The organism is Hathewaya massiliensis, assembly GCF_902143515.1.
GTDB classification, from domain to species: domain Bacteria; phylum Bacillota; class Clostridia; order Clostridiales; family Clostridiaceae; genus Hathewaya; species Hathewaya massiliensis.
The window spans coordinates 403,700-519,042 of sequence record NZ_CABFVD010000001.1 but is presented as its reverse complement, the minus strand read 5'-3'; the positions used below and the strand labels follow the sequence as shown (position 1 = coordinate 519,042).

Sequence of the window (115,343 nt, the reverse complement as noted above, 5' to 3'; positions counted from 1 at the left end):
GTATAAAGATAATTTTGTTATAAATGAAATAAATCCAATAGATGGGACTGTTACATTTACTAATGGATTAGTTATTTCTAAAGGAATTATTGTTGGGGATATTTCTGAAAAAGACATGAGGAGAATTCAAATAAGAGAAACCATTGCTTCACACTTTGAAAAAGAAGAAACATTATTTAATAAAGGTATAAAGATATTATCTCTTTTTTTTATTGATGATGTAGCTAAGTATAGAGTTTATGATGAAAATGGAGAAGAGATTAACTCTGAATATGCAACAATTTTCGAGGAGGAATATACAAGCATTTTAAATGAGTATATTACTTTATTAGATACTCCATATGTTAATTATTTAAAAAGTATTGATGTGAAAGATACACATAAGGGTTACTTTAGCATTGACAAAAAGACAAAAAGAATAGTAAATTCAACTACAAAAGGAAAGAGTACAGAAAGTGATGATATTACTGCTTATGATTTGATACTAAAAAATAAAGAGCGATTATTAAGTTTTGATGAACCTACTAGATTTATATTTTCCCATTCAGCTCTAAGGGAAGGATGGGATAACCCTAATGTATTTCAAATCTGTACTTTAAAGCATAGTGATAGTGCAACTCAAAAGCGTCAAGAAGTAGGGAGAGGTCTTAGACTTTGTGTTGATCAAAATGGTGATAGGTTAGATTTAAATTATCCAGGAATAGATAAGGATACTATTCATAATGTAAATAAGTTAACAGTTATTGCAAGTGAAAGTTATAAAGATTTTGTAGAAGGATTACAAAAAGATATTAGACAAGATTTATATGATAGACCTAAGAAAGCAACGATAGAATATTTCATAGGCAAGAAAGTTTTAACTAATGATGAAATAGTAGAAATTAATAAAAAACAAGCTAATGTAATTCATAATTATTTAGTTAGAAATGATTATATTGATGATGATGACAATATAACTGAAAAGTATAGGGTAGATTTAGAAAATAAGTGCATGGCTTCTTTGCCTGAAAATTTGGTTTCTATTTGTGATGGAATACATAAAATAATTCAAAGTGTATTTGATGAAAGTGTATTAAATAACATGATGGATAATGGAAATAAGCCTAAAGTTAAAGAAAATGAACTTAATGATAATTTCTATAAGAAGGAATTTCAAACATTATGGAAATATATTAATCATAAGTATGCTTATACTGTTTATTTTGAAAGTGATGAACTTATAAAAAATGCAATAAAGAATATTAATAGAAATATGTTTGTATCAAAATTACAATATACTTTATCTCAAGCTGAACAAAAAGAAAATTTTGATGTTAATGAATTAGAAAGAGGTAAAGCTTTTAAGAATACTTTAACTAAAACAAAGACCCTGGATCATTCAGAAATAAGTGGAGTAAAGTATGATTTGGTTGGGAAAATTTCAGAAGGAACCATATTAACTAGAAAAACAGTAGTAAAAATACTAAAAGGAATTGAGCCTAATATATTTTCCATGTTTAAATATAACCCGGAAGAATTTATAGCAAAGACAATTAAATTAATTAAAGAGGAAAAAGCCACAATGATAGTTGATCATATTAGCTATAATGAAATTGAAGGAAGTTATGATAGTAATATCTTCACAGCAGAGAATAAAGGAAAAGATTTTTCAAAAGCATTTTTAGCAAAAAGACATATTCAAGATTACGTATTCACAGATGGAATTGCAGAAAAGAGTATAGAACGTAAATTTGCTGAAGAGCTTGATGGGGCAGATGAAGTTTGTGTTTATGCAAAACTTCCTAGAACTTTTCAAATTCCAACTCCTGTTGGGAATTATTCACCAGATTGGGCAATTGCATTCAAGGAAGGCTCAGTAAAGCATATCTATTTTATAGCAGAGACTAAAGGAACTATGGAGAGTATGCATTTAAGAAAAATAGAAGAAGCTAAAATAGCATGTGCTGAAAAATTATTTAATGATTTATCCACTAGTCATGTTAAGTATCATAAGGTAGATAGTTATCAAAAATTATTAAATATAATGGGTAAATTATAGTTAAAGTATAACTGCAAAAATTTGATTACTGTAATTTAATGGGTTGAAGTAATGTAGAAATACTAGGTTAAAGAAAAGCCTAGTATTTTATTATTAGCAAATATAATCATATACAAAGGATATAATAAATAGAATTCTTATATAAGCAATAATTACGAGGGATTAAATTGACGAAGATCCAAACAAAAATTAAATTTGGTAGGGAAAACTTGGAGAGTTTAATCGATGAAATAGTTAAAGATAAAATATACGAAGTAACAAATAGGCTGAAAAATGGAGAATTTGAGTTCTATAATCAAAAAGAAAACTATCCATCCACCAATACAGATAAAAAGGTGGATGAAACAAAATGAGAAAAGTTTGGAATGTAGCAATATATGCAAGGGTTTCTACTGATAAAAAAGAACAGAGTGAATCTATTCCAGCGCAAGTGGGTAACTTAAAAAAATGGCTTTTAGAAAGATCTAGAGATGATAAAGAGGCTGTATATAACTTGATTGATGTTTATGAAGATCAGGGGATGTCAGGATCAAACTTTGATAGAGATTCATTTATTAGAATGAAGGGAGACATTGAAGATAAGAAGATTAATATGGTGCTTACAAGGGACTTATCTAGATTTTCAAGAAACTATGTTTTAGCAGGGTATTACCTAGAGGATTATTTTAAAGTTAATAATGTAAGATTTATATCTGTTTTGGATAATGTAGATACAGAGAATGAATTTAATGATATTATTCCCTTTAAAAATATTTTAAATGAAATGTATATTAAGGATTGTAGTAAGAGGGTAAGAAGTGCATTAACAGATAGGATGGAGAGAGGTTCATCTATTGCTAGTAAACCACCATACGGATATAAATTTGAAGAGTATTATGAAGGAAATCAAAAGACTATAGTTTTAGTTCCAGAAGGAGGAGAAACTACAGAAGTAGTTAAAGAAATTTTTTCTTTGTATATAAGTGGATGGGGTGCTGGTAGGATAGCAACCCACCTAAATAAGAAAGGAATAGAACCACCCTCTGCAAGGCTTAATAATTTTAAAAGAAAAAAGTTTGGTATTTGGACCAATAATACAATATTTTCAATCCTCAAGAACCCTAAATATGGTGGATATATGGTACAGCAACGTTGGAGAAAAGTAAGTTATAAGGTAAAAAAAATAAGAACCACAGAAGAGCATGAATGGATATTTGGGGGAGAGTTTGAAGGTATAATAGATAAGCAAACTTTTAAAAAGGTACAAAAACTCCTTGAAGAGCGAAGTAATGGATATAGGTATAAAAACGGAGTTCTTCATCCGTTTTCAAGGACATTAAAATGTGGAGATTGTAAGGGTTCAATGACCTATAGGGCAAAATATAAAGGGTATAAATGTACTAATAGTCAAATGGGAGGACAGAGGTGTACTGCGCATAGTGTAAAGGAAGAATATTTAACAGAACTTATAAAAACCAACTTAAAAGAAATCATAGATAAAAATATAAATAAGGACCAATATTATGATTCGGTAAAAGATATAAGTCTAGGTAATAATTTTGAAAAAGAATTAGTCACAGTTGAGCAGCAGTTATCCACATTAGATGGTAAATTTCAAAAACTATATGAGGATAAGTTAATGGAAGTAATTACTGAAAGAAACTTTAGCAATATGGTTGCAGTTATTCAAGACAAGCAAGAAAAACTCCTTAAAAGAAAAAAGGAATTAGATGAAATACTTATGAAAGATGCAGATACTAATGATATATTACAAATATATAAGGATGAAATAGAAAAAGTATTGGAAGTAAAAGAAATAGATAGGGCCTTAGTAGAAACTTTAGTAGATAAAATTATTGTAACAGAAAACAAAGATAAAAAAGAAAAGACTGTAGAGGTTTATTTTAAATTTAGTAAAAACTAATTCAATGATTTAATAGCAAGTTTAAAAAGAAATAGGATTTGGTATAATGAAGATAGATATTTAATTAAGAATTGAAAATTTAAATTTAAAAGAGGTGATGATATGGAGTTCGATATTTACACATTAGTAGAAAATGATGAAATAGAGTGTAAAGAGGCTTTAGGTGGATTACCTAAGGACTTATGGGAGACTTATTCAGCATTTGCAAATACTAATGGAGGAACAATTTTCTTAGGGATAAAAGAAAAGGCGGGTAAGTTTTTTGTTACTGGAGTTAAGGATGAAGAAAACATAATTAAAGACTTATGGGACAACTTAAATAATCCTAAAAAGGTAAGTGCCAATATATTAAGTAATAATTCAATAGAAACACTTACTATTGAAGGTTCTAAGGTTATAAAAATAAATATACCTAAGGCTGATAGAAAAGCAAGACCAGTATATATAGGTGAAAATCCATTTAATGATAGCAAACATTCAGGTACATTTAGGAGAAACTATTCAGGAGATTATAAATGTTCAAAAGAAGAAATAAAGAGAATGCTTGCGGATCAACTAGAGGAGTCTCAAGATAGTTTAATATTAGAAGGTTTTGATATAAGTGATTTAAATCAAGATACTATAAATAGTTTTAGAAACAGATTAAGAGCTATAAAGCCAAGTCATCCATGGGTATCTCTTGATGATAAAGCTTTTTTATATAAATTAGGTGCTTATGATAAAGACAGAAAAACGGGTAAAGAAGGAATAACTGCAGCAGGGCTTTTGATGTTTGGAGAAGATAGAGCCATAACAGATGAATTCCCTAAGTACTTTTTAGATTATAGAGAAAAGATATCAGAAGAAGTAAGATGGGATTACAGACTTATATCATCAGATGGAACTTGGAGTGGAAATATATTTGATTTTTATTTTAAGATTATAAATAAAATAACGGATAACCTAAATGTACCGTTTAGAACTATTAATGGAATAAGACAAGAAGATACAAGAGTGCATGAGGCAGTAAGGGAAGCAGTTGCTAATGCATTAATACATGCAGACTATAGACTTCCAAGGGGAATAGTAATTGAAAAAGGAAAGACCTACTTTAAATTTAGTAATCCTGGAAATTTAAGAATAACAAGGGAAGAAGCATTAAAAGGTGGAGTAAGTGACCCAAGAAATGAAAATATATTTAAGATGTTTAATTTACTAGGTATTGGAGAACGTGCAGGTTCAGGACTTGAAAATATACAACTAGCATGGAAAGAGCAACAGTGGTTAGCACCAGATTTGGAAGAATTATACGATCCAGATAGAATAGTATTAACATTAAGAACAATTTCAATGTTACCAGAAAGAAGTATAATGCTACTTAAATCTGCATTGAAGAATAATTATAATGAACTAAGTAGAGAAGAAGTTATGGCACTAGTAGCAGCACATCAAGAAGAATATGTTACTAATAATAGGCTTCAACAATTACTTGATACGCATGCAAGAAATAGCAACAAAATACTATCGTCTTTAGTGGATAAAGGTTATTTAGAGGCTGATGGAATAGGTAGAGGAACCAAGTATTATTTAACAGAAGTATTTAAAAATCTTAGCAATGAAAATATAAATGAGATAAATAATGATGAGTGTTATAAAAAATCAGTTGTATTAGGAGAAGATGAAAAAAAGGTGTTAGATTATATAATTGAAAATAAATTCATAAATACTAAAATATGCATTAGTGAGTTAGGTTTTGGTAGAACAAAGAGTAAAGAGATTTTTAATACACTAATACAATTAGATAAAGTAAAAAGAATTGGAATAGGATCGAAAACTAGATATGTATTAATAGATTCAAATGTAGAAGAATAAAAATGACCGGTCGCGACCTTCAGTGACCTATGAAAATTAATAAAAAAGACCCTTATCGTCTATAAGGGGACTGCTACATGTATAGGTCTTGCAGCAGTAAAGTTTTTAAAGAAAGATAAAGATGCAACTATGATAGTTTTACCATCGGATCATCATATAGAGGGTGATAAGATGTTTGTTGATACTATAGAAGAATCGGTAAGTGTAGCAAAGAGAAAAAGGGGACTTGTTACCTTAGGCATAGAACCTACTAGAGCAGAAACTGGTTATGGATATATTGAAATGGGTGATAGGATAGATGGAAAGATACCATCATATAAAGTTGATAGGTTTTTAGAAAAACCTAATATAGAGGTTGCAAAAGATTTAGTTTCAAAGGGGACATATCTTTGGAACAGTGGTATGTTTGTTTGGAGAGCAGATGTATATTTAAGGGAAATGGAAAAATATTTAAATAAAATATACAAGGGATTAATGGTTATATATCAAAACTTGGATACAGAATCAGAGGAGGAAACTATTAAAGAACAATACAATTTAATAGAGGGTATTTCTGTGGATTTTGGAGTAATGCAGAAAACAAGAAAGGCCTATGTTATTAAAAGTAGTTTTGGATGGGATGACATAGGAAGTTATGTTGCCTTAAGTCGTTTTATGAAAAATTTCCGAGGAAATAGTGTAAAAGGAAATGTATTTATGGAAGAATGTGAAGAATGCTCAGTTTTTACTAAAGATAAACTAGTAATAGGATTTGGAGTTAGTGATTTAATCATAGTAGATACGGAAGATGTAATCTTGGTTATGGATAAAAATAAAGATCAAGAAATAAAACATTTAGTTAATATGTTAAAAGAGAATAGGGAATATGATAAATATATATAAAAGAGCATGTACTGTATGACAAATGAGTATATATTTATAATAAAATGTGCAACTCAATAAATATATAGTAAAAAGAGCCTCTTCCATAATGCAATATACAGACTTAAACAACAAAAAAACCATGTATAAATGGGAATGAAAAACCCTTGTATACATGGTTTTATAGTGAATTAGTAGATATCAATTTTTAAACAGCTTCTTTAATTAGTTACATCCTGAACAACTTGAGCAACCACCAGCTGGAATTTCTGTTTCTATAGATAGTCCGCCATATCCATTTTCATCACTAGATTTAATTTGTAATACACCAAATTCTAAGTTTATGTCCTTTTGTACAAGGAAGGTCATATCCTGTACTTCCTCTACTATATCGTCCTCTTTTTTCTCATCTAATACAAGTCCAAATCTAGGACCACTACATCCCATACCTGATACTACAATTCTAACAACATTAGCATCAATTTGATTATTTTTTAAAAGTTCCTTTAATTCTTTAAAGGCATTTTCACTTATTTTAACTGCTGACATATATATCCAACCTCACTTTTATTTAATGACTATCCGACCTAATACTCACATCCCACTATGTGAAGGTGACTCCTACCAATCAAAGATTTGGACTATCTGATTTCTTTAAAGTGTTATTAAAGAACAGCTATGTCTTGGGATAAAGTTTTCTAAGTTTTAGTAGGAGCAAAAATTTCTTATGAATTTTAGAAATTTGTTTATTAGATAAGAAGTGTTATTTGATAAAGCATATCAAATAATATTTATAAATATATCATATTATAAATAAGATTAACTTTCAATAGAAAAACATAGTATTAGATTTTTTAATAGAAGAAAGAGGCTCTATAGATTATATAGAACCTCTTTTAAAGTTATTTGCATATTTTTAAAAATTACTTACAACTTGAACAGCTACTGCAGCCGCCTTCTGCTTTTTTTTCTGGTTCAATAGATAGTCCGCCATATCCATTTTCTTCACCAGATCTAATAGCTAAAGTACCAAATTCTTTATTAATATCATCTTCCACAAGGAAAGTCATGTCTTCTACTTTTTCTACAATGTCATTTTCTTTTTGTTCATCCAGAACAAGGCCAAAGCTAGGGCCTCCTCAGCCAATACCTGATATAACTATTCTAACAGTATCGGTTTCTATTTGATTATTTTTTAAAAGCTCTTTAAATTCTTTAAAAGCTTCATTGCTTATTTTTATAGCTGACATATAATTACCTCACTTTTAATTCATTTTACCTTCAATAATGAAAGTAAGTATTATATAAAAACATTTATTAGTTAATAAAAATAATTATTGATTCTCTGTATATATATATTAGTATAAATAAAACTAATTTTCAAGAGGTAATCTATTGAATTTATCTATAATTAATATTTCGTAGATAAAAAAGTATATAAAAGAAATGATATTTAGAAAACCTTTCAAATAAATAACATACTCTTTCATTTTATACAAAAAAATATTGAATAGTATTAAAAATATGATAGAATTATAGTAATAAAATTAGATTCAATATATAAAATGTACTTTAAAGTCGAAAAAAATGGAGGAAAACATGGAAGAAAAAAATTTAAAAAAATCTATTTCTTTTTTAAATGCACTAACCTTAGTTATAGGCACTATAATAGGCTCAGGAATATTTTTGAAGATAGGTGTAGTTTTTAAAAATTCGGGATCTTCATTTATGGGATTAATGGCATGGGTTATTGGTGGAGTCATTAGTCTCTGTTCAGCTCTAACTATTGCAGAGGTTGGGAGTGCAATCCCTAAAACAGGAGGATTATATGTATATTTAGAGGAGTTGTATGATGAGAAGTTAGGATTTTTGTTTGGATGGGTACAAACTATAATAGTATGTCCAGCGTCCGTTGCAGCCTTAGCGATTGCTTTTGCTAATTTTGGAGTATTTTTTCTTCCCATGACTAATACACAAATTAAGATTTTTGCATCAATAGTGCTTTTAGTAGTTTTAGGATTCAATGTTATGGGAACAAAGTATGGAGGGATTATACAAGTAGTATCTACTTTTGGTAAATTACTTCCTATTTTAGCTATTGTAACTATTGGCTTTTTTAAGGGTACGGTTGGAAATGCAATTTCTTTAAGTGATGTTTCAATAGGTGCAGGTTTTGGAACAGCTATATTAGGAACTTTATGGGCTTATGATGGATGGATTTATGTTACTAATATGGCGGGAGAATTAAAAAATCCAAAGAAGGATTTGCCTAGGTCTATAATAATTGGGGTTACTTTTGTAATTTTTATATATGCTATTTTTAATTTTGTGTTATTAAAAATAATTCCTTTTAATGAAATAATAGCAACAAGAGAACCTGCAGCGGATGCAGCTATAATACTATTTGGCAAGGGTGGAGCTATCTTTGTAGTTTTAGGCATAATGGTATCTGTATTTGGTACACTAAATGGATATTTAATGTCTGGTGGAAGAGTGCCTTTTGCTATGGCAGAAAGGGGACAACTTCCTTTCTATAAGTTTATTTCTAAGGTTCATCCAAAGTTTAATACTCCTAGTAACTCTTTAATATTAGAGGCATTACTTGCAGTTGGATATATCTTAAGTGGAAGTTTCAATAGATTAACTGATATGATAGTTTTTGTTCTTTGGATTTTCTTTACTTTAGGAGTTTTCTCTATATTTATATTAAGAAAAAGACATAAAGATAAAGAACGAACTTACACAGTGCCCTTATACCCCATTACTCCTATTGTTGGAATATTAGGTGGGCTATATATTATTATAAGTACTATTAATAACGATACTATAAATTCTTTAACGGGAATAGGGATAACTTTGTTAGGACTTCCTGTATATTATTTTTTAAGGTATAAAAAACATAGATAATAACAAAACTATTAGTATAAAAATTTCGATTCCTTTTGTAAAAGCACTAAAACTAAATATAATAACGAAATATTGAAAGAATTAATTCATTAAAACAACAAAACTATTAACATAATAAATACTCCTAGAATACTTTAATAATAAAAGTAGTTTAGGGAGTGTTTTTACAAATATGAGAAACTCTATATTGAAATTAAATGCGGTACACAAGTGCAAGCCATGGGGTTTTGAGGATTGGAATTTATGTTGTCATAAAGAGGGAGTATCTAATATAGAAAATAAAGATATAAAAGAAAAAAATTTATGGAGATATTTAAACTATGTGGATTTCCCTATACTAATAAAAAATATTATGGCAATTAATAAATTATCAATTCAAGTCCATCCAACACAAGAGTTTGCAAGAACAGTAGAAAAAGATAATGGAAAAAGTGAATGTTGGTATATTTTAAATGCAAAAAAGGATGCCTATATTTATTGTGGTTTAAAAGAAGAAATATCTTATAATAAGCTAGAAGATATATTAAAGGGTGGAGAAATAGAAAATTACGTTAATAAAATAAGAGTTAAAAATGGAGATTTTATATATATACCAGCAGGAACAATTCATGCAATTGGAGAGGGAATAGAATTATTAGAAGTACAACAAAATAGTAATATAACTTATAGAATACATGATTATGGAAGAGGTAGAGAACTTCATATAAAAAAGGCGCTTAATGTTATTGATCTAAGAAAAAATCTAAATATTAATATAATTGAGGATTTTGAGTATTTCAAAAATATGGAGTTCTCTATAGAGAAAATCAAGGTTAAAGAACAATCTTTACTGGAAACATTAAATAATTTAAACTTTATATTTGTTCTAAGTGGGGAGGGCCAAGTAATAGATCTAAATTCAAGGGAAATAATAAGTTTAAAGGAAAAAGATAATATCTTAATAGATAAGAAAACAAATTATGAGCTGGTTGGAGACTTATGTATATTAAAGGTAGAGATATAAAAAAATATATAGTATTAGAACTGCTTATATTTAATTTTAACATTGATGTTATTTTTAGAAATATAGCCAAGTATATAATACCTACCACTTATTTTACAGGAGGTAGGTATCATATATTTTTATAATTTACTGTGTAAAATTTAGCACTTTTGTGCTATGGTAAGTTTATCTTACTTTTCTTTGCCTAATTTTTTAGATTCATTATTTACTCCGATTTCATTGGCAGTTTCCATTTGCATCTTCTTTAATTCGGATTTTGTTTTTTGACTAGATTTTTTATTATCTTTACTATTTTTATTGTTCTTATGTGACATAATTCTACATGCCTCCTTTTGTTAAATTATAATATTAGTATAGCCTTAAATAAAAAAAATATTATTGTAAAATATGAAAATAGCATGTAAAATGTTTATTTTTTAAATAATTATAATAGAATAAAAAAAGATATTAAATAAAGAATAAAAATATATTGATATAACTTATATATTATTGAAAAATAAAAAATAATCTGATAATATATATGTAATAAAAATACTTTATTGAAAATTCGAAAAATTGAGAGGGTGACTATAGATGCCAGTAACTATAAACGATGTAGCTAAGGAGGCTGGGGTTTCCATAACCACAGTATCTAGAGTTTTAAATAATAATTATCCAGTAAAAAAGGAAACTAGAGAAAGAATAGAGGAAGCAATAGAAAAGCTTAACTATAGACCCAATATTATGGCAAGAGGATTAATAACAAAAAGAACATCTGTAATAGGAGTAGTAGTTCCTGGTATTACAAATCTTTTTTTCTCTACTATTGTAGAAAGTATTGAGAATGCTATAAAACAATTTGATTACAGTATTTCCTTATGTAATACTGGTGGAGATAGTAAAGAGGAGAAGAACTTAATAGAAGATATAATATCTAGGCAAGTGGATGGAATTATTGTAATAGACCCTTCTTTAGATAACTTGGAAAGTGGATATTATGAGGAAATATCTAAAGATATACCTATCATTATTGTAAATGGTTTATGTGAAAGTAATTCATGTAATTCTGTTTGTTATGATGAAAAAAAAGGTACTTTAGATGCCTTTAAATATTTATTAGATTTAAAACATAGGGATATATTATTTATAAGAGGAAATAAAAGTCTTTCATATAATATAAAAGAAGAAGTATATAAAGACATAGTAAGTGAACATAAATTAGATTATTGTGAAATATTAAATGTAGGTGATGGAAATAGCATACAAGTTGTTCACCAAACAGAAATAGAGTTTGAAAATTTATTAAAAAGTACAAAAAGACCTACAGCAGTTTTTGCCTGTAACGACCTTATGGCTATAGGTGTTTTAAATATATGCGCTAAGCTTGGGATAAGTGTTCCAGAGGACTTATCTATTATAGGATTTGACAACACGCTTTTATCTAGTGTAACTAGACCTAGATTAACCTCTGTAGATCAAAATATGAAATTAGTAGCTATTGAAGCAGCTAGATTCTTAATGGATATGATAAATCAAAAGAATAAAAGAACTGTAAAATTAAATCTTCCTACAAAGCTAATTTTAAGGGAAAGTTGTGCAGAGAATTTAAGATAAGTAAAAAAGTGATTTCATAAGGTACTGATGATGAAATTATTTTTAATCAGTGCTTTATGAATTTTTTTGTTTTACTTAATTATGAAGATTATGATATAATAATATAAATATATTGTTTATAGAGTTATTGAATAGAAAAGGTTTTCGCAGATAAAGGGGGATTTTTTATGGCAGAATTAAGATGGAATCCATTGTTAAAGGATTGGACAATGGTAGCATCTCATAGACAAAATAGACCTCAAATGCCTAAGGATTGGTGTCCATTTTGTCCAGGTTCAGGAAAGGTTCCAGAGGATTTTCAAGTTTTAAAGTATGATAATGATTTTCCAGCACTAAGTGAAAATCCACCAGAACCAGATAAGGTAGGAAGCGAATTATATAAGACAAAAAAGGCATATGGAAAATGTGAGGTTATTCTTTACTCTAAGGAACATAATGCTGTTTTAAGTGAGCTTTCTGTAGAGCATATTAAAAAGTTAGTAGATCTATGGTCTCTTAGATATGAAGAATTATCTAAGGATAAAGAGATTAAATACATATTAGAATTTGAAAATAGAGGGGAAGAGGTAGGAGTTACTATGCCACACCCTCATGGACAAATTTATGGGTATTCAGTAATGCCTTTAAAAATACAGACAGAATTAAATTCTTGTAGGGAATACTATGAGGAGAATAAAGAATGTTTAATTTGCAATATGAATAGGGAAGAAATTAGTTTTAAACAGAGAGTTGTAATGGAAAATGAAGATTTTATTGCATATATACCTTTTTTTACAGACTATCCTTATGGAGTATTTATAGTATCAAAGGATCATTATAGTAAGATTACTGATTTTAATGATAGAGTAAAAACTAATTTTGCAGATATTTTAAAGAAGGTTTCGGGAACCTTTGATAGCTTATTTAATAGAAGATTTCCATATATGATGTGTATCCATCAGGCACCAGTTAATTCACCTGAGTATGGAAATTATGATGAATATTATCACTTTCATGTAGAATTTTATCCACCATTAAGATCAGCAGATAAGATTAAATTTAATGCTTCCTCTGAAACAGGAGCTTGGGCTGCTTGTAATCCAAGGGCTGTGGAAGATACAGCAGAAGAACTAAGAGAGGCATATAAAAGATTTTCAGAAACCATTATCTAGGGACGTAGTTGCTCTTTACTATGATTTTAAAGATGGTAATATTAGGGCGGATAGTCATGGATACAAAGTAAAATAAAACATTATAGAGGGGTTAGGGTATGAGCTTAGAAGAACTTAAACATAAGTTTATAGAAATATTTGGACAAGGTATAGGAGAAATTATTTCTTTTCATTCTCCAGGAAGAATAAATTTAATTGGAGAACACATTGACTATAATGGAGGGCTAGTTTTTCCCTGTGCCTTAGATTTTGGAACCTATGGACTTGTAAGAAAAAGAAATGATAGTAAAATAAACTTTGTTTCAACTAATTTTGATTTAAGAATTACTGATGATATAAATAATATAGAATATAAAAAAGAAGATGATTGGGCTAACTATCCTAAAGGTGTTATAAAGGTAATGAAAGATAAAGGTTTTAGGGTAGGCGGAATGGATATTTTAATCAGTGGTGATATACCAAATGGTGCGGGGTTATCCTCATCTGCATCCTTGGAAGTTTTAATTGGATATATGGTAAATGTACTTTTTAATGAGGAAACTATACCTATGATTGAACTTATCAAAATCTCTCAAAAGGCAGAAAATGATTTCGTAGGGGTAAATTGTGGTATAATGGATCAATTTGCTGTAGGCATGGGAAAAGAAAATAAGGCTATTTTATTGGATTGTAATACTTTAGAATATAGTTATGCAGATTTAGATTTAAAAGATTATACCTTAGTACTTATTAATACAAATAAAAGAAGAGCTTTAAATGAGTCAAAATACAATGAGAGAAGAGAAGAATGTGATAAGGTTTTAAATATAATTAAGTCTCAAAAATATTTTAAGAATTTATGTGAGATATCTAAGGATGATTTTCAAAGTTATAAAGAGTTGTTAGAAAGTGAAGTTTTAAAAAAGAGAGCAAAACATGTAGTATATGAAAATGAAAGAGTTAAAGAAGCATATAAAGCCTTAAATGAAGGTGATTTAAAAAGATTTGGACAGCTTTTAATTGAATCACATAATTCTTTAAGGGATTTATATGAAGTTACAGGTAAGGAACTAGATACTGTGGTAGAAGAGGCTTTAAAAGTTGAAGGGTGTATAGGGGCTAGAATGACTGGAGCAGGCTTTGGAGGATGTGCCATAAGTATAGTTAGAAAAGATAGGGTTAAAGACTTTATGGAGGTTGTGGGCAAGAATTATAAAGCTACCATAGGTTATGAACCAAGCTTCTATTTAAGCGGAATTGGAAATGGTACAAGAAAGTTAAGTTAATAGTAAAAGGGTACTTAAATTCTAAGAGGATTAATAGAATCATAGAATTTGGTACCCTTTTTATATTGGCTATGTTAGAGGGAAATGTTGATATGAAAGTCACTTTAAATTGCTCATATGTGATTGCGTAACCATAATATCAACAAAGAGGCTATATATTTAGTAAGAATATTTTTATATTTTAAAATTAGTATAAACTTTATTATAAGCTTCTAAAGTTAATTTTGCTGTATTTTCCCATGAGAATTTTTTAGCTCCTAGTAGAGAGTTTTTTCTTAAGTTACTTCGCAGATTAGTATTATTTAATACCTTTTCTATAGAGTGTTGAAGCTCTTTTACATTATAAGGATCTATTAATATACCATTATCCTTAACTACTTCTGGAATAGATGAAAGATTAGAGGATATAACAGGAGTTCCACAACTCATAGCTTCCAGTGGAGGAAGACCAAAACCTTCATAAAAAGAAGGATATACAAAAAGTGAGGATGCATTATAAAAAATAGGTAATTCAATTTCAGGAATAAAGCCAGTAAATATTATTTTTTCACTCATACCTAAAGAGTCCGCAAGTCTAACAAGAGGACCATCACTATCTCTATATGAACCTAAAATAAGTAAGGAAAAGTCTTCACCTAAGTTTTTATATGCCTTAGAGAAGGCTTGTATTAGAGAGTGAACATTTTTTCTATCGCTAAAACCACCTACATATAAGGCGAATTTACCCTTTATATTGTATTTTTCTTTAATGTAATTAGAACATGAAATCCTGTCTAAAGGCTTAAATATCTCATTTGCAGCAAGAGGTGTTACAAATACTTTATCCTCATCTATGGGAAAAAACTTTAAAATATCTCTTTTAGAAAACTCAGAAACAGTTAAGACACCATGAGAGTTTTCTATTATATAGGGCATTTCTTTTAAAAATTTATTTAAATAACCATCCCCAACAGTTTCAGGCATTACGTAGGGAATTAAATCGTGAACTGTAACAAACTTTAAACAATTTATATTTTCTGAAAGACCTATGCCGTTTTGTGGAACATGATATATGTCTATTTTTTCATTTTCTAAGTTGTTAGGAAAATAATGCTGTTGAAAAAATCTGTGATGCTTTTTTGAACACATTACAAAATTTGTGTTCTTATGTTCATATTTTTCATATCCTAAACCTGACCAAAATAAATTATAGTAATTTTCATTATCTAAATTTAAAAGGTTTTTTAGTAGATTATCTGTATAAGTTCCTATACCAGTGCCATGGTACCAATTTATGCCCCTACAGTCTATGGCAATTTTCATAAAATCACTCCCTAAGATTATGACATATATAATAGTATATTAATCTTTTATTAAATTTGTGCAATCACAATAGATTAATACTAGTCATATATTGAAATATAGCAATTTATAGGGGACTAAATTTATGTTTGAAGATATAAAAAAAATAGTAGAAAAAAACTATGATATAAAGGTAGATAACATTAAAAAGGTGAAAAATGTATACAACATAGAGAGTGATAATAAATATTTTGCATTAAAAGTTATAAAGTATGAGTTTCCACATTTTCTTTTTATATATAAGGCTATGAAGCATCTTCAAAGTAATGGTTATAATAAAATACCTGAATTTATTCCCACAAAAGATGGCAAAGAATATATTGAGGTTTTTAACAATTATGCATATTTAAATCCTTGGATGGATGCAAGAGAAAGTAATTATGATAATTTTTTTGATATATATAAATCTACCATAAATCTTGCGGAACTTCACAAAAAATCAGAAGGATTTATAGTGACAGAGGATATGAAACCAAGAATAGGATGGCTTAAATGGATTGAAACTTTTAAGACTAGGAAAGATGAGATTTTTGATTTTAAAAGAAGAATAGATAAAAAACCTAAGAAGAGTGAATTTGATATAGAGTACGAAGCTATTATGGAAGGTGAATTAAAGAGATGTGATGAGTCTCTAAATATTTTAAAAAACAGCTTGTACGAGGAACTTATGAAAAAGGAAATGAGGAAAAATGGATTTTGTCATCATGACTATGCTAATCATAATATTTTAATTGGTAGAGATGAGGATATATACCTAATAGACTTTGATTACTGTATATTAGATACTCATTTACATGACTTATGTAGCTTATTAATAAGAAGGATGAAAGATGGAAAATGGAGTATATATAATGCCTTAGATATCCTAAAAGTATATGGTGAAATCTATCCTATTTATAAGGAAGAGATACCGGTAATGGCAGGATTTATGAATTTTCCTCAAATTTATTGGCAATTAGGCATACAGTATTATTGGGAAGAGCAACCTTGGAATGAGGAGTTTTTCCTAAAAAAATTAAGAAAATACATTTTAGATATAGAACAAAAAGAAGAGTTTATTAAGAAATTTGAAAAACTAAATGTTTTTAATTAATGCTAAGAAAGTAGGGTGAAGAAATGGGTGTTGCTTCCTTAGATTTTATAGAATATCTTAATAATAATAATATTAAGGTAGTAGATTCTTTTGAAAATAAGGTTGATTATAAACTTAATATTACTGAAGATGAGGTTTTAAAACAACTAATATATTTAAAGGAGTTTCATAAGAGGTCTATGGGATTTGAAAAGCATTTAAGAAGTAGGTTAAGTAATAAAATAGGAAGAGAAATAGAAGAATACAAGGTAAGTCTTAGAAGATTTACTAAGGATATAGAGAGAATATGGAGAGAAGGAGCAACAAATGATTTTGAAAAGACTTTAAGTTATATAGGTGAGGATTATATTAATAGAGGAGAAAAAGCCTTAGAAATTGTAAATACTTCTTATTATGTTGAAATAATCTTAAGAAGTATGAGAAGAAAAGAAGTATGTCTTCAAAATTTGTGGATAAATAATTTAACTTTAGAAAATAACACTGTGAAAATAAAAGAAGTAAAAGAAATATGTTACAACTTGGTTGAAATGGATCTTATATATTTAATAAAAAAGTTAAGAAGAGAAGGGCATGAATTAGATTGGAGATATATATGTAAGAAGTTTTGCGACCTAGAAAACATAGATGATCATAGTGAAGATTTTATTATTTCTTTAGCATCTTATCCTACACAAGTCATGAGATGTTGTGATAGATACAGGGAAAATAAGAAAAATTGGTCCTTTGAAAAATATGAAAAGAAGCTTAGAAAGGCTATGAAAGCGGATGGGAAAAGCCTAATATAAAGGAGTGTTTTCATGATTGATATAAAGTATAAAGATAGAGATTTTCTAAAAGATTATTCTCTTGATATAGATTTATTTAGAAAGTTTAATCTTCATATTAAGGATGTAGCCCCTATTAGAAAGGTCTTTATAGTTTCATCAGAGGAAGGAGACTTTATAATAAAAAAATTAGATTATGAAGCAGAAGATTTAGAGTTTATTAATAGGGGGTTAGAGTATGTAAAAAGTAGGGGATTCGAAAGAACCTTTTCTTTTAGAAAAAATTTAGATGGCAATATAATAGAAACTTATAAGGGGAGCAATTATTGTATTATGAATCTTATAAATGGAAGAGAAAGTGTATACAGTAATCCAATTGATATTGCTCTAGGTACTAGAAGTTTAGGGTCTCTTCACAGTAGTTCTAAAGGGTTTTATCATAAGTTAGAGAAAAGGGATTTTAGGGGAAAGCTGATAAATAAACTAGAGAATGAAATTCATGAAATAAAATTATTAAAAGAGTTAGTTTTAAGGTATCATAATAAAAAAGAGATGGATGAGATATTTTTAAATAATGTAGATTATTTAATAAAGAAAGGAGAGGAAAGTGTAAATTTACTAAAAAAATCACAGTATCATAAATTATGTGATACAGAGAATGCTGTAGCATTTTGTCATCATGATCTTGCCTATCATAATATACTTATTAAAGATGAACAAGCTTACTTTATAGACTTTGACTACGCTATTATAGATTTAAAAGTACATGATATTGCTAATTATATATACAAAGTAGTAAAAAATTTTGCCTATGATATAAATAAAGCTACTTTTGTTATAGACAATTATAAGGAAGTGTATACCTTAAAGAAAGAAGAAATTGAGGTTTTATATGGGATGTTATTGTTCCCTTATAAAAGCTTTACTCTATTTAAGCATTATTATTTTAGACAAAAAGACTGGGAGTATATTAGCTTTTTAGAAAAAGTAAAAAACAAAGTAAGCTGTATACAGGAAAAAGAAGAATTTATGGAAAGATTTAAAGAAATATATTTAATTAATTATAATTAATAAAAACTGCTGATAATATTTCAGCAGTTTTTATTATAGACTTTTTTATAAGCTTCTAAGGTTAAGGAAGCAGTTTTTTCCCAGGTTAATTCATTAGCTCTGCATAATCCTCTTTTGCTTAGCTTATTGCTAAGTGAATTATCACTTAAAACTTCATACATTTTTTCACAAAGCATAAAAGAATCTTTAGGATTAATTAAAATAGCGGCATTTTTAAGAACTTCTGGCATAGAAGTAATATTAGAACTTATTACTGGAACCCCACAAGCCATAGCTTCTATTGGAGGAAGTCCAAATCCTTCATAAAGTGAAGGATAGACAAATAGCTCAGAAGCATTATATATATAAGGCATATGTTCCATTGGTATAAAACCAGGGAAAACAACATGGGATGCTAAAGAAAATCTTTGAACTTCTTTTTTATAAAATTCATAGTTAGAATCTTTTTTTCCAGCTATAACAAGCTTTATGTTTTTATTATACTTTGTTTTTAATAATTCAAAAGCTTCAATAATTCTAACTATATTTTTTCTATGACTTAGGCCTCCAATATAAAGTATGAAAGGATCACTTATACCATAGTTTTTCTCTATTAGTTTTTTACTATATAGTTTATCTAAAGGACGATAAATTTTTTCACTTGCTAAGGGAGTTACAAAAACTTTATCTTCGGGATAATTAAAGGTATTTACAATATCTTGTTTAGAAAAATTTGATACGGTAATTACTCCATCAGATTTTTCTAATATTGGAGGCATTGTTTTTTGAAATAACTTTAAAAACTTTGGATTAACTGTTTCAGGAAGTTTACAAGGGATAATGTCGTGTAATGTTATTATATAGGGGCATTTTTTAGGATTAGGCATACCTATTCCATTTTGAGGAATATGATATAGGTCTATATCTAAAGAAGAAATACAATTTGGGTTCCTTACTTCATCCCAAAAATTTTCTTTCTTGTTATCCTTAGAAGCAATTATTTCAATGTTTTCGTAATAGGGGAAATTTATATTTTGTGGCATATGAACATAATAATAATAACCTGGTATTTTGCCAAGAAAGTTAATGAGTTCATAAGTATATGTTCCTATGCCAGTTCCCCTATACCATTTAGCAGCTCTTCCATCAATACCAATTTTCATAATAAAACTCCTTATTTATGAATATAATTTATTATATTAATAGAATCATACTTTTGTTAGTAATGAGGTATAAAATCTTACTTCTAAAATCCATATAGGACACATATAAATTTATAGGGGGGTAGATAACAATGATGAGAGAACTAGAAATTGAAAGACAGTTTGATATTAAGATCGAAGAAATGATTCCTAATAAGGGTATATATGAGTTAAATACTGACGAGGGTAAGAAATGTTTAAAAAAAATTAATTATGGAGTCCAAAAGTTATTTTTTATCTATGGAGCCAAAGAGCATCTAATTAAAAATGGCTTTAAAAATATAGATAGATATTATTTAAACACAGAAGGAAATCCTTATGCCTTAGTAAATGAAGATATATATACTTTATCACAATGGATTAAAGGAAGAGAGTGTGACTTTTATAATGACGAAGATATTATGCTTGCTTCTAAAAAGCTTGCAGAGTTACACTTAGCATCGGAGGGGTATGAACCACCTGAAAATAGCAAGTTAAAGAGTGATCTATGCAGGTGGCCTTACTTGATGGAGAAAAGAGTGAACTCCTTTAATAAGATGAAAAACATGGTAAGAAAAAAGAAAAATAAAAAGAGCCAATTTGATATAGAATATATTAAATATATGGACTTTTATAAGGATTTAGGCAAACAGTCTATGGAAATATTAAAGGACTCGCAATATGAAAGCATGTGTGCCGAAGCAGAAGAGAAAATGAGTTTCTGCCATCATGATTATACTTATCATAATATATTAATAGGGGAAAATAATGAGGTAAATGTAGTTGATTTTGACTATTGTAAAAGAGAACTTAGGGTTTATGATATAGCAAATTTCATGACTAAGGTGCTAAAAAGAAGAGATTGGAATATGGAGATTTCAGATCTTATAATAAACTCCTATAATTCAGTTAGCCCACTAAGGGAAGAAGAATATAGAGTTTTATATGCATTTTTATTATTTCCTCAAAGATTTTGGAGATTATGTAACAGATATTATTATAATGAAACAACTTGGATTCAAAATACCTTTAGCAAAAAAATGGAATCATTAGTGAATGAGCAAGAAGTATACATGGAATTTTTAAAGGAATTCAAAGAAAAATATGATCAATAGACAGATTTCTAACTTTGTGGGGAGTTTTTACCACATACAAGGTTAGAAATACTTATGCAGAGATAAAGTTGCTCTTAACTCCAAAAATAAAAAGAAGAGGTACTAAGGCAAATAATTAGGAAGTAAGTAAAGAAGTAGCACAAGTGCTTTTAGTGCTACTTCTTTATTTTTAGGGAAATTCTTTTTTATTAAAGAATTATTAACGTAGTGAAGTATTGATGAAGTAACTTTCATATCCATATGTTCTAACACAGACTATTTTTAAAATTAGGTACCTATTAGCAGATTAATCATATACTAAGGTAAGAGAAGCTTTTGTGGAGGGCATAGTATGGAAGTTGGAGATTTAGTTGTAAGAAAATCTTATGATAAGGATATAACATTTAAGATTATAGAGATTAAAGAGGGAGATGACAATCATAAGATATATATGTTAAAAGGGGTAAATCTAAGAATAGAGGCAGATGCCCTAGAAGAAGATTTAGAAAAGGTTACAGAAAAAAACCTTAGTAAAGCAGATATTATATTTAATAAAAAAATAAATGAGTCCATAAGAAGAGTAATATCTCAAAGAGAGGAAGAGCATAAGACAATTCTGGTGTCTGCACAGAAAGAAAAGGAGGAATATAGGGGAAAAAAGAAAAAACAAAAAGGAGAAAGAAAAAAAAGGGGATATAGGAAAGAAGAGAGCAAAACAAAAGATAATAAACTCACCTTTGGTAGGCCAGGAAGAATACTTCACATTGACGGAGATGCTGATTATTTAGAGGTGTGCTTAAAAACATATAAACAGCTTTCCCTTGAAGCTTTTGGACATGCCATTCCTGAGAGAGAACAATCAAAACACATATTAGAGCTTGTAAATAAGTATAAACCAGATATTGTAGTCATAACAGGACATGATGGTATGATAAGGCATGCCAAAGATTATATGAATATTGAAAATTATAGAAATACAAAATATTTTGTCGAGGCAGTAAAGACCCTTAGAAATTATGAAAATAGTTATGATGATCTTGTTATATTTGCTGGAGCATGTCAGTCTTGTTATGAAGCTATTTTAGATTCAGGAGCTAATTTTGCAAGTTCTCCTAATAGGGTTTTGATTCACTGTCTTGATCCAGTATTAGTTTGCGAGAAAATAGCATATACAAATATTGATAAAATAGTTCCAATACAGGATGTAATAGAAAATACTATAACTGGCTTAAAAGGCATTGGAGGGCTTCAAACTAGAGGTAAATACAGGGAAGGCTTCCCTAAGTCTTCATTTATTAAGTAAAGTATGATATACTATACATGGGATAGGGTAAAATTGTTCTAAATTTGCCCTATTTCATGAAACTTATAGAATATATTAAAAAAAGGTATAAACTATTTAATTTATACCAATACTAATACTGAGGTGATGTTTGCACGTTATTAATTTAAATTAATATAAATACCTTAAGAAAGGGTGTGTTTTAATGGAAGCTAAAAGCCAATTAGGTGTTATTAGGGCAGAAATTGAAAGACATGTAGGAGATAAAGTTAACCTAAAAGATTCTGCAGGAAGAAAAAAGATTTATATTAAAGATGGAGTAATAGAGAAGGCTTATTCTAGTATTTTCACAGTAAAAGTCGAAGGAGACTTTGATAGAAGAGTTGCGTATAGCTACTCAGACATTCTTACAAAAACTGTTCAAATTCAATATATTGCATAAGTAGTTTAAAGTAAATTTGCTTACATATTCTAACTACACATTTTATATCTCGCCTAAAGAATTCAATCAATAAAATTATAACTGTTTATAATAAAAATAGACATATTAACATAATACCATAAAAATTTTTAAAATATCCTCATAAATTCTTAAAATACATTATATACATTAATTAGTAGGTATTTTAAGGAGGAGGTAAGTTGAGTATGGAACTTGTTAAAGAAAGTATAGAGTATGAACAGTTATTAGGGGAAGACTATGCTGACACTGTATTAAGAGATGAATATGTCATTCCGGATACTCATCCAGACGTAGGGGAAATTCTTATGTTGGATGCTAAACCAAGGATTACAAATGTTCAGGTTCTTCAAGAAAAGGTTTTTATAGAAGGGGTAATGGACTATAATCTTATGTATGTAAATAGGGGTGAAGAGGGCTCAGAAGTTCATGGAGTCAAGTACTCTACATCTTTTGTGAATAATATAGATTGTAATGGTGCTACTTCTGATATGAATTGTGAAGCTGAATGTTTTGTAGAACATATAGAATGCAACGTTGTTAATGAAAGAAAAGTTTGCATAGAAGGCATAGTAAAATTAAAAACAGAAGTTTACAACAAATATAGCTACGAAATTGTAAAAGATATTAGAGAATCAGAAGATATACAGTTTTTTAGAAACCCTGTATTTGTTGATAAAATTGTAGAAAATGCATCAACAGATTTAATGGGGGAGTGTAGCGTTAAAATTCCAATGGAAAAACCCCAAATAGGCAAAATAATGAAATGGGATGTGAATTTGCATAAGAAGGACGTAAAAATCCTTGAGGGCATGTTAAAGTTAGAAATGTGGGCAAAGGTAAAATTACTGTATAAAGCACCTGAAAATCATAGGGATATATACACTATTTGCGAAGATGTATTTATAGAAAAAGAAGTTCCTTTAGAAAGAGCAAAAGAAGGTATGGATAACTTTACAGCTTATGAAGTTTTAGACCTAGATTATTCTATTAAAGAAGATGATTTAGGGGAAAACAGAATTGTAGATATGGTAATTATGGCTAAGGCCAATACTAGAGTTATGTGTAAAGAAGAAATTCATACCATAGAAGATGCATATTCTCCATCTATGATTTTAAATATGGAAAAGAAAAAATATAACATGAACATTATTCATCATCAAATAAGTGTGGAAAGAGAAATACGTGGTGATATAGAATTAGATAGTTCTATGCCGAGACCAAGAGAAATAATATTATGCCATGCTGACTTAAATATAACAGATAAAAAGCTAGTAGAAGATAGAATTGTTGTTGAAGGAATAATGAAAACTAATGTGTTATATAAAACTGGGGAAGAGGAAAATCAAATCTGTTCAATTGAAGATCAAATCCCTTTTAGTACAGCAGTTGATGTTGAAGGTGCCAAAATAGATATGCAATCTCTTTGCAGAATTGCTTTAGAAGATGTGGATGCAGAAATACAAGGCGGAAATATATCTATAAAAGCAGTTAGTAAAATATATGTACGTGTTAATTATACGGATAATAAAGAATTTTTAATTCATGTTGAAAAAGGTGAGGGAGAACTTCCAAAGAAAAAAGCTAGTATTATAATATATTCAGTTCAATCTGGAGATACTTTATGGAAGATAGCAAAAAGGTATAATACTACTGTAGAGACCATTGTAAAAGTTAACGAAATTGAAGATCCGGAAAATATTAAAATAGGCTCAAAGCTTATTATACCAGGAAGAGCCCTTATATAATATTTAATGATTATAGCCTCAAATTATTTTGGGGCTATATTTTTTTAAAAAGTTTTATGGACTAAGGAAATTTTAATGATATAATATGTAGAGAAATAAGGTACCATTAAAACTTAGGGAGGATATTTTTAACAATGATGTGGAAGGCTTATGCAAAAGTCAATTTATCCCTAGATGTAATAGGAAAAAGGGATGATGGTTATCATCTTTTAAAGATGATAATGCAACAGATAGATTTATATGATCTTATAGAAATAAAAGAAAATGAAAAAAAAGAGATTAAAATATTTTGTGATAAACCATATGTACCCTTAGATAATAGAAATTTAGCATACAAAGCTGCTGAATTATTTATGAAAACTTATAATATAAATGTGGGTATAGATATAAAAATACAAAAAAATATTCCTGTATCTGCAGGACTAGCAGGGGGAAGTACTGATGCTGCTGGTGTTCTAAGGATAATGAGAGAAAAATATAAAAAAGACTTAAAGTTAGAAGAACTTATGGAATTAGGACTTAAAATTGGATCAGATGTACCTTATTGTATAAAGGGTGGAACAGTATTATGTGAAGGTATAGGAGAGAAAATGATTTCATTAAAACCTTTTAGGGGAGCTATATTAGTTCTTGTGAAACCTAATTTTGGGGTATCTACTAAGGAAGTGTATAAAAATTTAGATGTTAGTAAAATATATAAACATCCTGATACGGAATCTTTAATAGGGTTTATGGAAAAGAGAGATATGAGAAGTCTTGGAGGAAATATAAAAAATGTATTAGAAAATGTTACAGTAAGTACTTATCCAACTATTGCAAATATTAAAAGAGAGATGCTACAACTTGGTGCATTGGGAAGTTTAATGAGTGGTAGTGGGCCTACAGTTTTTGGGATTTATGAAGATATGTTAAAGGCACAAAGAGCCTATGACTATTTTAAAAATATGTATAATGATGTTTTCATAACGAGAACATTATAGTACTTTGCATAAAATATTATAAATTAGTAAAAACTATTTAAGCATACAAAATTATATATGCTTAAATAGTTTTTATTTTTATAGAAAATTCCTGGAAACCTTCTTTGTTTACTTAGGAGGATGAGAGGTATTAATTTAAGGGGGTATTCATGAGATATTTTGAATTATTTGATATTCATTTTTTAATTTTAAACTTAGTAAATAGTTGTATTTTAATACAGGTAGATGGGAAGCAATTTAAGAAATCAAAAGACTCTACTAGAGAGAAAAGGGCTAAAAAATTAGGATATTTATTAATTATAGCCTCCTTTATACTTTTCATTATAAGAAGTTTTATATAAATTAGGGACTGAATTGTTTTTTGAATTTATTAGAGCAGGGCTTCATCAGATTAATTTTTATTATTAGTGATTTAACAAAAGGAAGGATGTGAAGAAATGAGAGAAGAAATTAGAGAAAACATAGATATATGGTCAAAAGAAAATATAGGATATTTAAAGGAATTACTAAGTGATAATTCAGATATAGTATATAGGAGTTTTTACCTCCAAGATAGAAATGTAGCATTGGTATATGTAGATGGTCTAGTGGATAAGATGCTTATTAATGAACATGTTGTAGAACAAATTATGGAGAGTTATCGTGAAGTTAACAATGCCGCAGAGATAAAAGATAAATTGTTATCAGTTTCTGATATAAAAGAAATAGATAACATGGTAGAAGGGGTAAAGGCTATACTCTCTGGAGACACATTAATGTTTGTAGATGGGTTAAAAACAGCATATGTAATTGCTAGTCGTGGCTGGCCTGCAAGAGGGGTTTCAGAACCTTCTGGGGAGACTGTAATTAGAGGTTCTAGAGAAGGCTTTGTTGAAACTATAAGGTTTAACACAGCCTTAATAAGAAGAAGAGTTAGAGATATAAATCTTAAAATTAAATCTGAAAGTATAGGAGTAAGGTCTAAAACCGATGTGGCAATAATGTATATAGAAGATATAGTAAATAAAGAGGCTTTAAAGGAGTTAAATAATAGAATTCAAGATATAAATATAGATGCTATACTTGATAGTTCTTATATAAGTTCTTTTATAGAAGACAATAAATACTCTCCATTTCCACAAATACAAAGCACAGAAAGGCCAGATGTGGTAGCAGCAGCTCTATATGAAGGGAGAATTGCCATATTAGTAGATAATTCACCTTTCGCTATTATAGTTCCCACTATTATGGCTAATCTATTTCAATCTCCAGATGATTATTACCAAAGATGGCTAGATAGTTCTGTAATTAGGATGCTTAGATTTTTATCCATATTTATTTCAATAATTATGCCAGGGTTATATGTGGCTATAACATCTTTTCATACTTCTATAATTCCAACAAAATTAGCTTATTCTATAGCAGCATCAAGAGAGGGTGTGCCATTTCCAGCATTTATAGAAGCTATAATTATGGAAGTAAGTTTAGCTCTTTTAATAGAAGCTGTAGCTAGGCTTCCTAAAGCTATAGGAGCAACTATAGGTATTGTGGGAGGTTTAATAATAGGTCAGGCAGCTGTAAGCGCAGGTATAGTAAGCCCTATAATGATAATTATATTAGGACTTACAGCTATTACTACATTTATAACTCCTAATTATGAAATAACAGCAGCTTTTAGATATATTAGATTCTTATTAATTATATTATCTTCAATTTTAGGATTATATGGAATAATATTAGGACTTATTATAGTTTTAATTCATTTAGTAAAATTAAAGAGTTTTACAATTCCATATTTGGCACCAATGGTTTCTCCTAATTTTAAAGACTTCAAGGATTTATTTATTAGAATTCCAATTAAATACTTAAAAGAAAGACCTGCTTATATGAAAACTGGGGATAAAATAAGACAAAAGTAAGAAAGGAGGTGAAGAACTTACTATTCACAGTAAGTTTAATTATGAAAGATGATTTTAAAATAGGAAATTATGGTATATTTTGCACTATGATTGTAAGCATAATAGGTATAAATATATTTTCTTATCCTAGAATTGTAAGCAATCTAGTGGAAACGGAAGGATGGATAGTAACAATATTAGCTTCTTTAATTATAATTTTTCTTTTAAATCTAGTGTATAAGACCGTAGAGCTAAATAGGTTTAAAAGTTTTAGTGAGATGGTTAAAGATAATTTTGGAGTATTTTTTGGAAAAATAGTATTATTGTTTTTTTCAATATACAATATAGTTTTTACAGCATATGCTTTAAGGATATTCGTAGAAGTTGTAAAAATGCATCTTTTAGAGAGGACTCCTTCAGAGGTTATAATACTTCTACTTATAATTGTTTCTGTATTTCTTGTAAGGGGAGGACTAGATTCAGTAATTAAGTTTAATGAGATAATATTTTTCATTGTATTTATACCCTTAACTATAACTTTACTTTTAACTTTAACTAATGCGGATTTAACCAATGTATTGCCTGTTTTTAACAATCCACCTAAGGCTTATATGAAGGGAACATTTAAAATTTTATTTTATTTTCTAGGAGCTAATATATCTTATATGATAGTCCCTTATGCAAAGAATAGGGTAAGTGTAAAAAAAACACTTGTTATGTCTCAAATCTTTGTTGCTATTGCTTATATAGTAGTAACAGTAATATCTCTAGGTGTCTTTGGAAAAACGCAAGTACAAAGCTTAATTTGGCCTACCATAGCTAGTATTAGAACTATAGAAATCCAGGGTTCTTTTATTGAGAGATGGGAAGGTGTGGTTATGGTATTTTGGGTTGTATTTTTCTTTATAAGTTTTGTAAATATGTATTTATTCTCATCACAACTTACAAATGAATTATTAAACTTAAAAGATGTAAAATTGACTACAGCTATTTTGGCTCCAATATTTTATATAATTTCTTTAAGTAGCGAGAATATAGCTCAAATATATGAAATAACTGAAAAAAATATATATATTATTTCTGGGATAATAATGCTTTTATTTCCTATAATAATGTACCTTCTTACAAAATATAGAAAAAGGAGGGGAGATAAATTTGAAGAGGAAATTTAGATTTACTTGTTTTCTTTTGGCAATTTCTTTTATATTAACAGGTTGTTGGGATAAAACTGAAATAGATAGAAGAGCATTTATTTCTACCATATCTATTGATCCAGGAGAAGAAATAGGAAAATCACAAGAGTTAAAGGGAATAAAAGAGGATGAAATCTTCCAAGAGAGACAAATAAAAAAAATCAATGTTACATATAGTTTTCCGGATATAAGCTCTTTAGGGCCTAATGTTTCAGGTACATCAGCAGAAAAAACTATAAAAACTCAGTCATACTCCATGGAAGGTTCCATATCGGAAGCTACAAGTAAAAGTAGTAGAAGTATACATTTAGGACATAGTAAAATGCTTGTTTTAAGTGATGCTATGTTTTCTTATCCAGAGGTTGTTAAGGAAATTGTAGATTATTTTAGAAGAAATCCTACGATAAATAGGAGTATGAATGTAGTTGTAGCAGAAGGAAATGCTGAAGACTATGAGAAGTTTAAACCTTCTATGGAACAAAACTTCCAAAGCTATATAAATGGACTTATGGAGAATAGTGATAAAAATTCAACTATAATACCCATGACCTTAAATGAACTTCTAAAACTTCTAGAAGAAAACGGAAATGCTATTATTCCATATATAAAAATGAATAAAAAAGAAAATGAAGTTTCAGTGTATGGTATAGCATTAATTAAAAATTATGAGTTAATAGGAGTTTTAAATTCTATAGAAACATCAGATGTTGAAATCTTAAGAGGAAAAGCAAAGGGTGGAACTAAAGTTATTTATAAAGAAGGTCATCCTATTAATTATTCTATTGAAGGTATAGAAAGAAAATTAAGAGTTACAGAAATAAATGAGAAAAAACTTAAAATGGATATAGATATAAACTTAGAAGGTTCAGCAAAGTCCTTTACAGTAGATAAGAAACTTCTTTCTTCAAAGGTTCTAGCTGAATATGAAAAAAACTTTGATAAAACTTTAAGTATGGAGTGTAATAAAATTCTTAAAGTGATTCAGGAGAAATATAATATAGAACCCTTTGCAATTAAGGAATATCTTGAAAAATATCACCCATATAAGTGGAAAAAAGTTCAGGGGAATTGGGAAGAAATATATAAGAATGCAGAATTTAATGTGAATATAAAAACTAAAATTAGAAGAATTGGTATAACTCAGTGATTAAAATAGGAAAATATGGATATAATTTAGATACAATAATTTACTAGGGGGAATACCAATATGAAAAGAACTATAGTATTTATAATAATATCTATATTATTGTTTTGTTTAGTGGGAAATAATGCAAAGGGATATAATAAAAGTGAAGAAGAAATAGTAGAAAATATATCATCTAAGATAATTAGATTTCATGTTATAGCTAATAGTGACTCTAAAGAAGATCAAGAACTTAAATTAAAAGTTAGAGATGAAATATTAAAATATATATCTCCAAAATTAAAAAATTCAAAGGATATTAAAGAGTCTAGAAAAATATTAAAAAAACATAATAAAGAAATCATAGATATAGCAAAATCAGTAGTAGAGAAAAATGGTTACAATTATAAAGTACAATCTACACTATCAAGAGAAAATTTTCCTCAAAAGACATATGGTAATATAACTCTTCCACAAGGAAATTATGAAGCATATAGAATAATAATAGGAACAGGATATGGACACAATTGGTGGTGTGTTATGTTTCCACCATTATGCTTTATAGACGAAAGTAAATCAAAGGTGGATGAAGAGGCAACGGAAAAAGAAATGAAAATGGTTTTGGATAATGAAGAGTACGATTGTATAAATAATTCAAATAAGCATAAAATTAAAGTTAAGTTTAAAATATTTGAACTTTTAGGTAAGAAATAAATATAGTTCTTAAGGTCTGAGAGAGTTTTGATACATTTAAAGCTTAGAAATTATTATCCATGGACGTAACTGCTATAATATTACCAATTTGAAGAAGATTAGAGTATTAGGGCACATAGTAATAAGATAAGAGAAAATTTAAAATTACAATATATAGGAGAGGGGCACTTTTATAAAGAGTACTCTTCTATTTTTTTTACATAAATATTAAGAGGTTTTTTATTATTTATACATACTATAGGGGATTTAGTAAAAACTAATAATATATTTTTAAGATAAGGATAGGAGGATATTTTATGAAAGAGAGCAAAAAAAGAATCACATACACACTTATAGCTACAATGATTATTGTTTTTTCCACTACCTTTGCAATGCTTATGACCTTAGAGAGAATAGACTATAGAAATTATTTGCAAAGTCAGTATAGCAAAAACCTTTACAATATGGTAAGTTCTGTTGAGAACATTAGAAGTAACCTAGGTAAAGCGGCAGTTGTAGGTTCAAAAGAACAAAGAATAACTGTTTTTGAAGAGATTTTTAGGCATGCATCTATGGCAAATGAAAATCTTCACTCCCTACCAATTTCTCAAAACACTTTAGGTAATACTAGTAAGTTTTTAGCTCAAGTTGGAGATTTTTGTTATACCTTAGCTAAAAACTCTTCAAAAGATGTTCAATTAACTGATAAACAAGTTAATTTAATTGATGATTTAGAAATGCAGGCATACTCCTTAGAAACAGAGCTAAACTCTATATTAAGTGATGTTAATAGGGGAAAAGTAAAATGGTCAGAATTAAGAAAGAAAACTTCTACAGTATTTGCTAAGGAAAATAATAGTGTAGGAAATAAGTTTGAAGGTATACAAAAACAAATAAGTCAATACCCTGTTTTAATATATGATGGGCCTTTTTCAGACAATACCCTTAATATCAAACCAAGAGTTAGAAATGAAAAAGAAGTTTCTGTGGAAAAAGCAAAGGAAAGTATAGAAAAATTATATGGAAAAGAAAACATAGTTAAAATAAGTGAAGTAAAGCGCCATACAGATAAGAAAACAAAAGTTATTATACCTTCTTATAGATTTAATATTAATTTAAAAAATGAAAAACAGGGTGAGAGTATAGTTGCAGAAGTAAGCAAAAATGGTGGGCATGTTATGTACTTACTATATAACAAGGCTAAGGCAAAACCAACTATAAAGCCAGAAGAAGCAGAAACTATAGCCTTGAAAAAGTTACAGGATATGGGTTATAGGAATATGAAAGCAAGTTACAGACTAAAGTACGAAGACTCTATATTAGTAAACTATGTATATAAACAAGGTAATACAACTATATATCCAGATCAAATAAAGGTTAAAATATCTTTAATTGATGGAGAAGTAATAGGAATTGAAAGTGATAAATATTTAGTTTCACATATAGAAAATAGAAAAATACCTAGTCCTAAAATAACCTCTGAGAAGGGGAAAGAAAGAATAAGTAAAAGACTAGAAATAAGCAGTATAAACTTAGCTATTATTCCAACAGAAAGCAATGAAGAAGTCTTATGTTATGAATACTTAGGAACTTATAAAGGGAAAAAATATTTAGTATATATTAATGCTGAAACCGGATATGAGGAGAGAATAGTTGAAATCATTAACACTCCAAATGGAGAACTTACTATTTAGTTTTTAAATTTATTTTAACAATTTATTATATATACTTTTAAAAATCCCTATCTAATTATATAATATAATGTGAAACTTAGTTCAGATGGAGTTATTGCTCTATCTGAACTTTAACATGGTTGAATTTATTTTTTTATATTGTAGTAATTAAGATGATTTCAGTAATTAAGATAGAGGAGAGATAAAATGAAAAAAAAAGTTGCTATATTATTTGGGGGTCAGTCTACTGAGCATGAAGTATCTAGAGTTTCTGCATCATCAGTTTTAAAAAACATAGATGAACAAAAATATGATGTGTATCCTATAGGTATAACAAAGTCTGGAAAATGGTTTGAATACACAGGAGATATAGAAAATATAAAAAGTGGTAAATGGGAAGAGGATCAATTCTACAAGAAACCTGAGGGAGAAAAAATTTTATTTAACAAAGAAGTTGATGTAGTATTTCCAGTGCTTCATGGATTATATGGTGAAGATGGTACAATTCAAGGAATGTGTAAGCTTCTAAATCTTCCTTGTGTGGGACCTGGAGTTATGTCTTCTGCAGTTTGTATGGATAAGGTGTATACAAAGTATGTTCTAGAGAGATTTGGAATAAAGCAAGCAGATTATGTAGTTGTTACAGCTTTTGATTACAAAAATAATAAGGAAGAACTAATAAATAAAATTGAAAATAAGTTAGGATACAATTTATTTATAAAACCATCTAATAGTGGATCTTCTGTTGGTATTACTAAGGCTCATAATAGAGAAGAATTAGTTAATGGTATAGAAGAAGCACTTAAATTTGATAGAAAAATATTAGTGGAAGAAGCTTTAAATGCAAGAGAAATTGAAGTTTCAGTTTTAGGAAATGATGATCCTAAAGCTTCAATACCTGGAGAAATAATTCCAGCAAAAGAGTTTTACGATTATGAAGCTAAATATCAAAACGAAGATTCTAAGCTTTTAATTCCTCCTGCTTTAGACAATGCTAAACTAGAAAATATAAGGGAAACAGCAGTAGAGGTATATAAAGCATTAGATTGTGCAGGCATGGCTAGGGTAGACTTCTTAGTAACTAAGGATAATGATGAAGTGTATTTAAATGAGGTAAATACTATACCAGGATTCACTAGTATAAGTATGTACCCAAAAATGTGGGAAGCTACAGGCATTTCTTATAAAGATTTAATAGATAACTTAATTGAACTTGCTATTGAAAGAAAAGATGGTTAACTAAAGAGAGGGGCAAATTACAACATGACAAGAGCAATAGCTATGGTTTCCGGTGGGTTAGACAGTATACTTGCAGCTAAACTTATTAAAGAACAAGGTATAGAGGTTATAGGAATATGCTTTAAATCCTTATTTTTTAATGAAGAGCATGCAAGAAGAATGGTTAAGCAAATAGAAATTCCATTAGAAGTTATAGATTTTTCGGAAGAACATTTTAATATGGTAAAAAACCCTAAACACGGGTATGGTAAAAATATGAATCCATGTATAGATTGCCATGCCATGATGATGAGATGTTCTGGAGAATTATTAAATAAATTTAACGCTGATTTTATAATAACTGGAGAAGTTGTAAATCAAAGACCTATGTCTCAAAATAGATCTGCTTTAAATTTAGTAAAAAAAGAATCTGGGATAGGACAAAAGATATTAAGACCCCTATGTGCATTAAATCTAGAACCTACAGAGATGGAAGAAAAGGGCCTAGTAGATAGAGAAAAATTATTAAATATATCTGGTAGAAATAGAAAGGTTCAAATGGAGCTTGCTGAAAAATGGGGTATAGTTGATTATCCATCACCAGCAGGAGGATGTAAGTTAACAGAACCTAACTTTTCAAAGAGATTAAAAGACTTACTTAAGCATAATGAAAATCCTACATTTAAAGATATAGAACTTTTAAAGATAGGAAGACATTTTAGAATAAGTAATAATGCTAAAATAATATCTACAAGATTACAAGAAGAAACTCCACTTCTAAAGTCTTTTTTAACAAAGGAAGATTTGTACATGCTATGCAATGATTTCAAGGGTTCCTCTGTTGCTATAATTGGTGATTATACAGAGGAAGATCTAAAGCTTGCTGCTAAGGTAACTGTTAGGTATAGTAAGGGGAGAGAAGAAGAGAATGTAAAGGTTAAGTATGGAGAGTTTGGTACCAACTTAAACAACATTTTATATAGTAATAGTGCAACAGAAGATGAATTAAAAGAATATATGATATAAATTAATAGCTGTGTTAGGAGCAAATGTTCATATGAGACTCACTTCATCACTGATTCACTACGTTAAGAATTTCTATTATTTCTTCCGTAAATATTACTAAAGTTTTAAAACTCCATATGCTCAAAGATTAAAACTTTTTTACGTAATATTTACTACAAAAATAATGAAATTCTAAAACTTGCTCATAGGTGATTACGTAACCATCATATGAACAAAATTGTTTAACAAGAACCTTTAATAAAAAATAAGGCTGCATTAGAAGTAAATGCCTAAGAAGGTTAAATTAATATATAAGATAAATTAAGGTGGGAGTATATGAATAAAAAAGCTATAATATCTGTAATTAGCAAACAAAAGGGCAGTGCAGAGGATATTATTGAGGTAGTAACTCCAGGGAAGTTTTATAAAAAAAATGATAAATATTATATAGTTTACGAGGAAACAGAACTTTCAGGAATGGAAGGCACCATGACTACATTAAAGGTAGAAGAGGATGAGTTTACTTTGATTAGAAATGGAGCTATTAACTCTAAAATGAATTTTAAGAAGAATAATATAGATCACATACTTTATAGTACTCCACAAGGAACTTTAAGTTTCTCCATGGACATTTTAAAAGTAAATATAGATTTAAATGAATGTGGTGGAGAAGTGTATGCTAATTACAATTTAAATTTAGGAGAAGGACAAATTGTTTCTACAGAATTAAATGTTAAAGTAAAAACAATTGAAGAGTTAAATTAATTATAAGCTTATATTAAAAATAACTTGAAAAGTTAAAAACTTTTCAAGTTATTTTTTTATATGCCACTGTTAGAGAAACATGTTGATATGAAAGTCACTTCATCACTGATTCGCTAGCTTAAGAATTTCTATTATTTCTTCCGTAAATATTACTAAAGTTTTAAAACTCGCTTTGCTCAAACATTAAAACTTTTTTACGTAATATTTACTACAGGAATAATGAAATTCTAAAAGCTTGCTTATATGTGATTACGTAACCATCATATCAAGAAAATCTCTGACAAAGTCTTTAATAAAAAATTAATGGTTAACTACTTTTAAATAAGATTGTGTTAGAGAAACATGTTGATATGAAAGTCACTTCATCACTGATTCGCTACATATAAATAAAAATGTGTAATAAAGCTTTTTATGAAGGTTTAAAAATAAAATATATGTAAATAATCTAAATAAAAGTAGCTGAGGTGATTTATATGTTTTTTCAAAATAAATATGAAAAGATTATAAAAATGATATGTGATATAAGAGGGGTAGAAAGAGAAGAATTGTTAGTAATATTAGAGGAAGAAGAGTGTAGAAATCTATTATTTCTTATGCTAAAAAAATATAACTGCTTAGATGAGGAAAAAATAAGAGATGATTTTAAAATAGAAAATATTAAATCAAAAAGTAAGGTGGCAGAAGAAAAGTTTTTTATAAATAAGGAATTTAGGGATACATACTTTGAAGTAGTAAAGGCATTTGAGAGAAACAATATAATTTGAAATTGGTTAAAATTATAAATAATTAAAGTTAATAATAAAAACCAACTTTAAGGAAAATTGGTTTTAAGTTTATTTTCTATTTATAAAATTTTGTATGAAGGGATTTTATATATTTTATAGAATTATAAATATATAGGGTTAAACGTATTAATTTAGGGGTGATGAAATGGATATAAGTATGGAAATGGTATTAGCTTCAAAGGGAAGAGACCTTTCTTACAATATACAAGAACTAAATTTATTTTCCTTAAGAGAGAAAAATCAAATATCTAAAGAAGTTTACATAAACAAGAAGAAAAATGGGGACATGGTTTTTTCAGTGTTTTGTAATATCTGTGAGGAATATCATCTATACAATATGCCATTAAAAAATTTAATTAAAAAAAATATACTAGTCTTAGGATGTAATGCACTAGGTATTCCACTTATTATTTTAGGTAAAAAAGAAGATGTTGAAAATTTAGTTTTGCATCATAACTCTGTTAATTATAAGTTAAAAGCTATATTTTAATATGAGCAGGAGCAATTGCTCATATTTTTTGTTGTATTTTTATCAAAGTTGAATTAAAATAGATTCAATAGGATATAATTAAAAGAATAAAAGCATTTCATAATAAATTAAGTTTTTTGCTTCATAGCTAGTCTTTAATCTGAATGAAGCTTAGAAATCCTTATTCAGGGACGTAGCTCCTCTTTACCCTAATTTTAAAGAAGGTGGAAGTATTAGAGGAGGTAGTCATCGGATAAATTTTATCTCTAAAATAAATCCCAGAAATAATATAAATTTTTTAAATTATAGATTTTAGTAAAGCACCAATATGTTTTTATGAGTAAGAATATCCTAAATTATGAAGAAAAGTGAATAAATAATAAAATTATTGCAAATGGAAAAAATAGTAGAAGGGAGGCAACATCTAGTTTAAGTAACAACTTAAGGTTATATCTAGGTGTGACTATGTGAATAATATGGATTTATCCAATAAGAGTTTAAATGAGCTAAAGGTAATTGCTAAGGAATTAGGTGTTAAAAACATATCAAAATTTAGAAAATCAGAATTGATAGAAGAAATTAATAAACAATCAACAGATACATTTTTTGTTGAAAAAGATGGAGTTATATTAAAGGAAAAAATATCACCTAAAAATCAAGAAAACGGTAATGAAGAAAAAGTGAAGAACTACAGTAATTCTAATGAAAATCCTTCTAAAGAAAATACCCCAGTGAGGAATTTTGATAATTACAAAAGAGAACAAGAAAATAAAAAAGAAAAGTTAAAAGAGATGATAGGAGAATCTAATAGTGCTAAAGGTGTTTTAGAACTTATAGATAATAATAGTTTTGGTTTTTTAAGAGGGGACAACTATTTATCCTGTTCTGATGATATTTACGTTTCACCATCGCAAATAAGAAAGTTTAACTTAAAAACTGGAGATGAAGTTAAGGGAAAAGTAAGAATTCCAAAAGAAGGGGAAAAATTTAGAGCCTTACTTTATGTTGAAAGTATAAATGGAGAATCACCTGAAAAGGCCATTGGTAGAGAACCTTTTGAAAAATTAACGCCTATTTATCCTGAAGAGAGGCTATTTTTAGAAAGAGATAAGGAAGATATATCTCCTAGGCTTATGGATATAATTTGTCCTATAGGTAAGGGGCAAAGAGGACTTATAGTAGCACCCCCTAAAGCAGGTAAAACAACATTACTACAAAAAGTAGCTAATAGTATAACTAAAAATCACCCTAATGTGAAATTAATTGTATTATTAATAGATGAGAGACCTGAGGAAGTAACTGAGATGCAGGAAAAGATTAAAGGTGATGTTATTTATTCTACCTTTGATGAAGAGCCTTCACATCATATAAAAGTCGCTGATATGGTCTTAGAGAGAGCTAAAAGAATGGTAGAACAAGGTCAAGATGTCTTTATATTAATGGATAGTTTAACAAGACTTACTAGAGCTAATAACTTAGTAATTGAACCTACAGGAAGAACTTTATCTGGGGGGTTAGACCCAGGTGCACTTATAAGACCTAAAAAGTTTTTTGGTGCTGCAAGAAATATAAAAAATGGTGCTAGTTTAACTATTTTAGCTACAGTACTTATTGAAACAGGAAGTCGTATGGATGATATGATATTTGAAGAATTTAAAGGCACAGGAAACATGGAAGTTCACTTAGATAGAAAACTACAAGAAAGAAGAATTTTCCCAGCCATTGATATTTATAAATCAGGAACTAGAAGAGAAGATCTATTATTATCTAAAGAAGAACAAGAGGTTGGATTTAGTATTAGAAGGCATATGTATAAAGAAGGAACAGCTCAAAATGTAACTGAGAAGTTAATTAATCTTCTTGGAAAGACGGATGGTAATAAAGAGCTAATATATATGCTAAATAAGAATTTTGAATTAATAACAAAGGATAGGGAGAATAAAGACTATAGAATAAGATAGCAATCATATGAACAAAAATGTCTAACAAAGCTATATATCAAAATAACTTGCAAATTTAAGCTGATTTTGCAAGTTATTTGTATTTTAATTATGAAAGCAAATTATAATTATTAGGTAAAGTTACAATTACAAAAGAGAGTTATAATTATAGAGTAGGGTTGCAATTATAAAAGAAAGCTATAATTATAAAGTAAAGTTCCAGGTATAAAAAAAATAAAGAAGGTTAAACCTTCTTTATTAAAACTATTCTTCAGCTTTGATATTGAATTTCTTCATGAATCTATCGATTCTACCACCTTGGTCTACAACTTTTTGTTTACCAGTAAAGAATGGGTGGCATTTAGAACAAATATCCACTTTAAGCTCTGGCTTTACTGATCCAGTTGTGAATGTATTACCACAAGCACATTTAACTACAGCTTCACTGTGGAATTCTGGTTGTAATTCCTTTTTCATCGTGTTCACCTCTTCTTAAAACAATATGGTTGTATACCCGTCTTATCAACTTCTTAATTTTAGCACAAGCATATATTTAAGTCAATAATACTTTACTATTTATAAAATTAATTCTATCTGATAAAATGATATATGAAAAAACAGAGGTAATAATATATTAAAGCAAAAGATGGATTTGGTTTTGGGAGGAAAGCTATGGATATATTAAGAAATCATGGTTGGTTAGAGGTTATAGTAGGACCTATGTATAGTGGTAAGTCCGAGGAATTAATAAGAAGAGTTAGAAGAGCAGAAATAGCAAAACAAAAGGTTTTAGTATTTAAACCTGCTATAGATAATAGGTATAGCAAAAAAGATGTGGTATCTCATTGTGGCGATAAGATAGAGGCTATAGCAGTAAGTAATTCTAGAGACATATTAAATTATATTGACAAAGATACTAAAGTGGTAGCTATAGATGAAGTGCAATTTTTTTCAGAAGATATAGTAGATACTATAAAAAAACTTACTAAAGAAAACAAAAGAGTGATTTGTGCAGGACTAGATATGGATTTTAGGGGGGAACCCTTTGGAGAAGTGCCTAAACTTTTAGCAATTGCAGAATATGTTCAAAAGGTTAGTGCTATTTGTGTGTGTTGTGGAAATCCAGCTACTAGAACACAGAGATATATAAATGGAGTTCCAGCAAAATATAAGGATCCAGTAGTTTTAGTAGGTGCAAGAGAAAGTTATGAGGCTAGATGTATTGAGTGTTACATTGAACCGTAGCCACTCTTTTTTATCCCTTTGAAGAAGAGGGGAAGATTAGAGTTGAGGAGTAAGAGTTAAGAAGTAAGACGTGGGAATTATATTTACATTTCCCTTATTCATCTAATTTAGAACTTAAAAATTATGAGTGAAGGTTGGGATGTTAAGTTATTAGGTTAGGGTGGTGATAGAGTGTTAATAGGTGAAGCTTTAAGAGAAGCATATAAAATTTTAAAAGATGAAAATATAGAAAGTTATATGATAGATTCACAACTTTTACTTTCAAAGGTTTTAAATAAAGATAAAGTGTTTATAATGGTAAATAGGGAATATGAGCTTAAAGAAGAAGAAGAAAAACTATTTTTTAAGTATATAAGTTTAAGAAAAAATCATATGCCTGTAAAATATATTTTAAATCAGTGTGAGTTTATGGGATTAAATTTCTATATAAAAGAAGGGGTTTTGATTCCAAGACCTGATACAGAAATTCTTGTGGAATGGGCAATAGATAAAATAAAGGAAGAAAAATTAATTAAAGTATGTGATCTTTGTTGTGGTAGTGGAGCTATTGGAGTTTCTATTGCTACTTACATTAAGGAAAGTACTGTAGATTTATATGATATTTCAAAAGATGCAATAGAAGTTACAGAGAAAAATATAAGAAATTTTAGTTTATCCAATGCAAAAGTTCACTATAGTGACCTTTTAGAAACCCCTATTAAGGAGAATAAAACGTACGATATTTTTCTATCTAATCCTCCATATATCGAAGAGAAGGAAATAGATGCTTTAATGAATGATGTTAAAAATTACGAGCCTCACCTAGCCCTGTCAGGTGGAGAAGATGGACTTTATTTCTACAGAAATATAATAAAAGATTTATATAAGGTATTAAATAAAGGTGCTTATATAGGTTTTGAAATAGGGTACAATCAAGGAGAAGCTGTAGGGAAGCTTTTAGATAAAGAGGGTTTTAATAACATAGAAGTTTTAAAAGATTTAAGTGGATTGGATAGAGTAGTTACAGCAATTTATTGTGAAGAATAGATGTTTATGATATAATATTATAATGTTAAATTACGAATACGGAGTGATAAATAATGTTAGATAGACTTAACTTTTTAGAGAATAAATATGATGAGTTGTCTATAAAGATTAGCGATCCCTCTCTTATGGAAAACCAAAAAGAGTGGCAAAAGTTATGTAAAGAGCATGCAGAACTTGAAGTGATAGTTATGAAGTATAGACAATATAAAGAGACTATTGAGCAAATAGAAGAAAATAAAGAGATGTTAAAAGAAGAATCTGATAAAGATATGAAAGATATGATTCAAGAGGACTTAAAAAACTTAAGCGAACAAAAAGACCAGTATGAATCAGAACTTAAAATCTTACTTTTACCTAAGGATCCTAATGATTCTAAAAACGTATTTATAGAAATAAGAGGTGGAGCTGGCGGTGATGAAGCAGCTTTATTTGCAGCAAATCTCTTTAGAATGTATATAAAATATGCAGAAAAAAATGGATGGAAATATGAAGTCATGAGTGCTAATGAAACTGATATCGGCGGCTTCAAGGAAGTAGTATTTATGATTAAAGGTAATGGTGCTTACAGTAAATTTAAATATGAAAGTGGAGTTCACAGAGTTCAAAGGGTTCCTGATACAGAGTCTAGTGGAAGAATACATACATCAACTGCTACAGTAGCTGTATTGCCAGAGGTTGAAGATGTAGATATAGAAATAAATCAAAATGATTTAAGAATAGATGTATTTAGGGCATCAGGTAACGGTGGACAATGTGTTAACACTACAGATTCTGCGGTTAGAATAACTCACTTACCAACAGGACTAGTAGTTTCTTGCCAGGATGAAAAGTCACAGCTAAAAAATAAAGAAAAGGCTATGAAGGTTTTAAGAGCTAGACTTTATGAAATTGCAGAAGCAGAAAGAAATAAAGGAATTGCAGAAGATAGAAAAAGCCAAGTAGGAACAGGGGATAGAAGTGAAAGAATTAGAACATATAACTATCCACAAGGTAGAGTAACAGATCATAGGATAGGGCTTACCTTATATAAATTAGAAACTTTCCTAAATGGTGACATTGATGAAATAATAGATGCATTAATTACAGAAGAACAATCTAAGAAAATGGAGTCTCTTGGAGATACAGCATTTTAAAAGGAAATAAAAAACTTTTAAGGGTGATAATATGAATATTAATAAAGCCATTAAAAAACAAAGAAATAAATATTTAAGATTTGTTTTTCTGATGAGCTTTATTTTTATATTGTTTCCATTCATTGTGATATATGCTAAATTGTATAATTACATCATTTATGTATATGTATTGGTATTGGATCTTTTAGTGCTTATTGCTATATTAAAAAGAAGCGATGAGGATGCTCTTTTTTATAGGCAAAGATTTAATAAGTTTTATATAAAAAGAGGGCTTTTTAGAAAGAGGAATTCCTTTAATTGTGAGGATTTAATATTTGTTCATGTTGAAGGTAAAGAAGAAAATATAAAGCTTATTTTAATCGTAAGATCAAAGAAAAACAGTAGGAATTTAAGACCAATAACTAAGAAGTTTATAAAAGAGTATCCTTATGCAGGAGATTATTACTATAATTTATTTAAGGAAAAACCTGATTACAAGTATTATTATATAATTATAAATAGGGGAAAGTACAAGAAGTATCTTTTGTTAAATAAACTTTATGGAAGTTGTTTTAATGCATTTTATTCAGAGGAATCTGTAAAGCATATAAAAGAATATAGGAAATAAGAATATACTTCTATTTTATAAAATAAATTTATAATGAATTTATTTTATATGGAGGTATAATATTGAGAAATATATTTATAGTATTGTTTTGTCTTTGCATGTCTTTAATTGGCACTATGATTGGAGCCTTAATTGGAGTAAGTATAAAAAATCCATCAAAAAATTTTTTAGGGTTTATTTTTTCTTTTGCAGCAGGGTTAATGCTTATGGTTTCTGCATTTGAGCTAATTCCTGAAGCTATTGAAGTTAGCAATATGAAAAGTTTTTTAGTGTTTTTTTCTATAGGTATACTTACAATTTTAATTATAAATTATTTTAGTGCCTATTATACTAAAGATAACAATATAAAGATTGCCCTATTAATTTCCCTTGGAATAATGCTTCATAATTTTCCGGAAGGGCTTATAATGGGAGTAGGTTTTATGGCAGGGGGAAACTTAGGGCTGAAAATGAGTATTTTAATTGCTATTCATGATATACCTGAGGGGATTTCTGTAGCAGCTCCTCTTAAATATTCAAAAGTAAGTAGCACTAGAATAATGATTTATGCATTTTTAACTGCATTACCAGCATTAATAGGTTCCCTTGTAGGAATTTTTTTAGGTAGTATATCTGATTTAGCTATAGGAGCAAGCCTTTCTATAGCAGCGGGTATTATGTTATACGTAACATTATTTGAAATGATACCTAAATCCAGGGAGATATGTGGGGTTAAGATTTGTACACTTGGCCTGGTTATAGGATCTGTTATAGGAATGTGCATGATAGTATTTATGTAATTTTTAGGTGAAGTATGGAGATGATTTTATGGAAACAAAAGTTGTATTTCTAGATGAAGAAAATTTAGATAAAGAAATTATTAAAGAGGCTGCGGAGATTATAAAAAATGGCGGATTAGTTGCATTTCCTACAGAGACTGTCTATGGTTTAGGTGCTGATGCTTTAAATAGTGAAGCTGTTAATAAAATATTTTTAGCAAAGGGGAGACCTCAAGATAATCCTTTAATCCTACATGTAGCTGATTTTAATATAGAGTCCTATGTTAAAGACATTCCTAAAAAAGCTAGAATTTTAATGGAGAAGTATTGGCCAGGACCCCTAACTTTAATTTTAAATAAATCAAATATAGTACCAGATAATACTAGTGCTAAATTATCTACTGTAGGTATTAGAATGCCTAATAATCCTATAGCCTTAGAACTTATAAGAAGTGCAGGCACGCCTATAGCAGCTCCTTCAGCTAATATTTCAGGAAGACCAAGTCCTACAACTGTTCAGCATTGTATAGAGGACTTAGATGGAAAAATTCAATATATTGTTGGTGGCAAGAGTTGTAAGGTTGGAGTGGAGTCTACTATAGTGGACTGTACTTGTGATAGGTTATGTGTTTTAAGACCAGGGGGTATAACTATTGATATGTTAAGAGAAGTAGACCCAGAGGTCTATATAGATCCTGTTATATTAAAAAAACCAGAAGGCGATTTTAAACCAAAAGCTCCAGGAATGAAATATAGACATTATGCACCAAAAGCTCCAGTAAAAATAATTAAGGGTGATTTAAAAAAAACTATTGCAAAAATCAATGAATTAGTGCAAAATTATATAGATGATAACAAATCAGTTGGAATAATTGCCACAGAAGAAACTAAGAATTTTTATAAGCATGGAAAAGTTTTATCTGTAGGTAGTAGAGGTAATGAAGAGGAAGTAGCAAAGAATTTATTTAAGGTTTTAAGGGATTTTGATGATTTAAAGGTAGATTATATTTTATCTGAGTCTTTTGAAGAAGTTGGTATAGGCATAGCTATAATGAATAGACTAAAAAAGTCTGCTGGATTTAATATAATCGAAGTTTAACATAATAGAAGTATAATTTTATGGAGGAAGTTATGAAAATTCTTTTTGTTTGTACAGGAAATACTTGTAGAAGCCCTATGGCAGAAGCTATATTTAACTATTTTAATACTAATACAAACCATAAAGCCTATTCAGCCGGTATTTCAGCTATAACTGGAGAATGCACTTCTAAAAATTCTACCATAGTTATAAAAGAAAACTTAGGTTTAGATATTAGTAAAAGAAAATCCTTAACTTTAAATAAAGAAATTTTATCAGAAAGTGATTTAATTTTAACTATGACATATAATCATAAGTTATATTTACATAACTATTATCCTCAATTTGCAAGTAAAATTTATACGTTAAATGAATATATTGGAATACACTCAGATGTTATGGATCCTTTTGGTGGGGATTTACATATATATGATTTAACTTTCAAAAATTTAAAAGAAAGTATTTCTTTTTTGTTAAAAAAGTTAGAAAAAGATAATAGTATTACTAAAGGGGAATTGTAGATCTTTTGGTAATACCACTATCTTTTTTTTTAGGGCAAATATAAAATTTTGGAGGTAGTATATTATGAAAATAGCTTTAGGTAGTGACCATGGAGGTATAAACTTAAAAAACACAATAATAAAACATCTAGAAGAAAAAGGATATGAAATAAAAGATTTTGGAACTTATACAATGGAGTCTTGTGATTATCCCGATTATGCTCTAAAGGTTGCAGAAGAAGTTAGTGCCAAGAATTTTGATTTTGGCATTATAGTTTGCGGCACAGGAATTGGTATAAGTATTGCAGCAAATAAGGTTAAAGGAATCAGGGCTGCACTTTGCAGTGATACTTTTAGTGCACATGCTACAAGGGAACATAATAATGCTAATATTTTAGCTTTAGGAGAGAGAGTTGTGGGACCAGGACTAGCGCTAGATATAGTTGACACTTTCTTAGAAGCAGATTTTCAAGGAGAAAGACATCAAAAGAGAATAGACAAAATAACAGAGATAGAGAAAAAGTATTTTAAATAACATAAACTAAAATAAAGATAAAATCTTGAGGAGGAATTTTAATGAGCAAATTAACACAGATTGGACACCCATTAATACTACATAAACTTACTTTTATAAGAGATAAAAATACAGGGGCAAAGGACTTTAGAGAGCTTGTAGAGGAAGTTGCTATGCTTATGGCTTATGAAGTTACAAGAGATATGCAGCTTGAAGAAGTTGAAATTGAAACACCTATCTGTAAAACTAAGTCTAAGGTTTTAGCTGGAAAAAAACTTGCTATAGTACCTATTTTAAGAGCAGGTTTAGGGATGGTAGATGGAATGCTTAAACTAATACCAGCAGCTAAGGTTGGTCACATAGGAATGTATAGGGATGAAGAAACTCTTCAACCAGTAGAATACTTCTGTAAATTACCTCAAGATATACAAGATAGAGATGTAATAGTTACAGATCCTATGCTTGCAACAGGAGGATCAGCAATAGATGCAATTTCAGCATTGAAAAAAAGAGGAGCTAAAAATATAAGACTTATGTGCTTAATAGCTTCACCAGAAGGAACTAAAGCTGTAATGAATGCACATCCAGATGTAGATATATACTTAGCTAATTTAGATGAAAAATTAAATGAAAATGGTTATATAGTTCCTGGATTAGGCGATGCAGGAGATAGATTATTTGGAACAAAATAATCTAAAATGAAGAGGTTTTTTCTGAACATATAATAAACTTAAATAACAGAAACCATGCATAAATGGGAAATAAAGTACCTTTTGTGCATGGTTTTATTTATAATTTGCAAAATCTTATTGAATTCTTCAAAATAAAATTTAAAAGAATATATTTTTACCTTTAAAATGTGAAAATTTTATTATAAAATAATATATGATGCACTGAGGAGGAATTTTATGAAAAGAAGAGATAAATATAATTATTATTTAGATATAGCAGAAACCATATTAGAAAGAGGAACTTGCCTTAGGAGAAATTATGGATCTGTTATAGTAAACAATGATGAAATAGTTTCCACTGGATATACAGGGGCACCAAGAGGTACTAGCAATTGTTCTGATATGGGTATATGTTTAAGAGCAGAGTTAAAAATACCAAGAGGGACACATTACGAGTTATGTAGATCAGTTCATTCAGAAGCTAATGCTATAATAAGTGCTTCTAGAAAAGAGATGATAGGTGGAACTTTATATCTTGTAGGAAAAGAAAATAATGGTGATTTGGTTAAAGATGCGGATTGTTGTATAATGTGTAAGAAGTTAATTATTAATTCAGGTATAGATAAAGTAGTTATTAGAATTACTAAAGATGAGTATAAAGTTACTGAGGTACAAAGCTGGGTAGAAGAAAGTGCAGATTTATTTAAGAAACAGGGTTACTAAAATATAGACAGGAAGGTTATTAAATATGAAAGAGGCTTTAATTTTAGCTATACTTTCTATGGTGTTCTCTTTAATATTAACACCCATAGTAAGGAATTTAGCTATAAAAGTAAATGCAGTAGATATTCCTAAAGATAATAGAAGAGTACATAAAAAACCTATACCACTTTTGGGTGGCATCGCTATATTTTTATCCTTTGTGATTGGTATTATATTTCAAAAAGAAAGTTTGAATTTTCAAGAAATAGGTATAATAATAGGAGCAACTATAATAACTATTGGTGGAGTTTTAGACGACATAAGGGAGATAAGACCATTATACAAGCTTTTATTTCAATTAGCTGGAACTATTGCATTAATAGCATTTGGTTTAAGAATAAATTATGTGACTAACCCTTTTACAAGTAGTGAATTATTTTTAAACATAGGAGTATTATCCATACCATTAACCATACTATGGATAATAGGGGTAACTAATGCCTTTAATTTAATAGATGGATTAGATGGACTTTCAGCAGGAATTGGGTTTATATCTTCTATAACACTTTTTATAATTGCAATTTTAAACAATAGATATGAAACAGCTATTATGACTGCAATATTAGCAGGAGCATTATTAGGCTTTATACCATATAATTTTAATCCGGCTTCCATATTTATGGGGGATACAGGTTCTCAACTTATAGGATTTTTACTGGCTGCAATTTCTATTAAGGGAGCTATAAAATCAGCAGCTGCATTTTCCTTAGCAGTTCCCATATTAGCTTTTGGGCTTCCCATATATGATACCTTATTTGCTATGGTAAGGAGAAAAATAAATGGTAAACCTATAATGCAGGCGGATAAGGGCCATTTCCATCATAGGTTACTAAACATGGGATTAAGCCAAAGACAGGCAGTTTTAATAATGTATTTAATAAGTTGTGTTCTAGGTGGAGTTTCCATAATAGCAATGCAGATAAGCAGTCAACGTTCTTACTTTTTAACAACTTCTGTTATAATTTTAATTGTACTTATAGCTTGGAAATGTGGTTTCTTCAAAAATCAACAGTAAGTATATAAAATTAACAATAGTATATAAAAATTAACAATAAGTATAGAAAAGTATAAAAGAAAGTTTAAAAATTAAAACTTTCTTTTTTTATGCCTTAAAAAATATAGTATTAAATTATAATTATACATAATTAATAATGAATAATATATAAAACAGTATATAAGTAGATAAAATAAATTGTTAAAGTGGTTTAAATAACTATAATCTATGGTCGAAATTTGTTAAAACAAATTTTAATAAATCAAAAAAAAGATTAATAAGTATAAATAATATTCATATTACAGAAAATTTAGAAAAATAAAACTGTATGATAAAATATATTAATTTGGTTATATTATAAGGTAAAGATATATATATTAGAGGATACTTTCTTTATGTATCTTTATAAATAAACAAAATATATTATAGTCCTAATGTAATAACAATAAAGTATAATCTTAAAAATGAATAATTGGAGGAAATAAAATCTAATACATAGTAAAATATACAGAAACTTAAGTGTGTGTAATAAATATAGGGTTAATCTTATGTAAACAAGAAATTTTGCTCTACAACAAGAAATTTAAGGTAAAATAAGATTTTATTTATAAAAAGTACAGTAATATAATAGAGAACATGAATTTAAACTCCGGAGGGAAACAATTTGATTAAAGATATAACTGATATGTTAAAAAAGGTTGTTTTTAATACTTTTGCTATTTCATTAATGGGATCAATAATATTGTACTTTATAAATAAAAAATATATGGTTCCTTTTTTTATTGGAAGTTTTATGGGTATTTTTTCATTAATTATTAATTCCTTCACAACAACAAATATATTAAAAAATAATAAGAATAAAGGAATATTATTGCTTAGCTCCATGTTAAGAGTGATTTTAGTATGTATGGTAGGAGCTATTATAGCTAAAAATAACATGGAGAAAATTATACCTTATATATTAGGTTATTCTGTAGAATTTTTAGGAATGATTTTATATGGGGTATCCTTAAACAAAGAAGTATAAGGAAGTGATGCTTATGGAGGATATAGTCTTAGTTACTTTAAAATTATTTAGCTACAGTTTACAAATTACCTTAAGTATGGCTATTCAGTGGGTGGTTATGATAATAATTGCCTTCTTAGTTTTGAAATTTGGTAGTAATTTAAAAAAGTTTCCAGATAGAAGACAGGGTATAGCTGAACTTTTTGTTGATACTATAGATAATCTTGTAAAAGCAAATATGGGAGAACAATACAGGGAGTTTATTCCCTTCTTTGGTACCTTGGCTTTATATATGATTTTACTAAATTTTGTTGGTCTTTTTGGAATAACTCCACCAACTACTAACTACAGTGTGACCTTAGGATTAGGCCTTGTTAGCTTTTTAGTAATACAAGGTTATACAATTAAAAAAATAGGACTTGTTCATTATTTCTTAGGGTATACTAAGCCTATTATAGTTCTACTGCCAATAAATATTTTGGAAAGAATAGCTTTCCCAATTTCTTTAAGTTTAAGGCTCTTTGGAAATATGTTTGCAGCAACTATGATTATGGATTTGATTTATAAAGGGTTAGGCAGTATATCACCCTTTGCTACTATAGGTATACCAATATTTTTTCATGGATATTTTGACTTGTTCGATGGAACGTTGCAAATGGTTATATTTGTAATGTTAACCATGATAAATATTAAAATAATATCAGAACACTAAAAATAAGAATATTTAAGGAGGATTTACAATGAATCATGAATTTGTATTAGGTATGATTGCACTTGCAGCAGGAATTTCATCTTTAGCTTGTATAGGTGGTGGTATTGGAACAGGTAATGCAACTGGTAAAGCAGTAGAAAGTATAGCTAGACAACCAGAAGCTAGCAATAAAATTATGACTGCATTAATTATAGGTGGAGCATTATCAGAAGCTACAGCAATATATGGCTTATTAGTTGCCATACTATTAATATTAAAATTATAATTTAAGAGTATGGAAATAAACTTAAACTATATTGAGCCTGAAGGGAGGGTCAATATTTTTGACTAACGAATTTATAAAAGTTTTATGCGCTATGGTAAACTTTTTAATTATATATTTATTTGCTAAAAAGTACTTTTTTAAGAATATAACAGAGAAAATAGATAGCAGAAATAGGGAAATAAGAGAGAATTACAAAGAAGCAGATGACAATAAAAGAAATGCAGAAGAATTAAAGAAACAGATGGAAGAAGAAATTCTTAAGTCAAGAGAAGAAAGTAAAAAGATTCTAGAAGAATATAAAATTAGTGCAGAAAAATTGTACTCTGAAATTTTGGAAGAGGCAAAAAAAGAATCAGAATTAGTAAGGGAAAGAAGTAAAAAAGAGATAGAAAGAGAAAAGCAAAAAGCTCAAAGTGAGGTTAGACAAGAAGTGGCTGATCTATCTATTTTAATATCTAAAAAGATTTTAGAAAAAGAGCTTGATGAAAAAGAACACAGAAGGCTTATAAATGATTTTATCTCTAAGGTAGGGACCTAAAAATGTATGAATACTTAGATAAGAGATATGCACTTGCACTATATAAAGTTGCAGAGGAAAAAGGTAAAGTAGAGGAATACTTGCAGGATTTAAAAGAGATTGTCAAGATGATAAAGAGTGATGAAAACTTTATTAAAGTAATAAAGCATCCTCAAATAAATACTGCAAGAAAAAGAGAGATTTTCACACTAGCATTTAAGGACAAAATAGATGATGAATTACTTTCATTCTTGATTATTCTTATAAATAAAGGAAGAATTCTTTACTTAGAAGAAAAGCTTAAAGAAATGGAGAAAATTCATTTAGAGAGACAAAATAAACTTCTTGCTGAAATTATAACAGCAGTTCCTCTAATAGAAGAGGAGAGAGAGAGTTTAAGAACTAAGTTACAAAATAAGTATGATAAAGAAATTATCCTAGATGAAAAAGTTGATGAATTAGTTATAGGCGGCGTCTATGTACGAGTTGGTGATGATGTAATTGATGGAACCATTAGGTCTAAACTTAATGAAATCAAAAAAAGTATGTTAGGTTAGAAAAGAGGTGAAACTATGCACGTTAAACCAGAAGAAATAACTTCTATTATAAAAAAAGAAATAGAAAAATATGAAAACAAGATTGAAACTGTAGACTCAGGAACAATTATTCAAATTGGTGATGGGATAGCTAGAGTTTATGGATTAGATGAGTGCATGGAAGGTGAACTTTTAGAGTTCCCTAATAACGTATATGGTATGGCTTTAAATTTAGAACAAGATAACGTAGGTTGTGTTTTATTTGGATCTGAGGAAGGTATTAAAGAAGGTGACGTAGTAAAAAGATGCTATAAAGTAGTTGATGTGCCAGTTGGAGAAGATTTAATAGGAAGAGTTATAGATCCCTTAGGAAATCCTATTGATGGAAAAGGTCCAATTAATACTACAGAAAGAAGAGCTGTAGAGTCTTCAGCCCCAGGAGTTATAGAAAGACAATCTGTAAAAGAACCACTACAAACAGGTATAAAAGCTATTGATGCTATGGTTCCAATAGGAAAAGGACAGAGAGAACTTATTATTGGGGATAGACAAATCGGCAAGACTGCTATTGTAATGGATACCATACTTAATCAAAAAGATAAGGATGTTGTTTGTATATATGTTGCTATTGGCCAAAAACAATCAACAGTAGCTAATATAGTAAATACTTTAGAGAGTTTTGGTGCCATGGATTATACTATAGTACTTTCATCTACAGCATCAGATTCAGCGCCACTTCAATTTTTAGCACCTTATTCTGGTTGTAGCATGGGAGAATATTTCATGTATAAAGGAAAAGATGTGCTTATAATATATGATGATTTATCTAAACATGCTGTTGCATATAGAACTATGTCTCTACTATTACGTAGACCACCAGGAAGAGAAGCTTACCCAGGAGATGTATTCTATCTACATTCAAGGTTGTTAGAAAGAGCAGCTAGATTATCTGAAAAATTAGGTGGAGGTTCTTTAACAGCCCTACCAATTATAGAAACTCTATCAGGAGATGTAACATCATATATACCAACAAATGTAATATCCATAACAGATGGTCAAATATTCTTGGAATCAGATTTATTTTATGCAGGGCAAAAACCTGCTATAAATGCTGGTATATCTGTATCTAGAGTAGGTGGAAATGCTCAGATAAAAGCAATGAAACAGGTTTCAGGAACCTTAAGATTAGAATTAGCCCAATATAGGGAATTAGCTGCCTTTGCTCAATTTGGTTCAGATTTAGATAAGGAAGCTATTAGGAGATTAGAAAAAGGTAAGAGATTAATAGAAATATTAAAACAAGATCAATATGAGCCTATGGATGTGGAAAATCAAATAGTAATTTTATATGCAGCAGTTAAGAATTATTTAATGAATGTACCCGTTGAGGATATACAAAGATTTGAAAAAGAGTTTTTGACATATGTAGAAACACACCATAGAGAAATTTTAAGTGATATTACTGAAAGAGGAAGCCTTACAGATGAATTAGAAAAATCTCTTGTAAATGCTATTGAAGAATTTAAGAAGGTCTTCATTATAAATAAATAAATAAAATGAAACCTCTAAGGAGGTGCAGTAAGGTGTCAGGAGCAAGTTTTGCTATTATTAAAAAAAGAATAAAATCTGTAAATAATACTAAAAAAATAACTAAAGCTATGTCTTTAGTAGCTACATCTAAGCTTAGAAAAAATAAGGAAAGATTATATCTAAATAATCAATATAAAAATGGTTTAGATAAAGTTATTAGAAGTATTTTAAAAGATTATGAAGAAGGAAATAAATATATAGATGGTAATAACTCTAATAAAAAGGCTTATATAATTATAACTTCAGATCTAGGTCTATGTGGTGGGTATAATGGCAATATTATATCTGAGTTAAATAATAGATTGAAGAGTACAAGTGAAGAAGCTGAAATTATAGTTATAGGTAAAAAGGGAGTTAGCAATAGTAAAAAATTTAACCATAGTATTAAAAAAGAATATATTGATTTCCCTAGTATACCTAGTTTAAAAGATGCAAAATTAATAGCTAACTATATAAAAGATCTATATGTAAGTGGTGAAGTTGGAGAAATAAACATTATATACACTGAATTTATATCTACTATTAAAAGGGAAGTTAGAGTGAATAAAATATTGCCATTATCTAAGGAAGAAGTCCTTAGTGATAAGGTTATAGAAGAGTATGATATAGAAGATTCAAATATTATAGATGAGTTAATATTTATGTATATGGAAGAAAAAATATTAAATTATATTCTTCACTCAAAGGCAAGTGAAGAAAGTTCTAGAATGGAAGCTATGCAGGGTGCAACTAAAAGCGCAGATGAACTTTTAGAAAAATTAAATCTTCAATATAACAGGCTAAGACAAAGTGCTATAACACAAGAGATATCAGAGATAGTTGGAGGAGCAGAAGCTCAAAGGTAAAATATAGGGCCATTTTTAATTACTTTATTTTGGAGGTGAAGTTGTATGCCGGGACAAATGGGAAAGGTTGTTCAAGTAATAGGACCAGTTATTGATATTAAGTTCGATTCTGATGCACTGCCTAACATATATAATGCCATTGAGATTAACATGGAGGATAGGAAGGTTGTGGCTGAAGTAGAACAACATATAGGCGACGATATAGTAAGAACTATAGCTGTAGAAAATACAGAAGGCCTAAGAAGAGGTATGGAAGCTTTTGATACAGGAAAACCTATTACAGTACCAGTTGGAGATAATGTATTAGGAAGACTGTTTAACGTGTTAGGTAACCCTATGGATGAAGGGGAAAAGATAAAGACAGATTTATATTACCCAATTCACAGAAATGCACCAAGTTTTGAAGAACAGGCAGTTAAACCTGAGATGTTTGAAACAGGTATAAAGGTAATAGACCTTCTAGCTCCATATCCAAAAGGAGGTAAAATAGGACTCTTTGGAGGTGCCGGAGTTGGTAAAACTGTATTGATTCAAGAACTTATTAATAATATAGCGAAACAATATGGTGGACTTTCAGTATTTACTGGTGTAGGTGAGAGGACAAGAGAAGGAAATGATCTCTACAATGAAATGAAAGAATCTGGAGTTATAGATAAAACTGCCTTAGTATTTGGACAAATGAATGAGCCACCAGGAGCAAGAATGAGAGTTGCTCTAACAGGGCTTACCATGGCTGAATATTTTAGAGATAAGGGTCAGGATGTTCTTTTATTTATAGATAATATTTATAGGTTTACACAAGCGGGATCAGAGGTATCTGCACTTTTAGGTAGAATACCTAGTGCTGTGGGATACCAACCAACCCTAGCTACTGAAATGGGTGCTTTGCAAGAGAGAATAACTTCTACTAAAAATGGATCAATTACTTCAGTTCAAGCAGTATATGTTCCAGCAGACGATTTAACGGATCCAGCACCAGCAACCACATTTACTCACCTTGATGCTACAACAGTATTATCAAGGTCTATAGTAGAGCTGGGCATTTATCCAGCAGTAGATCCAATCGATTCTACATCAAGAATATTAGATGCTAGAATAGTTGGAGAAGAACATTATAAAGTTGCAGTTAGAGTAAAGCATATTTTAGAAAGATATAAAGAATTACAAGATATAATTGCCATACTGGGTATTGATGAACTATCGGAAGAAGACAAATTAACTGTATCTAGGGCAAGAAAAATTCAAAGATTCTTATCACAACCATTTACTGTAGCAGAACAGTTTACAGGAATGCAAGGAAAGTTTGTAACTGTTGAGGATACTATTAAAGGCTTTAAGGAAATCTTAGAAGGTAAACATGATAATATTCCTGAAAGTGCCTTCTTATTTGTAGGAACCATTGAAGAGGTTTTAGAAAAAGCAAAATCAATGGAATAGTAAAAATTTCTGAAGGTGAAACTAATGAAAGAAATAGAATTAAATATAATTACACCAGAAAAAAGATTTTTTTCTGGAAAAATAATTAAACTTACAACTGAAGACAGGGAAGGAAGCTTAGGTATTTTACCTAATCATATGTCTGTAGTTAAAATTTTGGAACCTAGTATGACAAGGTTTACCACTGTAGATGGGAAAGAATACAAAGCGTTTACCTCAGAAGGAATTTTAAAGGTAGATAAGGATTTAGTAGAAATGCTATGTAATTCTGCAGAATGGCCAGAAGATATAGATATCAATAGGGCAAAGGCTGCAGAAGAAAGAGCAGAAAAAAGGCTTAAAGAAAAAACATCAAATTTAGATGTAAAAAGAGCTGAACTAGCTTTAAAAAGGGCTTTAACTAGAAGTAAAATTAAAAGTATATAGCTACATAAGAGTAAGAGTATGTAATTTTATGTATATAGACTAACCTTTATGGTGTAAGGGTGACTATATAATCATAAGATAAGTACTCTTTATTTTTTTGATTCTCAATTTAAAATGGAAAATAGTCACGCTTTTATTAATTTAGATATATTATAATATATAATATTAAAAACCTTCATTTTAAAATCATGTATATTAAACAATAAAATGGAAATAATTTAGATAATAAATAAAGAGTAAGAGAGGTAAAAAAATGAAGGTAAAAAAGATTTTCTCCATTTTTTTAATTTTAATATTATCTTTAAACTATAGATATATGAACTGTTATAGTTTAAGCCAAAAGAACATTTTTAAGGAAGTGTTAAGCCAGGTTTCAACTGAGGAGACATTTACTTATTTATGTGTCAATTGGAGTGAGAATTTTATAAGTGACATAAAAGCATATGAAGATGATATAAAAACTTCTTTCAGAAGAGAAGGAATAGACATAAATAATTACACTTATAAAGAAGATGAATATAATTTAAAGGCAGCAACTTTGAATATAACTAAAAATAAAAAATCATATGTATTCTCTATAAAAATAAAAATAAGAGGATATAAAGAAGATGATATTAAGGAATTCATACAGAAGATTCATAAGTCCTTAAATTTAAAAGAATCCAATCTTAGAATATCCATTAATATAAAAACAAAATTAAGCAATGTAGAAAAAATAGATCTTGCAAAAATTAAAGTAGAAGAGTATTTGCATAAAAAAGATTATTATGCTGATACAGTTAAATTTCATAATGGATATAGTGCTAAAGTTAGTGCTAAGGATAGGGAAGATTTTCAGTATCTTCTTTGTTCATATGATACAGGAGACTACCTAATTATAGGGGATTCTGAGATTTTTATTTCTTATTAGTGAGAATAAGTTAGAATTGGAGGATATTTATGGATAAGATTATTATAAAAGGCGGAAAAGGACTTAATGGAAGTGTAAATATAAATTCAGCTAAAAATGCGGTTTTACCGATAATTGCATCTTGTATCTTAAATGGGGAGAAGAACATTATTAAAAAGGCACCTATGTTAGAGGATGTAATTGTACTTTCTAATGTATTAAAGTCTCTTAATGCAGAGGTTAATATAGATGAATGTAAAGAAGAAATAACTATAGATAGTAGTAATTTAAAATCAATACAGCCATCAGATGATTTGGTTAGAAAAATGAGAGCCTCATTTTTAATTATGGGAGCTATGTTAGCTAGGTTTGGAGAATTTAAACTTTCTTTGCCGGGAGGGTGCAATATAGGGACGAGACCTATAGATTTACACCTGAAAGGTTTGGCAGCACTTGGGGCTGAAATAAACGTTGGACATGGGTATGTAGAGGCTAGAGCAAAAAAATTAAAGGGTGCTAATATATATCTAGATTTTCCTTCTGTAGGAGCTACAGAAAATATTATGATGGCAGCAACTTTGGCTGAAGGAGAAACCATAATAGGTAATTGTGCAGAAGAACCTGAAATTGAAGATTTAGCTAATTGCCTAATAGCTATGGGGGCTGATATAAAAGGAGCTGGAACTGATACTATAAAAATAAATGGAGTAAAAGAACTAAGGGGAGTTGAATACACCCCTATATACGACAGAATTGAAGCTGGAACTTTTATGATTGCTGCTGCAATTACTAATAGTTTCATAAACATAAACGGTGTAAAAGAAGAGCATCTAAAGCCTGTAATAGCAAAATTAATTGAAATGGGAGTAGAGATAGATATAAAGGGAGATATGATGAGTGTAGATGCAAGAAAAACACTTACTCCTACAGATATAAAAACTATGCCTTATCCTGGTTTCCCTACAGATATGCAATCTCAATTAACTTCCTTATTAAGCATAACTAAAGGAATTAGTGTTATAACAGAAACTATATTTGAGAATAGGTTTATGCATGTAGCAGAATTAAGAAGAATGGGAGCAAATATAAAGATTGATGGTAGAAGTGCCATAATCCAGGGTGTGGATAGATTAACTGGAGCAGAAGTAAAATCTACAGATTTAAGAGCTGGAGCTGCCATGATTTTAGCAGGACTTGTTGCAGAAGGTGAAACAGTAGTAAGTGATATATATCATATAGACAGAGGATATGTGAATATAGAGAAAAAACTACAGAATCTAGGCGCAGATATATATAGAATATAATGTTAATGAAAACCTTTTTAAAGTAATTATAAAAACTAGAATACTTTAAAGAGGTTTTATTTTTGTTAATAATATAATGATATATAGATAAATAGAATTGTAAAATTTATAGAAATTTTTAACTTTAATAAAGGATTATGGATTGTTAAAACTTAAATTTAAGTAATAAATATTAATTTTAAGAATAAATATTTATATATAGTATAGTAAAACTAGGGGTGATAAAATGAGGAAAATAATAGTTTCTTTTAAACTAAAAGATATTTTAGTAGGAATACTTATATTTAATCTATGTATTATATTTTTGTCTTTGATTGTTATTGGTAAAAATAAAGAAATAGGACAAATAAAAGAACCAAATAGCAATTTAAATAAAAAAGTAGCTAATAAGGAAGTAAAGAACAAGAAAGAAAATAGCAAGGAAGAAAATAATATAAGAAAAGAAGTATTAAAAAAGTACATAGATCCTAAGGTGAAAATATATCTTACAAAAGAAAAGAGAGTAATCCAGTTAGATTTAGAAGATTATATAGTTGGAGTTGTTTCTGCAGAAATGCCTGCAAACTTTGGAGAAGAAGCTTTAAAAGCACAAGCTGTGGCAGCTAGAACTTACACTGTTGCACATATGAAAGGGGTTTTTGGGGGTGGATGCAATTTAAATAAGGATGCAGATTTATGTGATTCAGTCCATTGTCAAGCTTATATAAATAAAGAGAAGAGATTAGCAGCATGGCCTAAATCAGAAAGTGAGGATCTATATAAAAAAGTAGAAAAGGCTGTAAAAGATACTAAGTGTGAAGTTATAAGTTATGAAGAAGAGATTATAATGACACCTTTTTATTTTGCAACAAGTAGTGGAAAGACAGAAAATGCAGAAGAAGTTTTTGCAACTAGTTCTCCATATTTAAAAAGTGTTGAAAGTCCTGGTGAAGAAATAGCTCCAAAGTTTAAAAAGGAATTTGTTTTTTTAAAAGAAGATTTTATAAAAGCTTTAAAAGGTAAGTATCCTAATTTAAATGTAAATAGCAATAACTTAAATCATAATATAAGTATATTAGAGAGAAGTGAAGGTGGAAGTGTTAAAAAAGTTAAAATAGGAAATATTGTTACCACAGGAAAGGTAGTAAGAAGTGTAATGGGTCTTACTTCTGCTAACTTTAATATAGAAATAGAGGGGAATAATATTAAGTTTAATTGCAAAGGGTACGGTCATGGAGTTGGTATGAGTCAGTGGGGAGCTAGTGTTATGGCTAAGGAAGGTAAGGATTATAAGTATATTTTAAATCACTATTATAAAGATACAAAGATTAGCAAATTAAAGTATAAATAAGGTTTTTAGTTTTAAATTGGGGTTTACTATATATAAATTAGAGAATGATTAATAAGTAATCTAGTATGATTTATGTTTTATTTTTGGATTAGTAAATATTTAGTTTATAGATATAAATAAAAAATGTCTTAGAAGGTTTATGATCTTCTAAGACATTTTTGTTTTTTGAAAAGAATGCACTATATTTTATCTTATTTTGTCATAAAAGAAAGAAAAAATATTAAATATATTTTTTCTAAACATGTATTATTTATAGTTTAATGGACAAAATTACTAATAGGAGGTGCTTATAAATGGATAATAAATCAAACAATACGCAAGGATCAGGAAAGAGTTTTTCAAATTTCTTAAAAAGGGAAAGTTTTTATGTAATCCTTTTTATTACTTTATGCATAGTTGCTGCTGTTGCTGCTATAAGTATTAATTCTAGGAAAGTAGCTACAAACAAAACTGAGAAAAATGTAGTTAGTAAGGCTAAAGATACTAATAGTGAAAAACCAGATAATGCACTATTGGTAGAAGGAGAAAAGAAAAAAAAGAATGTAGCTAAGGAAAATCAAAAAGAGGCAGGAGTAAAGGTATATAAAAGTGGCAAAAAATTAAATGATAATAAGAAAAATGCTACTGTATCTGTTTCCAATGGAATGGATACTAAATTTATTAAACCTTTAGATGGAAAAGTAACTCAAGGATATTCTGAAATTCCAGTATTAGCACAAGAATTTAGTGATGACAACACAAAAACTTACAAAACTAATCTTGGTATAAACATACAAGCTAAAATAGGAAGTTCAATAAAAGCAGCAGCAGATGGTGTGGTAGAAGAGGTAGGAGAAAATCCTAAAGGCTATGGTCAAATGGTTGTAATTGATCATAAGAATGGATTTAAAACTATTTATTCAAACTTAGATGGAAAAGTTTCTATCAAAAAAGGTGATACTGTAAAACAAGGGCAAGAAATAGGAAAACTAGGAGATACTACATTGAGAACTTCAAAGAGTGGCGATAAAAAAGAGTTAAGTCACTTACATTTTTCAATGTTACAAGGAAATGGTAAATTTAAGGATTTAGATTATGAAAACAAATATATAAATCCAGATAAATTTATAAAATAGTCCTTTAAATAAAATAGTCACTTTTATTTAAAAGTGACTATTTTAAATAATTTATTATAATAGGAGGAGTTAACTTTGAAGGATTATATTGAAGAGAGAGTTTTAGATGTTGCTAAATATATAATAGAATCAAAATCTACTATAAGAAAAACAGCTCAAATATTTGGTGTAAGCAAGAGTACTATCCATAAAGATATGACTGAAAGATTACCTAAAATAAATCCTGAGATTGCAGATGAGGCAAGAATAGTTTTAGAATTAAATAAGGCTGAAAGACACATTAGAGGTGGAAAAGCTACTCAATTAAAATATAAAACCATTAGTTAAACAAATTAACTATTTCATATGCACAATTATTATGATAAAATGAATTATAATGTTATAATTCATTGAAAGTTTATAAAATATTTAAAAAATTTCTTAGAATATGTGATATTATTTTTTTATGCGTGGTTTTTATAATTTAAAAAAATCTTATAATAAATTTATTTTCAAAAGAGGATTTTTAATTTATTTATAGAAATAATACATGTTAAAATTAATATACCAAAGAGCAGGAGTGAAAACTATGTTTTTTTTCGGAATGGGTACTGATATGGGTATAGATTTAGGTACTGCTACAGTTTTAGTGTACATAAAAGGAAAAGGTGTAATTTTAAAAGAGCCTTCAGTAGTGGCAATTGATAAAACAAATGATAAAGTATTAGCAGTTGGAGAAGAAGCAAGACAAATGATAGGTAGAACACCAGGAAATATAGTAGCTATAAGACCATTAAAAGATGGTGTTATATCAGACTACGATATGACAGAAAAAATGCTAAAACATTTTATTCGTAAAGCTTGTGGAAGAAAGAAATCAACTCCTAGAGTAGTTATATGTGTTCCTTGTGAGGCTACAGAGGTTGAAAGAAGAGCAGTTTTAGATGCAGCTAGAATGGCTGGCGCTAAAATGGTTGAACTTATTGAGGAGCCTGTTGCAGCAGCTATAGGGGCAGGATTAGATATTTCTAAGGCAAGTGGAAATATGGTAATAGACATTGGTGGTGGAACTACTGATGTTGCAGTTATTTCATTAGGTGGCATGGTTGTTAGACAATCTATAAAAGTTGCTGGTGATGAGTTTGATGAAGCTATCATTAAGTACATAAGAAAGAAACATAAGCTTATGATTGGAGAAAGAACTGCTGAGGAATTAAAAATTAATATTGGTTGTGCATATGAAGTAGAAGAGAAAAGTATGGGCATAAGAGGAAGGGACTTAATTACAGGACTACCTAAGAATATTGAGGTAACTTCTAGTGAAATGAGAGAAGCTTTAAGTGAAGCTGTATCAGCTATAGCAGAGTGTGCTCATGCGGTGCTTGAAAAAACACCTCCAGAACTTGCAGCAGACATAGCAGATAAAGGAATTGTTATGACTGGTGGAGGAGCTTTATTAAATGGTCTTGATAAATTAATACAAGAGCATACAAAAGTGCCAGTATATGTTGCTGAACAAAGTGTGTCATGTGTTGCATTAGGAACAGGTAAGTACTTAGATTATATAGGTAAATCTTAAATTAAAAAAATACAAGCTTATAGCTTGTATTTTTTCTTATATTCTAGAATATAAGAAGAGAGAGTCCCAATTTCAATTTGGTAGGAATTGCTTTCACAGAGTGCCATGGGAGTACTATTATTTAAGGAGTATTAGAATTTAAAGAGTATAGGTAGTAAGAGTGAACAATTCCATGACATAAGGTTTTGCACATATTAACAATAAAACTTAATCTAATATTTCTATTAGAAAATAGTTCACTTTTTTTACTAGAATCTACAATGCCAACAATAGATATATTTCCAACCTCCGGGAGACTTTTTCCAACGCCCTTTCCAGGATAAATAGGGTGATCTCTTATAATTATATTACCTATATCCTCTTCATTGCCAAGGCAGGCATCTATGCCTATTATGTTGTTGGTTTCATGAAGTCTGTTTATTTCAGAAAGCTTTTCTTTTAGATTTAAAGCATGAATTGGATCTTCCAGGGTTCCATATACAGGAATAGGGAGATTCATTTCTTTTAAAATAGAACCTACAATAGGACCTAAAGAATCTCCTATACATTTGTCAGTACCAATACATACTATAGTTGTATCTTTGTTTATGTATTTATATAAGAGTTCAGCTATTTTGTAATATGCTAAGGGTTCTTTATAGTCTATATATTCCTTAATCAATATATATACCTCCATTAAGTGTATATTAGTGTATCTATATATAGATATATGATTTAAATGTTAAATATGATTAAAAAACATCATAATATTAATGTAATTATGTAATAGTAAGAAATAAAAAGAAAACATGAGTAATAGGGGTTTAATTAAGTTATATGCTCATATTTAGATTTGAAATACAGTGTATATAAATGTATACTAAACCTTGTCGGAAATGACGAAAATTAATTAAATTTATATGGATGAGTTCCCGAGTGGCCAAAGGGGGCAGACTGTAAATCTGTTGCGTCTCGCTTCGATGGTTCGAATCCATCCTCATCCACCATTTAAATTTAATGAAAATAATATGCTGGCATGGCTCAATTGGCAGAGCAGCTGACTTGTAATCAGCAGGTTGTAGGTTCGATTCCTATTGCCAGCTCCATAAAACTGGATGAGTTCCCGAGTGGCCAAAGGGGGCAGACTGTAAATCTGTTGCGTCTCGCTTCGATGGTTCGAATCCATCCTCATCCACCATTTAAATTTAAAACAAAATAATATGCTGACATGGCTCAATTGGCAGAGCAGCTGACTTGTAATCAGCAGGTTGTAGGTTCGATTCCTATTGTCAGCTCCATAAAATATGGATGAGTTCCCGAGTGGCCAAAGGGGGCAGACTGTAAATCTGTTGCGTCTCGCTTCGATGGTTCGAATCCATCCTCATCCACCATAGGACATTTTTATGTCCTTTTATTTTTGAAAAATATTAAAAAATATATTGACAATACATAAAAAAAATGATATCATGATTTTACCATAAAATTATATAAAATGCTCTTATCAAGAGAGGTGGAGGGAAACAGGCCCGATGAAACCCGGCAACCGGTGCTAAAGCACAATGGTGCCAATTCCTGCAGATATTCTGCAAGATAGGAGGTAAAAGCGATTTTATCCTCTTCTTTGTAGAAGAGGTTTTTTTATTTATAAAACCACAGTATTACTGAGGTAGGAGGAGAAAAAATGAGAAGATTATTTACATCAGAATCTGTTACTGAAGGGCATCCAGATAAAATTTGTGATCAAATTTCAGATGCTATATTAGACGAAATTTTATCTAAGGATCCAGAGGGAAGAGTAGCATGTGAAACTACAGTTACTACAGGAATGGTAATGGTAGTTGGAGAAATTAGTACTAACTGTTATGTAGATATACCAAAAGTTGTTAGAAATACAATAAAAGATATAGGATATACAAGAGCTAAGTTTGGCTTTGATGCTGAAACTTGTGCTGTTATGACATCTATAGATGAGCAATCTTCAGATATAGCTATGGGCGTGGATGAAGCTCTAGAATCAAGAAAAGGTGATATGGACAAAATAGAAGCAATAGGTGCAGGAGATCAAGGAATGATGTTTGGATTTGCTTCTAATGAAACAGAAGAGTATATGCCTCTTCCAATTTCACTTGCTCATAAATTAGCTTTAAGATTATCAACTGTTAGAAAAGAAGATATTTTAGGTTATTTAAGACCAGATGGAAAGACTCAAGTTACTGTAGAATATGAGGACAATAAACCAGTAAGAATAGATACTATAGTTATTTCTACACAACATTGTCCAGATGTAACTCGTGAGCAAATAGAAGAAGATTTAAAGAAACATGTAATAGATGTTATAGTTCCTAGTGAATTACTAGACGAAAACACAAAATATTTTATAAATCCAACAGGAAGATTTGTAATTGGTGGACCTCAAGGAGATTCAGGTTTAACAGGAAGAAAAATTATAGTAGACACCTATGGTGGTGCTGGTAGACATGGAGGGGGAGCTTTCTCAGGAAAAGATCCTACAAAAGTTGACAGATCTGCTGCATATGCTGCAAGATGGGTAGCTAAGAATTTAGTTGCAGCTGGAGTTGCTGATAAGCTTGAAATTCAGTTAGCTTATGCTATTGGAGTTGCAAGACCAGTGTCAATAAGTGTTGAAACCTTTGGAACAGGAAAAATATCTGATGAGAAAATAGTAGAAATAGTAAATAAGGTTTTTGATTTAAGACCAGCTGCTATAATAAAAGAATTAGATTTAAGAAGACCAATATACAAACAAACAGCCGCTTATGGACATTTTGGAAGAGTTGATGTAGAACTTCCATGGGAACAATTAAATAAAGTAGATGAAATAAAAAAATATTTATAGAAGCAATTTTATCCCATTACTATCAGCTCTAGTATTCATATATTATTTAAAATCAGAATAAAAAGTGGATAAGTTGTAGTAAAAGGATATTAGCTTTTAAAAGAATAAAAACTTTGTTTATGATATAAAAAACACGGATATACTTAATATATCCGTGTTTTTCTATTTAAATCAGATACTTTTATTTAATTAGATATATGTTAAAAGAAGTATATTTATATAACTATCTTTAATAAATAATTCTTAGTTATTAGTTAGTATTTTGTATTTAGTTAATCATAGCAGAGAGATTTTGAGCACGTAGCTTTAAGTTAACTTAAATTGAAGCTAAGACTTATTTCATATGTTATAATTAAATAAGTTAAAAAAATAGTAGGAGCGATATTTTATGTTTGAAATAGTAGCTATAGTACAAAACATAGTATTTAAAAATGAAGAAAATGGTTATACCGTAGCTAGAGTAAAAGAAGAAGGCGCAAAGAAGGATGAAATAACTGCGGTTGGTACTATGCCATTTATTATAGAAGGACAAAACTTAAAGTTAAAAGGTGAATGGGTAACTCACCCTAGTTTTGGCAAACAATTAAAGGTGATTAATTGCGAGGAAATTGTGCCCAAAACCCTTATAGGTATAGAAAAATATTTATCTTCAGGCATAATATCAGGAATTGGACCCGTTACAGCTAGAAAAATTGTACAACATTTTAAAGAAGAGACCTTAGATATTTTAGATAATCATATAGATAAGTTAAACGAAATAGAGGGTATAGGTGAGAAGAAAATAAAGCTTATATATGAATCTTACTCAAGACAGAGGGAAGTTAGAAATATAATGATATTTCTACAACCTTACGGCGTTACGGCAAATCAATGTGTAAAAATATATAATAAATATGGATTAGATGCTATAGAAGTTGTAAAGCAAAATCCATATAAGATGGTAGAGGATATTTCAGGTATGGGGTTTAAGACTGCAGATAAGATAGCTTTAAACCTAGGCATAGAAAAGGATTCTCCCTATAGAATAAAAAGTGGAATTAAATACATTATAAATGATTTTTGTCAACTAGGAAATACATATATGCCAATGGAAAGACTGCTAAAAGAGGGAGAAACTACTCTTTGTGTATCCAAAGATCACTTAGAAAAAAATATTTTCGAGGTAGTGGTCTCTGGAGATATAAAGGTGGAGAATATAGAGGAGGTAGAATGTGCTTTTACCATTCCATACTATTATAGTGAGCTATCTGTAACTAAAAAGATATTAAGCTTAACCATGTCAAATTACAACAAGATTGATATGGACATAGATAAAGAAATAAAAAGTTTTGAAGAAGAAAATAAAATTAAATTTGCACCTTCACAAAAAGAAGCTATTTGTGGTGCCTTTGAAAATGGTATAGAAATCATAACAGGTGGACCGGGAACAGGTAAGACTACCATAATAAATTGTATAATTAGGACTTTTGAAAATTTAGGTATGAGAGTTCTTATGGCGGCACCAACTGGAAGAGCTGCAAAGAGAATGACAGAAGCTACTAATAGAGAATCAAAAACTATTCATAGGCTTTTAGAGATTGGATATAGTGAAGAAGAGTTAAACATGCACTTTTTTAAAGGAGAAGATGAACCACTAGAGGCTAATGTAATAATCATAGATGAAGCATCCATGATAGATATAATTTTAATGAATAACTTGTTAAAAGCTATTTCTCTAGGAACTAGACTTATAATCGTAGGCGATGTTGACCAGCTGCCTTCAGTTGGACCAGGAAATGTACTTCGAGATCTAATAGAAAGTAAGAGTGTAAAAGTTGTTAGACTAAAAGAAATATTTAGACAAGGTAATGAGAGCATGATTGTAACTAATGCACATAAAATCAATCAGGGAGAAATGCCTATTTTAAATAAAAAAAATAATGACTTTTACTTTTTAAGATGTGATGAACAGGAAAATATAATTAACACACTTTTAGAATTAATTGCAAAAAGACTTCCTCAGTTTAATAAAGGGTGGGATAAAATTAAAGATATACAGATATTATCCCCTACAAGAAAAGGTGTATTAGGAGTAGAGAATTTAAATAGAAACTTACAAGAAATATTAAATCCTAAGACAAAAGAAAAAAGAGAAAAAGAATATAGAGATACCATCTTTAGGGTTGGAGATAAAGTAATGCAAATAAAAAATAACTACTCTATAAAATGGAGAAAAGTAGATAACTCTGAAGAGGGAATAGGTATATATAATGGGGATATAGGATATATAATAGACATTGATGAAGATGAAAATATAGAAGTAATATTTGATGATGAGAAGATAGTTAAATATGACAATATATTTTTAGACGAACTTAATCTTGCATATGCTATTACTATACATAAGAGCCAAGGAAGTGAGTTTCCAGTAGTGATAATGCCTATTTTTATGGGACCGCCTATGCTTATGAATAGAAACTTATTGTATACTGGAATTACTAGAGCTAAAAGCATGGCAGTGCTTGTTGGACAAGAAAAAGCTTTAAGTTTTATGGTGAAAAACGATAGAAGCTTTAAAAGATATTCAGCTTTAAAGTGGAGAATAAGTAATATCATAGAAAACTTTTAAATGTAGGTGAATAAAAAAAGAAAAAATTGGATATATTTTAAGATACAGTACGGAATAAATAATAAATAAATGAGGAAACTATGGAAAGAGTAAAATACATCTTAGAGTGTATGTTAAATTTAATTTATTTTAGAAGTGATATATGTCTTTGTTGTGATAAAAAAATATATAATGAAGATTATCTATGTAGTAATTGTAGAAGAAACATAGTTATATGCAAAAAGTCTTTTAAGATTAAAAGCCAGTATAGTATTAATTGCTATAGTTGTGCATATTATTCTAGTACTGTAAAAAAACTTATTATAAAAATGAAATATAAAAAGGATTTTAAATCCATAGAGTTTTTAAGTGATTTTATTGTAGAGAAAATAATTAATTGTGGAATCAAAGCCGATATTATAACCTTTGTTCCAAGTAGTAAAAGTAGAAAAAAAGAAAGAGGGTACAATCAAAGTGATGCACTTTGTTATTATGTAGCTAATAAACTTAAACTAGAGAAAAAAGAATTAATTTTTAAAAAAGAAGGTGCAAAAGATCAGATTGGTCTCGATGATATTGAAAGATGGGATAATGTAAAAGACATTTTTTATTTCAATAATAAATATAATATAAAGGGAAAAGATATAATACTAATAGATGATGTATTAACTACTGGAGCTACAGTTTACAACTGTTATAAGGTTTTAAAGGAAAATGGGGCAGGAGAAATCAATGTGTTTACTATAGCTAGAAATATAGGTTAGATAGGATACCATAAATGAGAATTTAGTTGTAGGGTGGTGTTACATCTATAAATATAGAGTGAGCTATAATACCCCACAATTAATAATTATAGCATATTTTTAATAATAATTCACTTACAATGTTATATAGTTATATCTATATATAATAAGGAATATCATGTAGAAAGCATTTAACTTTCTTTAATATTCTGTGAATTGTATATTTAATTATTGTTATTTATTTTTTTTCAGTATAAAATATATACAAAGATAAAATTATATATGCATTACTTTAAAAGCATTTAACAAAACTCTTAATATAAGAGAGGGGCTGGTTTCATGAGAGTTAAATTTACTGGGAAAAATATTGAGATTACAGAAGCACTAAAAGATGTGATTTCTAAAAAGGTATCTAAGTTAGAAAAGTATTTTAAGCAAGATGTAGAGGCTCATTCAGTGTTAAGTGTTCAAAAAGAGATTCAAAAGTTTGAGTTAACTATACCTTTTAAAGGTGGTATCTTAAGAGCAGAAGAAGAAAGCGATGACATGTATAAGTCAGTAGATTTAGTTTTAGATAAAATTGAGAGACAAATAAGAAAACAAAAAACTAAATTACAAAGAAAATTACAAGGTGAAAGTTTAGTATTTTCATTTATAGAAGAAGATAAAACACCAAAAGAAGAATCTAAAATAGTAAGAACAAAGAAATTTGCTATGAAGCCTATGTCATCTGAAGAAGCAATTTTACAAATGGAATTGTTAGGTCACAGCTTCTTTGTATATATGGATGGAGAAACTTCAGATGTAAATGTAGTTTATAAGAGAAAAGATGGAAACTATGGTTTAATTGAACCTGATTTAGACTAAAATACTTATATAAAGCAAATAAGAGCAGTGATTTTATCACTGCTTTATTTATTACATTTTTAAGTTTTAGCATTAATTATATAATCTTAGTATTAGTATATATTATAGAAATTTTAGTTTTTTTATTGTTTAATCTTGTTTATAGAGTCTTAATATTAGCAGTAATATTTAAAAATTACTACTATGTAATTAATCTTATATGCAATCTTATATACAATATTATATACTTAATGTTATTTAATGTTATTAAATCTTTAAATATGTATAGATTAAGTTGAATAGTAAAAATTTAAATGATATAATTTTAAATTATAGGCGAAAAGTAATATTAATTATAGTGAGGATGACTAAATATGAAGTTTTATGAAAAAATATTAGGTACATATAGTGACAGACAAATAAAAAAAATAAATCCTTTAGTTGACAAAATAGAATCTTATGATGACGCGATGGCTAAACTTTCAGATGAAGATTTAAAACAAAAGACTTTTGAGTTTAAAGAAAGATTAGGAAAAGGGGAAACTTTAGATCAAATACTTCCAGAAGCTTTTGCAGTAGTTAGGGAAGCTTCTTGGCGTGTTTTAGGAATGAAACATTTTAGAGTTCAATTAATTGGGGGAATAGTTCTTCACCAAGGAAGAATTGCTGAAATGAAAACAGGTGAAGGTAAGACTTTAGTAGCTACCCTACCAACATATTTAAATGCCTTAACAGGAGAGGGAGTACATGTAATTACAGTAAACGATTATCTTGCAAAAAGAGATAGTGAGTGGATGGGACAAATTTATAAATTTTTAGGACTTTCTGTTGGGGTAATACTTCATGATTTAAGTCCTGAAGAAAGAAGAGCAGCATATGAATCTGATATAGTCTATGGTACAAATAATGAGTTTGGATTTGACTATTTAAGAGACAATATGGTTATATACAAGGAAGAAAAAGTTCAAAGAACCCTAAATTATTGTATAGTAGACGAGGTTGACTCAGTTTTAATAGATGAAGCTAGAACTCCGCTTATAATATCAGGAGAGGGAGATAAGTCAACTGAATTTTATAAAGTAGCAGACTTTTTTGTAAAAGGTCTTTCAGAAAAAGATTATGAATTAGATGAAAAAGCTAATTCAGTAATTTTAACTGAAAGTGGTGTAGATAAGGCAGAGGCTTTCTTTAAATTAGATAACTATGCTGATGCAGACAACATGATGGTTCAGCACCATGTTATTCAGGCGCTTAAGGCTAATTACCATATGAGAATAGATAAAGATTATATGGTTAAAGATGGAGAAGTTATTATAGTAGATGAATTTACAGGAAGACTTATGGAAGGTAGAAGATATAGTGATGGACTTCACCAAGCCATAGAAGCTAAAGAGGGAGTTAAGGTTGAAAAGGAATCTAAGACACTAGCTACAATTACATTCCAAAATTATTTTAGAATGTATAAAAAATTAGCAGGTATGACTGGTACTGCTAAGACAGAGGAAAGTGAATTTAGAGAAATTTATGGACTTGACGTTATAGAAATTCCTACAAACAAGCCAGTATCTAGAGTAGATCAACCAGACTTAGTATTTAAAACTCAAAAAGCTAAGTATAAGGCTATAGTAGAAGAAATAGCAGAAACTCATAAAACAGGGCAACCAGTTCTTGTAGGTACTGTAAGTATAGAAAAATCTGAGATAATATCTGATTTGCTTAAGAAAAAGGGAGTTAAACACCAAGTATTAAATGCTAAATACCATGAAAAAGAAGCAGAAATAGTTTCTCATGCAGGGGAAAAAGGTATGGTTACCATAGCAACAAATATGGCAGGACGTGGTACTGATATAAAGCTTACTGATGATGTTGCTAAGCTTGGTGGATTAAAAGTAATTGGAACTGAAAGACATGAATCAAGACGTATAGATAACCAATTAAGAGGGCGTTCAGGACGTCAAGGAGACTTAGGAGAATCAAGATTCTATGTATCCTTAGAAGATGACTTAATGAGAATCTTTGGATCTGATAGACTTCAAGGTGTAGTTGAAAGATTGGGACTTGAAGATGAAGCTATAGAAAGTAAAATGGTTTCTAATGCTATAGAAAGTGCTCAAAAGAAGGTAGAAGGAAATAACTTCGACATAAGAAAGAATGTATTACAATATGATGATGTTATGAACCAACAAAGAAGCATAATATATGAACAAAGAGCACAAGTTTTACAAGGTAAAGATTTAAAAGATCAAATAATTATTATGATTAAGGATTTAATAAATGGAGTTGTAGACTCTTATATTGGTAACGTAGACGATGGATATGATGAAGAAGTAGAAAAAATGATTAATTATTTAGATGATATATTCCTTCTAAAGGACTCAATAAATTATGATGAGTTAATTAAAAAGGGTATTGAGGATATAAAAGAAGAATTAATACAAGTAGCATTAAAATTATATGAAGAAAAGGAAGCAGAGTTTGAAGCTGCTGAAGATTTAAGAGAAATAGAAAGAATTATAATGTTAAGAGTTGTTGACTCTAAGTGGATGGATCATATTGATAATATGGAACATTTAAGACAAGGTATAGGACTTAGAGCTTACAAACAACAAGACCCAGTTCAAGCATATCAATTTGAAGGAACTGATATGTTCAATGAAATGACTTGGAACATTAAAGTTGAAACAATTAAGTATTTATTCCATGTTCAAATACATCAAAACTTAGAGAGAGAAAGAGTAGCTGTAGTTACCAATGCAAGACATGGGGATGAAGATATAAAAAAAGAGCCTATTAGAAAAGGTGAAAAAGTTGGAAGAAACGATGAATGCCCATGTGGATCAGGAAAAAAATATAAAAACTGTTGTGGAAGATTTCAATAGAAATCTCAAATAATATATGATTATTTTTTAGAAACTATTAAAATATATGCCTTGGTCTAAGGAATTTTCTGAAGATGTAGGATTACAAAATAAAAATTTGATATTAACACCTTACTATGAAATGTATAAGAATTTTATAGTAAGGTGTTTTTTTATTGTAAAAAATTATGACAATTATGAAGATATTCTTAAAATATGAAAATAATATTTCTAAGAGGTATTATATGTGATAAAGTTAATACAAGCAAGCTTGCAAAAATAAAAAGAAGTAATTATTGTAGGTAAATGGTTACTTTTAAAATGCTTTATTAAAAACTATGATATTTTATAATAAGCTTATCTTAGTTAAATATATATTATATATCACTAGTGTTTAATTTTTAGAAAATATTTTCATTGACATTTGTATTATAATCATTCTTTATAGTAAAATTCTTAAATTAAGCTAATATAGAATAATATTCCTATAACAAAGGGCAGACTTGCCCGCATAGTGATAGCTTGTATGGAAGTATATGGTTTTATAGTTGCAGTTAGCCACCTAACCACTTCTCCCAAGAAAACAAGATATTATCTATTAATTTTGTAATTGAATGTTTTATTAATCTCTTTATTTTTAATAAGCCGTAGGCTGTTTTGGCTACGTCTTGTATTAGTTTTATTATAATGAATGTTATTATTGCCGAAACAATTTGCATCATAACTGCATTAAGGCTATGTCATATGAATCTTTTAATTTTTAAATTTTGCTTAATCCATTTGAAGAATAGCTCGATATCCCAACGTTTTTTATATAACCATGCTATATCTTCACTAGTATATTGTAATATGTTAGTTACAAAGGTTAGTATTTGACCTTCAGAATCAACTACAGTGATAACCCTATACTGATTTTTTGTCATATTAATATCTTCTGTACCAAGATAGCAAATAATATCTTCAATGATATTTATAGAATCATCTAGTAGAGTAACGTCAGAGTAAGTTATTTCAAGCTTACTTACTTCAGTTATAGCAGCATTATCTTTTAATCGGGTAATAAAGCGTATTCCTTTATTGCTAAACTCATCAAACTTTTTATAGTCAACATAGCCTTTGTCAAAGACATATATACAGTTGTTTTCTGTAATAAGTTCTTTCATCTTAGTTCTATCATGTGGTTTAGCATTAGACACAATTATAAGCTCAGGAACTCCTTTGCTTAAGTTGAATTTTGTATGAAGCTTTATTCCTGCTTTTGTAGAGCGAAATTCTGCCCACTGAAAATAAGTCTTGGCCATACTTATAGTTGAAGAATCTATTAGTTTTATGGTTCCAAACTTTTTAAGTTTCTCATTTACAGGTAATTGTTTTAAAGCAGTATCAATTAGTTCGTTTAATATTGGAATGTAAACATTATAATCCATATAGTTATTATAATTAGACAACGTTCCCAAGCTAACGCTTTTTATTGACTCCTTTAGCTTAGAATCAGATTGCATAAAATCATCAACATCCCTTAAGCTATCTAGCTTCGCTAAATGAAAGTAAAGGTGAGTTTTCAAATGATTTGATGCTATATTATAGTCAACATCTAACTTATACGTAGATTTTTTCAAAGTGTTCCAGTTAACAATATCTAATAATTTTTCAAAAATAGTGATATAATTATTCATAGATAGTCAGCAACTCCTTTGCGATATGATTGTGGTAATTATATTAAAGCAAAGGTGCTGACTATTTTCATTTATATATTGCTGGTACACATAGAAATTTATTACAAGTTATTATTGTCAATAGGATTTTCAATCCATTAATTAAACACTAGTGATTATATATATGTATTTAAGAGAAAAGCTATATCATAATTAGATAAAGAAAAAATTTTATGAAGGTATATAGAAAGGTAATAAAAATTTAGGGAGGGAAAGTATGAATAAAAAATCTAAGGGTTATATATTAGCAATGGTATTAACAATTTTACCTGTATCGATTATGGCCTATGAACTTAAAACAAGTGGAGTTAATATTAATATTTTAAGTGAAAAAAAGGAAGTTATAACTGCACAAGAGAAAACATCAGAAAAGAAGAATAATAATATGGAAATAACATTATCTGATAGAGAAAAGCTACTAAAAGGAGATCCGATAGGTAAAAAGGTAAAAAATAGTTTAAATTACCCAGACAAGGAAAAAATACATCTTAAAATGATTAATGCTGTAGATAATTTTAAAACCTGTAAAGGGGAATTTACTGAGGAAAGTGCTATGCTGAACTTGAATGGAAAATATACCTTTGAAGTGGATGTAGAAAATAAATCCTCAGTATCTGTAATTGAAGAGAGTGGTAAAAAACCTATAACTTTAATTTATCATGATGATAAGAGAAAAGTTTTTGAGAATAATGATAAAAGTTATAGAGAGTTTGAGGAAAAACAAGAGAAGGAAAACCCCACAATAGTAAAACCCTTTGAACTATATTTAAATCCAGAGCTTAACAGAACAGATATTGGATATTTAGGCACAAGTAGAAATATTATTTGTGCGGAGGTATTTTCAAAATATATATTTATTTATGAAGATTGGAACTATATAGAGTCAACTTTTTTAGGGAGAAATGTATATAAATTAAAGGGAGTAATTGATCCACACCTAGGTGGTAATATGCAAGGAAAATTTTCTTTACTTATGGATAAAGAAACTGGAATAGTGCTTCAATTTTTATTATTTGATGACAATGGAAAAGAAAAATACAAATTAGAATGTACTAAATTAGAAGTAAATACTTCAATAGATAAAAGTTTATATAATAAAAGTACTTTTGGATATACAAAAAAATAATGAAACATATTGAATGATTTAAAGAAAAAGATATATATTGCATTTGCTTTCTCCTTTCTTTGGAGAATATAGTTTTTATAAAACTATAATAGCAAATGCATTTTTTAATTTGTAAAGTTTTTCTACTTAACTTTATACAAACCAAAGTAAGTAAGTAAAATTTGTGCTATAATATATTTTGTTTATATATGATTATACTCTTTAATATTTTATGTTTTTTAAAGTTGAAGTATTAAAGAGTTGAGTCTTTGGTATGTTTATGTAATTAGTTGAAAAGAGGTGTTACTTTGTTAATTAAGCTTGAAGAATTATATGGAGAAATTGAAGAACTAATTAATAATGTTGTTGAAATGAGGGACTTACTTTGACTTAGATAAGTTGGAGATAAGATTAAGTGAGTTAGAGGCTAAAATGCAGGAAAAAAGTTTTTGGCAAGATGCAGAGAAAGCTAGTGATATAACGCAAGAGGCTAAAAATTTAAAGGATAGCATAGAAAATTATAATGAACTTAAAAATAGAACAGAAGATCTTAAGATTTTACTTCAGATTAGTATAGAAGAACAAGATGAATCTACTTATAAAGAAATAAAAAAAGAATTTAAAGAATTAAATGATATACTTAGAAGCTTAAAAATAGAAACACTACTTTCAGGAACCTATGACAGGAACAATGCTATTTTAACTCTTCATACTGGTGTGGGAGGAAATGATGCTCAAGATTGGACTGAGATGCTATATAGGATGTACTCTAGGTGGTGTGATAAAAAAGGATTTAAAATAGAAGTTTTAGATTATATTTCTGCGGATGAGGCTGGAATTAAAAGTGTTACTTTGAAGGTTATAGGAGAATTTGCTTATGGCTTTTTAAAGTCAGAGAAAGGTGTACATAGACTAGTTAGGATATCACCTTATAATGCAAATGGGAAAAGACAGACTTCCTTTGCTTCTTGTGAAGTAATACCGGAACTTAAGGCTGAACAGGATAATATTGAGATAAACCCTCAAGACTTAAAGATTGATACATATAGGGCTGGGGGAGCTGGTGGACAACATGTTAATAAGACAGAATCAGCTATTAGAATAACACACATTCCAACAGGAATAATTGTTCAGTGTCAAAATGAAAGAAGTCAGTTCACTAATAAAGAAACAGCTTTAAAGATGTTAAAATCAAAATTAATAGCTCTAAAAGAAATGGCACATAAAGAAAAAATAGAGGACTTAAGCGGAGAATTAAAGGATATTAGTTGGGGAAGCCAGATAAGGTCTTATATATTCCATCCCTATAATTTAGTTAAGGATCATAGAAGTGGGGTAGAAACTTCTAATGTTAATGCTGTTATGGATGGGGAAATTGATATGTTTATAAACGCATATTTAGAGGAGAATTAATTTAAACTTTATATTAAGAAAGGAGGGGGCGCTCTCAAGAGTGCCTTTTTATATGACTAATATTTTAGAAGTTTTATGTAAGGAATTTTCTTTAAAAAGTTTTCAAGTGGAAAATGTAATAGAAATGCTAGATGAGGGAAATACAGTACCTTTTATAGCTAGATATAGAAAAGAGAGAACTGGTGGCTTAAGCGATATTCAATTAAGAGATTTATCAGAGAGGTTAAAATATCTTAGAAATTTAGATGAAAGAAAAGAAACTGTTCTAAAATCCATAGAAGAACAGGGAAAACTAACAGAGGAATTAAAAAATAAAATAAATGCTGCAACGACTTTAACAGAGGTAGAAGATTTATATAGACCATATAAACCTAAAAAAAGAACAAGGGCTACCATAGCCTTAGAAAAAGGACTAAAACCCCTAGCTGATTTAATTTTAAGTGGTAAATGTACAGAGAGTATAGAAGAGATTGCAAAGCAGTATTTAAATGAAGAAAAATCAGTTTTAAAAGTTGAAGATGCTATAAAGGGAGCAGAAGATATAATTGCAGAGGTTATTTCTGATGAGGCGGAGTATAGAAAATGGATTAGGGATTTTGTTAATAAAGAGGGAGTTATTGAGTGTAAAAAGTCTTCTAAAGATGATACAGAAGATGAAAATAAAATTTATGAAATGTATTATGAATACAGTGAAAGCGTTAAAAAGATACCATCTCATAGAATTTTAGCTATTAATAGGGGAGAAAAAGATGGCGTATTAAGTGTTAAAATTATATGTGATGAGAATAAAATTACAGACTATCTAAGTTATAAGACAAAGAAAGAAAATGAACTTACAGATAAATTTATAGAAAATAGTATAAAAGATTCTCTTAAAAGATTAATTTACCCATCTATAGAGAGAGAAATTAGAAGTGAATTAACTGAGAAAGCTGAAAATGGAGCTATAGAAGTATTTAAAGCTAATTTAAACTCTCTTTTAATGCAACCACCTATACATGGAAAGGTAGTTTTAGGTTATGACCCTGGATTTAGAACAGGATGTAAAATAGCTGTCTTAGATGATACAGGTAAAGTAGTAGGAATGGAAACAGTTTATGCTACTCTGCCTAAGGATGATAAGGAAAAAGCTAAGACGCAGCTTAAAAATCTCATACTAAAACATAATGTAGATGTTATATCCTTGGGAAATGGTACTGCTTGTAGAGAGTCAGAAGAGATTATTGGAGAGATTATTAAAGAAGTTAAAGCAGAACATAATAAAGAAGTTTACTATGTAATAGTATCAGAATCAGGAGCATCAGTATATTCAGCATCTGAACTTGCAACAAAAGAATATCCAGATATAAATGTATCTATAAGAGGGGCCATATCCATAGGGAGACGTCTTCAAGACCCTCTAGCTGAATTAGTAAAAATAGATCCAAAGTCCTTAGGAGTTGGGCAATATCAACATGATGTTACCCAAAAAAAATTAGAAGAATCACTAAAAGGTGTTGTAGAAGATTGTGTTAACAATGTAGGAGTAGATTTAAATATAGCCACACCTTCATTATTATCTTATGTTTCAGGTATAAATAGTACCATAGCTAAAAATATAGTTGCATATAGAGAAGATCAGGGCAAATTTAAAAGTAGAAAAGAGCTTAAAAAAGTTAAGAGATTAGGAGATAAGGCTTTTGAACAATGTGCAGGATTTTTAAGGGTTCTGGAGAGTTCTGAACCACTAGATAATACTGGGGTTCACCCTGAATCTTACGAAGCTGCAAAGAAGCTACTTGCTACATTAGAATATTCAAAGGAAGAGCTTAAAAAATCTGGTTTAAAAGATATAGAGGAAAGATCACAAAGCCATGGTATAGAAAAATTAGCTGAGGAAATAGGGGTTGGAGTTCCTACCCTAAAAGATATAATAAAAGAACTAAAAAAACCAGGTAGAGACCCAAGAGAAGAGCTTCCAAAGCCAATATTTAAGACTGGGATATTAGAACTTAGTCAGTTAAAGCCTGGCATGGAACTTATGGGAACTGTTAGAAATGTAGCAGATTTTGGAGCTTTTGTTGACATAGGTGTTCACCAAGATGGATTGGTTCATATAAGTGAACTTGCAGATAGATTTATAAAACATCCTTTAGATGTGGTAAAGGTTGGAGATGTAGTTAAAGTTAGAATTTTAGAAGTGGATGAAAAGAGAGGAAGAATTTCTCTTAGTATGAAAGAAAATTAAAGTTGATAAATAAGTTTCTAAAGAGTATAATAAAATTATAAGTTAAAAAATTAAATTACTCTTCAGGGCGGGGTGTAAGTCCCCACCGGCGGTAAAGCCCGCGAGCTATTTTTAGCATGATTCGGTGAGATTCCGAAGCCGACAGTTAAAGTCTGGATGAAAGAAGAGAGGTATAAGTACGTTTATTTGCCCTGAATTTATTCAGGGCTTTTTTGTTATTGTACCTCCCACCCTGAAAGATAAAATTATCTTTTATAGGGGGAAGAATAATGGAAAAAATCAACACAAAACTAAGATTAAACACTTTAATTAAGGTATCTATGCTATCGGTGATATCTTTGTTACTAATGCAACTGGAGTTTTCGTTATCATTTTTATTTCCACAATTTTTAAAAATTGATGTAAGTGATATCCCAGCTTTATTTGGAGGATTTGCACTAGGACCTTTAGCGGGAGTCTTAATTCTACTATTAAAAAACATACTACATGGCTTATTAATGACAAAAACAGCCTTTATAGGTGAAGTTGCAAACTTTTCCGTAGGAGTATTTTTAGTATTTATATCAAGTTATATATATAATAAAAATAGAAGTAAAAAAAGTGCAATAATGGGATTATTAATAGGAACCATAGTAATGTCTCTAGTTGCAGGTGTTTTGAATTACTATGCATTTATACCTGCATATGCTAAGTTTTATGGAGCTAATGTAGAGAGTTTTGTTAAAATGGCAAACAAGGTAAATGGCAATGTAAATAGTTTTAAAACTTTAATATACTGGTCCATAATACCATTTAATTTAATAAAGGGATTTATAGTTTCAGTGGTTTCTGTATCTTTATATAGGAGTTTAGCACCTGTAATATCAAATGAAAGATATAAGGAAAAAAATAAACTGAAAATGGTTAAATAATATGAAATGTAATTAGTTATTGTAGAATGTTCATATAAATAATAAGTATGGAATAGTAAAAAGTAGATAATAAATAGGAAATAGCAAATAACAAAAAAACCATGTATAAAAGAGAAAATAAAATCTCTTTTATACATGGTTTTACTTTTAAACTAGTAAAGTAACTTCAGAGTTATCTCTTACATCTCAACTCTTAGCTCTTACCCATTACTTAGTATTTCTTACGCCTTGCTTTTTACTTCTCACTTAATACTTCTGACTTTTTACCCTTTACCTAGTATCCGTGCTTTCATAACACCACATAATAATTCCATCTTCCACAGGGTTTGTGTAGAAGTTTTTCCTAACTCCTGCATTTACGAATTCTTCTTTTTTATAAAGGTTTTGAGCTATAATATTAGATTCTCTTACTTCCAAGGTTATTCCAGTAACCTTATTATCACTACAAATCCCTTTTAAAGTTTTAATTAAAGAAGTACCAATTTTCATATGTCTAAAATTTGGATGGACTGCTACATTTGTTATATGGGCTTCATCTGCAATTATCCACATACCAGCAAAAGCAATAATGTCTTCTTTATATTTGCATACAATATAGTGTGCAAAGGTATTTTTAAATTCATCTTTAAAAGCTTCTATACTCCAAGGTGATTTTAAACTTAAGGTATTCACTAGATAAACTCCAGGAATATCTTCTTCCTTCATATATGAAAATAAAAAATCATCTTTTTCCATAACTTTTAAACACCTTCTCCGTGCTTTTCTTCATATTCTCTTTCAGCTTGAGATTTTCTTAAATATATAGGGGCCATGGAAAATATATTTTCATCTTCTTCATTTTTTAAGTGATTTAAACCTAATTCTCCAAGGGAAGAGGCTTTAACTAAATTTAAACTAGTAGGTGCAAAACCTATATTAAGACCTTCTGTTTTTTCTACTAAATAATCCTTAAATTTATAGGTTCCATCTCCTATAAAAATAACTTTTGAATCATATTTTTTTAATTTTTCCAAAAGCTCATCTATATGTATTGCCATATAATCTGATAACCTAACTAGTTTATTTTCTTCAAATTTATATAGGGCAGTATATACATTATTTCTTAAGGCATCCATAATAGGACAAATAATTCCTTCAGAAAAAGCTAAGTTATGAGCTAATGCATCTAAAGAAGAAATGCTAATTAGAGGTTTATTGAGCCCTTGGCTTAAGCCTTTTATAGTTGCCATACCTATTCTAAGCCCAGTAAAAGATCCAGGGCCTTTAGATACAACAAAACCATCAATATCTTTTATGTCAGTACCAGTATTTTTTAATAGGGAATCTATCATAGGCATAGTAATAATTGAATGTTGTTTTTTATAATTAAAAGTTATTTCACCTAAAAGTTTTTCATCATCTAATAAAGCACAACTTGCACTTTCAGTAGCAGAGTCTAGACTTAATATCTTCATATATTTATCTCCTTTACATAATTATATTTAGGATTAGTAAATTCAAATTTAATTTCACGATTATTAGGGCATTGATCTTCTATTTTATTTATATATATATACATTGCATCTTCTTGTGGGATTAAGTCTTCAATATAATTTGCCCACTCTATTATGGAAACTCCATCTGAAAATATATATTCATCAAAACCAATAGCTTCTATTTCATCAGGGTCATTTACCCTATATACATCAAAATGGTAAAGTTTAAGTCTTCCTTCATATTCATTTACAATGGTAAATGTAGGACTTGTAATATGATCATCTATATTTAAACCCTTTGCTATTCCTTTGGTTAAGTGTGTTTTACCAGTGCCAAGGTCACCTACTAGACAAATTATATCACCACTTTTGCACATCTGACCTATTTGAAAACCAATATTATAAGTCTGTTCTACAGAATTAACTAAAAACATCATATTCTCACCTCTCTAATATTTTATATTAATATAGAAAAAAAGTTAAGTGTTCTAAAAATATAATGAAATATTATTTTAAATATTAATATTGTTATTATTTAAAATTATTAATATTGTTAATGTTCAAAGCATAGTATATAGAATGGAAATATTTTTAATGCAATATATAGAAAACTTCAAAAATTGTGAAAAAGGTTGTATAATATAAGGAACTAAATATAAATAGCTTTACAAATAAAAAGTTTTTTAACTTTTTAGATTAAATATACTTAAACTCATCTTTTATAGTATATACTATTTGTAAAGGTATAATAAGGGAGGGTCATATATGTTTGTAAACAATTTAATGTTATCTAAAGATAAGTTAATCACAGTTTCTCCTAAAGATACTGTAAAAAAAGCTCTGGAATTAATAGAGGAATACAAATTCTTATCAATACCAGTAGCAGAGGGGGAAAAGTTTTACGGGGCCATTTCAAAAGAAAGAATCTACACTTTCTATTTTGAAAAAAATCTAGATAAAAAGAGTCTTTTAGGAGAATTCTTAGTAGAAAATATAATGAGAGAAGATGTTCCTAAGATAGGACCTATGGAGCAAATTGAAGAAGCCGCACATTTTTTAGCTACTAAAAATACTGCTTTTGTAGCAGTTGTAGACCATGCTAATACATTTCATGGAATAATAACTCATAATGCAGTATTTAAACAATTTACAGAATTATTTGGTTTAAATAGAGGAAAGAGAATTGCAGTTATAGCTTATGATATACCAGGTCAAATTTCAAAACTATCAAAAATAATAACAGAGAATAATGCTCAAATTATAAGCTTTGTTGTAGTAGATCCAAAAAGCTTAACAGAAGTTAAAGAAATTGTAGTTAGAATAAACACAGAAAACTACGATGATGTAATGGCTAAAGTAAAAGATGCAGGTTTTAAAATTCAATAATAAAAAATAAGGGGGACTAAAGTCCGCCTTATTTTTTATTAAATTAAAATAACTGTATTTTAATTTAATAATGTAAAATTTTTAAGCATTATGTTAAAATATTGAACATAATATTAAAATATGATATTATTGTTAATATTAATATAATAAATTAGGGGGAAATAAATTATGAATGAAAAACCTAAAAGAGGGTGTTTTTTAACTGGATGGCTTGTATTGGGGTTAATTGGTTCTTTTTTTGGAATGTTTATCATCTTTTCTAATTCGTACATGGTAAAGGTTTTACCTGAATATCCTAAATTTTCTACAAGTGTTCTTGTGGTTTCTACTATAGCTTCTATAATACAATTTGCAAGTACTATAGGAATATTTCTTTGGAAAAAGGTTGCTGTATATTTATATGCAGGTATAGCCCTATTTAATTTTGCTTATTCATTTTTTATGAATGAAATATCAACTACTACCATTATATCAGGCATAATAGGTGTACTTTTAAACTTATGGGCAGCTTATACACTTATGAAACTTTTTAAAGAAATGGAAGATAGTGAAAAAGAAATAGTTTAATTATTTAAAATATAGCCCATAGTTATATACAAATTATCTATGGGCTTTTATTCATTTTTATATGTCATAAAGTTTAAATTTTACAAATATAAGCTATAGAAAATTTAAGTATAAAAACTAAACATATATCTAGTGGGGATAATATGATTTGTTTTGGAGGGTGTAAGTAGAATGAGTAAAACTATAAATAGTAAAAAGAAAAAGATTATTATTATAATTTCCTTGATTATTTTTATAGTAGGTACACCTCTTATTGCTTTTTTAGTTAAGAAAGGGGCAAAGAAAGAGGTTGAGACTTATGTAATTTCAGATAGTAGTGAGAATATTACTGTAGTAAATGGAGTTGTATATGCTGAGAACAGTAACAATATATTTTTAGAACCATCTAAGGGAAATGACTATGAAGTTAAAATTAAAGAAGGAGATAATGTAAAAAAAGAAGATGTATTATTAGTTTATAACAGTGAGAGCCTAGATAATAAAATATCACTTGAAGAATCTCAAATTCAGGATAACAAGAATCAGTTACAAAATTTAAAGAACAAGTTAAATGAAATTAACAATAAAAAAAATACTAATCCTAAAAATTTAACACCTTCACAATCTAAGGAATTTACAGCTAATAGTCAAATAGATATGAATTATTTAGAGAGTGAAAAGGATGCATTAAAAGAAAAAATAAATATGGTTACTAATACTATAAAAAGTTATGAAATTGGACTTAAAGAATTAAAAAAGCAAAAGGGAACTTTTACTATAAAAAGCCCTATAGAAGGAAAGATAGTTAAAATTAATGAGGGAAATAATCCTGCAAGTCCTATTATTACCATAGAATCTAATAATAAGGTTATAAAAGGGCAATTAACAGAGTATGAACTACCTAATGTTAAGGTTTCCACAAAGGCTTTTGTTAATTTTAAAGCTTTTGATGAAAAGTATTATAAAAGTAAAATAATAAAGATAGATAATAATCCTTTAAATGATATTAATAATCCTATGAATTCTAATTTAGGAAATTCTCCTAAGGTATCTAATTATGAAATAAGTTTTGAAGTTCCAAAAGAATTCAAAGGAAAAACTGAAAATGGCTTTCATGCCTTAATTAAGTTAGGAGAAGTTGAAAATACTATTAAGCTACCTAAAAAAGCAGTTTATAAAGATATAGATAAAGATAATAAAATGATTTGGATTGTAAAAGACAATAAGGTGGTTTCAACGGAGATAAAAGTAAAAGATAGCGGTGATAATTATATTATTTTAAGTAATGTTACTAGTGGAAGCAAGGTTATTCTTAATGCTCCTAATAATTTAAAAGAGGGAGATGAGGTGACTTTAAAATAATGATAAATATTACTAATGTTTCGAAATATTTTGGGAAAGGAAAGGGGAAATTTGAAGCTTTAAAGGATATTAATTTAGAAATAAAACAGGGTGAGTTTGTAGCTATTATGGGACCATCTGGTAGTGGAAAATCAACTCTTATGAATATAATTGGTCTTTTAGATAAAAATTTTGAAGGGGAATATAAATTAAATGGAATTGAAGTTAAAAATCATAATGATGAAGAGCTATCCTTATTTAGGAATAAACATATAGGATTTGTATTTCAAAGTTTTAATTTATTACCAAAACTAAATGCTTTTCGTAATATAGAATTACCACTATTATATGGACCTAGGATAAATAAAAAAGAAAGATTAGATAGGGTCGTGGAGGCGCTTGAAAGTGTGGAACTTTTAAGCCATAAGGAAAACTTACCAAAAGAAATGTCAGGTGGTCAAAAACAACGTATTGCTATTGCGAGAGCTTTAGTAAGCAGGCCCTCTTTTATACTTGCAGATGAGCCAACAGGAGCATTAGATTCTAATACAGGTAAAGCCATTATGGAACTCTTTTTAAAGCTACATGGTGAGGGAAAAACTATTATTTTAGTTACTCATGATAGAATGGTTGCTAATTATGCTGACAGGTTAATAACTATATTAGATGGGAAAATTCTTAAGGATGAGGTGTTAAAATGAAGAATTTTAAAGAGATAATTGAAATGGCTTTTTCCTCTATTATAGATAATAAGTTACGATATATATTAACTCTTATTGGAATTGTACTTGGCATAAGTAGTTTAATTGCTATAGTTTCCTTAGGTAATGGTATGGGAGATGGCATTAAAGAGTCTATAATAAGTAATGATGGAACACGATCTATAACTTTAACCTTTACTCCTTCTGAGAACTTTTCACCTTTAGATAATATAAATGCTTTTAATGAATTTACCATGAATACAATAAGAAATATTCCTGGTGTTGATAAGGTAGAAAAAGAATTTTCAGCAGTAACAGAAATGCAGATTAAAGATAAGCCAGTTATGATTAGTGTAAATTGTAGTACACAAGAAAATAACCCTAGTAATAAGAAAATAATATATGGAAGAAACTTTAATGAGAATGAACTTAATAAAGTTTCAAGAGTATGTATTATAAATAAAAGTTTAAAGGAGAAGCTATTTGAAAACAAGAATGCTATAGGTGAAATTATACAGCTCACCAATAAACCAATGAGAATAATAGGTGTAATTGATGGGGATGGACCAGCATCCTTCATAAACTTTGATAATATTTATATTCCAAAATCAACTTGGAGCATAACCTATGGAGATGATTCGGCAAGGAGTTTAAAAATAAGTATTAAGGATAAGTACGATATAAATGAGGTTTCAAAAAAAATAGTAGACAAGCTTAACAAGGTTACTAATTTAGATGGTACCTATGAAGTTTTCAATATGGAGAATATAGCAAAGTCTATAAATAAGGTAAGCTCTATTTTAACAGGATTTGTAGCAAGTATTGCAAGCATATCTTTGGTTGTAGGAGGGATTGGTATTATGAACATAATGTATATGGCCATTGTAGAAAGGACCAAAGAAATTGGAATAAGAAGAGCTCTAGGTGCCACTAGTAAAAACATTTTATTTCAATTTCTAATAGAATCAGTAGTAATTTGTTTAATAGGTGGAATAATTGGAGTACTTTTAGGTATAGGGCTTGCCAACTTAATAGCTAATATAATAAAGATTCATGCAAGAACATCCCTTAGTATTATAATATTAGGACTTGGAACATCAACTTTTATGGGAGTTGTTTTTGGAATAAGTCCTGCTCTAAAGGCTGCAAAACTTAACCCAATTGATGCTTTAAGTTATGAATAATAAAAGTAAAAAAATAACAACACTTAATTGGAGCACATATTTTAATTTATCATAAATAAACTTAAAATATATGTTGATTTTACAAAAAAATCATGTTATAATTTAGAAAGTGTTTAGGGGTATAGCTCAATTGGTAGAGTAGCGGTCTCCAAAACCGTTGGTTGCGGGTTCGATTCCTGCTGCCCCTGCCAGTTAATATTTAAAAAATTGATACAGCATTTGAATGACTAAGCCAGTATTATACTGCTTAGTCGTTTTTAATTTTCTTATATATTTTCATATCTAATATTTTCATTTTGAAATTTTTTAATCTCGGAGTAGGATTTTTTAACTAAATTTATAATGAAAAAATTAAAAAATAAAATTCCCACTTTAATTTAACACAAACCAATAAATAATTTGATTTAATACTTAAATTAAGTCTATAATATACTAGTAAAGCTGAATATTTTTTTAATAGTAGATACTTATTATCTTTTGAGGTGAGCCGAAAATGTATTACGATATAGTGATAATTGGTGGGGGCGTTGCTGGAATGGCAGCAGCTATAGAAGCAAGGAAACAAGGGGTTTCAGGTATTCTTATACTAGATAGAGAGAAGTATTTAGGAGGAGTACTGAACCAATGCATTCACAATGGGTTTGGAAGGTATGTTTTAAAAAAAGAAGTTACAGGACCTGAATATGCTAATATCTTTGTAGAAGAAATTAAAAAGTTAGGTATAGATTACAAACTAGAAACCACAGTATTAGAAATAGATAAAGATAGAAACATATTAGCAGTAAATGGGACAGATGGTATAATGGAAATAAAAGCTAAGGTCATTATTTTAGCTATGGGATGTAGAGAAAAATCAAGAGGCGCTGCTAAAATTTCAGGAAGTACTTTTGCAGGAGTATTTACAGCAGGTATGGTCCAAAGATTAATAAACTTAGAAGGAATAATGCCAGGAAAAAAGGTAGTTATTTTAGGATCAGGGGACCTTGGACTAATAATGGCAAAACGACTAACTATAGAAGGTGCAGAAGTTAAAGGGGTAATAGAAATATTACCTTATTGTAGTGGACTTGAAGAGAATTATAATCAGTGTTTAAAAAACTTTAATATACCATTAAAACTTCAACATACAATTATAGACATAAAAGGTCAGGAAAGGGTTGATGGAGTTCTTATTGCAAAAGTCGATTCTAATAAAAGAGTTATAAAAGGCACAGAAGAATTTATATCCTGTGATACAGTAATACTTTCAGTTGGTTTAACTCCAGAGAGTGAGCTATTTAAAAAATTAGGTATATCAGTAAATAGTGTTACTGGGGGAGCTGAAATTGATGAAAGTATGCAGACAAATATAGCAGGAGTATTTGCAGCAGGCAATATAGTTCACTTACATGATTATGTAGATGATGTAACTAAAGAGGGGATTTTATCAGGAAGAAATGCTGCTAAATTTGTATTAGACAAGTTAAAGTCTAATAAAAGTTTAAAAGTTATCCCTGGTAAAGGAGTAGCTTATATATTACCTAAGAAAATTAACCTAGATAATGTAGAAGAAGTTGTACAATTTAAATTTAGGTCATCTACAGAATATAAAGATGTTAATATTAGGTTTAATTTTGGAGAAGGTTTTTTAGAAGTATACAAATCAAAGATAATACCAAGTAGAATGGAAATAATTAACATAGATAAGGAACAATTAATTAAAAATATTTCTGAAGGGGAAATATCAGTAGATATATGTGAAAGTTAGAAGAGGTCTATATGGAACTAAAAGATAAAATAAAAAAATTTTGTTATTCTCTAGGACTAGAGAATATAGGATTTATATCTTGTGAAAAATTTTATGATTTAGAAGATTTTTTTCTTTATAAAAAGGATAAGAATTTAGTTAATGAATTTGAGGAAAGTGATATAGAACTTAGAGTTAATCCTAATAAAATAATCAGTGAGGGGAAAACTATAATCTCCATAGCATTTCCCTATGTTTATGAAAATACTCATAAGGATTCAATTTATTTTTCTAAATATACCTTAGGCAAGGATTATCACTTAATTCTTAAGAAATATCTAAATACTATAGGTGAATTTATTAAAGAATTAGGTGGTGAATATCAGTGTTTTGTAGACAATAATCCACTTCCTGAAAGATATATTGCTATGGAGAGTGGTATAGGGTTTATAGGTAAAAATAATTGTCTTATTACTGAAGACTATGGTTCTTATGTATTTTTAGGAGAGATAATTACAGATCTTTTTATAACTCCAGATGAGCCTATGGAAAGTAGGTGTGGAGAATGTAATCTATGTACAAAAGCTTGCCCAACCAAGGCCATATTAGATCAAGAAAAAATTGAAAATAAATACGGATTAAATAATAATCCCAATATATGTCTCTCTTATATTACGCAGAAAAAAAACTTAGAAGATTTTTGGATGGATAAAATTGGTGGTAGGATATGGGGATGTGATACCTGCCAAGATGTATGTCCTTTTAATAAAAAAGCTAAAAATAGTAAATTAGAAGAATTTAAACCTATGGAATATGTAAAAAAACCTAATTTAGAAGAATTAATTAAAATAGATAAAAAAACATTTAAGGAAAAATACAAAGATTTAGCCTGTTCATGGAGGGGGAAAAATTTATTAACTAGAAATACATTAATCGCTATGAAAAACATAAAAAAAGAAATTCCTAAAATTCATGAATTTAAATCTCCATATATAGAGGAGTATTATCATAGGATAAAGAAATTGTAATTAAAATACATATTATATAACTTATAATTAACACACACACTATATAACTATTGTGAAAGGACTGGAAGGTTATGATATCTGCTAGAATGGCAAAAATAATTTCTATACTGCCAAAAGGCATTGTAAATTCTATTGCAAGAAAGACTGTAGAAATTTATCTGAAAAAGTATGCTAATTTAAAGGTTAAAGGTGTAAATAATTTAAAAGAAATAAAAACCCCTACTATATTTATTGCAAATCATCTTAGCAATTCTGATGGACTAGTATTGGGTAAGATTTTAAAGGATTTTGATCCAACTTTTGTAGCAGGAATAAAACTTTCTAAAAATCCTACTACAAATTTAGCAGTAGGTATTTATAAAACTGCTCCTATAAAACCCAATACAGCCGATAAGGAAGGCTTAAAAAACATAATGGAACTTATTAAAAAAGGTGAGAATATAATTATTTTTCCAGAGGGTACTAGGAGTAGAGAGGGTAAGATGATAGAAGCTAAAAAAGGAATACTTCTAATTGCAAAACTTACTAAGGCACCTATAGTTCCTATTGGAATATGGGGAACAGAAAAGCTTCTTCCAATAAATGAATCAGGAAATATGAGTAGTGAAAGATTTAACTATGCCGATGTAAATGTGAACATAGGGAAACAATTTCTTTTACCTAAAAAAGAAGATAAGGAAGATAAGAAAACTTATGAAGAAAGGGCTATAAATGAGCTAATGTGCTCGATTTCAGAGCTTATTCCAGAAGATTATAGAGGAGTGTATTCAAAAGTAAAAGAAAAATAAATTTTAAAGTTACCCTATAACTATTCGCTTTAATACTTCTGTATATTAATGGTGGAAGTATTAGAGAATTATGTTCATGGATAAGGATTTCGCATAAGGGATAATGACTTCTAAGGAGGGAACTCCTAAGAAGTCTGTTAATAAGCTTCAGAGGGAATAAAAACTCCCTCTGAATCCAAGAACTCTGTTTATTTAGATATTTAATATACTTAACTTTGACAATATTAAAACAAATCATTGAAAAAATAGCAAGAATGGAGTATAGTAATTTTAGAAATGCAATTTTTGATGCAAAAACATATTAAATTATAATATCATTGAAAATAATGATAAATAAATTTTTAGCTTTAATAAAATCAAAACTATATTTGGAGGTGTTTTAATGTCTAGTAAAACTTTAGAAAAATTCTTAAAGGAAAATTTAGAAGACTTAAAACAAAAGGGATTGTATAACGTTATAAATCCATTACAAAGTGCTAATGGAGCTATTATAACAATTGACGGAAAAGAATTTATAAATCTTTCATCAAATAACTATTTAGGATTAGCTACTCACCCAAGAATGATTGAACAAAATATAGAAGCTACTAAAAAATACGGGGTTGGTGCAGGGGCTGTTAGAACTATTAATGGAACTTTACAAGTTCACATAGAACTTGAAGAAAAACTTGCAGAATTTAAACATACAGAAGCTGCTATCGCATTCCAATCAGGATTTAATTGTAATATGGCAGCAATTCAAGCTGTAATGGATAAAAATGATGCTATATTATCTGATGAATTAAATCATGCATCTATTATTGATGGATGTAAATTATCAAGAGCTAAAATCATAAGATTTAATCACTCAGATATGAAGGATTTAAGAGAAAAAGCAAAGGAAGCAAAAGAATCAGGCTTATATAATAAAATAATGGTTATAACTGATGGTGTATTCTCAATGGATGGAGATATTGCAAAACTTCCTGAAATTGTAGAAATAGCAGAAGAATTTGACTTAATAACTTATGTAGATGATGCTCATGGTTCAGGTGTTTTAGGTAAAGGGGCAGGAACAGTTAAACACTTTGGACTTTCTGATAAAATCGATTTCCAAATAGGTACATTATCAAAGGCTATTGGTGTAGTTGGTGGTTATGTAGCAGGTAAAAAAGAACTTATTGACTGGTTAAAGGTTAGAGGCAGACCATTCCTATTCTCAACTTCTCTAACTCCAGGAGCAGCTGCATCTTGTATAGAAGCTATAAATATATTAACTGAAAGCACTGAGCTTTGGGAAAAACTTTGGGAAAATGGAAACTACTTAAAGAAGGGCTTAAAGGAGCTAGGATTCAACATTGGAAACAGTGAAACACCAATTACTCCATGTATCATAGGAGAAGAGTCAAAAGCTCAAGAATTTAGTAAGAGATTGTATGAAGAAGGGGTTTATGCAAAATCAATAGTATTCCCAACAGTTCCAAAGGGAACAGGTAGAGTTAGAAATATGCCAACAGCAGCTCATACTAAAGAAATGTTAGATAATGCTCTAAAAGCTTATGAAAAAGTAGGAAGAGAAATGGGGATTATTAAGTAGAATATAATAAGTAATATGTTTTACGTCTCTTTATATTCAGTTTCAAAATATAGAGATATTAGAATTTTAGAGACGTAAGACAAAACAAACTCAATATTTGGGAGGAATCATAATGAAGAAAATATTAGTTACAGGCTCATTAGGACAAATAGGTAGTGAACTTGTTGCGAAATTAAGAGAAGTTTATGGTACTAGCAATGTAATAGCATCAGATATAAGAAAACCAGAGGGAAATCCTACTGTTGAAGGTGGACCATTTGAAATTTTAGATGTATTAGACGGTAAGAAAATGGCTGAGGTGGTAAGAGATAATAAGGTGGATTCTATAATTCATCTAGCAGCGTTATTATCAGCTGTTGCAGAAGCAAAACCACAATTAGCATGGGAAATTAACATGGGTGGATTAGTAAATGCATTAGAAGTTGCAAGAGAAGAAAAGTGTCAGTTCTTTACACCAAGTTCTATAGGAGCATTTGGAGAGTCAACACCAAAAGTTAAAACTCCACAAGATACATTACAAAGACCAGGAACTATGTATGGAGTTACAAAGGTTTCAGGAGAATTATTATGTGACTACTACTTTAAGAGATTTGGAGTAGATACAAGAGGAGTTAGATTCCCAGGTTTAATTTCATATGTTGCACCTCCAGGGGGCGGAACTACAGATTATGCTGTAGATATATATTATGAAGCATTAAAAAACAAAGCTTATACAAGCTATATAGCAAAAGGAACATATATGGATATGATGTATATGCCTGATGCTTTAAATGGTATAGTTAATTTAATGGAAGCAGATCCAGCTAAGTTAAAGCATAGAAATGCATTTAACATTACAGCTATGAGTTTTGAGCCAGAACAAATTGCAGCAGAAATAAGAAAACATATTCCAGAATTCAAAATGGATTATGATGTAGACCCAGTAAGACAGGCTATTGCTGAAAGTTGGCCAGATTCAATAGATTGCACTGCAGCTAAAGAAGAATGGGGCTTCAAAACTGAATACGATTTAGCAAAAATGACTGCTGATATGTTAGAAAAATTAAAAGCAAAAGGAATTTAGAAGTCCTTATCCGGGGACATAGCTGCTCTTTACTTCTATTTTTAAAAATATGGAAGTATTAGAGCAGATAGTCATCAGATAAAATAATAATAGAGCTTGAAGTTGCATTTTTATGTACTCGAGCTCTTTTATTTGAAGAATTAGCATTTTTGCTTAAAAAGTTAGTTGATTTACCTGAATTTTGCCTTTGGAATTAACCTAAAGTTTCTTTTCTTATAATAATTATTATTACTTGTGTTATAATAAAGGAAATTATATAGGTTTCAATAATATAAAACAAAGGTGATAATATGGATAAAAAAGAAATAGATATAGTAATAGATATTTTAGAGAATACTTATAAAGGGGCTAAATGTGGGTTAGATTTTGAAACTCCATATCAGCTTTTAATCTCCACAATATTATCTGCTCAATGTACAGATGAAAGAGTAAATAAGGTTTGCGGAGAACTTTATAAAGACTATGGAACTCCTGAGAGCATAAATTCTCTAAGTGAAGAAGAATTAGGTGAAAAGATAAAGTCTTGTGGATTTTACAAGAATAAAAGCAAGAATATATTAGGGGCTACAAATATAATAATAGAAAAATATAATGGTAAAATACCTAACACTATGGAAGAACTTATTGAACTTCCAGGTGTGGGCAGGAAGACAGCAAATGTAGTATTATCAAATGCATTTAATATACCAGCTATTGCTGTGGATACCCATGTTTTTAGAGTATCTAATAGGATTGGTATAGCAAAGGGAAAGACCGTGGAAAAAGTGGAAGAACAATTAATGGAGAACATTCCTAAGGAAAAATGGAGTGATGCTCATCACTATTTAATTTGGCATGGAAGAAAGATATGTAAGGCAAGAAAACCAAATTGTGAAATATGTCCTATGGTACCTCATTGTGAGTACTATAGAAGTTTATAAATTTTTTTACAAAATCTCTTTATAAAATTAATAATAATACATTAATTAGGAGGAATATGATTATGTCATACGGTGAAAAAGCATTACAAGTACATAAGGAAAATAAGGGGAAACTTGAAGTTATAAGTAAGATAAAAGTAGAAACTAGAGAAGATTTAGCAGTTGCATACACTCCAGGTGTTGCAGAGCCTTGTCTTCAAATTGCAAAGGATAATGATAAAATTTATGATTATACAATAAAGAGTCATACAGTGGCAATAGTAACTAATGGAACTGCGGTTTTAGGATTAGGTAATATAGGAGCAGGAGCAGGCTTACCAGTTATGGAAGGAAAGGCTTTATTATTTAAGGAATTTGGAGATATAGATGCTTTCCCAATTTGTATAGACTCACAAGATCCAGAGGAAATCATTAAAACAGTTAAATTAATTCAACCAGTATTCGGAGGAATAAACCTAGAAGATATAAAAGCTCCAGAATGCTTCTATATAGAAGAAAGATTAAAAAAAGAATTAGATATACCAGTATTTCATGATGACCAACATGGAACAGCAATTGTTACTTTAGCTGGATTATACAATGCTTTAAAAATCACTAAAAAATCTATAGAAGAAATAGGCATAGTAATAAATGGTTCAGGAGCAGCAGGTGTAGCAATTTGTAAGCTTCTTTTAAATGCAGGAGCAAAAAATATAATAATGTGTGATAGTAAAGGTGCTATAGTAGAAGGCGCTGAAAATTTAAATTCTTCTAAGGCTGAAATTGCCAAAATTACTAATAGAAATCATGAAAAAGGTGCATTAGGAGATGTTATAAAGAATAAAGATGTATTTATAGGGGTTTCAGCACCAGGAGTATTAACAAAAGAAATGGTTAAGAGTATGAATAAGGATGCTATAATATTTGCTATGGCAAACCCAACACCAGAAATTATGCCAGATGAAGCAAAAGAAGCAGGTGCTAGAGTAATAGCAACAGGAAGATCAGATTTCCCAAATCAAATAAATAATGTTCTTGTATTCCCTGGAATATTTAAAGGAGCATTAAAGGTAAGAGCAAGTGAAATAACTGAAGACATGAAGCTTGCAGCAGCTAGAGCCGTAGCTAATTTAGTAAAAGAAGAGCAATTAAATGAAGAATTTATAATTCCATATGCTCTAGATAAAACAGTGGCTGATTCAGTTGCTAAAGAAGTAGAAAGAATAGCCATTGAAACAGGAATAGCTAGAATAAAATAATTAAAAGGGGATATGTCAAATGTCAAGATTAGTTAAAAGATTTTTACATTATGTATCTTTTGATACTCAATCAGACCCAAATTCAACTACTTTCCCAAGCACAGAAAAACAATTTGTATTAGCAAAGGAAATAGCAAAAGAATTAGAAGAAATAGGTATGAGTAATGTATCTGTAGATGAGAATTGCTATGTTATGGCTGAACTACCAGCTAATACTGACAAGGATATTCCAACTATAGGATTTATAGCACATATGGATACAAGTCCTGAAATGCCAGGAAACAACGTTAAACCTCAAATAGTTGAGAATTATGATGGTGGAGACATAGTATTAAATAAAGAAAAAAATATAATCTTATCACCAAATGATACACCAGACTTAAAGAAATATGTGGGTAAAACACTAATTACAACAGATGGCACAACTTTACTTGGAGCAGATGATAAGGCTGGTATAGCTGAAATTGTAACAGCTATAGAGTATTTAATTGAAAATCCACAAATAAAACATGGTAAAGTAATGATTTGTTTTACACCAGATGAAGAGGTAGGAAGTGGAGCAGATCACTTTGATGTTAAGAAGTTTGGAGCAGATTTTGCATATACTTTAGATGGAAGTGAAGTTGGGGAATTTGTATACGAAACTTTCAATGCTGCAGGAGCAAAAGTTCTTATTCATGGAAATAATGTTCATACAGGATATGCAAAAGGTAAATTAGTAAACTCAATATTTATAGCTCAAGAATTTATAGATATGCTTCCAAAAGAAGAGAGACCAGAAAAAACTTCAGGATATGAAGGATTTTATCACATTGACATTATAGAAGGAAATGTTGAAGAGAGCAAACTTGAATATATAATAAGAGATTTTGATAAAGCAAAATTTGAGCAAAGAAAAGAAACCATGAAAAAAGTTGGGGAAGAATTAAATAAAAAATATGGTGAAGGCACAGTAGAAGTAGAAGTTTATGATCAATACTACAATATGAGAGAAAAATTAGAGCCTGAAAAACATATTATCGATACAGGAATTCAAGCTGTTAAAGAAGTTGGATTAGAGCCAATTATTCAACCTATAAGAGGTGGTACAGATGGTGCTAGACTATCCTTTATGGGATTACCAACACCAAATATCTTTGCAGGTGGACAAAATTTTCACTCAAAATATGAATTTGTACCTGTTTTTGCAATGGAAAAGGCAACTGAGGTAATTGTTAAAATTGTAGAACTATATGCTAACAAATAAAATATAAGTAAGTTAAAGACTGTGTTAGGAGTAAATGTTCATATGAATGTCACTTCATCACTGATTCGCTAAGTTAAGGATTCCTATTATTTCTTCCGTAAATATTACTAAAGTTTTAAAACTCGCTTCGCTCAAACATTAAAACTTTTTAACGTAATATTTACTACAGAAATAATGGAATTCTAAAACTTATCTCATAGGTGATTACGTGATCATTATATGAACAAAATCTTTGACACAGTCTTTAACTTTAGACAAGACTTTCTTAGAGGCAATGTTAATATGAATGTCACTTCATCACATGGACAAAATCTATAAGAAAGTCAAATTAAAAAGAGCTTAACTTTAAAGAATTTTCTTTAATAGTTAAGCTCTTTTATAAAGTTTATATTTTGAAAGGGATTTAGGGAACAAATACATTTATAATAATTTTTAAATTTAGGGGGAACAAAAATTCATTGATTATAACTCTAGTTATTGTGCTTCTAATTTTAATTTAAGTGAGATTTCTTTTTTATCCCTATAAACCTTTAAGCTTATCTCATCTCCACTTTTGTGTTTTTGTTTTATTTTATCTAATTCTTCCATGGAAGTAACTTTCTTTCCATCCATAGATAATATTATATCTCCAGGGGCTAAACCAGCTTTTTCACCTGGACCATATTTAATTACATCTGAAATAAAGACACCTATAGGAATTTTATAATACTTAGAGTCGTCTTCTGTTACTGTTCTTCCTAATATGCCTAACATTAATTTAGGAGTCATTAAGCTTTGGATTTTAGGTTTAATTTGATTTATTGGTATAGCGAAACCTAGACCTTCAATACCATTTCCAACTCTTTTCTCTGTATTGATACCAATTACTTGGCCCTTAGCGTTTACTAGAGGACCACCACTATTACCAGGGTTAATAGCAGCGTCGGTTTGTATAAGTTTTAAGTCTTTATTTCTTTCATCAATATTTCTATTTACTGCACTTATAACTCCGCTAGTTACAGAACCTAAAAGTTCTTTTCCAAGAGGATTTCCGATAGCAACAGCTGTTTCTCCTATGGATATATCATCTGAATCACCAAATTCACCCACAGCAGGAACATCAACTTTTTCAGTGATTTTTATTACTGCCACATCATAGCTAGGATCAGAGTTTACAAGTTTTGCAGCAACTTCTTTACCATTATTAAAGATTACTCTTATGGTTTTTGCACCTTCAATAACGTGGTTGTTAGTTAATATATAACCTTCTTTATCAAATATAATACCAGATCCTAAGCCTTCAGGTTGTTCAAATTCAAATCCTAAACCGGAAGCTTTAGGAAATCCTTTAGTTGAAACCCCAACTACAGCAGGACCTACTTTTTTAGCAATATCTACAACTGACATTTGACCTAAAGTACTAATTGTAGTATTTTTATTTTGAGATTTTTTACCTTCTCCTCCGGTTATATTTTCTTTTTGTACTAAGCTAGAATTATTTTTCATGTAGTTTATGGTAGCAATTGAGGATGCCACACCTCCTAAAGTAGTGCACAACACTCCTATCAATACATAACTTAAAATTCTGCCAAATTTTTTCTTAGGTTTAATTCTATTATTCTCCTCTGAATAAAAGTTGTTATCCATAGAATAGCTTTTAACCTCCTCATAATCGTCTTTTACTATATTATAATTATTATTATCATTATCCTTGGAAGATATACCCATAATAGTTGCCTCCTTTATAAAATAAATAAGTTTATTTTTAAGTTTTCTTTAATTTAATAATAAAGGTCTATTGTGACAACTAAGTGACAAAATTAAAAAAAAGTTTTAATTAATTTGTTAATAAATTAGAATATTAATTATTTTTTTTCACAATATAAGCATAGAGGTTTAAAACACTACTAAGATATATTAAAATACATTGATATATTTTTAGATTTTAGTGGATTTTATATAATGGGAGAGTGAATATAATGGATTTAGATACAAGGGATATGTTAAAGAAAAAAATATTAGACTGCCAAGAAAATGTTAGAGATTTTCAAATGTTTTCAAAGAGAATAGAAAGCAATGGAACTTCTGAAGATAGGGAAGTTGCAAAAACATTTAAAGAGTTTGCTGAAGACTCAGCTATGCAAGCTAGAAAATTAAAAGAGTTTTTAGAAAGTTAAAAGGTTAAAAATTAAAAGATTAAGGATTAAAAAATCAAAATATTACAAGATTTAAAGTTTAAAAGATATAAAAGGTGTAAATTATAATATTTACACACCTTTTATATCTTTAATACTTTCACTGTAGTCTTTATATTATTTTCAAAATCACTATCTAAGGTTAGAAAGTACTTTATTCCATAATATTGTGAACATCCTAAATGGAAAGCGTCATTTACAGAGAGCATATTTTCTGTTATAAAATTTTTTGAAATATCAATAGAAGGTTTCGTGATGTTTAAATATTGAAATTTAAGTATTTGCTCTAAATAGGTATAGAGTTCAATGGATTTCTGAAAATAAATATAAAGCAAATCTTTTTTCCAAGGGTTTTTAGCAATATTATAGAAGTATTTATTAAAAGGTATATCTTTATACTTTTCAAACTTTCTATCTTTTATAATTCTTCTATGATGTTTATTAAAACATGCACAAATAAGATTTATATTTGATAGAGAATTTAAAGGAGTTACTTTCTCTGCTTTGTATTTCATATCTGTTAAAAAAAGTTTTTTAGTTATTTGGTTTATAGTCTCTGCAGCTGTCATATCAGTGACAAAAAGCTTACATTTCGATAACATAAGTCTGATTGCAAGATTAGAGCATTCTGTATTTTTAGGATCCTTATCATAAAGTAATGTTAAGATAAAACAGGTATCCATCATAATTGTAGTTGATTCATCAAATTTTACATTGTGAAAGGGATATTGTAAGATATCTATTTTACAATATCCTTTTAAATAATATAAAAACTTATGATGGAAACCTTAATATTTATATATTTTAACATAGTAATTCCCCTTTAAAATTTAATTCTATATATACTTATTATAATTATTTAAAATATATAACCTAGTAATTTTTATTAAAGAGATTTATTCTAAACTAAGAAACCTCTGTGAACTAGAAAAGTTTTATCTTTAAATAGAATAGACATAGTATTAATAGAGGGTTTAAAATGATATAATAAAATAGATTAACTATAGGTATTAGTTATAGAACATCTACTTGAGATAAAAATTGTTTTATAGGGAGGGATATGTATGGAGAAGGATATCATAGAAATAAGGAAAAAAGTTTTAAATATGATTCTCCCTATTACAGGGGAAAACATGCTTCAAATGGCTGCAGGATTTGTTTCTATGGCTATGATAGGAAGAATAGAAGGATATGCTGTAGCTGCTTTAGGTTTAAGTATGAGAGTGACTCAGCTTGTATGGGCAGTTTTTAAGGGGATTTCAACAGGTGCAGGAGTCTTTGTAGCACAAGCCTATGGTGCTGGTGATTATAAGAGAATAAAAGAAGTTATAATACAAACATTATTGTCAGGATTTATTTTGGTACTACTATTTCAACAGTTTATATTTTGGTGTGCAGAACCAATATTAAAATATATGTTTAATCCAGAACAGACCTTACTTATGAATTCCCTAACTCATTTAAAAATAGCTTCTATAGGATTGCCTTTTTTAGCTATAATGCTTATAGTTGGAGGGGTTCTTCAATCTATGGGGGATGCTAAGACTCCTATGAAAATTTCCCTAATAATGAATTTGTTAAATATAGTTTTTAGTTACATATTTATATTTGGTAAATTTGGAGTGGAAGGTTTAGGATTAAGGGGAGCTGCTATAGGACTTGTAATAGCTCAATTTATTTCAGCAATCATATGTTTATATGCAGTATTTTCTAAGAGAGAAGTTTTTGGAGTTAGAAAAAGGGAGGATTTTAGATTTGACTCACATAAGATAAAAGAAATATATGCCTTAAGTATACCAGCTTCTTTAGAATCTATATTTTGGCAAATTTCTGCCATAATACTAACTAATATAATATTATCTTATGGAGAAGTAGCCCTTGAAGCATATCAAGTAGGACTTCAAGCAGAATCAATATCATATATGCCTGCAGTTGGATTAGGTATAGCAGCTACTGCTTTTATAGGACAAACTGTTGGAGCTAAAAGACCAGATTTAGGTGAAAAATATATGAAGGAAATTTTATTTGAAACCCTATTAGTTACATCAATTAGTTCTATAGTATTAATATTTTTCCCAAAATACATAATGGGTATCTTAACAAATAAAAAAGAAGTTATTGATATTGGAATTAAATATCTGATTATTATGGGAATTGTTCAAATACCTCAAAATCTTTCAGGGGTTTATGGAGGGGCTTTAAAAGGAGCGGGATTTACTAAGATTCCTATGATAATTGTAGGAGTGGGAATTTGGGGAGTTAGAATTTTACTATCTTATTTATTCACTAAGTTTATTAAAGGTGACATATTTTGGATATGGGTTATTATTGCCATGGACTTAGTAGTTAGGTATTTCTTAAGTGTTATTTGGTATAAAAGCAAAAATAAAATTATATATAAAGAAGAAATAGAGGTATAAAAATACAAGCTATGTATAAGAGGATAACTGTAAAGGTTACTCATACATAGCTTTATTTAAAATAATTTTTTAAAGCAGTTTTTACATATTAAGGTTTGTCCCTTATTTGCTGAAATCATCTCGGAATTATTAAATTCTTTATTGCAAAGCTCACAAATATAAAGAGTAGATTTTATATTCTTTTCATTTTTACTTTTTTTATTAATAGTATTTTTGGTAATAGTATTTTTACTATTGGATGGAGGAGAATATAAAATTGGTTTTTCTTCTGTAGGAGACTTTAAAACAGTATATTCAATACTATAAACACTTTCTCCAAAAAGTTCTAATTCAAATCTTGGATTTTCCTTATCATAAAATTCTTCCACCATAATTCTTCTAATTTGAGCGTCATTTATTATAAGTCCGCTTTTTTCTATACCATCAAAAATGCTCTTTGTTATATTATTTGTATCAGGATGTCTTTTTTTACTTTTATAATAAACTTTTAATATGGCAATAACTGATTCTTCTATTACTATATTAGGATTTTGTGCTCTAGCTTTTAGGGCTATTTCTTCCTCATAAAGTGCATATCTATCATGATATTTTCCAGAATTATAAGGAAGTATGGCTCTTCCATTCATATTAAAAAGTTTAAAATTAGATTTAGAAATAGGAGATCCTTCTACAATAACTTTTGCATATGTATTTTTCATAAATCCCTCCTAGAACATACATTCTCTTTAAGGTTTAATTATAACATTTAAATAAGTAAGTGTAAAATCACACATAGTATAAGTTTAGAACTGCTGTGTTAGAGAAATTTATTCATATAAAAGTCACTTCATCACTGATTCGCTACGTTAATAATTTCTATTATTTCTTCCGTAAATATTACTAAAGTTTTAAAACTCGCTATGCTCAAACATTAAAACTTTTTTACGTAATATTTACTACAGAAATAATGAAATTCTAAAACGTACCTCATAGGTGATTACGTGATCATTATATGAACAAATTTCTAAGAAAGAGTTTTAATAAAAATACTGTATTAGAGGCAAGTGTTCATATAAAAGTCACTTCATCACTGATTCGCTACGTTAATAATTTCTATTATTTCTTCCGTAAATATTACTAAAGTTTTAAAACTCGCTATGCTCAAACATTAAAACTTTTTTACGTAATATTTACTACAGAAATAATGAAATTCTAAAACGTACCTCATAGGTGATTACGTGATCATTATATGAACAAATTTCTAAGAAAGAGTTTTAATAAAAATACTGTATTAGAGGCAAGTGTTCATATAAAAGTCACTTCATCACTGATTCGCTACGTTAATAATTTCTATTATTTCTTCCGTAAATATTACTAAAGTTTTAAAACTCGCTTTGCTCAAACATTAAAACTTTTAACGTAATATTTACTGCAGAAATAATGAAATTCTAAAACTTGCTCATAGGTGATTACGTGATCATTATATGAACAAAATTGTCTAGCAAGACTTTTAATAAAAAATAAGGCTGTGTTGGGGCAAATCTTCATATGAAAGTCGCTATTGAAGTAGTAAAACATATAAAGTATAATAAAGGATAGTCTTAATACATAGATTGAAAAGAGGTAATTATGATGAAAAGTGGTATGAAAATACTTTCTATAGAATCAAGTTGTGATGAAACTTCTGCGGCTATTGTGGTAGATGGAAGGCATGTGTTATCAAATGTTATATCGTCACAAATTAACATACATGAAAAGTTTGGTGGTGTTGTGCCAGAGGTGGCATCTAGAAAACATATAGAGGCTATTAGTTTAGTTGTAGAGCAGGCCTTAAACGAGGCTAAGATAACTATGGAGGATATAGATGCTGTAGCTGTAACTTATGGACCTGGGCTTGTGGGAGCACTTTTAGTAGGACTTCAATATGCAAAGGGTCTAGCTTATGCTCTTGAAAAACCACTTATAGGTGTGAATCATATAGAAGGGCATATATGTGCTAACTTTATTGAACATAAAGATTTAGAACCACCTTTTGTTTGTTTAGTTGTGTCTGGAGGACATACTTTTGTTGTATATATGAAGGATTATGGAGAGTTTGAAGTTTTAGGTCAAACAAGAGATGATGCTGCAGGAGAAGCCTTTGACAAGGTAGCAAGAGCTATTGGTCTTGGGTATCCTGGAGGACCTAAAATAGATAAGATTTCAAAAGAGGGAGATGCTTTTGCTATTAATTTTCCAAAGGCAAAATTCCAAGAGGAAACCTTAGACTTTTCTTTTAGTGGAATAAAATCTGCTGTTTTAAATTATCTAAATAAAAAGCAAATGAAAGGGGAAGAAGTGAATAGTCCGGATTTAGCAGCTTCTTTCCAAAGGACAGCTGTAGAGATGTTAACTGAAAATGCTATGAAGGCATGTAAAGTTAAGAATGTAGACAAAATAATAATTGCAGGGGGAGTTGCTTGTAATTCTAGTCTAAGAGAGAATTTAAATAGAGAGGGGGAAAAAAGAGGAATAAAAGTGTTATATCCTTCTCCTATACTATGTACAGATAATGCAGCTATGATTGGAAGTGCAGCTTATTTTGAATATTTAAAGGGAAGGGTAGCACCCTTAACTTTAAATGCTATACCTAACTTAAAATTAGGGGAAAGATAAGTTTCAGTATACAATAAAAAGTTTATATTAATATTTTCAATATAGGCATAGAAAAAAACTCTCTCCAATATTCTTCAATATAAAGCATAGTAAAAAATTTGAATATGAATTTATCATAGATATGAACTTATAAATAAAGAGTACTTACTTTTAAAGCACAAAGCTTTTAAAATAAGTACTCTTTATTATGAAAATGGAGTTTTAAGATGTTTTCTGGGGGTTTCTAAAAATTATATGATGGTTCTGTTTATTGTATAAATAGAGAGTTTTAAGCTTTAGAGAAAATTATTACTCTCTATAAAGTTATAGTTCTATATTTTTAGTTTTTAGACGTTTACTTATAAATCTATCTAAAAGCATTTTTATTAAAGCCACAACTGGGGTTCCAAGAAACATACCTAATACACCAAAGAGTCCTCCACCTAAGGTAATGGCTAGGATTATCCAAAAAGGACTAAGGCCTACTTGACTTCCAAGAATCTTAGGTCCAAGATACCATCCATCAAATTGTTGCAGAATAATTATAAAAACTAACACCCAAAAAGCTAAAGTTGGGCTTGATAACATAGTGATCAAGGTAGCTGGTATCATGCCTATAAAAGGACCAAAGTAAGGAATCATATTTGTAATTCCAACAATCAAGCTTAATAATGGGGAATATGGAACCTTTAAAAGACTAAGTCCAACAAAACACATAACACCTATAATTAAAGAGTCTATAAATTTACCTATTATATATTTAGAAAATATAATATTAACCTCTCTTCCAAAGATAATAAGGTCATCAGTCTGTTCCTCTTTTAGTAGAGCATATAGCATGGCTTTAATGTTTTTTATAAAAATTTCCTTATCTTTTAACATATATATTGAAACAATGAAGCCAAAGATAATTTTAACCATGGATGAAGTAAAAGTAACTGCTCTAGTTAAAACTGCATTTAAACCTTTATTTATGCTAGGATTTAGAATGCTAAATAAGTAATTATTTAAGTTTGACAAATATTTTTCAATGGTAGTTCTTAAGGCCTCATTGTCTAAGCTTCGAGATTTTCTTAAAAGAGATTCTATAGTATCTTGAACCCCATTAAAGTAATCAGGAAGAGAGTTTAAAAGGTCTCTAATGCTATAAATTATAGTAGGTGTAACTATAGTTATTAAAAGAATTATAAAGCCTAAGACTATTAAATAAACTAATAGAAGACTTAGTCCCCTAGACATTTTAAATTTCTTTTCAAAATAAACCATTAGAGGATTAATTAAAAAAGCTATTCCAAAAGCCCATATAAATGAAGTAACATAGGATAAAATAATGGAAACACTTTTGGTTATTAAATTAATGTTACCTAATAGGTTAAATAATATCATTGTAATTATGATAATAGGTAAGAATTCAATATAAGGTATCTTTTTTTTAAACATCATATCTCCTCAAAGTACTTATATTTATAAGATTAGAAAATTGTATTACAGGATATAAAAATTAAGAGTTAAAAATTATAATACAATAACATGATAAAGTCATAGAAATCTTATATGGTACAATCATTCTATAAATAATTATACACATTATAAAAAAATATTAAATACGATTTAAGAGATTTATGTTATTTTAAGATATTTTTAAGAAATAAATATTAAATTATTTCTAAAATTTATTTACCAGCCTCTTGTAGCATATTTGCAATCTAAATCTCCTATTTCTAATCCGGACATAGGTTCCCCAAGGTCTTTAGAAAGTTCAGCTAGTTTTATAGGATCATTGTAGTAAGTGGTAGCAAGAACAATTGCTTTAGCTCTTTTTTCAGGATTTCCAGATTTAAATATTCCAGAACCTACAAAAACGCCATCACAACCTAATTGCATCATTAATGCTGCATCTGCAGGAGTTGCAATGCCACCAGCTGCAAAGTTAACAACAGGTAATTTTCCTTCTTTATAAGCATATTGTATTAAATCAAATGGTGCATTCATTTCTTTTGCAATAGACATAAGTTCATTTTCTTCAGAAGATTTTTGTACTCTTTTTATATCATTCATTATAGTTCTCATATGTCTTACAGCTTCAACAACATTACCAGTTCCGGCTTCACCTTTTGTTCTTATCATAGAAGCACCTTCATGTATTCTTCTAAGAGCTTCCCCAAGGTTCCTAGCACCACAAACAAAAGGAGCTTTGAAATCTTTTTTATTTATATGAAATGTTTCATCAGCAGGTGTTAAAACTTCGCTTTCATCTATAAAGTCTATTCCAATTGCCTCAAGAATTTGAGCTTCAACAAAGTGGCCAATTCTAACCTTTGCCATTACAGGAATTGAAACTGCTTTTTGAATTTCTTGTATCATTTTGGGGTCAGACATTCTGGCAACTCCGCCTTCTTTTCTAATGTCCGCTGGAACTCTTTCTAGTGCCATTACAGCACATGCACCAGCTTTTTCAGCAATTTTAGCTTGTTCTACATTAGTAACATCCATTATAACCCCATTTTTAAATGTTTGTGCTAAATTTTTGTTTGAATTATACTTATCCATAATTATACACCCCTTATATAAATTATTGTAAAAAGAAAATTATTGATTTATAAGAAAAATTTATTTTCAATATTAGTATAAGTAAAAAAAAGAAAAAAGTAAAATGTATGGGTACATTTTTAATATTAATAAAATACAAAGTTTTATCCTTATGTAGTATAATAGTTATGCTTGATTATATTATAGGGGGAAATATAATGGAAAAAGGACTTTTAACACCAAAAGAAAAAAGGTTTTTAACACCAAAAGAGATATGTGACTTTACTGAGGAAGTAGGCATAAATAAGGCTAATAATAAAGTCATAAATACGCTTTTATTAAGTATTTTAGCTGGTATTTTTATATCTATTGGCGCATTTGCATCTACTGTAGCTTCTCATAGCATAAAAAACTATGGACTTTCTAAATTAGTATCAGGTATTGTGTTTCCCGTTGGACTTATGCTAGTTTTAGTTTGTGGAGCTGAACTTTTTACTGGCAATAACTTATTATCAGTTGCTTATGCAGAAAAAAAGATTACTTTCACTAAGCTTATGAGGAATTGGGTTTTAGTTTACATAGGTAACTTTATAGGAGCATTTATATTTGCATTATTAATATATTATAGTGGTGCCATAAAAACTAATGAGGGATTGGTGGCTTTAGCAGCTTTAAAAACTGCTTCTGCCAAAGAAGGATTAAATATTATAGAAGCCTTTCTTAGTGGAATACTTTGCAATATAGTTGTTTGTGCTTCTGTATGGGGAAGTTTTGCAGCAAGAGATGTGGTAAGCAAAATATTTATGGCATTTTTCCCTATTATGGCATTTGTGATTAGTGGCTTTGAACACTGTGTTGCAAATATGTACTATTTAACCATTGCACAATTAATTAAGAAAAATGCAAAGTTTGTAGATTTCTCTAAAATTCCATCTGAAAAATTAGATTTAATAAATATGAGTAATTTATTTAAAAATTTATCTACAGTAACTTTAGGAAATATTATAGGGGGAGCTATATTTATTGGAGTTTCCTATTGGATTATATATAAGAAGAAAAAATAATAAGTAAAATTAATCACCAAGATTCTAGTTATAGTATAAGTTAATTATATAATTACTAGATGAGGTGATTTTTTGATTATTTTAAAAGAAGGAGATAGAGGAACAAGGGTAAAGAGGTTACAATCTCTTTTAAAAAAATTAGGATATGATATTGGTAATATTGATGGAGTTTACGGTTCTAGAACTAAAAATGCCGTAGCTAAGTTTCAAAGTGACAGAGGAATATTACCAACTGGTGTAGTTGAAGATCGAACTTATGATATTATACAAAGATATTATAGAGGTTTTTTTACTTATGTAATTAAAGATGGAGATACCCTATATAAAATATCTAAAGAACTTAATATACCAGTAGAAGAAGTTATATTGATTAATAATATAAAAAATCCAAATTCTTTAAGTATAGGCACTGAAATTATAATTCCTTATAAAAATTTAGAGGTTGTATATACGGATATTGACTACACTTATGAGATAATGGAAGAAAACATAAAGTCCTTAAAACGTATTTATCCATTTATAGAAATAGGATCTATTGGTAAAAGTGTTTTAGGGAAAAATCTTTACTATATAAAATTAGGGAATGGAAAAAATAAAGTTTCATATAATGCAGCACATCATGCTATAGAGTGGATAACTTCAGCCTTGCTTATGAAATTTGCAGAAAACTTCTTAAAAGCTTATGCAAGAGGAGAAAATATAGAGGGGTATTCTCCAAGAGAAATTTGGCAATCCTCTACTATATATTTAATACCTATGGTTAATCCAGATGGAGTGGATTTAGTTTTAAATGGACTTTCTAAGGATAATCCTTATTATAATCAATTAATAGAATGGAATAAAGGGAATATGGATTTTTCACAGAACTGGAGTGCAAATATAAGAGGGGTTGACTTAAATCACAATTATAATGCATCCTTTGAAGAAGCTAAAGCAGCAGAGGAACTTTATGGAGTATATGGGCCTGGACCTACTAGATATGGTGGACCTTATCCTGAGTCTGAACCAGAAACAAAAGCTATGGTGGAGTTTACAAGAAAGGGAGACTTTAGACTAGTAATAGCCTACCATACTCAGGGAGAAGTTATATATTGGACTTATAAAGATTTAGCTGGAGAAGAGGCAAGAAGAATAGGAGAGCTATTTTCAAGATTAAGTGGATATGAATTAGGGGAAACTTATGGAATTTCATCTTATGGCGGATATAAGGATTGGTTTATAAAAGACTTTAGAAGACCGGGATATACAATGGAGGTAGGACTTGGAAAGAATCCTCTACCAATTTCACAATTTGATAAAATATATAGGGATAATATTAAAGTTTTATTACAAGGGGCTTTAGTTTAAGTGAAGACTATAAGTTATTTCTTATAGAAATTTTTATTAAATAAAAATTTAACTCCTGTTTAAGTTATTAATAAATTATTTATATGATATAATTAAATAACAAAGAGAGTTCTTACCTTCAGTGGAAAACCTTACTCTACTGAAGCTAGTACCAGAATTCTAAGGAGTTTTACTTCTTAGAATTCACTATCCTTTAGGGAAATTTTTATCCATGTCCTTAACTGCTCTTTACTTTCATTTTGAAAAAGATAAATTATTAGATTAGACAGGATAGGAATGAGATAAAGTTATAATATTTGAACGGGGAAGGATGCTATGAGTCTTATTAATAAAAGATACAGGATATTAGATAAAATTCACCAGCATAACTATATTGGTACATATTTAGTTTCTGATTTAAATGAAGGACTTAAACTAAAATTGCTTCATTTAATAGACGAGAATTCTTTTACAATAGAATTAATCAAGAAATTAAATGAAGTATTTATTGAGTATTCAAACATTGATACTAAGTCTATATTAAAAGTTTATGAATTTAAAGCTTTAAAGTGGTGGGAAAGTGACTGTGTAAAAGAATTAAAATACTTTGTCACTACGGAATATGTAGAAAATAGTAAAAGAATAATAGATATATATAAGGATTTTACAGAGGATGAAATTCTTCATATTTTTGTAGAAATTCTTAGGGCTATTAATTACGTTCATTTAAAGGGATATGCATACAAAAATATCAATCCCCTTAATGTAAAAATTAAAAAGGGAAGCAATGACATCAAAGTTTATTTAAGCGATATAATTAAAAGTAATTTTATAGATCCTTTTTTAAATAGTGATGACAGTAATCTCTATTTTAAATCTAAAGAAATTTTAAAGGGTGAAGAGGATAACAAAAATTCAGATATATATGCTTTGGGGGTACTGGGAAGCTACATTATAACAGGAAAGATTATTCCAGTAGAAGAAATTAGGTCAAAGGGTCAAGAAATATTTAAAAAAAACATAACAAATAAAAAAATAAGTAATGAATTTATAAATAAATTTTATTATATAATATTTAAAATAACGGATGATCTAGAAAAAAGATATAAATCCATTAGTGAAATAATTAGAGATATAAATTTTAAATTTAATAAAAAATATGAAGATATTGATTTAAAAGAACTAGAAGTTTTAAAATTTAGAAATCCATTCATTGGAAGAAGAGAAGAAGTTGGTTATATAAAAAAATGCATAAAGGATAAAACCAGGATTTTTAAAATACACGGGGAAGCTGGTATAGGAAAAAGTAGATTTTTAAAGAATATAGAAGAATCTTTGAATATAGGGAATATAAGATTTTTTACTGTATATAACAAGAAGAATTCTAAAATTGAACATATTAGTGATTTCTGCTTATTTATAAAGAAGGTTTTAGCAGCTTCAAGTAAAAATATAATTGAAAAATATAGAGAAGAATTAGAAAAAGTAGTACCTGAACTTAAAAATCATAATAATTTAGATGTAGAAGCTATATATAAGGATAAAGAAAAAATAATAAGCAGACTTTCAAATTTTGTACATGAAACTTTAAGAAACATGAAGATTATATTTATATTAGATAATATAAATTGTATATCACAATTTTTTGAAGATTTTATACTGTATAATTTAGAAAAGTATAGGTATATGAGTAGAGATAGTTATGACTTTTATTTTATATTTTCTTATTCAGATGAAGAGATTATATGCAATGAACATTTAAAAAATCTAATATATTATATAGATAAATGCGACAAAAAGAGTGGAAATCTAAAATTAGAAGGCTTAAAAGAACAAGAAGTAATGATTCTCTTAAATAGAATATTTGGCATTAGAAGTGAAGTGGAAAACCTCCAATTTATAATTAAAATAAACAAAATAGTTAAGAATTGTTTTGGGAATCCACTATTTATAGAGGAAATTATAAAGGACTTATTTTTAAAAGAATATATATATATAGATAATAGAGGGTTTTGGAGTGCTAGAGATAAAATTCTTAGTTATGAGCTACCTTATAGTATAAAGGAAGTAACATTAAATCAATTAGGAACTATTGATTCTAAAAGTCTTTATATATTAAAGTATCTTTCTCTATTTCCAAAGAGAGGAGTATCTCATAAGGAAATCAAAAATTCAAATAGAGATTATAATATAGAGGAAATATTAGAACCTTTAGTTAATAAAGGGGTATTAGTTTATTTTTATCAAGGTAAGGATTTCATATATGATTTTTCTAATAGGTTATTGAAGAAATTAGTATATGATTCTATGGATGAAGATGAAAAATATTTAATGCATAAAAAAGTAGTTTCATATTTTGAAGAGTTCTCACTAATAAATTTTTATGAAGATGAGGAGTTTATATTTCATTTAGAAAAAACAAAGGATTACCATAAGGTAATAAATTATAGCATTATCTTTGCTAATAAATTAAAAAAACAAGGTGATATAAAAAAAGAAATTTACTATATAGATAAAGTTGTAAACTTATTAGAAACAATTGGTGGTAATCTAAACAAACAATATATTCTAACCTTAAGACTTGGTAAGTTATATTACAGAATTAATTATATGGACAAGGCTTTATTAAATTATAAAAAGGCATTAAATATGGCTACAGGTTTAAAGGATTTAAAAAAGAAGATAGATTCACTAAATGCTATTTTAAATATATATTTTGAATATGTAGATGGTGAAAAATCATCCATGGTTATAAAAGAAATAAACGAAATTTTAAATCACATAGATTATAAAAAAGGAAAACTAGATATGCTTATAATTGAAGCTAACTTATATTTATTACAAGGAGATCAAATTAAAGCAAAAAATGTATGTGAAAATGGTTTAAAAATTTGTGAGGAATATAAAAGTTATCACAAGGGAAAAATTTACAATATATTAGGAAATTTAGAGCTAAATAATGCTAATTACTTTAAAGGTGAGGAGTTTTATAAATTGGCTTATGATAATTTAAAAGAGTTTTCCGATATTGAAGGAATGGCAAGAGTTTTAAATAATTTAGGTATATGTAATATGTACTTAACCGGTTCTAATAGGGATCCTAAAAAGTACTTTATAGAAGCTAAAAGGATATATGAAGAAAAAGGATATATAAGTGAAACTATATTACCCAGTCATAATTTAGCAGAGCTATATTCTAAAACTAACAAATATGAGGAGTCAATCTCTATATCTAAAAATGCCTTGGCTATATGTGATAAACATAGAATTAATATAGGATACTTAATTTTATGTAATCAACTACTTAGAAACAATTTTATTACGGGAAGATATTCAGAAGCTTTTTTCTATTATTTTAAAGCTAAGAAATATATAGGGGACAATAATGTAAATAAATTTGATATACTGGATTTTTACTATAGTTCCGCAATGTTATATTATGAGATAAAAGATTATGAGAAAAGTATAGATTATATAGATAAGTACCTTCAAGTTTGCAGGGAAATTTCTTATGAAGGGTATGATGACTTAATTATTCTAAAACATATGATTTATTTTGAAAAGTCCTATGTAGAGAATGATATAAAAGATGATAACAAGTTTATAAAACTTGTAGAGATGGTAAAGGTCTTTGAAAATGAAGTTGTTAAGGATGAATTTTTTATAAAACTTTTATTTATAGTAAGAAGTGATAAGGAAAGGCTAGGATTTTTATGGAGAGAAATTTTAAATACCAATAATATTAATAGCTTAAGTGAAAGATTTAGTTCTGAGAAATATTATGTATTAGCTAACCTAGAAGAGGAAAATAAATTAAATTACTTAGAGAAAGCTTTAAAGAACTGCGATAAAAATGTAAATCCTATGCTCTCTATTATTATATACGGCACTTTAGGAGAGTATTATTTAAAACATGAAGATATATACAATGCCATTAATAATTATATATATGCACTTAAGATTTTAAGGAAACTTATAAAGGAAGTTCCTGAAGATCTTAAACTTCAATTTATAAAATATAACAATCTATGGGTATTTATAGAAGAAATTTTTAAAGTTGAAAGATTATTTTTAAATAATAATAATTTAGGTATGAATTTAGAAGACATTACATTAAAAGAGTTGGAAGAGTTATTTCAGTTTAATATATTAAAACAGTTATTTAAAAATAATAAATTTAGAAAGATATATATAAAAGGATATGAAAAAAACATGGGTGGAAAAATTAAAAACAAAGAAGACATGATAAAAGAAATAACCACTAATCCTAAGACAAATTTAGAAAATATTCTAAAGTATTTAGTTGAAACCTCCGTTAGTACTCTAGGATGTATTATTATTGAAAAAAATAACAAATTAGAAATTTTAGTTGGCACAGATAAAAAATATGAATTTAAAAACCAATATATCGTAAATAAGTGCAAGTTAGAAAAAAGAGAAGTGGTTCTAGAAAATAAAGTTTTTAAAGAAGAAAAACTAATTGAGCTTCAAGATATAGAAATAGCTATGTGCATGCCTATACCTATTAACAATTTAGGTGAAAATGTAAGTGCTTATATATATATCGAAAGTGATAAATTTTTACATAATTTGAATGATAAATTCGTAGAAGAGTGCAGGAGTCTATTTAGTTTTCTACAGTTTCTTATTGAAACTTATTTAAATCAGTTAGATTCTAATTATGATAAACTCACTATGGCTTTTACAAGAAAATACCTTGAACAGTGTCTAAATTCATCTATCATAAAATGTGAAAAAAATAAGGAACCTCTTTCCATAATAATGTTTGATATTGATGATTTTAAAAATGTCAATGATAGACATGGACATAAAACAGGGGACTTGGTTTTAAGAGAAGTATGTAAAAATGTTCTATCAAAATTAAAAGATAATGAATTTTTAGGTAGGTATGGTGGAGAAGAGTTTATTATAATTTTAGAGAATACAGATGTAAATGAAGCTTATTTAAGAAGTGAAGAAATAAGAAAAGGTATAAGTTCAAATTTAGAATTTAAAAATAGTATAAGAGTTACTGTAAGTTTAGGTGTAGCATCTTATCCCAAGCATAGTACAAGGTTATGGAACCTCATTGAGAAAGCAGATGCAGCCTTGTACAAAGCTAAAGAGACAGGAAAAGATAACACTGTTAAGTGGAGTTCAAGTTTTTCTAAGGATGCAAAACAAAATGATAAAATATCTTGGGTTTTAAAAGATGACTATACAAAGGATTATAGCTATTTATCTACACTTTTTGAATGTATTGATATAATAAATTCAAAAATGCATTCTGATGTAAGAACAAATATGTTTTTAGATAAAGTATTGACTTTATTTGATGGAGAATCTATTAGTTTATTTATTTTAGATAAAGATAAAAATATAAAAGAAAGATTTTATAGAAAAAGTAATAAAAGTAGTCTTGTATCTAACTATTTTAATGAACAATTGCTAGGTAAAGTTATTAGCAATAAAAATGGTATGGTATTAGTTGATTGGAATGATATAAAAGATATAGATCCTATAACTAATATACCAAATTGTTATTCTGTTATAATAAATCCATTGGTTAAAAGTGGCCAATTGCAAGGAGTTTTATATTTAAAGGTTCCCGTTAAAACAAAAGAATTTAGTGTAAAAGAATTTAATTTTACCAAAGTTTTATGCAAGTTAATAGTGAATATTTAATAAATGGATATGTTAGACAAAAATGTTTACATGGGATTGCTTAACTATCATATGAACAAAAATGTCTAAGAAAACTTAATAAATAAATAGAGTTCTTAGCTTTAGGGGAAGTAAATTATTCCTACTAAGGCTAAGAACTTCTTATTACAGGCATTAAATTAAGTTTTCCCATTCCTCATATAATTCCTCAAGGGCATTTTCTTTAGAACTTATTAAAGAATTTATTTTTATAGTCTCTTCAGGACTTGAGTATACCTCTTCTTTGCAAAGTTCTTTATGAAGTTTAGATACTTCTTCTTCTAGAGAACTTATCTCCTTTTCTAAAGCTTTTACTCGCAACTTTTTTTGTTTATCTTCTTTTTCTAATTCTCTTTTTTTCTTTTTTTCATTGTTTATTTGAGTTTTGGTTTTTCCAGATTGAAATTCTTCTTCAAGTTTGAATCTAGTTGGATTTTTCTTTTTTTCAATGTAGTAAGAATAATTTCCTAAATATTCTTTAAGTCCATCTACATGAAGTTCTAAAATTTTATTAACCACTTTGTTTAAAAAGTATCTATCGTGGGAAATTACTAAAACTGTACCATCATAGGTTAACAGGGCATCTTCTAAGGCTTCACGAGACATTATATCTAAGTGGTTTGTAGGTTCATCTAAAAGTAAAAAATTAGATTTTTTAAGCATTAATTTTAAAAGATTTATTCTGCATTTTTCTCCACCACTTAAAGAAGAAATATTTTTAAATACATCATCCCCTATAAATAAAAAAGCAGCTAGAGCACTTCTTACCTCAGTCATACTTAGTTCAGGAAAGTCATCCCAAACCTCATCTAAAACAGTTTTTTCAGAGGTAAGATTTGATTGTTCCTGATCATAATAACCAATGGTTACGTTTCTTCCTAGAATTTTAGTTCCAGAATCAGGTTTTACTAAATCTAATAGGATTTTAAATAGGGTAGTTTTACCACCACCATTTTCTCCTATTAAAGCAACCTTTTCTTCACGCTTTATTTGAAAGCTTAAATCTTTAAATAAAGTTTTATGACCATAGGATTTACATAGGTTTTCTAAAAACAAAACATCAGTTCCACTTTGGATTTCTTGTTGAAAAGAAAAGGATTTTAATTTATATTCTTTTTCAGGAGCATCAATTCTATCCATTTTATCTAAGGCTTTTTGTCTGCTTTCTGCAGCTCTTACGCTTTTTTCCCTATTAAAAGACTTATATCTCTTAATTATTTCTTCCTGACGCTTAATTTCCTCTTGTTGATGTTCAAAAGCTTTCATTTGGGTTTCTCTATTCTTTTTTTTAAGTTCAATAAACTTAGAATAGTTACCATTATAAGCTTCAACTTTTCCATTAATTAATTCAAAAGTTCTCTCTGTAATAGAATCTAGAAAGAATCTATCGTGGGAAACAATTACTATACTTCCTTTATAAGATTTTAGATATTCTTCTAACCATTCAATAGCATTTAAGTCCAAATGGTTTGTAGGTTCATCTAAAAGTAGTATTTCAGGTTTTAGGAGTAGAAGTTTACATAGGGCTACCCTAGTTTTTTGACCACCACTAAGTATATTTATTTTCTTAGAAAAATCAATTTCCTGAAATCCAAGACCATAAAGCACCTTGTATATTTCTGCCTTATAAGTATAGCCACCCTTTATTTCATAGATTTCTCTAGAAGAAGTATAGTCTTTAATTACATTATCATAATCATTACTATTAAAATCTTCATAGGGTTTATTTAACTCTTCCTCTAATTTCTTAATCCTATTTTCAAGATTTATAAGTTCATTGAAAACTGTAAGCATTTCCTCATATATGGTATTTGTAGATTCTAGGGATAAACTTTGAGATAAGTAACCCAGTTGTTTTCCCTTATCTATAAAAATATCTCCACCATCATGCTCTAAATTTCCAGTTAATATTTTAAATAATGTAGATTTACCTGCACCATTGGAACCAACTAAACCTATCTTGTCACCTTCATTGATACTAAAGGTGATATCTTTTAATATTGTATCAATTCCATAACTTTTATGTACCTTATTACAACTAAGAACTATCACTTAAATCACCTTCACTTTTTTATACATATAAAGTTATTATACAAAATAATTGGGCAATAGTCACTTATAGATTTAGATTATATGATAAAATAGAATAAATAATAAAATTCTTACACATTATAATACTTGACAATGGGTAACACATAAGAATATTATTATATATATTAAAAATCTAAAAAATGTAATCTTAGTATAACTTTAAGAGGAGGTGCAACTTTGGATAAGAAAAAAGAAAATATATCTATGGCTGTAATCAAGAGGCTTCCTAAGTATCATAGATATTTAAGAGAATTATTGCGCAATGATGTAGATAGAATTTCATCTAAGGAATTAAGTGAAAAAATTGGTTTTACAGCTTCACAGATTAGACAAGATTTAAATTGTTTTGGTGATTTTGGACAACAAGGATATGGCTACAATGTAAATGAACTGTATATGCAAATAAGCAATATATTAGGACTTGCAAAAGCATATAAGATGGTATTGATTGGCTCAGGTAACATAGGTCAGGCTGTTGCAAACTATGTGAATTTTGAAAAACTGGGTTTTGTAATTGAAGGAATTTTTGACAGAAATCCAAAGGTAATAGGATTAAGAATAAGGGATATAGAAGTAAAAGATATTGATAGATTACCTCAATTTTTATCAGATAATGAGATAGATATAGGAATACTATGTGTAACTAGTGAAAGTGCACAAGGAGTGTGCGATAGTTTAGTTCAAGGTGGAATAAAAGGTATATGGAATTTTGCACCAGTTGACCTTAATGTTCCAGAGGGTGTTATTGTGGAAAATGTACATTTAAGTGAAAGTCTTTTAACTTTAAGTTGTCTTATAAACGATTGTGATAATTGTTGATAAAAAATAAGGAATTAATAT

102 protein-coding genes, 6 tRNA genes, 1 pseudogene and 2 riboswitches (1 of these 111 cut by a window edge) are annotated in these 115,343 nt (G+C 28.7%); of the genes and pseudogenes, 91 read left to right on the top strand and 18 right to left on the bottom strand.

Annotation, left to right across the window (positions count from 1 at the left end):
• The 5 genes and pseudogenes from FNZ64_RS02460 to FNZ64_RS02440 all read left to right on the top strand — a co-directional run.
• A protein-coding gene (locus FNZ64_RS02460; protein WP_142413286.1) for a type III restriction-modification system endonuclease crosses the window boundary here: on the top strand, positions 1–2,038 show its 3' portion. Its footprint begins 1,097 nt before the window's first position; only the last 2,038 of its 3,135 coding nucleotides appear in the window; its start codon lies beyond the left edge, outside the window; its stop codon occupies positions 2,036–2,038.
• A 167-nt stretch (positions 2,039–2,205) separates the two neighbouring features.
• Positions 2,206–2,391, top strand: a complete 186-nt coding sequence (locus tag FNZ64_RS02455; RefSeq protein WP_142413285.1) for a hypothetical protein — start codon at positions 2,206–2,208, stop codon at positions 2,389–2,391.
• Entirely contained in the window at positions 2,388–3,941 is a 1,554-nt protein-coding gene (locus FNZ64_RS02450; protein WP_142413284.1) for a recombinase family protein, read from the top strand. The genes FNZ64_RS02455 and FNZ64_RS02450 overlap by 4 nt, the downstream gene beginning before the upstream one ends.
• 102 nt (positions 3,942–4,043) lie before the next feature.
• The gene (locus FNZ64_RS02445) at positions 4,044–5,792 is read left to right on the top strand and encodes an RNA-binding domain-containing protein (protein ID WP_142413283.1); all 1,749 of its coding nucleotides are present in this window, start codon (positions 4,044–4,046) and stop codon (positions 5,790–5,792) included.
• 63 nt (positions 5,793–5,855) lie between these two features.
• Positions 5,856–6,674, top strand: a pseudogene (locus FNZ64_RS02440) (mannose-1-phosphate guanylyltransferase); the annotation flags it as partial.
• A gap of 204 nt (positions 6,675–6,878) precedes the next feature.
• Here the strand turns inward: FNZ64_RS02440 and FNZ64_RS02435 are convergent.
• Together FNZ64_RS02435 and FNZ64_RS14995 are read right to left on the bottom strand one after the other, a co-directional pair.
• Positions 6,879–7,202 carry a HesB-like protein gene (locus tag FNZ64_RS02435; RefSeq protein ID WP_142413281.1) on the bottom strand — a complete coding sequence of 108 codons (324 nt, stop codon included), beginning with the start codon at positions 7,200–7,202 and terminating at the stop codon, positions 6,879–6,881.
• Positions 7,203–7,576: 374 nt separating this feature from the next.
• The gene (locus FNZ64_RS14995) at positions 7,577–7,711 is read right to left on the bottom strand and encodes a hypothetical protein (RefSeq protein ID WP_279233254.1); all 135 of its coding nucleotides are present in this window, start codon (positions 7,709–7,711) and stop codon (positions 7,577–7,579) included.
• Between the two features lie 541 nt (positions 7,712–8,252).
• On the opposite strand from FNZ64_RS14995, the gene FNZ64_RS02425 reads away from it, so the two are divergent.
• Together FNZ64_RS02425 and FNZ64_RS02420 are read left to right on the top strand one after the other, a co-directional pair.
• A complete protein-coding gene (locus tag FNZ64_RS02425; RefSeq protein ID WP_142413279.1) occupies positions 8,253–9,560 on the top strand; it encodes an APC family permease in 1,308 nt (435 codons plus the stop codon).
• Between the two features lie 172 nt (positions 9,561–9,732).
• Positions 9,733–10,563 (top strand): class I mannose-6-phosphate isomerase, encoded by an 831-nt coding sequence (locus FNZ64_RS02420; RefSeq protein ID WP_142413278.1) that lies wholly within the window; start codon positions 9,733–9,735, stop codon positions 10,561–10,563.
• 170 nt (positions 10,564–10,733) lie between these two features.
• On the opposite strand, the gene FNZ64_RS02415 is transcribed toward FNZ64_RS02420, so the two are convergent.
• On the bottom strand, positions 10,734–10,877 hold the full coding sequence (locus FNZ64_RS02415; protein ID WP_142413277.1) for a small, acid-soluble spore protein, alpha/beta type: 144 nt from the start codon (positions 10,875–10,877) through the stop codon (positions 10,734–10,736).
• Between the two features lie 259 nt (positions 10,878–11,136).
• Between FNZ64_RS02415 and FNZ64_RS02410 the strand changes: the two genes are divergently transcribed.
• The 3 genes from FNZ64_RS02410 (at position 11,137) to FNZ64_RS02400 (ending at position 14,572) form a co-directional block, all read left to right on the top strand.
• Complete coding sequence (locus FNZ64_RS02410) at positions 11,137–12,156, top strand: LacI family DNA-binding transcriptional regulator (protein WP_142413276.1); 1,020 nt, start codon at positions 11,137–11,139, stop codon at positions 12,154–12,156.
• A 167-nt stretch (positions 12,157–12,323) separates the two neighbouring features.
• Positions 12,324–13,307: a galactose-1-phosphate uridylyltransferase gene (gene galT, locus FNZ64_RS02405; protein ID WP_142413275.1), complete on the top strand. Its 984-nt coding sequence runs from the start codon at positions 12,324–12,326 to the stop codon at positions 13,305–13,307.
• A 98-nt stretch (positions 13,308–13,405) separates the two neighbouring features.
• Entirely contained in the window at positions 13,406–14,572 is a 1,167-nt protein-coding gene (locus FNZ64_RS02400; RefSeq protein ID WP_142413274.1) for a galactokinase, read from the top strand.
• A gap of 174 nt (positions 14,573–14,746) precedes the next feature.
• Here FNZ64_RS02400 and FNZ64_RS02395 read toward each other — a convergent pair whose 3' ends face one another.
• A complete protein-coding gene (locus FNZ64_RS02395; RefSeq protein ID WP_142413273.1) occupies positions 14,747–15,874 on the bottom strand; it encodes a glycosyltransferase family 4 protein in 1,128 nt (375 codons plus the stop codon).
• A gap of 124 nt (positions 15,875–15,998) precedes the next feature.
• On the opposite strand from FNZ64_RS02395, the gene FNZ64_RS02390 reads away from it, so the two are divergent.
• The 3 genes from FNZ64_RS02390 to FNZ64_RS02380 are packed head-to-tail and all read left to right on the top strand — an operon-like array spanning position 15,999 to position 18,841.
• Positions 15,999–17,006, top strand: a complete 1,008-nt coding sequence (locus tag FNZ64_RS02390) for a CotS family spore coat protein (RefSeq protein WP_142413272.1) — start codon at positions 15,999–16,001, stop codon at positions 17,004–17,006.
• Positions 17,007–17,029: 23 nt separating this feature from the next.
• Positions 17,030–17,791: a hypothetical protein gene (locus tag FNZ64_RS02385; RefSeq protein ID WP_142413271.1), complete on the top strand. Its 762-nt coding sequence runs from the start codon at positions 17,030–17,032 to the stop codon at positions 17,789–17,791.
• Positions 17,792–17,803: 12 nt separating this feature from the next.
• Positions 17,804–18,841: a CotS family spore coat protein gene (locus FNZ64_RS02380; RefSeq protein ID WP_142413270.1), complete on the top strand. Its 1,038-nt coding sequence runs from the start codon at positions 17,804–17,806 to the stop codon at positions 18,839–18,841.
• Positions 18,842–18,861: 20 nt separating this feature from the next.
• Here FNZ64_RS02380 and FNZ64_RS02375 read toward each other — a convergent pair whose 3' ends face one another.
• Entirely contained in the window at positions 18,862–19,983 is a 1,122-nt protein-coding gene (locus FNZ64_RS02375) for a glycosyltransferase family 4 protein (RefSeq protein ID WP_142413269.1), read from the bottom strand.
• A gap of 131 nt (positions 19,984–20,114) precedes the next feature.
• On the opposite strand from FNZ64_RS02375, the gene FNZ64_RS02370 reads away from it, so the two are divergent.
• From FNZ64_RS02370 to rho, 17 genes are all read left to right on the top strand, one after another.
• Positions 20,115–21,116: a CotS family spore coat protein gene (locus FNZ64_RS02370; protein WP_142413268.1), complete on the top strand. Its 1,002-nt coding sequence runs from the start codon at positions 20,115–20,117 to the stop codon at positions 21,114–21,116.
• A 331-nt stretch (positions 21,117–21,447) separates the two neighbouring features.
• Positions 21,448–22,398 carry a sporulation peptidase YabG gene (gene yabG, locus FNZ64_RS02365; RefSeq protein WP_142413267.1) on the top strand — a complete coding sequence of 317 codons (951 nt, stop codon included), beginning with the start codon at positions 21,448–21,450 and terminating at the stop codon, positions 22,396–22,398.
• A gap of 184 nt (positions 22,399–22,582) precedes the next feature.
• Positions 22,583–22,819 (top strand): Veg family protein, encoded by a 237-nt coding sequence (locus tag FNZ64_RS02360; RefSeq protein ID WP_142413266.1) that lies wholly within the window; start codon positions 22,583–22,585, stop codon positions 22,817–22,819.
• Positions 22,820–23,025: 206 nt separating this feature from the next.
• On the top strand, positions 23,026–24,585 hold the full coding sequence (locus tag FNZ64_RS02355) for a DUF3794 and LysM peptidoglycan-binding domain-containing protein (RefSeq protein WP_243129176.1): 1,560 nt from the start codon (positions 23,026–23,028) through the stop codon (positions 24,583–24,585).
• Between the two features lie 134 nt (positions 24,586–24,719).
• Positions 24,720–25,565: a 4-(cytidine 5'-diphospho)-2-C-methyl-D-erythritol kinase gene (gene ispE / locus FNZ64_RS02350; protein ID WP_142413264.1), complete on the top strand. Its 846-nt coding sequence runs from the start codon at positions 24,720–24,722 to the stop codon at positions 25,563–25,565.
• 149 nt (positions 25,566–25,714) lie between these two features.
• A complete protein-coding gene (locus tag FNZ64_RS02345) occupies positions 25,715–25,906 on the top strand; it encodes a CLC_0170 family protein (RefSeq protein ID WP_142413263.1) in 192 nt (63 codons plus the stop codon).
• A gap of 96 nt (positions 25,907–26,002) precedes the next feature.
• Positions 26,003–27,463, top strand: a complete 1,461-nt coding sequence (locus FNZ64_RS02340; RefSeq protein WP_142413262.1) for a spore germination protein — start codon at positions 26,003–26,005, stop codon at positions 27,461–27,463.
• A 41-nt stretch (positions 27,464–27,504) separates the two neighbouring features.
• Positions 27,505–28,614, top strand: coding sequence for a GerAB/ArcD/ProY family transporter (locus FNZ64_RS02335; RefSeq protein ID WP_142413261.1), 1,110 nt, complete (start codon positions 27,505–27,507; stop codon positions 28,612–28,614).
• Positions 28,598–29,782: a Ger(x)C family spore germination protein gene (locus FNZ64_RS02330; RefSeq protein ID WP_185903653.1), complete on the top strand. Its 1,185-nt coding sequence runs from the start codon at positions 28,598–28,600 to the stop codon at positions 29,780–29,782. The genes FNZ64_RS02335 and FNZ64_RS02330 overlap by 17 nt, the downstream gene beginning before the upstream one ends.
• 60 nt (positions 29,783–29,842) lie before the next feature.
• Complete coding sequence (gene spoIIR, locus FNZ64_RS02325; RefSeq protein ID WP_142413259.1) at positions 29,843–30,472, top strand: stage II sporulation protein R; 630 nt, start codon at positions 29,843–29,845, stop codon at positions 30,470–30,472.
• A 296-nt stretch (positions 30,473–30,768) separates the two neighbouring features.
• Positions 30,769–32,145 carry a germination protein YpeB gene (gene ypeB, locus FNZ64_RS02320; RefSeq protein WP_142413258.1) on the top strand — a complete coding sequence of 459 codons (1,377 nt, stop codon included), beginning with the start codon at positions 30,769–30,771 and terminating at the stop codon, positions 32,143–32,145.
• 186 nt (positions 32,146–32,331) lie between these two features.
• Positions 32,332–33,363, top strand: a complete 1,032-nt coding sequence (locus FNZ64_RS02315) for a D-alanine--D-alanine ligase family protein (RefSeq protein WP_142413257.1) — start codon at positions 32,332–32,334, stop codon at positions 33,361–33,363.
• 24 nt (positions 33,364–33,387) lie between these two features.
• A complete protein-coding gene (locus tag FNZ64_RS02310; protein ID WP_142413256.1) occupies positions 33,388–34,368 on the top strand; it encodes a tRNA 4-thiouridine(8) synthase ThiI in 981 nt (326 codons plus the stop codon).
• A 315-nt stretch (positions 34,369–34,683) separates the two neighbouring features.
• A complete protein-coding gene (locus tag FNZ64_RS02305; protein WP_142413255.1) occupies positions 34,684–35,112 on the top strand; it encodes a YwiB family protein in 429 nt (142 codons plus the stop codon).
• 473 nt (positions 35,113–35,585) lie between these two features.
• A complete protein-coding gene (locus FNZ64_RS02300; RefSeq protein WP_142413254.1) occupies positions 35,586–35,876 on the top strand; it encodes a ribose-5-phosphate isomerase in 291 nt (96 codons plus the stop codon).
• 166 nt (positions 35,877–36,042) lie between these two features.
• Positions 36,043–36,387, top strand: coding sequence for a hypothetical protein (locus FNZ64_RS02295; RefSeq protein WP_142413253.1), 345 nt, complete (start codon positions 36,043–36,045; stop codon positions 36,385–36,387).
• A 455-nt stretch (positions 36,388–36,842) separates the two neighbouring features.
• Complete coding sequence (gene rho / locus FNZ64_RS02290; RefSeq protein WP_142413781.1) at positions 36,843–38,327, top strand: transcription termination factor Rho; 1,485 nt, start codon at positions 36,843–36,845, stop codon at positions 38,325–38,327.
• A gap of 243 nt (positions 38,328–38,570) precedes the next feature.
• Here rho and rpmE read toward each other — a convergent pair whose 3' ends face one another.
• Positions 38,571–38,783 (bottom strand): 50S ribosomal protein L31, encoded by a 213-nt coding sequence (gene rpmE, locus FNZ64_RS02285; RefSeq protein WP_142413780.1) that lies wholly within the window; start codon positions 38,781–38,783, stop codon positions 38,571–38,573.
• A gap of 195 nt (positions 38,784–38,978) precedes the next feature.
• On the opposite strand from rpmE, the gene FNZ64_RS02280 reads away from it, so the two are divergent.
• The 26 genes from FNZ64_RS02280 to mreB all read left to right on the top strand — a co-directional run bounded on the left by FNZ64_RS02280 (position 38,979) and on the right by mreB (position 61,124).
• Entirely contained in the window at positions 38,979–39,551 is a 573-nt protein-coding gene (locus FNZ64_RS02280; protein WP_142413252.1) for a thymidine kinase, read from the top strand.
• A 171-nt stretch (positions 39,552–39,722) separates the two neighbouring features.
• Entirely contained in the window at positions 39,723–40,577 is an 855-nt protein-coding gene (gene prmC, locus FNZ64_RS02275; RefSeq protein WP_142413251.1) for a peptide chain release factor N(5)-glutamine methyltransferase, read from the top strand.
• Between the two features lie 50 nt (positions 40,578–40,627).
• The gene (gene prfA, locus FNZ64_RS02270) at positions 40,628–41,710 is read left to right on the top strand and encodes a peptide chain release factor 1 (RefSeq protein WP_185903682.1); all 1,083 of its coding nucleotides are present in this window, start codon (positions 40,628–40,630) and stop codon (positions 41,708–41,710) included.
• Positions 41,711–41,741: 31 nt separating this feature from the next.
• Positions 41,742–42,317: a hypothetical protein gene (locus FNZ64_RS02265; protein WP_142413249.1), complete on the top strand. Its 576-nt coding sequence runs from the start codon at positions 41,742–41,744 to the stop codon at positions 42,315–42,317.
• A gap of 62 nt (positions 42,318–42,379) precedes the next feature.
• Complete coding sequence (locus FNZ64_RS02260; protein WP_243129175.1) at positions 42,380–43,096, top strand: ZIP family metal transporter; 717 nt, start codon at positions 42,380–42,382, stop codon at positions 43,094–43,096.
• Between the two features lie 28 nt (positions 43,097–43,124).
• On the top strand, positions 43,125–44,174 hold the full coding sequence (locus FNZ64_RS02255; RefSeq protein ID WP_142413247.1) for an L-threonylcarbamoyladenylate synthase: 1,050 nt from the start codon (positions 43,125–43,127) through the stop codon (positions 44,172–44,174).
• A gap of 32 nt (positions 44,175–44,206) precedes the next feature.
• On the top strand, positions 44,207–44,674 hold the full coding sequence (locus tag FNZ64_RS02250) for a low molecular weight protein arginine phosphatase (RefSeq protein ID WP_142413246.1): 468 nt from the start codon (positions 44,207–44,209) through the stop codon (positions 44,672–44,674).
• Positions 44,675–44,738: 64 nt separating this feature from the next.
• Positions 44,739–45,188, top strand: a complete 450-nt coding sequence (gene rpiB / locus FNZ64_RS02245; protein ID WP_142413245.1) for a ribose 5-phosphate isomerase B — start codon at positions 44,739–44,741, stop codon at positions 45,186–45,188.
• Between the two features lie 41 nt (positions 45,189–45,229).
• Positions 45,230–45,859 carry a uracil phosphoribosyltransferase gene (gene upp / locus FNZ64_RS02240; RefSeq protein WP_142413244.1) on the top strand — a complete coding sequence of 210 codons (630 nt, stop codon included), beginning with the start codon at positions 45,230–45,232 and terminating at the stop codon, positions 45,857–45,859.
• Positions 45,860–46,075: 216 nt separating this feature from the next.
• Complete coding sequence (locus FNZ64_RS02235; protein ID WP_142413243.1) at positions 46,076–46,561, top strand: cytidine/deoxycytidylate deaminase family protein; 486 nt, start codon at positions 46,076–46,078, stop codon at positions 46,559–46,561.
• Between the two features lie 25 nt (positions 46,562–46,586).
• Complete coding sequence (locus FNZ64_RS02230) at positions 46,587–47,615, top strand: glycosyltransferase family 4 protein (protein ID WP_142413242.1); 1,029 nt, start codon at positions 46,587–46,589, stop codon at positions 47,613–47,615.
• Between the two features lie 643 nt (positions 47,616–48,258).
• Positions 48,259–48,621 (top strand): ATP synthase subunit I, encoded by a 363-nt coding sequence (locus tag FNZ64_RS02225; RefSeq protein WP_142413241.1) that lies wholly within the window; start codon positions 48,259–48,261, stop codon positions 48,619–48,621.
• Between the two features lie 13 nt (positions 48,622–48,634).
• Positions 48,635–49,312 (top strand): F0F1 ATP synthase subunit A, encoded by a 678-nt coding sequence (locus FNZ64_RS02220; RefSeq protein WP_142413240.1) that lies wholly within the window; start codon positions 48,635–48,637, stop codon positions 49,310–49,312.
• A gap of 28 nt (positions 49,313–49,340) precedes the next feature.
• Positions 49,341–49,577 (top strand): ATP synthase F0 subunit C, encoded by a 237-nt coding sequence (gene atpE / locus FNZ64_RS02215; protein ID WP_142413239.1) that lies wholly within the window; start codon positions 49,341–49,343, stop codon positions 49,575–49,577.
• A gap of 58 nt (positions 49,578–49,635) precedes the next feature.
• On the top strand, positions 49,636–50,115 hold the full coding sequence (locus FNZ64_RS02210) for a F0F1 ATP synthase subunit B (RefSeq protein WP_142413238.1): 480 nt from the start codon (positions 49,636–49,638) through the stop codon (positions 50,113–50,115).
• 2 nt (positions 50,116–50,117) lie between these two features.
• Complete coding sequence (locus FNZ64_RS02205; RefSeq protein ID WP_142413237.1) at positions 50,118–50,651, top strand: F0F1 ATP synthase subunit delta; 534 nt, start codon at positions 50,118–50,120, stop codon at positions 50,649–50,651.
• 15 nt (positions 50,652–50,666) lie between these two features.
• A complete protein-coding gene (gene atpA / locus FNZ64_RS02200; protein WP_142413236.1) occupies positions 50,667–52,181 on the top strand; it encodes a F0F1 ATP synthase subunit alpha in 1,515 nt (504 codons plus the stop codon).
• Positions 52,182–52,213: 32 nt separating this feature from the next.
• The gene (atpG, locus tag FNZ64_RS02195; RefSeq protein WP_142413235.1) at positions 52,214–53,065 is read left to right on the top strand and encodes an ATP synthase F1 subunit gamma; all 852 of its coding nucleotides are present in this window, start codon (positions 52,214–52,216) and stop codon (positions 53,063–53,065) included.
• A 45-nt stretch (positions 53,066–53,110) separates the two neighbouring features.
• A complete protein-coding gene (gene atpD, locus FNZ64_RS02190; protein ID WP_142413234.1) occupies positions 53,111–54,502 on the top strand; it encodes a F0F1 ATP synthase subunit beta in 1,392 nt (463 codons plus the stop codon).
• Positions 54,503–54,526: 24 nt separating this feature from the next.
• Positions 54,527–54,928, top strand: a complete 402-nt coding sequence (gene atpC / locus FNZ64_RS02185) for an ATP synthase F1 subunit epsilon (protein ID WP_142413233.1) — start codon at positions 54,527–54,529, stop codon at positions 54,926–54,928.
• A 253-nt stretch (positions 54,929–55,181) separates the two neighbouring features.
• Positions 55,182–55,838 (top strand): hypothetical protein, encoded by a 657-nt coding sequence (locus FNZ64_RS02180; protein WP_142413232.1) that lies wholly within the window; start codon positions 55,182–55,184, stop codon positions 55,836–55,838.
• 29 nt (positions 55,839–55,867) lie between these two features.
• Complete coding sequence (murA, locus tag FNZ64_RS02175) at positions 55,868–57,121, top strand: UDP-N-acetylglucosamine 1-carboxyvinyltransferase (protein ID WP_142413231.1); 1,254 nt, start codon at positions 55,868–55,870, stop codon at positions 57,119–57,121.
• Positions 57,122–57,347: 226 nt separating this feature from the next.
• Positions 57,348–58,451 carry a stage II sporulation protein D gene (gene spoIID / locus FNZ64_RS02170; protein ID WP_142413230.1) on the top strand — a complete coding sequence of 368 codons (1,104 nt, stop codon included), beginning with the start codon at positions 57,348–57,350 and terminating at the stop codon, positions 58,449–58,451.
• Between the two features lie 293 nt (positions 58,452–58,744).
• Complete coding sequence (locus tag FNZ64_RS02165) at positions 58,745–59,566, top strand: M23 family metallopeptidase (RefSeq protein ID WP_142413229.1); 822 nt, start codon at positions 58,745–58,747, stop codon at positions 59,564–59,566.
• A gap of 75 nt (positions 59,567–59,641) precedes the next feature.
• Complete coding sequence (gene spoIIID, locus FNZ64_RS02160) at positions 59,642–59,893, top strand: sporulation transcriptional regulator SpoIIID (RefSeq protein WP_142413228.1); 252 nt, start codon at positions 59,642–59,644, stop codon at positions 59,891–59,893.
• Positions 59,894–60,134: 241 nt separating this feature from the next.
• The gene (mreB, locus tag FNZ64_RS02155; protein WP_142413227.1) at positions 60,135–61,124 is read left to right on the top strand and encodes a rod shape-determining protein; all 990 of its coding nucleotides are present in this window, start codon (positions 60,135–60,137) and stop codon (positions 61,122–61,124) included.
• Between the two features lie 121 nt (positions 61,125–61,245).
• Here mreB and yyaC read toward each other — a convergent pair whose 3' ends face one another.
• On the bottom strand, positions 61,246–61,785 hold the full coding sequence (yyaC, locus tag FNZ64_RS02150) for a spore protease YyaC (protein ID WP_142413226.1): 540 nt from the start codon (positions 61,783–61,785) through the stop codon (positions 61,246–61,248).
• A 240-nt stretch (positions 61,786–62,025) separates the two neighbouring features.
• Between yyaC and FNZ64_RS02145 the strand changes: the two genes are divergently transcribed.
• From FNZ64_RS02145 to secA, 10 genes are all read left to right on the top strand, one after another.
• Positions 62,026–62,110 (top strand) — tRNA-Tyr (locus tag FNZ64_RS02145).
• Between the two features lie 23 nt (positions 62,111–62,133).
• Positions 62,134–62,209, top strand: a tRNA-Thr gene (locus FNZ64_RS02140).
• A 7-nt stretch (positions 62,210–62,216) separates the two neighbouring features.
• Positions 62,217–62,301, top strand: a tRNA-Tyr gene (locus tag FNZ64_RS02135).
• A 24-nt stretch (positions 62,302–62,325) separates the two neighbouring features.
• Positions 62,326–62,401 (top strand) — tRNA-Thr (locus FNZ64_RS02130).
• A gap of 8 nt (positions 62,402–62,409) precedes the next feature.
• Positions 62,410–62,494, top strand: a tRNA-Tyr gene (locus tag FNZ64_RS02125).
• 104 nt (positions 62,495–62,598) lie between these two features.
• Positions 62,599–62,700: riboswitch (SAM riboswitch) on the top strand.
• Positions 62,701–62,784: 84 nt separating this feature from the next.
• Positions 62,785–63,960, top strand: a complete 1,176-nt coding sequence (gene metK / locus FNZ64_RS02120; protein ID WP_142413225.1) for a methionine adenosyltransferase — start codon at positions 62,785–62,787, stop codon at positions 63,958–63,960.
• A gap of 388 nt (positions 63,961–64,348) precedes the next feature.
• Positions 64,349–66,568: an SF1B family DNA helicase RecD2 gene (gene recD2 / locus FNZ64_RS02115; protein ID WP_142413224.1), complete on the top strand. Its 2,220-nt coding sequence runs from the start codon at positions 64,349–64,351 to the stop codon at positions 66,566–66,568.
• An 80-nt stretch (positions 66,569–66,648) separates the two neighbouring features.
• Complete coding sequence (locus FNZ64_RS02110) at positions 66,649–67,311, top strand: ComF family protein (protein WP_142413223.1); 663 nt, start codon at positions 66,649–66,651, stop codon at positions 67,309–67,311.
• 318 nt (positions 67,312–67,629) lie between these two features.
• A complete protein-coding gene (gene hpf / locus FNZ64_RS02105; RefSeq protein WP_142413222.1) occupies positions 67,630–68,157 on the top strand; it encodes a ribosome hibernation-promoting factor, HPF/YfiA family in 528 nt (175 codons plus the stop codon).
• 353 nt (positions 68,158–68,510) lie between these two features.
• The gene (gene secA, locus FNZ64_RS02100; protein ID WP_142413221.1) at positions 68,511–71,015 is read left to right on the top strand and encodes a preprotein translocase subunit SecA; all 2,505 of its coding nucleotides are present in this window, start codon (positions 68,511–68,513) and stop codon (positions 71,013–71,015) included.
• Between the two features lie 533 nt (positions 71,016–71,548).
• Here secA and FNZ64_RS14840 read toward each other — a convergent pair.
• Together FNZ64_RS14840 and FNZ64_RS02095 are read right to left on the bottom strand one after the other, a co-directional pair.
• Positions 71,549–71,716, bottom strand: a complete 168-nt coding sequence (locus FNZ64_RS14840) for a hypothetical protein (RefSeq protein ID WP_207705503.1) — start codon at positions 71,714–71,716, stop codon at positions 71,549–71,551.
• 18 nt (positions 71,717–71,734) lie between these two features.
• Positions 71,735–72,670 carry an IS4 family transposase gene (locus FNZ64_RS02095; protein WP_207705502.1) on the bottom strand — a complete coding sequence of 312 codons (936 nt, stop codon included), beginning with the start codon at positions 72,668–72,670 and terminating at the stop codon, positions 71,735–71,737.
• Between the two features lie 256 nt (positions 72,671–72,926).
• Between FNZ64_RS02095 and FNZ64_RS02090 the strand changes: the two genes are divergently transcribed.
• The 4 genes from FNZ64_RS02090 (at position 72,927) to FNZ64_RS02075 (ending at position 78,365) form a co-directional block, all read left to right on the top strand.
• Positions 72,927–73,835, top strand: a complete 909-nt coding sequence (locus tag FNZ64_RS02090; protein ID WP_142413220.1) for a hypothetical protein — start codon at positions 72,927–72,929, stop codon at positions 73,833–73,835.
• 287 nt (positions 73,836–74,122) lie between these two features.
• A protein-coding gene (gene prfB, locus FNZ64_RS02085; protein WP_423244917.1) for a peptide chain release factor 2 occupies positions 74,123–75,227 on the top strand; the annotation gives its coding sequence in 2 pieces (ribosomal slippage) (positions 74,123–74,188 and positions 74,190–75,227; 1,104 coding nt in all).
• A 52-nt stretch (positions 75,228–75,279) separates the two neighbouring features.
• Entirely contained in the window at positions 75,280–77,454 is a 2,175-nt protein-coding gene (locus tag FNZ64_RS02080) for a Tex family protein (protein WP_142413219.1), read from the top strand.
• A 54-nt stretch (positions 77,455–77,508) separates the two neighbouring features.
• Positions 77,509–77,626: riboswitch (FMN riboswitch) on the top strand.
• 97 nt (positions 77,627–77,723) lie between these two features.
• The gene (locus FNZ64_RS02075) at positions 77,724–78,365 is read left to right on the top strand and encodes an ECF transporter S component (protein ID WP_142413218.1); all 642 of its coding nucleotides are present in this window, start codon (positions 77,724–77,726) and stop codon (positions 78,363–78,365) included.
• Between the two features lie 270 nt (positions 78,366–78,635).
• On the opposite strand, the gene rimI is transcribed toward FNZ64_RS02075, so the two are convergent.
• From rimI to tsaE, 3 genes are read right to left on the bottom strand one after another with little or no spacing between them, the layout of a single operon-like run.
• A complete protein-coding gene (rimI, locus tag FNZ64_RS02070; protein WP_243129174.1) occupies positions 78,636–79,100 on the bottom strand; it encodes a ribosomal protein S18-alanine N-acetyltransferase in 465 nt (154 codons plus the stop codon).
• 5 nt (positions 79,101–79,105) lie between these two features.
• Positions 79,106–79,819, bottom strand: a complete 714-nt coding sequence (tsaB, locus tag FNZ64_RS02065) for a tRNA (adenosine(37)-N6)-threonylcarbamoyltransferase complex dimerization subunit type 1 TsaB (protein WP_142413217.1) — start codon at positions 79,817–79,819, stop codon at positions 79,106–79,108.
• Positions 79,816–80,277 carry a tRNA (adenosine(37)-N6)-threonylcarbamoyltransferase complex ATPase subunit type 1 TsaE gene (gene tsaE / locus FNZ64_RS02060; protein ID WP_142413216.1) on the bottom strand — a complete coding sequence of 154 codons (462 nt, stop codon included), beginning with the start codon at positions 80,275–80,277 and terminating at the stop codon, positions 79,816–79,818. Before tsaE ends, tsaB begins: the two co-directional genes overlap by 4 nt.
• 328 nt (positions 80,278–80,605) lie before the next feature.
• Here tsaE and FNZ64_RS02055 point away from each other — a divergent pair, with 328 nt between their 5' ends.
• From FNZ64_RS02055 to pepT, 14 genes are all read left to right on the top strand, one after another.
• Positions 80,606–81,226, top strand: a complete 621-nt coding sequence (locus tag FNZ64_RS02055; RefSeq protein WP_142413215.1) for a CBS domain-containing protein — start codon at positions 80,606–80,608, stop codon at positions 81,224–81,226.
• Between the two features lie 168 nt (positions 81,227–81,394).
• Positions 81,395–81,793: a hypothetical protein gene (locus FNZ64_RS02050; protein ID WP_142413214.1), complete on the top strand. Its 399-nt coding sequence runs from the start codon at positions 81,395–81,397 to the stop codon at positions 81,791–81,793.
• 171 nt (positions 81,794–81,964) lie between these two features.
• Positions 81,965–83,134, top strand: a complete 1,170-nt coding sequence (locus FNZ64_RS02045) for an efflux RND transporter periplasmic adaptor subunit (RefSeq protein WP_142413213.1) — start codon at positions 81,965–81,967, stop codon at positions 83,132–83,134.
• Positions 83,134–83,814, top strand: a complete 681-nt coding sequence (locus FNZ64_RS02040) for an ABC transporter ATP-binding protein (protein ID WP_142413212.1) — start codon at positions 83,134–83,136, stop codon at positions 83,812–83,814. Before FNZ64_RS02045 ends, FNZ64_RS02040 begins: the two co-directional genes overlap by 1 nt.
• Positions 83,811–84,998, top strand: coding sequence for an ABC transporter permease (locus tag FNZ64_RS02035; RefSeq protein ID WP_142413211.1), 1,188 nt, complete (start codon positions 83,811–83,813; stop codon positions 84,996–84,998). The genes FNZ64_RS02040 and FNZ64_RS02035 overlap by 4 nt, the downstream gene beginning before the upstream one ends.
• A 115-nt stretch (positions 84,999–85,113) precedes the next feature.
• Positions 85,114–85,189, top strand: a tRNA-Trp gene (locus tag FNZ64_RS02030).
• 302 nt (positions 85,190–85,491) lie between these two features.
• Positions 85,492–86,745 (top strand): NAD(P)/FAD-dependent oxidoreductase, encoded by a 1,254-nt coding sequence (locus FNZ64_RS02025; protein ID WP_142413210.1) that lies wholly within the window; start codon positions 85,492–85,494, stop codon positions 86,743–86,745.
• A gap of 11 nt (positions 86,746–86,756) precedes the next feature.
• A complete protein-coding gene (gene queG, locus FNZ64_RS02020; RefSeq protein ID WP_142413209.1) occupies positions 86,757–87,752 on the top strand; it encodes a tRNA epoxyqueuosine(34) reductase QueG in 996 nt (331 codons plus the stop codon).
• Between the two features lie 71 nt (positions 87,753–87,823).
• Positions 87,824–88,540 (top strand): lysophospholipid acyltransferase family protein, encoded by a 717-nt coding sequence (locus tag FNZ64_RS02015; protein WP_142413208.1) that lies wholly within the window; start codon positions 87,824–87,826, stop codon positions 88,538–88,540.
• A gap of 382 nt (positions 88,541–88,922) precedes the next feature.
• The gene (locus FNZ64_RS02005; RefSeq protein ID WP_142413206.1) at positions 88,923–90,116 is read left to right on the top strand and encodes a glycine C-acetyltransferase; all 1,194 of its coding nucleotides are present in this window, start codon (positions 88,923–88,925) and stop codon (positions 90,114–90,116) included.
• Between the two features lie 112 nt (positions 90,117–90,228).
• On the top strand, positions 90,229–91,179 hold the full coding sequence (locus FNZ64_RS02000) for an L-threonine 3-dehydrogenase (RefSeq protein WP_142413205.1): 951 nt from the start codon (positions 90,229–90,231) through the stop codon (positions 91,177–91,179).
• Positions 91,180–91,469: 290 nt separating this feature from the next.
• Entirely contained in the window at positions 91,470–92,099 is a 630-nt protein-coding gene (gene nth, locus FNZ64_RS01995) for an endonuclease III (protein ID WP_142413204.1), read from the top strand.
• A 62-nt stretch (positions 92,100–92,161) separates the two neighbouring features.
• Positions 92,162–93,337 (top strand): NAD(P)-dependent malic enzyme, encoded by a 1,176-nt coding sequence (locus FNZ64_RS01990; RefSeq protein ID WP_142413203.1) that lies wholly within the window; start codon positions 92,162–92,164, stop codon positions 93,335–93,337.
• 19 nt (positions 93,338–93,356) lie between these two features.
• The gene (gene pepT / locus FNZ64_RS01985) at positions 93,357–94,583 is read left to right on the top strand and encodes a peptidase T (protein WP_142413202.1); all 1,227 of its coding nucleotides are present in this window, start codon (positions 93,357–93,359) and stop codon (positions 94,581–94,583) included.
• A gap of 474 nt (positions 94,584–95,057) precedes the next feature.
• Here the strand turns inward: pepT and FNZ64_RS01980 are convergent, their stop codons facing one another.
• Complete coding sequence (locus FNZ64_RS01980) at positions 95,058–96,290, bottom strand: S1C family serine protease (RefSeq protein WP_243129173.1); 1,233 nt, start codon at positions 96,288–96,290, stop codon at positions 95,058–95,060.
• Positions 96,291–96,541: 251 nt separating this feature from the next.
• Here FNZ64_RS01980 and FNZ64_RS01975 point away from each other — a divergent pair, with 251 nt between their 5' ends.
• A complete protein-coding gene (locus FNZ64_RS01975; RefSeq protein ID WP_142413201.1) occupies positions 96,542–96,739 on the top strand; it encodes a hypothetical protein in 198 nt (65 codons plus the stop codon).
• 101 nt (positions 96,740–96,840) lie between these two features.
• Here the strand turns inward: FNZ64_RS01975 and FNZ64_RS01970 are convergent, their stop codons facing one another.
• A complete protein-coding gene (locus tag FNZ64_RS01970) occupies positions 96,841–97,443 on the bottom strand; it encodes a type II toxin-antitoxin system VapC family toxin (RefSeq protein WP_142413200.1) in 603 nt (200 codons plus the stop codon).
• A 378-nt stretch (positions 97,444–97,821) separates the two neighbouring features.
• Between FNZ64_RS01970 and FNZ64_RS01965 the strand changes: the two genes are divergently transcribed.
• Positions 97,822–99,177, top strand: coding sequence for an MATE family efflux transporter (locus FNZ64_RS01965; protein WP_142413199.1), 1,356 nt, complete (start codon positions 97,822–97,824; stop codon positions 99,175–99,177).
• Between the two features lie 56 nt (positions 99,178–99,233).
• Here the strand turns inward: FNZ64_RS01965 and FNZ64_RS01960 are convergent, their stop codons facing one another.
• Entirely contained in the window at positions 99,234–99,875 is a 642-nt protein-coding gene (locus FNZ64_RS01960) for a RusA family crossover junction endodeoxyribonuclease (protein WP_142413198.1), read from the bottom strand.
• 913 nt (positions 99,876–100,788) lie between these two features.
• On the opposite strand from FNZ64_RS01960, the gene tsaD reads away from it, so the two are divergent.
• The gene (gene tsaD, locus FNZ64_RS01955; protein WP_142413777.1) at positions 100,789–101,811 is read left to right on the top strand and encodes a tRNA (adenosine(37)-N6)-threonylcarbamoyltransferase complex transferase subunit TsaD; all 1,023 of its coding nucleotides are present in this window, start codon (positions 100,789–100,791) and stop codon (positions 101,809–101,811) included.
• A gap of 303 nt (positions 101,812–102,114) precedes the next feature.
• On the opposite strand, the gene FNZ64_RS01950 is transcribed toward tsaD, so the two are convergent.
• Together FNZ64_RS01950 and pdxS are read right to left on the bottom strand one after the other, a co-directional pair.
• On the bottom strand, positions 102,115–103,233 hold the full coding sequence (locus FNZ64_RS01950; protein ID WP_185903650.1) for an AI-2E family transporter: 1,119 nt from the start codon (positions 103,231–103,233) through the stop codon (positions 102,115–102,117).
• A 234-nt stretch (positions 103,234–103,467) separates the two neighbouring features.
• Positions 103,468–104,340 carry a pyridoxal 5'-phosphate synthase lyase subunit PdxS gene (gene pdxS, locus FNZ64_RS01945; protein ID WP_142413197.1) on the bottom strand — a complete coding sequence of 291 codons (873 nt, stop codon included), beginning with the start codon at positions 104,338–104,340 and terminating at the stop codon, positions 103,468–103,470.
• A gap of 197 nt (positions 104,341–104,537) precedes the next feature.
• On the opposite strand from pdxS, the gene FNZ64_RS01940 reads away from it, so the two are divergent.
• From FNZ64_RS01940 to FNZ64_RS01930, 3 genes are all read left to right on the top strand, one after another.
• On the top strand, positions 104,538–105,383 hold the full coding sequence (locus tag FNZ64_RS01940; protein ID WP_142413196.1) for a formate/nitrite transporter family protein: 846 nt from the start codon (positions 104,538–104,540) through the stop codon (positions 105,381–105,383).
• Positions 105,384–105,455: 72 nt separating this feature from the next.
• On the top strand, positions 105,456–106,730 hold the full coding sequence (locus FNZ64_RS01935) for a M14 family zinc carboxypeptidase (RefSeq protein ID WP_142413195.1): 1,275 nt from the start codon (positions 105,456–105,458) through the stop codon (positions 106,728–106,730).
• A 315-nt stretch (positions 106,731–107,045) separates the two neighbouring features.
• Complete coding sequence (locus FNZ64_RS01930) at positions 107,046–112,394, top strand: diguanylate cyclase (RefSeq protein WP_142413194.1); 5,349 nt, start codon at positions 107,046–107,048, stop codon at positions 112,392–112,394.
• Positions 112,395–112,547: 153 nt separating this feature from the next.
• On the opposite strand, the gene abc-f is transcribed toward FNZ64_RS01930, so the two are convergent.
• Positions 112,548–114,464 carry a ribosomal protection-like ABC-F family protein gene (abc-f, locus tag FNZ64_RS01925; protein ID WP_142413193.1) on the bottom strand — a complete coding sequence of 639 codons (1,917 nt, stop codon included), beginning with the start codon at positions 114,462–114,464 and terminating at the stop codon, positions 112,548–112,550.
• A gap of 216 nt (positions 114,465–114,680) precedes the next feature.
• On the opposite strand from abc-f, the gene FNZ64_RS01920 reads away from it, so the two are divergent.
• A complete protein-coding gene (locus FNZ64_RS01920; protein WP_142413192.1) occupies positions 114,681–115,322 on the top strand; it encodes a redox-sensing transcriptional repressor Rex in 642 nt (213 codons plus the stop codon).
• Positions 115,323–115,343: the final 21 nt, after the last annotated feature.

Bases quoted from the DNA above. Each gene is read 5' to 3' on its own strand.
- FNZ64_RS02360 (WP_142413266.1), top strand. From the start codon at position 22,583: ATGGAAGCTAAAAGCCAATTAGGTGTTATTAGGGCAGAAATTGAAAGA.
- FNZ64_RS02265 (WP_142413249.1), top strand. From the start codon at position 41,742: ATGAATATTAATAAAGCCATTAAAAAACAAAGAAATAAATATTTAAGA.
- FNZ64_RS02005 (WP_142413206.1), top strand. From the start codon at position 88,923: ATGTCTAGTAAAACTTTAGAAAAATTCTTAAAGGAAAATTTAGAAGAC.
- FNZ64_RS01980 (WP_243129173.1), bottom strand. From the start codon at position 96,290: ATGGGTATATCTTCCAAGGATAATGATAATAATAATTATAATATAGTA.
- rpmE (WP_142413780.1), bottom strand. From the start codon at position 38,783: ATGAAAAAGGAATTACAACCAGAATTCCACAGTGAAGCTGTAGTTAAA.
- recD2 (WP_142413224.1), top strand. From the start codon at position 64,349: ATGTTTGAAATAGTAGCTATAGTACAAAACATAGTATTTAAAAATGAA.
- FNZ64_RS02385 (WP_142413271.1), top strand. From the start codon at position 17,030: ATGGGTGTTGCTTCCTTAGATTTTATAGAATATCTTAATAATAATAAT.
- FNZ64_RS02110 (WP_142413223.1), top strand. From the start codon at position 66,649: ATGGAAAGAGTAAAATACATCTTAGAGTGTATGTTAAATTTAATTTAT.
- FNZ64_RS02220 (WP_142413240.1), top strand. From the start codon at position 48,635: ATGGAGGATATAGTCTTAGTTACTTTAAAATTATTTAGCTACAGTTTA.
- FNZ64_RS02315 (WP_142413257.1), top strand. From the start codon at position 32,332: ATGAAAAAAAAAGTTGCTATATTATTTGGGGGTCAGTCTACTGAGCAT.
- FNZ64_RS02355 (WP_243129176.1), top strand. From the start codon at position 23,026: ATGGAACTTGTTAAAGAAAGTATAGAGTATGAACAGTTATTAGGGGAA.
- hpf (WP_142413222.1), top strand. From the start codon at position 67,630: ATGAGAGTTAAATTTACTGGGAAAAATATTGAGATTACAGAAGCACTA.
- tsaE (WP_142413216.1), bottom strand. From the start codon at position 80,277: ATGATGTTTTTAGTTAATTCTGTAGAACAGACTTATAATATTGGTTTT.
- FNZ64_RS02055 (WP_142413215.1), top strand. From the start codon at position 80,606: ATGTTTGTAAACAATTTAATGTTATCTAAAGATAAGTTAATCACAGTT.
- mreB (WP_142413227.1), top strand. From the start codon at position 60,135: ATGTTTTTTTTCGGAATGGGTACTGATATGGGTATAGATTTAGGTACT.
- pdxS (WP_142413197.1), bottom strand. From the start codon at position 104,340: ATGGATAAGTATAATTCAAACAAAAATTTAGCACAAACATTTAAAAAT.
- FNZ64_RS02435 (WP_142413281.1), bottom strand. From the start codon at position 7,202: ATGTCAGCAGTTAAAATAAGTGAAAATGCCTTTAAAGAATTAAAGGAA.
- metK (WP_142413225.1), top strand. From the start codon at position 62,785: ATGAGAAGATTATTTACATCAGAATCTGTTACTGAAGGGCATCCAGAT.
- atpE (WP_142413239.1), top strand. From the start codon at position 49,341: ATGAATCATGAATTTGTATTAGGTATGATTGCACTTGCAGCAGGAATT.
- FNZ64_RS02345 (WP_142413263.1), top strand. From the start codon at position 25,715: ATGAGATATTTTGAATTATTTGATATTCATTTTTTAATTTTAAACTTA.
- spoIIR (WP_142413259.1), top strand. From the start codon at position 29,843: ATGAAAAGAACTATAGTATTTATAATAATATCTATATTATTGTTTTGT.
- spoIID (WP_142413230.1), top strand. From the start codon at position 57,348: ATGAGGAAAATAATAGTTTCTTTTAAACTAAAAGATATTTTAGTAGGA.
- FNZ64_RS02205 (WP_142413237.1), top strand. From the start codon at position 50,118: ATGTATGAATACTTAGATAAGAGATATGCACTTGCACTATATAAAGTT.
- FNZ64_RS02445 (WP_142413283.1), top strand. From the start codon at position 4,044: ATGGAGTTCGATATTTACACATTAGTAGAAAATGATGAAATAGAGTGT.
- FNZ64_RS02075 (WP_142413218.1), top strand. From the start codon at position 77,724: ATGGAAAAAATCAACACAAAACTAAGATTAAACACTTTAATTAAGGTA.
- FNZ64_RS02450 (WP_142413284.1), top strand. From the start codon at position 2,388: ATGAGAAAAGTTTGGAATGTAGCAATATATGCAAGGGTTTCTACTGAT.
- FNZ64_RS02180 (WP_142413232.1), top strand. From the start codon at position 55,182: ATGAAGGTAAAAAAGATTTTCTCCATTTTTTTAATTTTAATATTATCT.
- FNZ64_RS02050 (WP_142413214.1), top strand. From the start codon at position 81,395: ATGAATGAAAAACCTAAAAGAGGGTGTTTTTTAACTGGATGGCTTGTA.
- FNZ64_RS02230 (WP_142413242.1), top strand. From the start codon at position 46,587: ATGAAAGAGGCTTTAATTTTAGCTATACTTTCTATGGTGTTCTCTTTA.
- queG (WP_142413209.1), top strand. From the start codon at position 86,757: ATGGAACTAAAAGATAAAATAAAAAAATTTTGTTATTCTCTAGGACTA.
- upp (WP_142413244.1), top strand. From the start codon at position 45,230: ATGAGCAAATTAACACAGATTGGACACCCATTAATACTACATAAACTT.
- tsaB (WP_142413217.1), bottom strand. From the start codon at position 79,819: ATGAAGATATTAAGTCTAGACTCTGCTACTGAAAGTGCAAGTTGTGCT.
- FNZ64_RS01990 (WP_142413203.1), top strand. From the start codon at position 92,162: ATGTCATACGGTGAAAAAGCATTACAAGTACATAAGGAAAATAAGGGG.
- FNZ64_RS02295 (WP_142413253.1), top strand. From the start codon at position 36,043: ATGGATATAAGTATGGAAATGGTATTAGCTTCAAAGGGAAGAGACCTT.
- FNZ64_RS02035 (WP_142413211.1), top strand. From the start codon at position 83,811: ATGAAGAATTTTAAAGAGATAATTGAAATGGCTTTTTCCTCTATTATA.
- FNZ64_RS02310 (WP_142413256.1), top strand. From the start codon at position 33,388: ATGACAAGAGCAATAGCTATGGTTTCCGGTGGGTTAGACAGTATACTT.
- FNZ64_RS02300 (WP_142413254.1), top strand. From the start codon at position 35,586: ATGTTTTTTCAAAATAAATATGAAAAGATTATAAAAATGATATGTGAT.
- FNZ64_RS02395 (WP_142413273.1), bottom strand. From the start codon at position 15,874: ATGAAAATTGCCATAGACTGTAGGGGCATAAATTGGTACCATGGCACT.
- atpC (WP_142413233.1), top strand. From the start codon at position 54,527: ATGAAAGAAATAGAATTAAATATAATTACACCAGAAAAAAGATTTTTT.
- FNZ64_RS02080 (WP_142413219.1), top strand. From the start codon at position 75,280: ATGACTAATATTTTAGAAGTTTTATGTAAGGAATTTTCTTTAAAAAGT.
- ypeB (WP_142413258.1), top strand. From the start codon at position 30,769: ATGAAAGAGAGCAAAAAAAGAATCACATACACACTTATAGCTACAATG.
- FNZ64_RS14840 (WP_207705503.1), bottom strand. From the start codon at position 71,716: ATGATGCAAATTGTTTCGGCAATAATAACATTCATTATAATAAAACTA.
- FNZ64_RS01930 (WP_142413194.1), top strand. From the start codon at position 107,046: ATGAGTCTTATTAATAAAAGATACAGGATATTAGATAAAATTCACCAG.
- murA (WP_142413231.1), top strand. From the start codon at position 55,868: ATGGATAAGATTATTATAAAAGGCGGAAAAGGACTTAATGGAAGTGTA.
- FNZ64_RS01960 (WP_142413198.1), bottom strand. From the start codon at position 99,875: ATGAAAAATACATATGCAAAAGTTATTGTAGAAGGATCTCCTATTTCT.
- FNZ64_RS02280 (WP_142413252.1), top strand. From the start codon at position 38,979: ATGGATATATTAAGAAATCATGGTTGGTTAGAGGTTATAGTAGGACCT.
- FNZ64_RS02410 (WP_142413276.1), top strand. From the start codon at position 11,137: ATGCCAGTAACTATAAACGATGTAGCTAAGGAGGCTGGGGTTTCCATA.
- atpA (WP_142413236.1), top strand. From the start codon at position 50,667: ATGCACGTTAAACCAGAAGAAATAACTTCTATTATAAAAAAAGAAATA.
- FNZ64_RS02255 (WP_142413247.1), top strand. From the start codon at position 43,125: ATGGAAACAAAAGTTGTATTTCTAGATGAAGAAAATTTAGATAAAGAA.
- rimI (WP_243129174.1), bottom strand. From the start codon at position 79,100: ATGGAAAAAGATGATTTTTTATTTTCATATATGAAGGAAGAAGATATT.
- yabG (WP_142413267.1), top strand. From the start codon at position 21,448: ATGGAAGTTGGAGATTTAGTTGTAAGAAAATCTTATGATAAGGATATA.
- FNZ64_RS02250 (WP_142413246.1), top strand. From the start codon at position 44,207: ATGAAAATTCTTTTTGTTTGTACAGGAAATACTTGTAGAAGCCCTATG.
- pepT (WP_142413202.1), top strand. From the start codon at position 93,357: ATGTCAAGATTAGTTAAAAGATTTTTACATTATGTATCTTTTGATACT.
- FNZ64_RS01965 (WP_142413199.1), top strand. From the start codon at position 97,822: ATGGAGAAGGATATCATAGAAATAAGGAAAAAAGTTTTAAATATGATT.
- rpiB (WP_142413245.1), top strand. From the start codon at position 44,739: ATGAAAATAGCTTTAGGTAGTGACCATGGAGGTATAAACTTAAAAAAC.
- FNZ64_RS02390 (WP_142413272.1), top strand. From the start codon at position 15,999: ATGTTTGAAGATATAAAAAAAATAGTAGAAAAAAACTATGATATAAAG.
- FNZ64_RS02045 (WP_142413213.1), top strand. From the start codon at position 81,965: ATGAGTAAAACTATAAATAGTAAAAAGAAAAAGATTATTATTATAATT.
- ispE (WP_142413264.1), top strand. From the start codon at position 24,720: ATGATGTGGAAGGCTTATGCAAAAGTCAATTTATCCCTAGATGTAATA.
- galT (WP_142413275.1), top strand. From the start codon at position 12,324: ATGGCAGAATTAAGATGGAATCCATTGTTAAAGGATTGGACAATGGTA.
- tsaD (WP_142413777.1), top strand. From the start codon at position 100,789: ATGAAAAGTGGTATGAAAATACTTTCTATAGAATCAAGTTGTGATGAA.
- FNZ64_RS02025 (WP_142413210.1), top strand. From the start codon at position 85,492: ATGTATTACGATATAGTGATAATTGGTGGGGGCGTTGCTGGAATGGCA.
- FNZ64_RS02400 (WP_142413274.1), top strand. From the start codon at position 13,406: ATGAGCTTAGAAGAACTTAAACATAAGTTTATAGAAATATTTGGACAA.
- FNZ64_RS02235 (WP_142413243.1), top strand. From the start codon at position 46,076: ATGAAAAGAAGAGATAAATATAATTATTATTTAGATATAGCAGAAACC.
- FNZ64_RS01950 (WP_185903650.1), bottom strand. From the start codon at position 103,233: ATGATGTTTAAAAAAAAGATACCTTATATTGAATTCTTACCTATTATC.
- FNZ64_RS02305 (WP_142413255.1), top strand. From the start codon at position 34,684: ATGAATAAAAAAGCTATAATATCTGTAATTAGCAAACAAAAGGGCAGT.
- FNZ64_RS01975 (WP_142413201.1), top strand. From the start codon at position 96,542: ATGGATTTAGATACAAGGGATATGTTAAAGAAAAAAATATTAGACTGC.
- FNZ64_RS01970 (WP_142413200.1), bottom strand. From the start codon at position 97,443: ATGATGGATACCTGTTTTATCTTAACATTACTTTATGATAAGGATCCT.
- FNZ64_RS02040 (WP_142413212.1), top strand. From the start codon at position 83,134: ATGATAAATATTACTAATGTTTCGAAATATTTTGGGAAAGGAAAGGGG.
- FNZ64_RS01940 (WP_142413196.1), top strand. From the start codon at position 104,538: ATGGAAAAAGGACTTTTAACACCAAAAGAAAAAAGGTTTTTAACACCA.
- FNZ64_RS02095 (WP_207705502.1), bottom strand. From the start codon at position 72,670: ATGAATAATTATATCACTATTTTTGAAAAATTATTAGATATTGTTAAC.
- FNZ64_RS02090 (WP_142413220.1), top strand. From the start codon at position 72,927: ATGAATAAAAAATCTAAGGGTTATATATTAGCAATGGTATTAACAATT.
- FNZ64_RS02165 (WP_142413229.1), top strand. From the start codon at position 58,745: ATGGATAATAAATCAAACAATACGCAAGGATCAGGAAAGAGTTTTTCA.
- FNZ64_RS02420 (WP_142413278.1), top strand. From the start codon at position 9,733: ATGAGAAACTCTATATTGAAATTAAATGCGGTACACAAGTGCAAGCCA.
- FNZ64_RS02425 (WP_142413279.1), top strand. From the start codon at position 8,253: ATGGAAGAAAAAAATTTAAAAAAATCTATTTCTTTTTTAAATGCACTA.
- rho (WP_142413781.1), top strand. From the start codon at position 36,843: ATGGATTTATCCAATAAGAGTTTAAATGAGCTAAAGGTAATTGCTAAG.
- FNZ64_RS02015 (WP_142413208.1), top strand. From the start codon at position 87,824: ATGATATCTGCTAGAATGGCAAAAATAATTTCTATACTGCCAAAAGGC.
- nth (WP_142413204.1), top strand. From the start codon at position 91,470: ATGGATAAAAAAGAAATAGATATAGTAATAGATATTTTAGAGAATACT.
- secA (WP_142413221.1), top strand. From the start codon at position 68,511: ATGAAGTTTTATGAAAAAATATTAGGTACATATAGTGACAGACAAATA.
- FNZ64_RS02335 (WP_142413261.1), top strand. From the start codon at position 27,505: ATGAAAGATGATTTTAAAATAGGAAATTATGGTATATTTTGCACTATG.
- FNZ64_RS02415 (WP_142413277.1), bottom strand. From the start codon at position 10,877: ATGTCACATAAGAACAATAAAAATAGTAAAGATAATAAAAAATCTAGT.
- FNZ64_RS02340 (WP_142413262.1), top strand. From the start codon at position 26,003: ATGAGAGAAGAAATTAGAGAAAACATAGATATATGGTCAAAAGAAAAT.
- atpD (WP_142413234.1), top strand. From the start codon at position 53,111: ATGCCGGGACAAATGGGAAAGGTTGTTCAAGTAATAGGACCAGTTATT.
- FNZ64_RS02000 (WP_142413205.1), top strand. From the start codon at position 90,229: ATGAAGAAAATATTAGTTACAGGCTCATTAGGACAAATAGGTAGTGAA.
- FNZ64_RS02370 (WP_142413268.1), top strand. From the start codon at position 20,115: ATGATGAGAGAACTAGAAATTGAAAGACAGTTTGATATTAAGATCGAA.
- FNZ64_RS02380 (WP_142413270.1), top strand. From the start codon at position 17,804: ATGATTGATATAAAGTATAAAGATAGAGATTTTCTAAAAGATTATTCT.
- FNZ64_RS02375 (WP_142413269.1), bottom strand. From the start codon at position 19,983: ATGAAAATTGGTATTGATGGAAGAGCTGCTAAATGGTATAGGGGAACT.